Raw genomic sequence first — 115,343 nt, 5'->3', positions numbered from 1 at the left:
ACACGACCCGCAAGGCGACCAGCAATCTGTGCTGCTAAGATGATTCCGATTCCGTTTAAACCGAACAAAAAACTGAACTGTTGCGGCGAAGCGCCATAAATATTTTGTAAGACGAACGGTGAACCGGAGATGTAGGCGAACATCGCGCCCATGACGAATGCTTGCGCGAACGCATAGCCAATGAAGACGCGATCCGTCAACAAACGTCCGAACGTCTTCAACGTCGTCGTCAGGTTTCCTTCAACACGTCTATCAAGCGGAAGTGTTTCCGGTAAACGGAGTGCGACAGCAAGTAACATCATCGTGCTTAAAATCGCAAGCAAGTAGAAGACGAAATGCCAGTCACCGAACCGAAGAATTTGTCCACCGATGACGGGTGCGAGAATTGGTGCTGTTCCGTTGACGAGTGACAAGGCAGCAAAAAACCGCGTCAATTCAGGTCCGTCAAACAAGTCACGAACGATTGCCCGGGAAATGACGATTCCTGACGCTCCAGCTGCCCCTTGGATGAATCGAAGCGCGATCAACACTTCAATCGTCGGTGCCATCGCACAGGCGAGAGACGCGAGCAGATATGCGAGCAGAGCAACCATCAGCGGTCGTTTACGTCCGCGAACGTCACTCAGCGGACCAACAATCAACTGTCCGAGCGCCATTCCGAGCATACAAGCCGTCAAACTCAATTGAATCAGTGATGCACTCGCATCAAACGAGCGTGACATATCTGGAAAAGCAGGTAGATACATGTCGATCGAGAGCGGTCCGAGCGCAGCAAGCGAACCGAGGATCAAGATCAACGTTAAGCGGCGTGGGGTCATGGTTTCTTTCGTCATGACGTCACGTAATCCAAATCATGCAAGACATAAGCGAGGAAAAAGACGACCGATGGATTTTCATATGTCATCTGAACCTTTTTAAGTTGTGCGCGGTAACCGGTCTCATACTCGACCCCGTTCAACTTCCGTTCCATGTTCATTTTAATCAATGCGTCGAGTTTATCGATCACATCGACCATCTGTCCTTCGTATGTCTCGTCTTTTGCTTCAACGACGAACCGACGGAACGGTGCTCGGATTTCTTTCGGTAGATTATTGATCAACGTCTCTCCTTCTGCCCGTTCGTAAGCTTCGAAGGCTGCTGCTGTGACCGGTGTCGCATGTTTAACAGGTCCAAGAACATCTCCCGTCGTTCCTTCAACGAGATCATGACACAAGAGACGCGAGACGACTTCTTCGATGTCGATCGTGACGCCGTACTTCTCTGATTCAATCAGACCATTGAAGATACCAAGCGAGGCTGCTCGAAACGCATGTGTCGCGTCGTTATCATCAATCGTATTGAAACGTCCTTTCCAGCGCCGAATCGTATCCATCATCAAGACGTTTTCAATGAAATGAGACATCTCATCCTCTTCCATGACCGACTGTGTCAAGCGACGGATTGAAATGAGTGGGTGTCGTTCTAGAACAGCCTGTAATTCCGCTGCTTTTTGTTCGAAAAAGACGGACTCCGTCATCCGTGCTTCTCGGCGTGCGTACAACATCGCATCGAACGTATCGATGGCTTCGACGATCCGTCCTTCCGGTGATTCATCTTCTGCATGTACGAGGTATGTCGTGAACGCTGGTTGAAGCGACTTTGAGAGTAAGGCAACGAGCTGTTCACTTGCTTGTTGTTCCATTGCCTGAATGTGTGCATGTAACGTTGGTTCTTTTTTTGTCCGGTGTTTAATGGGTCCAGTGATGACTTCATTCATATCATGGAATAGAGCTTTTCCGAGCAATGTCTGGCGGTCGACTGGTGTTTGCCCGTCTGCTTCTTCTAAATAGCTTGCCATCAAACTGAATAAGGCAACACGAAAGCTGTGACTAGCTGCGTTATCCGGAAAACGTGGTGCATATTCATCCCACCGTGGAACGTTTTGCATCCGCGTCAGCATTCGAATGAAATTACCGTTTTGCATGAAATCTCTCCTAACGAAAGACGGACAGAGAGTACCCTGCCCGCCATTGTATTATTTTGCTGATTTGGTTGAACTGCTTCCGCTACGGAACCAACCAATGATTAAAATCAGAGCAAGTACGACCCAGAAGATCGTTTGCCATAGTGTACTCTCTGGAAACTCATGCGGCAAGACGTCGATTGACGGATGCGCGAGTGTCATGACGACCAGTTTTACACCAACCCATGCAACAAGCCAAAAGGCAGCTTCTTCGATGCCTGGTCGCTTTTGGAGCAAGACGACGAACCAGCTCGCGAAGTAACGCATGATGACAAGACCGATGATCCCACTGAAAAAGACGACCCAGAATTGTCCTGTGTTCAGACCACCGATCGTTCCACCAATCATCGGTAGTGTCGTCGCCATCGCGACAGCGGCAAGCGTTGAATCGACCGCAAACGCTAAATCAGAGAACTCAACTTTCACGACCGTCCACCAAAAGTTCGGTGAGGCTTTTTGTGAGGCAATCGTGTCCGGTACTTGGTGTTTATTCGATCGTGCCTCGACGATTCCTTTAAACGCGACATAAAAGAGATAAATCGCCCCGAGTGCTTGAAGTTCCCAAATCGTCGCTAAGTACGAAGCAAAGAAGATTGCCACGAAACGTAAGACGAGTGCTCCGACGAGACCATAGAAAAGCGCCTTTTTACGTTGATCGTCTGGTAACGGTCGGACGAGGACCGCCATGACCATCGCATTGTCGGCGGATAGTAATCCTTGCAAAATGATCAGTACGAGCCCGACGGTCGCATACTGTGTAATTAATCCAATATCCATACTAACGAATCCCCTTTATTGTTCAGTCTATTTATTATATGCCGGTCGATCGGAAAGAAAAAGATGAAAGCTCGACTCAAGTACTTAACCTTGTGTTTTATTCCCATTGTTTAAGAAAACCTAACACAAAAAAACGACCCGTCATCGACGGATCGTTTCCATTTCTTATAAGTTTTGATCAACTTTCTTTTCAGCATCTGGATTTGGTTTCGTTTTTGGTGAAGAGAACCAACCCCAAAGAGCAAGACCGACCATGACTGTCCAGAAGAAAGCCTGCCACGGTGTACTGTGGGCAAATCCTTCCGGAAGTTTTAAGGCTTCAAAGATTGTTCCTTCGATTGATGCGTGGTATTTCGGGTGTTCGAGCGCAAGAACGGCTAGCTTCACACCAACCCAGGCAACAATCGCAAACGCTGCTGTCTCAAGACCTGGGCGATCTGCGAGCAATTTAACAAAGACACGTGCTGCGAAACGCATCAAGACGACACCCATCAAACCACCTGTTAAGATGACGATGAAGTGACCTGTGTTCAAACCACCGATTTCGCCTGATCCCCAGTTTGGAAGGGCAACGGCAAGTGCTACTGCTGCAAGAATCGAATCGACAGCAAACGCTAAGTCTGCGAATTCGATTTTCGCGACTGTCCGCCAGAATTCACCTTTTGAAACTGGCTCTTCCGACTTCGGTTCTTCATCTAGCTCATTTTCAGCCCCATGGTTCTCACCGAGCTTTCTGGCTTTAACGGTCTTATAAATATGCCGTAGTCCCATGATGAGCAAGTACGCCGCTCCAAGTGCTTGGATTTGCCAAATATCGACGAGGAACGAAATCGCGAACAATGCCGCGAATCGTAAGACGAACGCTCCAGCTAGTCCATAAAAAAGTGCTTTCTTTTGTTGTTCTCCTGGTAAGTGCTTGACCATGACCGCGAGTACGAGTGCATTATCCGCTGAAAGTAATCCTTCAAGCGCGATCAAGACGAGTACGACCCAGGCATACTGTAATAGTAACTGCCAATCCATCTCTGTCATCCCTTTCTCTTACTACCTGTAAAATAAAAAACTTCAATTATTGACCATGACGAAAAAACAATGATTACACGTTCACCTGAACATATACTATAGGATAGTATACCCGATTGCAAGTAAGTTATTCCTATAGATATAGAATGTGTCGATTTTGAGTCGTGCGAGTTTCGTTTATCGAACGTTCGTGATAAAATTCAAGACAATACTTCTAGCGATGAAAAGATGAAACACATTTGCGGAATCATCAGACTTGCTCGTCTCTAGCATTCCTGTCATGTTATTACTATTGAAACACTACAAAAGGACAAAGGGGCCAATGAATATGTCTACCTACCCGATTACGTTACCAACAAAAGAAGAGCGCCATAAGCTGTTCGGTTCGGTACCACCAATCAAAGGAACAAAACCGACTGAAAAAGATAAGATGGTCGACTTGCAAAATACACCGAAGAACTTCCTGTTTGCACTAGATGCTGTCGGAATCTCAAACGTCAAACATCCTGTCGTCATCCAAGACGGAGACAAAACACAAGCGACAGTCGCGACGTTTGAACTGTCGACATCACTCGTACAAGACCGTAAAGGGATCAACATGAGCCGTTTAACGGAGCAACTGGATCAATACCACAACGAAGGTTGGACGGTCACGAACGAGTCACTCATTCAATTCGCGCGTGATTTAGCAGATCGCATGGAACAAACGGAAGGTCAATTGACGATCCGTTATCCATGGTTCTTCACACGTAAAGCACCTGCAACAGGTCTTAGCGGCTTGATGAATGCTGAAGTATGGCAAACGGTCAGCGTCAACACGGAAACGGACGAAGCGACGTTGTCTGTCGGCTTGACGATCAACGTCACGACACTTTGCCCATGTTCAAAAGAAATCAGCGAATACAGTGCTCACAACCAACGTGGTTACGTCACGATGGAAGCATCGTTACGTGATGAAGCAGAAGACTTTGACTGGAAACAATCATTGCTTGATGCAGCTGAATCCAATGCCTCAGCGCCACTTCACCCAGTACTCAAACGTCCGGATGAAAAACGCGTGACAGAGATGGCATACGAAAACCCACGTTTCGTAGAAGACATGGTTCGCTTGATTGCTGCTGACCTGTACGAAATGGACCCAATCGCTTCGTTCTACGTCGAATGCCGTAACGAAGAAACGATTCACCAACATGACGCGATCGCACGGATCACGTTCGATAAAGACGCACAATAAGTAAGTCTGCCGTACTCCCTCTTAAACCGAGCGAGTACGGCTTTTTTGTGTGCCGGCATTGCTCTCCGTTTTGCGAGCGTTTACACTTAACTCGAATGGAGGAATGCACATGTTGGAACTGATTCCTTTTTTACTCGAACGACTCGGTATCATGATCATCTTAGCGTTCATCCTCGCCCAGTGGGGACCGACACGACGGTTGCTGCGTCAACCGGAAGCAGGCTGGCAATTCCGTGTCCTCGTCCTGTTTTTTGCGACGTACGGTATTTTAAGCAATTATACAGGGGTCAAAGTCGACTTAGCTGAATTCTTACCCCATGCTTGGCTCGAAGAAGTCGACGGGACATCAGCGATTGCAAATACACGAACGATGATCGTCGTCATCAGCGGATTGCTCGCTGGTCCGCTCGGTGGATTGATGACCGGACTAATCGTCGGGGTTCATCGGTATTCCCTCGGCGGATTCACAGCGTTCGCTTGTGCGCTTTCCACCGTCATCGCCGGCGGTGTCAGCGGTCTCTTACGCTCCTATTGGCGCGACCGCCTCAGTAGCCAAGCGTTATTGCCCGTGTGTTTGACTGCTTTTTTAATGCTGTTTGAAATGTCGTTGATTTTACTATTCGCCCGCCCCTTTGATGCGGCAGTCGAACTAGTCCAATTCATCTTCTTACCGATGACACTGATCAACGTCCTCGGTGTCTGGTTGTTCTTATCGATCATCCGCCTTGCTGCGCGAGAAGAGGAAACGGTTCGGGCACGAGAAGCCGAACGGTCGTTGCATATCGCCGATTTGACGCTTCCGCATCTGACGCGTGGTCTACATATCCATACGGCAGAAGCTGTCGCGGAAATTCTGTTGCAGCAAACGCGAGCCGAAGCCGTCTCACTGACGGATCGTTCCGTCATCCTGGCCCATATCGGTATAGGGAGCGACCACCATCAAGCTGGAAGTCACTGGACGACGAAACCGACTGAGCATGTCTTGCAGGACGGACAAGTTCGTCTTGTGACGGAACGACTCGATATCGGCTGTCCCGTAACGGATTGTCCCCTTCAAGCCGGCATCATCGCTCCGCTCATCGTCGGGGAAACGACGATCGGGACGTTGAAAGTCTATTATCCTCATGCCGAATTGCTCGACGCCGTCGAAGTCGAACTCATTGAAGGGTTAGCCAAATTGTTCTCGACACAACTGGCACTCGGGAACGCCCAGCGGCAAGCCGGTTTACTGAAAGATGCCGAGATCCGGGCACTCGAAGCACAAATCCATCCCCACTTCCTGTTTAATGCGATCAATACGATTTATGCACTGTGCCGGACGGATGTCGAACAAGCACGCACGTTGTTGCTCGAATTGTCGACGTTCTTCCGCAGTAACCTCCAAGGCGCACGATCGACGAAAATTCCGCTCCAAAAGGAACTCGAGCACATCGAGGCATACACATCTCTTGAAGCCGCTCGTTTTCCGAATCGCCCGTTTCTCGACATTGATTTAGCAGACGAGACGACGTCTTTACTCGTTCCACCGTTCATCTTACAACCGTTGATCGAAAATGCGTTCCTTCATGCGTTTTCTTCTGAACAGACAGGATATGTCGGTGTGACGGCATGGTGTGACGCAGACCAGCTGTGTCTCGAAGTCGTCGACAACGGACGCGGCATTGACGCTTCGCGCCTTGCTCGTCTCGGTCGAGAAGTCGTTCCGTCCTCGGGCACTGGTACCGCATTATTCAATACGGCAGAACGGATTCGAAGTTTATATGGTGAAAAGGGACAGTTTACGATCACGAGTGACGGTCAAAACGGCACAACGATCGCGATTCGTCTCCCGATTGAACTCAGAAAGGAGATCCAGCATGCGCACCTTGTTGATTGAAGATGAACCGCTCGCACGCGATGAGCTCCGTTATCACGTCACTGCAGCCGGTCTTGAAGTCGTCGGGGAAACCGGCAGTGTCGAGGAAGCTGAACGACTCGTTCGCTCCCTTCAACCCGACTTAGTCTTTCTCGATATCGAGCTAACGGACGGAAGTGGTCTTGAAGTCGCCAAACGCTTGAAATCGATGCCACGTCCTCCGGCTCTTTTGTTTGTGACGGCATATGATGCTCATGCGCTTGAAGCGTTTGAGCTCAATGCCTATGACTACATCTTGAAACCGTATGATCCGGCTCGGATTGTCCGTGCGATTGAAAAAGTTGCGCGACCGCTTCCGAAAAAAGCACCTCGACTTGAACGTTTAGCCGTCGAGACGGGCGAACAACTGAAATTATTGTCTCCTCAAGATATCGATTACATCGTCGCTGAGAACGGGAAGACGAAGATCGTCACGGAACATGGGGCGTATCCATCGAACGAGACTTTACTCGAACTCGAACGAAAGCTTCAAGATCATCGTTTTTTACGAGTTCATCGTTCGTATCTCGTCAACTTATCGGCAATTGACGCGATCGAACCTTGGTTCAACGGGGCTTACAACTTAAAGATTCATCGGATCGATGTGCCGGTCAGCCGGACGTATGTCAAACTACTGAAAGAAGCGCTCGGTATTTAAGCGCTTCTTTTTTGTGATTCAGGTGCCGTTTTCAACCTTTCATCGAACAAAAACGACAACTCATCTAAAAAATAAAGAAAGCGCTTCCGCTAATTGTATACTAAATCCATCATAGTTCATTCAAGAGGAGGAATTTTAGATGAGCGCTACTCCAATCGTTATTGCTGTCATCTGTATCTTATTAATCGCGTATCGTCTCTACGGCACGTTCATGGCCGCGAAAGTCTTAAAAATCAAAGATGATCGCGAAACGCCCGCTCATAAATTAGCGGACGGAAAAGATTACGTCCCAACGAGCAAATGGGTCTCGTTCGGACACCACTTCGCAGCAATCGCTGCTGCCGGTCCACTCGTCGGACCTGTCCTTGCTGCACAGTTCGGATATCTCCCCGGCTTACTGTGGCTTTTGATCGGTGCCGTCATCGGTGGAGCGGTCCATGATATGGTTGTTCTTTTTGCCTCGATGCGCCAAGATGGTCAGTCGCTGTCTGAAGTCGCTAAAAAAGAGCTGGGACCAGTCGCTGGTTTTTGTGCCGGACTTGCGATGCTCTTCATCATCACGATCACGATGGCTGGTCTATCGATGGTCGTCTTGCATGCCCTGGAACATAACCCATGGGGTACATTCGCTGTCTTCTCGACGATTCCAATCGCGATGTTCGTTGGGATTTACTTACGTAAAGGTGGCAATTTAGCACTTGCTTCAACAGTTGGTTTTCTACTGATTCTAGCTGCGATTGGTTTTGGTCCTCAGTTAACGGAAACATTCATCGGTGACTGGTTCGATCTTTCGTCCCGTCAACTCGCGATTGCTTTACCGATTTATGCATTCTTCGCTGCTGCACTGCCAGTGTGGCTCTTACTCGCACCTCGTGATTATTTATCGAGTTTCATGAAAATCGGTGTCTTCCTTGCCTTGATCGTTGGTGTCTTCATCATCAACCCAGACATTCGATTCCCAGCATTCACGAAATTCGTTGATGGTGGTGGTCCAATCATCGCTGGTCCAGTCTGGCCATTCATCTCGATCACGATTGCCTGTGGTGCGATTTCTGGTTTCCACGCTTTCGTTGGTTCCGGTACGACACCGAAGATGATCAATCGTTGGAGTGACATCAAACCGGTTGCCTTCGGTGCCATGCTTGTCGAATGTCTTGTTGCCGTCATGGCATTGATCGCTGCGACTTCTCTTGAAGTCGGTGATTACTTCGCTATCAACTCAACTCCTGAAGTATTCGCGACACTCGGCATGAGCACAGTCTACTTGGATGATCTATCCCGTGAAATCGGACTGGATCTTGCAGGTCGAACAGGTGGTGCCGTCTCACTCGCTGTCGGTATGACGTTCATCTTCCGCGCCATCCCGTGGTTCAAAGAGATTGCCGGTTTCTTCTTCCAATTCGTCATTTTGTTCGAAGCGGTCTTCATCCTAACAGCAATCGATGCCGGAACGCGCGTCGCCCGTTACTTGATTCAAGATTTCTTCGGAGAGTTCTACAAACCACTCAAACGTGTCGACTGGATTCCGGGTGCCATCTTCGCTTCGGCACTCGGGACGTTCTTCTGGGGCTATCTCCTGTTCTCGGGTGACATTGGTTCAATTTGGGCATTATTCGGGGTATCGAATCAGCTGATGGCGTCGATTGGCTTGATCATCGGAACGACAATCATCTTGAAAATCGCCGACAAAAAAATCTATGCCCTGACGACGTTTATCCCGCTCGTCTACCTTCTGATCACGGTAACGTTCGCGGATATCTGGATGGTCGCAAACGTCTATGCAAACTCGGATTCTCCAGGTTTCAGCATCTTGAATACGGTCTTGTCTGTAACGATGGGACTGCTCGCGATCGTCATCACGATCTCAGCCGTCAAGAAATGGATTGAACTGTTGAATTCACCACGTTGGGAAAATCAAAAACGATCTGCGTAAGCGGATTGGTCATATGACAAAAGGCAGTGGACGCATCCACTGCCTTTTTCGTATTTCATTTTTAAAACGGATTATAAAAGCGATTGCCATCATAGAAAGTGACAACGAAGGAGAAAACCGTTAATAATACTACGCAACTGATGGCGACATAATCAATCCGTGTCATCGTCTGCTGGTTGTACCACGTCCGCTTTCGTCCGGCACCGAATCCACGGAGATCCATCGCATTACTGACTGTCTCAATCCGTTCGAGACTCGTAAACAATAATGGAAGTAAAATCTGGATGCTATTACGCGCCCGCTGCCAAAGTGAGCCGTGTGAGACTGCAATCCCTCGCGCTTCCTGCGCATTCGCAATTGTCCGGAAATCAGATTGAACGTCCGGAATATAACGGAGCGCTAAGGAGACCGCAAATGCGATTTTATACGGAACACCAATCCGATTCAAGGAAGAAGCAAACTCCGTCGGATGGGTCGTGACGAGAAACAACACAGCAATCGGAACAATCACACTGTATTTTAAGATGAGATTAAACAGATAAAACACTTGTTCTGCTGTTACCGTAAATCGTCCAATACCCTCAAGTAACACGTGACGGGATCCGTAGATTCCAACGCCTTGCTCCGGTTCGAACAAATAAACGGCAAGCGCATTGATCAGGACGAATATCGCTGTAAAGATCAATACGAACCGAACTTCCCGATACCGGATACGCGACAAGCGGAATAATACGATACTGACTAACCCCATCACAAGTAAGACACGTGTATCATAGGTGAACATCGTCGCTGTCGTAAATAACAAGAATCCGATTAGTTTCGTCGTTCCCGTCAAGCGATGAATCGGTGACGTTTTTTCAATATAACCAAGCATTTCTACAGCCATTGTTCCCGCTCCTTTCGCTCCGTCGTAATCACGGACTCGACGAATCGTTCCGGATCGATGTCGAGGTGTTGCGCTATCGTAAAGAGCGATGTTTGTTTTAAATGGGCGTGATGCAGTAATTGTTCTTGATTCAGCAGTCCAAATGATGTCCCAGCATAACGGATACGCCCGGCTTGCACGAGGCAGACTTGATCGCTGTACTCTAAGACGAGGTGCATGTCGTGCGTGATGATGAGTAACGTCATCCCGTCCTGCTTCAATCCTTCTAAAAAGTCCATCATATCCGAATAATGACGGTAATCTTGACCGGCTGTTGGTTCATCGAGAATCAAGATATCCGGTCGTCGAACGAGAATCGAAGCAATCGTCACTCGTTTCTTCTGACCAAAACTCAGTGCTTGAATCGGCCAATTACGAAACGGATATAATCCGCAACGACGTAATGTCTGCTCGAGACGCTCGTTTTCTTCCGTCTCACTTAATCCGAGCGCCTGCATCCCGTAGCGGATTTCCTCCTGCACGAGGTGCTTCGAAATCATATGATTCGGATTTTGCAGAACGAATCCGATCGTCCCCGCCCGCTCTGCGATCGATTGGTTCGTGATGTCGGTTCCGTCAAGTAGGATCCGACCACCTGTCGTCCGTTGGTAACCACTCAACACTTTCGCAAGCGTGGATTTCCCGGCACCATTCTGACCGACGATCGTCGTCAGTGTTCCCTTTTGAAAAGAGGCTGTCACGTTCTCAAGCACCGGCGTTCCTTGGCGATAATGAAACGCCAACTGTTCAAGTTCGAGCCATGCAGTAGAGGTTACAGTCTCTTTTTGAGGCGCTTCCTCTAAACGCTCCAACACGTCCGTCTGATTGAACTGCTTTAAAAAGGGATCGATGCGGCTCGGCTGATCTGAAGGTTGAACGGCAAGCCCAGCCCAGCGCGCGGCACTGACATAGAGAGGTTCACGTAAAATCGCTTGTTGAAGCACGCCATTGCTTAAGATGACATCCGGATGGTCATCGGCAATGATTTCCCCATCGACCATGACGATGATGCGGTCAAACGGAATGACGAGTACATCCTCGATTCGATGTTCGACGACGATCAGTGTGCGGTTCGTATCACGTTGCAGTCGATCCATAAGCGCCATCGCTTCTTGTCCCGCTACCGGATCGAGATTCGCGAGCGGTTCATCAAACAGTAAAATGTCCGCATCTTCGACGAGGACTCCGGCTAATGCTGCCCGTTGCCGTTGTCCGCCTGATAGATCATTCAATCGTGCGTGCAAGAGCGTCTCGACATCCGTCATTCGTGCGACGCGTTCGACGATTTCCTGCATTTCTGGTCGCCTAGTCTGTTTGTTCTCGAGCGCAAAGGCGATGTCTTCGCCAACCGATAAACCGACGAACTGCGCATCTGGATCCTGTAACACCGTGCCAATATGCAACGAACGATCAAATAACGATAACTCCCGGGCATCTTGTCCTTTGATCAGGACCTGTCCTTCCCACGTTCCCGGGTACGAGAACGGAATCAACCCATTGATGCACTGGGCGAGCGTACTTTTTCCTGAACCCGACGGTCCAACGATTAAGATGCGTTCTCCTGCTTGAATCGTTAACTGAATCTGCCGGAGTGTCGGTTCCGACTGACTCCGATATGTAAATGAAAAATCCTGAAATTCAATCACGTTTGTCATGTCTTTCTCCCCCCAAGCCAAATGAGCTATGATCCTGCCGACTCTTCGCACAGGATCATAGCTCATTCGGTCAAACTTCGCGTTTCAAGCTGCCTGCTTTACTTCTTGTTTTGGCATACGTGACGAGCAACAACGTTCCAATGACACCGACTGTCAAGATATTTGATGTCGCAGCGACAGCACCTTGGACGAAGACTTTATTCGCTGGCTCCGAGTAAATTAAGATATCGAGTACCGGTGCGATGATGATCCAACCGATCGCTTGCACGATGGCTTGTGTCGCATTGAATAAGACGATTTTACGTGTCGTCAATCCACCTTCTTCTAAGCGAATCCGGTTAGCGATCAATCCGATACCAAACCCGACGAAGCCGGAGACGATGACCCAACTCCACCACGGGGAACCATATAAAATTGCATCTTTTAATCCATGACCGATTAAACCAATCAAACCGGCTGTGACCGGTCCGAACAAAACTGCCATGAATGCGAGAAATGCATAGGCTGTCTCGATTGACGTGTTCGGTACGCCTGTCGGAATCGCAGCGAATCGACTTAAAATGATGAATACAGCTGCTCCGATCCCGGTTGCGACGATCTGTTTTGTCGTAAATCCTTTCATGTTCGATCTCCTCCTTTGATTTGTTGTACGTTAACACTCCAATCATTTCCGATCCCAACCTCAAATGCATGCGCAAACGAACCTTGATTCAAGGCAAGAGCAATCTGATCTAGCGAATTGATGTAAACGACGCCTGAACCGACTGGTACGTCGGCGAACGAATGACCAAAGAGCAGTGTCTGTTCATAGACGATTCGTTCCCGATACGAAATCATTACCTTGACGTGGCTGCCGATGTCGAGACCCGCCTGACGGACGAGAGCGACTGGAATATTCGTCCAGACATTTCCGAAGCGAACATCGAGAATCTCGACGATACCAGTAACACCGCTGTCCGACGACGAGGCAACTGTCCGATCGAGCAAAACGATGTCCGAAGCAGGTAAAACAGGTCCCACTTCCTCGAAGGTGATGACATGGCTTGATAATCGAGCTCCCGTGAAGGCAAAGATATCTCGTCCGTGGAACGTATACGATTCCCCCATCCGCGGTAAGCGATGCCGTCGATCATCGAGTTGCCTCACTTCAGCAATGTATCCGGCTTGCCAAAGATGCGTCAACGTCCCGTTATCCGGTGTGATGATGTATTGATTCGCATGCGTCCGCGCGACGACACTCTTTCGACTCGATCCGACACCTGGATCAACGACAGAAACGAACACCGTTTGCTCCGTCCAGTACGGCACCGTCTGCAGTAACCGATAGGACGCTTCCCAAATGTGGAACGGTGGAATGTCGTGCGTCAAATCAAAAATCCGAATCTCCGGATTGATGCTGTGGGCTACTCCATACATCGCACTCACTGCCCCGTCACTCACGCCAAAGTCTGATTGCAATACCAATGCTTCTGCCATCTCGTCATCCTCCTCCTGCGCGAACGTCCCCACAAAAAAGACACCACGCCCTCATCTCTCAGGACGTGATGTCTGATCACGTGGTACCACCTTCGTTCATGGCTCAACTCACGTTCAGCCACCTCTAGGAGTACGAGACTCCATGGAATGCTAACGGTATCCGTCCTACCGGTCGGTTCTACTGATGAACACGGTTCACGTTCTTCCGACTGCTCCGGGACCATCTTCAAATGACGAAATCGTCTCATTTCCAGCAACAGAGACTCTCTATCGATTTCTGATCACTTTACTCTTCCCGTCTACGCATGCAGATTTAGTTGTCTGAAAATTTAAATTAATAGTACAACCGTTTCATTCCTGACGCAAGGTTTTTTATTCAGAAATTTTTAAATTCGTCGTCCGGATGTGTCCCCATGGTGACACATCCGCACGGACTTCTAGTGCTTTAGCTTTCTCGTATTGTTTTCCGCTTCCCTGTTCGACATAATACTGCGTCAACTGTGGAATCGACACGTATTGATCGTAATAGTCGCCAGCAACACTTCCGAAGAATCGTTCATTCGAAATCCGGTCGATTTGAGCATAACCAGAAGCATCTGTCTTGAAGCTGACATAAACACGTCCATTTTGAATCGTCGGACCTGGTTTTAAATCCGGATACTGAAGCATCACGTATTCACCGTAAACGGGATCAAACGGATCAAACGGCTCTGCCCGAAAACGGTACGATGTTCCGAACCAGGAGGTCGCAAAAAAGCTGACGATCAACAGACCAACGGCGCACGTCTGCAATACAGGCATTAGATAGCGCTTCATGACGTCACACCTCCTCTACGGCGTAACCACCATAAGACACCGGACAATAGGAAGATGAGGAGCGCACCGATGAGGAAAAACAAAGACATGTTCAAACGATCCCACGCATAGATGACGTATATCGCGATTTGAACGAGAATGAAATAGAGGAAGGCTGGCCAGATGACGGCATGACGACGTTCTTGATACAACAGATACAGTAGCGCGGATAGTTCAACGAGAATGGCGAGTAGAATGGCCTGTTCATCAAGCCACAGGACTCCAACGAATCCAAGCGGAACGATAAACAATAAGGAGCGACGTTTTTGATAGAGGAAAATTCCTAACCCGATGGATACGATAGCTAGCAGAATCGCTTCTGTCATGGATGGTAATGCGGCATTTGATTCCGCACGTACAGACAGATAGACGATCGAACTGATGGCAGCGACGACCAGATAGACCATTTCGACGATCCGACGATTGGACTCCTCACGAACAAGCCAGAGAACTGGAACGAGTAAAAACAGCGACCAGACCGGCCACAGGAATCCGTCATACGATACGAGGAGAAACAAGGAGAGACCACTGAAGAAGAGAAACAGCCAGCTAAACAAAAGCGATGGCAGACGTTGACTGAAGTAAAACCAACTGAACGACAACACGACCATCAGACCGAACGACGTCCAGTCGAGATAACTCGCCTGTTCTTGACCAAAACCACCGAGACTCGTGAAGATCGTCCATCCGGAAAGGAAGGCTACGACACCGTATGCTTCATGACGCCAAAGCATATAATGCACTAATGCGGCGACAAACATACACCAACTGAGCAGTGATCCTTCCATCGGCAAGTGAAAACTTTGAACAACTACGAGAATCGAGGCGCCAAACGCTAGGATTCCACCGATTCGAAAGACGACCGGATGAAGAATACGACGACGTTCCGAAAGATCCGCCATGATGTAACAAATCCACATGAGTGCTACGACAAGTCCGATTTTCCAGCCGATCGGCATCGCTTGCCAGTTGGCAGCTAAAAAGCTGAATACAGCCAAGACGACGAACGTACCCCCTACAATCAACAAGAGCGGGAGGCGTTGTTTCGTTGAATGTTGCTTTTCGTAGTTCATGATTCGTTCGACGGTTGATTCATCCAACAGACCCGCATCCTGCCACTCACGTATCTTGCGTAACTGCTTCACCGTACCCACCTCCTTCGAAGTGTTAGATACTTATTATTTTCCCGTTTTAACCCCGCCTCAAGCCCGGATTCACAAGGATTCCAAGCTATTTGTTCAGTTCGTCACAAAATGGTGACAGACGAAAAAAAGCAAGGAAGACTAGCTTCCTTGCTTTGTATAATCGATAGGTTAAACACGGAAACGAGCAACGAGTACCTGTAGCTCTTCTGCCATATCGGATAATGCTTTAGCGGATTGCGAAATCTCTTCCATCGCACTCAACTGCTCTTCCGTCGTTGCCGCCACTTGTTTCGACGCCGATGAATTCTCTTGCGCGATATGAGCGATTTCGGTTGCAGAGGCAGAAACCTCTTGAACGTTCGCTGCGATTTCCTCGACAGTTGCCGTCACGTCTTCGATTCGTGGTGTCATCTCTTGTGTCCGTTCGAGAATCTTCTGGAATCGTTCTGCTGATGCTTCTGTCGTCGACAAGCCAGCTTTCGTCTGTCCTGAGACTTCCTTCATCATCGTGACTGATTGATCCGTCTCCTGCTTGATGTTTTGAATGAGTTGCGCAATCTGCTTCGTTGAATCTTGTGACTGCTCTGCTAGTTTCCGTACTTCGCTTGCGACGACGGCGAAGCCTTTTCCGTTTTCGCCTGCGCGTGCCGCTTCAATCGCCGCGTTCAGTGCCAATAAATTCGTTTGTTCGGCAATACCGTTGATGACATCGACGATTTTTCCAATCTCATTCGAACGATGGGCGAGTGAACTGATGACACCACCAAAGTTTTGAACGGAGGCATCGATTTCTTTCATCTGCTTAACGTTCTGCAGGACAGCAACCGTTCCGTTCTCAGCTTCTGTTGCCGTTGAACGTGATAGCTCTGAGACGTCCGTTGAGCTCTCAGCGATCCGCATGATGCCGGCTGTAATCGACTGGAGCGAGACCGCATTCGCATCGAGTTGACGTTTCGATTGATCCGCCCCTGCTGCGACCTGTTGAATCGATCCCGCAATCTGTTCCGATGCGGACGTCGTCTGAGCAGAGTTCGCCATTAATTCCTGTGACGAACCGGCCACTTGTGTGATCGACTGATCGAGATTGATGATGATCGAGCGGAGTGAGTCGACCATGACGTTAAAGCTTTGTGCGACCTGTCCGACCTCATCGTTTGATTCAACGATGACCGGTTCCGTTAAATCACCAGACTGAATCCGTTCTGCTCCACGTGTCAAATGACCGAGTGGGCGAAGAATCGAGCGAAGGATGAAGTAGATGAAGACGGCTGCGACGAGTAACATTCCGCCAATGACAGCAAGCGTTGTCCACAGAATACTCGACGTCGCATCGGTGATTTCATGATCGTACAGGGTTCCGGCAACCTTCCACTTCGTTAAATCGTTCGTCATGAAGTCCATCTGTTTACCTTCATTTTCGAATTCATACGAAAATTGTCCGGCTGGGTCATCGTAGAGTGGCGCAACCCAGTTCCCTGTTGCCTTTTCACCTGGTTTTAGCGTCGGGTGCGTAACGAACTTCTTATTCGAATCGAGAATCGTCACATAACCCTCTTTACCAATTTTAATCTTTTTCGCGATTTCCGCGATGCGGTCGACATCGACATCAATCGCCACGACACCTCTTCCGTTGCCCGTCGTCTGCGAGAGCGTGACCATCATCTTGTTTGAGGCCGCATCAACGTAAGGATCGGTGATGACGACTTTTCCACCGGCTGCTTCCGCTGATTGATACCAGGGACGCTCACGTGGATCATAATCCTCAGGCATGACCTGTTCCGGGAAAATGTTCATATCCCCTTCCGTCGTCGCGAAATAGATGTTCGCTGCCTGCGGATGCATATCGAGATATTCCGTCATTTTTTCCTTCAACGCTGCATTTTGTTTTCCTTTTTGATAAAGCGTCCCGTCAATCCGGTCCGCAAAAAAGGCGACATCGCGTCGCATCGGATCAATGATATTCTGAATCTCATCGTTCATCCGATCGACTCCACCATGTGCCGATTGTAGAATTTGCTCCGTCATTGTTTGTTTCGCCTGATTGTAGGCAACAAATCCGATCACGAGCGCTGGGATTACTAATAGGAGAATCGATGTCAGAATTAATTTTTGTTTGATACTCATCGTTCGTTTGATCTTTTGTTCCATATGTCACTCCATTCTCGAGTGCAAGGACTCGCTATTCTACCTTCTTTATCGGAAGAATAGCGAAGAATATTCATAGTAAAAATAATAATCGTTCATTGATTCACATGAAAAAAAGACGACCCGTATGGAGTCGTCTTCCTTGGTAACGCTTACCCTTATGCTTCTTGATCGCCCTTCCAGTTCATCATGCCGCCTTCGACGTTGACGATATCATATCCATACTGCTCGAGGAAACGACCGACGTTTTCGCTTCGCGCGCCCGCTTTACAGATTAAGTAGTAGGTTTCACCTTCTTGCAGCTCCGTATAGCGTTCACCGATCTCAGACATCGGAAGGAAGCGGACGTTCGGAATATGTCCTGCATCGTATTCATCCTGCTCTCGGACGTCAACGACGTGTAACGCTTCGCCTGCCTCTAATCGCTCTTGTAACTCGTCTACATGAATCGTTTTCATCTCGTATGACCTCCTGTATGGTTCTGCCGTAAGTGTAGCAAATCTATCGTTAAAACAAAACGAAACCGTACTTTATGAATCCCCTGATTAATAGATCAGAATCCAAATAATTATCGAAATCGATAACAAAGGTATTGATTCATTTAAATTCATTTCCACAATACAGATTAAAGCCCTAAAAGCAGACGCTTCTAGTCTGTTTTCAGGGCTTCATCTTTTTATTTTGAGACGGAAGTCTGCTTCAATGCAGCACCATTCGTAGCAATAACCTCTTTGTACCAATAGAATGAATCTTTTCGTGATCGGGCAAGTGTTCCCGAACCATCATCGTGTTTATCAACATAGATGAAACCGTATCGTTTACTGTATTCACCAGTCGACGCACTAACAAGATCAATACAACCCCAGCTCGTATACCCCATCATCTCAACGCCATCTTGAATCGCCTCCATCATGGCTTTCAAATGTCCTTCGAGATACGCAATCCGATAGGAATCATGAATCGCACCATCTGGCTCCACTTCGTCGTAAGCACCGAGTCCATTTTCGACGATGAACAGCGGAATCTGATAACGATCATACAGTTTATTTAAGATAATACGTAAACCATCCGGATCGATTTCCCAGCCCCAATCACTCGCTTTCAGATACGGATTTTTGACCCCGCTCATGATATTTCCGCCAGCTTCATCGCCATCTTTTTCTGCTTTTTCCGTCCGCGACATATAATAACTAAGCGAGAAGAAATCGACCGTATAGTCGCGTAACAGATCAAGATCACCGTCTTCGATCACCAACTCGATTCCGTTTTCTGCGAAGAAGCGGTCGGCAAATGCCGGATAAGCCCCACGGACATGGACGTCCCCGCAGAAATAGTTCATCATCCGTTCTGCCTCGAGCGCAAACTGAACATCGACTGGATTTGAACTGTACGCATATACCGGTGCAGCGATCAGCATACAGCCAATTTGCATCGACGGATCGATTTCGCGAGCCGCTTTCGTCGCTAGACTGCTCGCGACGAATTGATGATGTAACCCTTGATATGTTGACTGCAGCATATTTTCATCTTCACGCATTGCCATCCCAAGACTAAGCATCGGCATGAACTGGGCACCATTGATTTCATTGAACGTCAACCAGTACTTAACTTTCCCTTGATAGCGTTCAAACAATACTCGACTGTATCGCTCGAAGAACGTTACGAGTCGACGATCACGCCAGCCGCCGTATTCTTTTGCGAGATGGAGCGGCAATTCGTAATGCGAAATCGTCACGAGCGGCTCGATGCCGTGTTTCAACAACTCGTCAAAAACATTATCGTAAAACTGCAGTCCTGCTTCATTCGGTTCTGTCTCATCTCCATTCGGGAAGATACGACTCCAAGCGATCGACATCCGGTATGTCTTGAAGCCCATTTCAGCGAACAAAGCAATATCTTCTTTATAATGCTGGTAAAAATCGATGCCGTCATGATTCGGATACGTGTATTCGTCTTTTAATTCAAAATCGAATTGCGGATCGTGAATGACGTTCATCCGGTGTTTTCCGCCTGGCATGACGTCAGCAATCGATAATCCCTTCCCATCTGTCGCATACGCACCCTCTAGTTGATTGGCTGCAGTTGCACCGCCCCATAAAAAATCGGATTTGATCTGTTTCATGAAAAATTCCTCCTCTAATTTGGTTTAGACTAAGACGCGTAAAACATCACGCGACGGTTCGACTGTACCTTGGTACGTCGGTAAAACATCCAGGTAACTTGCTGTATTTGTGACGATAACCGGTGTTATGATGTCGTAACCCGCTTGTTTGATCTGTTCAATATTAAAACGAATCAATGGATCTCCAACTCGGATCGACTGATCATTGTCGACAAGCGATTCAAAATATTGACCATTCAACTGAACCGTATCAAGACCAATATGAACTAAAATCTCAACACCAGTGTCAGATCGTAAACCAATCGCATGTTTTGATGGATAGACGGTCACGACTTCTCCGTCAAATGGGGCGTAGACAACACCTTCATCCGGAATGATCGCGAGTCCTTTTCCCATCGCACCGCTCGAAAACACCGTATCGTTCACTTCATCCAACGAAATAATTTGTCCTTTGACCGGTGCAAGTATTGGTAAACCTACTTGTTCACTGATTGTCGGTACTTCTTCCGTGACTTGTTGCTTGTCACGTGCAAAGAAATATGTCAATCCGAACGAGACTACTGTAGCAACAGCTAGTCCGATAAGTGCACCCCAGAACGAGAGGTTGATACCGTCTTGCGGAATCATGACCGGTACTCCGAAAATCCCAAGTCCACCGAGTGCGTAGGAAGCTGTTCCCAGCGCACCGCCTACTAATCCGCCTACAGCACCACCAACGACACCGAAGATGAATGGCTTTTTACGCGGTAATGTCAAACCATACATCGCGGGTTCCGTAATACCGAAGATACCCGCAATCGTCGAAGAAGTACCCAGTCCTTTGATTTTTGGATCCTTCGCCCGCATCGTGATCGCGAAAACCGCACCCACTTGACCGAAAGTTGCCATCAATACACCAACTGTGATGGTATCAAATCCATTGACAGACAAGTTATTGATGATGATCGGTACGAGTCCCCAGTGCAGACCGAACATGACGAAGATTTGCCAAAACGCACCGATGAAAGCAATCGCTATTACTGGACTCAAGTTATAGATGAACGAGTAGCCGGCTGCTAGTCCTTGGCTGGCATACGTTGCAAGTGGACCAATTGCAAGGAAAGTTAGTGGGACAACCAACATGATGACGAGCATCGGTGTCGTGAAGTTTTTGACCGCTTCATGCGAATGACGATTAAAGAATTTTTCAAGTTTTGATGAAACGAATGTTGCCAAGATGATTGGAATAACGGACGAAGCGTAACTCATGAGGACGACTGGAATCGTCAAGAACGTTAAGCCATCACCAGAAGCCTGCAAAGCGACAATCGACGGGTAAACTAGTGCTCCCCCAATGATCATCCCGATATATGGGTTACCACCGAATTTTTTCGCCGCCGAGTGACCAAGGACGACCGGGAGGAAGTAAAATAAGGCGTCCGCTGTTGCATTTAAAACGATGTACGTCCCCATCGTCGGCGTCAACAGTCCCGTCGCTACAAGGATTGCAAGCAAGCCTTTTAGCAGTCCGCTTCCTGCCATCGGACCGAGAATTGGTGTGAAGATACCAGCAATCGTGTCGATGAAGCGATTGAACAGACTCGTTTTTTCTGTTTCTTCCGAAGTTTCCTGACCAATCCCGTTTAGTTCGTTATAGACTTCACCGACATGATTACCGATGACAACCTGGAACTGACCACCACTTTTTACGACGGTAATGATGCCCTCGACTTGTTTTAACGCTTCAGCATCTGCCTGTTGTTCGTCCTTCAATTTGAAGCGTAAACGTGTCGCACAGTGAAAGACGGTTTTAACGTTGTCTTCGCCACCAACCAAGCGCACGATATCTTGTGCAAGAGCTTGATATTTGCCCATTTGACTCACTCCATTCATATTTTTGGAATAAAAAAACCTAAACGACGGCAAGTGGAAAAACACCTGCAATCATTTAGGTTTGGCCCGTCGATGCGGTAACCATCCTTAGGATCGATTTTGTTTCATGAGATTTTCAATGTGAATCATCAAGTACAGACGCTCATCCTTCGAGACTTCATAGTCATACTTCCCAGTGATCAGATTAGCAATTTTCTCGACACAATCAAATGCGAGTGGATAACGTGATTTGACCATTTCATACAACTCCTCGTCTCCTCCAACTTTCAGTTTTGTCTTTGAGACGATTCGTTGTACAAAAAACTTCAGATGCGTTAAAAAACGAGCGTACGCATGAGATTCCTCATCCAGTTCCACCTGGAAATGGTATGTGATGATCGTCATGATCGCCTGTGTCGCCTTCGTCATTTCAGTAACGATATGCAGGCTCTCGCCTTTGACACCAGACATCGATGCATTGACGAGGTGCAAGGCGATCGAGACCGCTTCTTCTTCTTCCAAGTGAACTTCATGCCGGTCATTGATGAGTCGAACTGCCTCTTTTCCAGCAGCAAATTCCGGACCATAAAATCGTTTCACTTCCCAGACGAGCGGGTTTCGAATCACAATTCCCTCCGCATATCGTGATAGCGCATAATGAATGTGGTCGGCTAGCGTTACGTAAATCGTGTCATGGAGCGATTTGTTGAGCTTCGCTTCTGCCATCTTAACGATTTCCTTGACTGTTTCGATTTCAGCTTGCGGCATCTCATTTAAAAAGTCGATAAATCGTTCTCGGCTCTCTTTACTCTCGAGCGTAAAGATTTTTTCAATCCGTGATTCGTCAATCACATCACCCATTCGTTTTTGAAACGCGATTCCTCGCCCCATGACGACGTGTTCCTGCCCATTCGATTCAATCGCCACCACGTTATTATTAAACACTTTCACGATTTGCATGGAATCTCTCACCTCCACCCTTGAGCATCGAATTGAAAAGAAAAAACCTAAATTCATATCCATCGCCGCAACACGCAACAGATATCAATTTAGGTTTTGCCTGCTTTTGCAGTAACAATCCTGAATGGTTTATTCTTTTCCCTATTAGAATACGACGGAATTAGAATGACGTCAACTCATTTATGAAGCGCTTTCAAAATTTGTTTGTAATGAAAAACTGAGCCTAGTATTTACCAGACTCAGTTTATCGAGATCATCTCATATCTTGCTTCCAAACAATCTTGTCTATCCGTTTATTCTCCTGATGCTCGACGCGTCGACTGACGTGTCTCCTTATGCATTCCCCGTGCATAATAGACAGCAATCAGAATCGCGTACCATAGTGGTCCAACGACCAAAGCGATGCGTGTACTTGCGTCAAATGCCATCAAGACGATGACACCAGCAAGCGCCGCGAGGGCAATGTAGTTCGCGACCGGGAAAAACGGGACAGCGAATTCTGCTGAACCGTGTACCTTCCGCGCCCGCATCTGGGCGATCAGAATCATTGCCCATGTCCAAACGGCTCCGAACGTCGCAATACTCGTAACGATCGCAAAGACATCTTCCGGTAAGAAGTAGTTCAAAGCGACACCAACGAGTAAGGCGACACCTGAAAGAATTGTCGCCAGTGCCGGGACACCGTTTTTCGAGATTTTCGAGAAACGACGTGGTGCTTCACTGTTCTCGGATAAGTTCATCATCATCCGGGCTGTCGAGAAGATACCGGAGTTACATGACGAGAGTGCTGCCGTTAAGACAACGAAGTTGATGATGCCGGCTGCTGCTGGAATACCAAGTGAATCAAATAATAATACGAACGGACTACTATTGTTCGCTCCGACTTGATCCCACGGATAAATCGATAAAATGACGAAGAGCGCTCCGATGTAGAATACTAAGATTCGAAGGAAGACGTTATTGACGGCTTTTCGAATCGTTTTCTTCGGATTCTTCGCTTCCCCTGCTGTGACCCCAATCACTTCAATTCCTAAGAACGCAAACATGACCATCTGCATGGCAAGGAGTACTCCACCGAATCCGTTCGGCAGGAATCCACCATGTGACCACAGGTTTGAAATTCCAACCGGTGTGCCGCCGTTTCCAAGACCAATGACAATCGTCAAGGTCCCTAAGATGATCATGGCGACGATCGCGACGATTTTAATCAACGCAAACCAAAATTCGAATTCACCATAAAATTTAACAGCAATGAAGTTGATGCTCGTCATCAAGACAAGTGCTGCTAGTGCCCATACCCACCCCTGAGAATCCGGGAACCATACTTTCATGTAAATACCGACTGCTGTGATTTCCGCCATACACGTAAAAATCCAGAGTAACCAATAATTCCAACCTGTTAAAAAGCCAGCTAATGGACTGACATACTTCCGGGCATACTCCGCAAAACTACCAGCCACCGGCTCCCGCACTGCAAGCTCCCCAAGTGCTCGCATGATAATGAAAATGATGACACCACCAATCAGATAACCAAGTAAGATCCCTGGTCCTGCTAATTGGATCGCTTTTGCTGACCCTAGGAAGAGTCCGACACCGATTGCCGCCCCCAGCGACATCAGTGTAATGTGACGTTCTTCCAGTCCCCGATTCAACTCTGTCTGTTGTTTCATTTTTACGACGTCCTTCCCGTCTCTGTTTGTTTCTTAGCAGTTCCCCGTACCGCTACGTTGTCAGTATAAAGAAGATGTGTCGATTTTGTAAACGTTTTCATATGATATTTCTTACCAAATCCACATACTCGGAATATTCTGATTACGTTAGCAGTATAAAAAAAGGAACCTCCTGCTACTAAGTAGTATACAGGACGGCTCCTTTCGGAAAGTTACAATTGTTAATCAACTTTAGCAAGTGGCGCGTCTACTGACTCCGACTTACTCGTCAATCGGAAGATTCCATTTAGCAATAATGCCGTTAGCGATCCTGCGACGATCGGGCTGTCCGTCAAGACACGGATTTGTGACGGGAGACCGGCTACGATCTCCGGATTCGTACTGATTCCTAAACCAATTCCGAGCGCGAGTGCTACAGTGATGACGTGTTCGTTCTTCGAAAAATCGACCCGCGACAGAATACGAATCCCGCTCGCTGCGACCGTTCCGAACATGATCAACATTGCCCCACCTAGGACTGGTTTTGGAATCAACGTCGTGAATGTCGCCACTTTTGGTAAGAAGCCGAGCAAGATTAAAAATCCACCCGCAAATAAAATGACTTTACGTGTCTTCACGCCAGTCAATTGAACGAGACCGACGTTTTGGCTGTATGTCGTATACGGGAAGCTATTGAAAATACCGCCAACGATCGTCGCGACACCTTCTGCCCGGTAGCCACGTGCTAGATCCTTATCCGTTAAGCGACGATCCGTGATCTCACCAAGTGTCAAGAACACACCTGTCGATTCAACCATCGAGACGAGACCAACGAGTGTCATCGTCAAGATCGCCGTCGCATTGAATGTCGGAACGCCGAAGTAGAACGGCGTCACCATTTGGAACCATGATGCTTCCGCCACCGGACTGAAGTCGATCATCCCCATGCCGAACGCAACGAGTGTACTGATCATTACAGCAATCAAAACGGCGGCTGCTTTTGAGAAGACCGTTCCGTAACGATTCAAGATTAAAATCAAGACGATCGTCAGTCCGGCGAGTCCGAGATAACGTGCGTCACCAAAGTCCTTTACGCCCTGTCCACCCCCGATATCGTTGATTGCAGCCGGAATCAAGGATATCCCGATGATCGTCACGACAGAACCGAGGACGACTGGCGGGAACAGGACGGCGATCTTACTAAACCAGCCTGAGATGACGAGAATGATCAACCCACTCGCAATCAAAGCACCATAAATCGCCGTGATCCCTTGAAGACTACCGATCGCGATCATCGGACCGACTGCGGTGAAGGTACAACCAAGGACGACAGGAAGACCGACGCCTGTATATTTCGTGACGAGCACTTGTAGTAAGGTCGCTACGCCACACATGAAGAGATCAATCGCAACTAAATAAGCAAGTTCTTCTCCCGACAATCCGATCGCACTACCAACGATCAGCGGAACGACAGCTGCTCCTGTGTACATCGCGAGCACATGCTGAAGTCCGAGACTAGCGGCTTTGAAGTTCGATAGTCTCATACGGTCAACGAGTCAACGAACGTCGCTTTTCCGTCCTTCAACGACTCCACACGAGCGAGTGACTCGACGCGGAACCCGGCTTCGATTAACTTTTGACGTCCCGGTTGGAACGACTTTTCAATGACGATTCCAAAACCGGCAACTTCCGCACCTGCCTGCTCAACAAGACGAGCAAGACCAAATGCCGCTTCCCCGTTCGCGAGGAAATCGTCGATGATCAAGACACGTTCACCCGGTTGTAGGTATTTTTCTGCAACCGTAATCGTACTCGTCTGTTGTTTCGTAAACGAGAAGACTTCAGCTGAAATCGTTCCTTCATTCAAGGTGACGGATTTCGTCTTACGAGCATAGACCATTGGTACCCCTAAACGGAGCGCCGTCATCATTGCCGGGGCAATACCACCCGCTTCGATCGTCAAAATCCGCGTGATACCAGCATCTTGGAAGCGATCCATGAACTCATAGGCGATTTCCCACATCAAGGTCGGATCGACCTGATGGTTTAAAAAGGCATCCACTTTCAATACTTGATCCGATAATACGATTCCCTCTTGATTAATCATGTCGTGTAGACGTTTCATACATGCATTCTCCTCTTTAAAAACGAAAAAACGTACAGCCGCTACCCGGGGGCAGCCACTGTACGCCAAAAAAGAGAGCAGTAACTCACCACCCGTAGTCGGACCGTTACGGCGATCCGGTAGAGACTCGTGGGCCAATTCCCACTATTATACGAGCGTTGCTATACGTTTACGTTTCGTGATTTTCGTGATGTGTACCATTGTACGGGGTTTAGCGAAAAAGTAAAGACTTTTTCACACCGTGCTTAGGCTTGGCGTTCTTCGACTGCTTGCGCTGCCGTGATGATCGCAAGTTTGTAGACATCCTCTTCGTTACAACCGCGTGAAAGATCGTTGACCGGTTTGTTCAACCCTTGAAGGATCGGACCGATTGCTTCGAATCCACCAAGACGTTGTGCGATTTTGTAGCCAATGTTTCCAGCTTCAAGACTTGGGAAGATGAAGACGTTCGCTTGACCTGCGACATCTGATTCTGGTGCTTTTGATTTCGCGACGCTTGGAACGAATGCTGCATCGAATTGGAGTTCGCCATCGATTGCAAGCTCTGGTGCACGTTCTTTAGCAATGCGAGTTGCTTCAACGACACGCTCTGTCTCTGGTGATTTTGCTGAACCTTTTGTCGAGAAGCTGAGCAATGCTACTTTCGGATCGATCCCGAATGTTTTTGCTGTTTTCGCAGATGCGATCGCATTCTCTGCTAGATCGTTCGCATCTGGTGCGATGTTGATTGCGCAGTCTGCGAAGACGTATTGCTCATCGTCACGTACCATGATGAAGACGCCTGATGTTTTTTTATAGCCTTCTTGCATTTTGATGATTTGAAGTGCTGGACGAACTGTATCGCCTGTTGCGTGCATCGCACCCGATACAAGACCTTCTGCTTGCCCTGTATGAACGAGCATCGTACCGAACGTGTTCACGTCTTTTAAGATGACAGCACGCGCTTGCTCTTCTGTTGCTTTCCCTTTACGACGCTCAACGAACGATGCGACAAGCTCATCGATTCCAGCGTAAGAAGCAGGATCGATCGTATCAAGTCCCGTGACATCGATTCCGTTCGCTACTGCTGTTTCTTCGATTTGTACACGTGGTCCGATGACGACCGGTGTGACGAGACCGTCTTTCTTCAAACGGACAGCTGCGCCTAGAACACGCGCGTCAATTCCTTCTGGGAAGACGATTTTCGGTTGGTGCGCTTTAATCTTTTGTTCTAACATATCGAATAGTTGCATGAGTTTCTCTCCTTTTTAGGTAAACACGACGTCGTCGATTTGATCGATTTTCTTTTCCATCGTTTATTATACACAGTTCTCAATCGTTGTTAAAACAATTTGCAAAAAAGTTATCTAACAAAAGCACTGAAGCCATATTCACCGACTATTACAGTCATTTTCAAGAATGGTACAGAGACTATTTCCAAGCAACGTAATCTCCACTTCCCCTTTTACCCACTCTCTGCTTTTTTCATGTGTTACGATCTCATGGACAAAGACCTTTTCGGGCGAAGCGTTTCAATAGAATGTGATAAGATAGGATATGGAAAAAGACAACTTATTTCAGACTCAGGAGGTCATCCCATGCAACATCAAACATCTGAACCGACTGCTACGCAACAAGCCGCTGAAACACTCGACGGCTGGTATACATTACATGATTTCCGCCGGATCGATTGGTCACGCTTAAAACAAGTCGACGCAACAGACCGCGCGCGCATGATTGAAGAATTCCAAGCCTTCCTCTCAGAGCTTTCTGGTGTCGAAGCGACAAAAGACGGAAGCCATGCACTTTATACAATCATCGGTCAAAAAGCCGATCTCGTCTTGATGGTTCTTCGTCCAACGATGGAACAAATCCAAGACGTCGAAGTCAAAATGCAAAAACTCGATCTCTATGATTACTTGATCCCGACGTATTCTTACGTCTCTGTCGTCGAACTCGGTACGTACCGTGGTTCAGGCGAAGGAAACCCATACGAGAACCCTTACGTGCGTGATCGTCTCTATCCAATCTTGCCGCAAGCGAAGCACATCTGCTTCTACCCGATGAGCAAGTCGCGTCGCGATGGCGACAACTGGTACACGCTCTCAATGGAGAAACGTAAAGAGCTCATGTATCGTCATGGTATGATTGGTCGGAGTTATGCTGGGAAAATTCAGCAAATCATCGGTGGATCAACTGGATTTGACGATTGGGAATGGGGCGTCACGCTCTTCTCAGACGACATTCTCCAGTTCAAGAAAATCGTCTATGAAATGCGTTTTGACGAAGTCAGCGCGAAGTACGGTGAGTTTGGTGAGTTCTTCATCGGGAACCGTCTCGAAAGTGAACAATTAAGTACTCATTTTGCACTTTAATGTGTTGAATGACGTTTGATTGAAATATCTCATGGGAATATACTCCTTGCGGCTACAAAACAGGCTATAAAATAGTAGGTTGATTACGCAAGGAGGAATTACCATGGGGAATGCTATGAACCGATCGACACGATCGCGTGAATTGCAATTCGCTGTGCTTTCAAAAGAGCTGAAACCGGTTGCAGATCGTGTACTGGATCGCTATGAGCAAGCATTATCGAAGCTAAACAAAACACAAACGACAAAACGATGAACTCGTTTTGATACTTACGCCTACTCCATCGCGAGTAGGCGTTTTTCATACAAAAAAAGACCGTTTTTCTTCATGACGGAAGAAAAACGGTCAATCCTCATAGTCCTTTGTAGGCACCAATTGCGACAAAGATCCATGCTGCGATGAACAAGACGCCACCAATCGGTGTGATAGCACCCAGTTTTGTTACATTCGTCAATGCCATGACGTACAGACTACCGGAGAAGAAGACGATTCCGGCAAGCATCAGCCATGCAGCCAACGACCATTGCGGGATCGATGCTTTTAATAAGAGTCCCCCGAGTGCTAGAATACCGAGCGAGTGTACCATCTGGTAAAGTACGCCTGTCTGCCAGTTCGCGAGCATCCGTTCCGTCAACATATCTTTTAAGGCGTGTGCACCGAATGCACCTAGTGCGACCGATAACATCATCGAGATCGCGCCAATCATAATGAAAACTTTCATGCTTATTCTCCCCCTAACCGTCGTGCTGGTAAATTCCATTCATAATAATACGATAGCATACGTAAAACGGTGATGAGTCCGAGCAATGTGAACAAATGTAGAGGATTCGTCAATTGGAAACGATCAATCACAAGTGCTGCCATGACGGCCCACATCGCATAGATCTCTTTATGCAAGACGAGTGGTTTCCGACCAGCGAGTAAATCGCGAATTACTCCACCACCAACACCAGTCAGCACAGCAGCTGAAATCGTTGCTGACAATGGCAGTCCTTTTGCTGTCGCCATCAAAGCACCTTGAATCGCAAACGCAGACAATCCGAGCGCATCCGCGAGGACGCCCCAACGTGTCCAGTGCGGCAAGAACAACTGGGGTAACATGAAGATCAACAACGCAACGAGAATCGCGACTAAAAAGAGACCACCTTGCGACCAGAGAGCCGATACCGGTACACCAATCAGTAAATTACGAATAGCACCCCCGCCGAATGCTGTGATCAAAGCAAGTAACCAGACACCGAATAAATCATATTTTTCTTCCATCGCAACAATCGCACCACTCATCGCAAAAGCGACCGTGCCGATGATATTCAATAAGTCCCAGGACATGCGCACATTTCACCTTTCTACAAAGAAATTCCAATACTTACTATACTCTCTTTTTAGTTTCCGTAAAGCATTAATTTTCTGTCACCGTTTCGACCGTTTGCGAGTGACGTTTTTAGGTAAAGTAACCTATACTGAAACAAACTGTACAGGAAGCTAGGTGACCGTATGAAACGTTGGGCGCTTTATCGCATCGTCGTCATCGTGACGATGTTCGCACGTTACATCTTTACGATCTATCGATTCACCCGGAAAAACCGGCCAGGTACGAACAACGAAGAGTTTGAGCGCATCATGATCCGGATTGCGCGTGACTATAAGAAAAAAGCATTACGGTTAGAAGGGTTACTGATCAAGCTCGGTCAGTTCTTGTCGATTCGAGCCGATCTATTTCCTCCGTCCGTCTTGATGGAACTGACCGAACTCGTCGATAAAGTTCCTTCAAGTAAACTTGGAGAGTCACGTAAGATCATCGAAGAGGATTGGGGTATGCCGATCGAAGAGATCATCTCGGATATCAGTTCCCGTCCTGTCGCTTCTGCCTCGATTGGTGAGGTGTACAGCGGAATCTTAAAATCAAATGGTAAAAAAGTTGCGATCAAAGTTCAGCGACCGAACATCGAACAAATCATCAAAACCGATTTCCGTGCCATGCGCATCGTCATTGCCATGTTACGCCGGACTTCATTAAACAAATCGACTGATTTACAAAGTCTGTATCGCCAAATGGTCTTCGTCATCGGTGATGAATTGAATTACCGAACTGAATTAAAAAACGGTCTCTACTTTAAAAAAATGTATGAGACGAATCCTGTCATCTATATTCCGAGTTATTATGAAGAACATTGTACGAATCGTGTGCTCGTCATGGAATGGATTGACGGAACACGTATCACCGATCTCGATTATTTAGCGGAACATCAGATTGATCGTGACGAACTAGCGCGTAATCTCTTCTTGAACGCTGGTGAGCAATTACTGTTCGGCGGGAAATTTCACGCTGACCCACACCCGGGCAACGTCCTCGTCCAGTCCGACGGCAAAATCGTCTTGCTTGATTTTGGGATGATTGGAGCGACAACGCCTGATGACATGCGAGCGATTCAACGAATCCTCCAATCCTTCGTCACATTAGATTATGATGCGATCGTCGATGGTCTCGAAGATTTACGATTCCTGTTGCCGAATGCGAATAAGCAAAATATCCGACAAGCAATTGAAAAAGCGGTCACGTTCTATCTCGAGAGTGATATGGAAAACGTCGATACGAAACTGATTGAGAAGGTCTTATCCGATATCGAATTGCTCGTCCGAAACGAACCGATCCAGCTCCCTGCCGAGTTTGCGTTCTTCGGTCGTGCTGCCTCGACGATTCTTGGGATTCTTCAGATTCTTTCACCGCAAATCAACCTGCTCGAATTAGCCAAACCCATGGTTCGACGTTGGCTCGATGACGAAGGAAAAAACCAAAATCGTTATCTCCAGATTGCCGGCTCTTACGGTGCGCGATTGCTCGCCTTCCCGCGTCTTGTTAACGATGCCTTAAGCGAACCGACACGTTGGCGGATCATGGAGCAACAAAAGTTCTCTCGTGTCGCGAACATCGAGTCACTCAAAATCCGACAGTGGACGAGTTCACTCGTCGGAATCATCAGTCTGCCTTTTAGTTATCTCGGCTATTATTTTACGCAATACGACGTCATGGGCATTTCCTTGACGATCGCCGTCATCGCTTTATGGAATGGTCGACGGATCGGACGACAAATCGTCCGGATCGCTGATGAACCGTTCCGTTAAATAGAACGACAATATGCGTCCACTTCGGTGGACGTTTTTTTATTTCAGAATAATTCCTCTTCGCGCTTCGAGGTTTTTCCTCGCGTCTCGCGGGGTACAGCTTCAAGTAGAGAGATAACAGTAAGGAGAGGTGAAACACTTGATTGATATTTTAATTGCCATCGTTCCTGCATTAATGTGGGGATCGTTGCCGCTCGTCGTCTCGAAAATCGGAGGTTCAACGGCGCAACAAATTATCGGTACGACTCTGGGTGCATTGCTTTTCGCGATCGTCACCTTCTTTTTTGTCAGCCCAGAGATGTCGACGACTGCTTGGGTTGCCGGATTCTTTTCTGGTGCCTTCTGGGCGCTCGGTCAAAAAAATCAATTTGCCGCATTCCGTCAAATGGGTGTCTCAAAGACGATGCCCATCTCAACAGGGATGCAACTCGTCGGAACATCGTTGTTTGGTGTTCTCGCTTTTGGAGAGTGGTCAACGACAACTGCGTTGATTCTCGGAATCAGTGCCCTTGTATTGATCATTGCCGGAGCAGCTTTCACGTCTTACAAGGAAGATAAGAGCAAAGAAGATGAGAATATCGGAAAAGGACTGACGCTCCTCCTCATCTCGACTGTCGGGTATGTCGGCTACGTCGTCATTGCCCGTTGGTTCGATATCAATGGATGGGAAGCAGTCTTACCACAAGCGATTGGGATGGTCGTGAGTGCGATTCTTCTTTCTTTACGAGAAGGAGATCTCTTCACGAAGAAAACAGCTGGCAATACTATCGGTGGACTCATGTGGGCTGTCGGGAACGTCGCTTTATTATTTGCGACGGCAAAAGTCGGTGTCGCAACGAGTTTCTCCTTATCTCAAACAGGAGTCGTCATCTCAACGATTGGCGGTGTCCTCTTACTGAAAGAATCAAAAACGAAGAAAGAGATGACGTTCGTCATCATCGGTTGTATTTTAGTCGTTGCTGGCGGAATCATGATTGGATTTACGAAACAATAATGAAGGAGTGAAGCATCATGTATGAGAGTTTAAAAGGAAAAGTAGCCATCGTAACAGGTGGGTCAATGGGAATCGGTGAGGCTATCGTTCGTCGTTATGCAGAAGAAGGTATGCGTGTCGTCATCAACTATCGCAGTCATCCGGAAGAAGCAAAAAAAATCGCAGAATCGATTCAAGAACAGGGCGGCGAAGCCATTACGATTCAAGGGGATGTCTCAAAAGAAGACGATATGATCAACCTCGTTAAAGAGACTGTTGATCATTTTGGTAAATTGGACGTTTTCGTTAACAATGCCGGAGTAGAAATGCCATCTCCTTCACACGAGATGTCGCTTGAAGATTGGCAAAAAGTCATCGACGTCAACTTAACAGGGGCATTCCTCGGTGCGCGTGAAGCACTGAAATATTTCGTCGAACACGATGTCAAAGGTAGCATCATCAACCTATCAAGTGTTCATGAAATCATCCCATGGCCGACGTTCGTTCACTACGCTGCAAGTAAAGGTGGCGTCAAGCTAATGACACAAACCCTTGCGATGGAATATGCACCAAAAGGCATTCGCGTCAATGCGATTGGACCTGGTGCGATCAATACACCGATCAACGCTGAAAAATTCGAAGATCCAGAACAACGTAAAGAAGTCGAGAGCATGATTCCAATGGGCAATATCGGAAAACCTGAGGAAATTTCAGCCGTTGCCGCATGGCTTGCGTCGGACGAAGCAAGTTATGTCACAGGGATCACACTCTTTGCGGACGGCGGGATGACACTTTATCCGTCGTTCCAGGCAGGACGCGGTTAACCTATTTTGAATAGACAAGGAGAGAACCGCTCATGACCACTTTTTTCTCATTGATCCGTCGCGGCAATAAGTCAGCACTTGCTGCTGCAATCGTCAACACAATTATTGCTATCATCAAGTTTGTCGCCTACATCCTGACTGGGAATGTGGCGATGTTCGCTGAAATGATGCATACGATCGGTGACGCGGCGAATCAGTTTTTCGTCTATATCGGTTCTGCTCTAAGTAAAAAAGCACCAACGAAACGATTCCCGAACGGATTCGGTCGGCTTGTTAACCTCGTGTTACTTGCTGCAATCATCGTCGTCGCCCTCCTTGCGTATGAGACGATTCGTGAAGGCATCTTGCATATCGCACACGGTCCTGGCGAAGAGACGACTGGGCTTTGGATCATTTTGACGGCACTTGGAATTGGTGTCGTCCTCGAAGTCGGCGTCTTTTATAAAGCAATGATCGAGATTGCTCATGAAACTGGGCTTAAGTCTAGAGGGCTGACACTAGTTGGTCAAAGCTTCACCCATCTTGGGCAGGCAAAACCAGCGACACGCCTTGTCTTCATGGAAGATCTTGTTGCGACTCTCGGTGGTATCATCGCAATCATCGCCGTCCTGATTTCGCATTACACATCGTTTTATCAAGCAGAGGGCATTGCATCGATTTTGATTGGTCTGATGATGTTCTATGTCGTTTATAATGTCTTTATTCAAAATGCTGCCGGTGCACTCGGTGAGATTGATGAAGTATTGACTGCTAAAATCGGTGAAATCCTATTACGTGATGAAGCGGTTCGTGATATTGAAAAACTTGAAGTCATCAAGGAAGGCGATCACTTCCATGTCGAGACAGAGATTGAAGTGGATCCTAACTTAACGATTGCCCAAGCGGACGACATCAAGGATCGACTGGAGCTACAAATTCGAATTCTTAAAGGGGTCACCGATGTCACGATTTCCTTTGATGAAGATGATAAAGTACAGCAGTATCAATCTCCCTCACCACCTGTAGAATAAACAAAAAGCCATCGATTTCGATGGCTTTTTGTGTGCATTCATTAGCGTGCAGCGCGGACGAATCCGGCTTCTTCTGCTTCTTTTTCCGTACAGAACTGTTGCTCTGGCTTCACTTCATCGTAGGATTGACCTCCCGGTACATGGTAGATTTTTTTACCCGACCGATTGATGTTGCCTTTGATTTCGCAGGATTTCGTTTCTGTAATCGCTTGAGCGTCGAAGCCACGATTTGTGACGTAGCCATCGTGCTCCCAAATCTTTTTCTTCGCCTGCTTGGCTTCCTGTTCGATCTGTTCGAACATATCGACATAACGTGTGTCCGGCTCATAGACGAACGCTACACGTGCGAGTCCTTTTCGAAGTAACTCCTGATTCAACATCTTATCGCCGTACCAGACGTATGCGAGTAATCTTCCGTATCGATCGGTCCGGGAATGATCACGCTCCAACCGAATCGCTGTCCCGCTCGGTAAGGTCTCTTTCGTAAACGCTGAAGCTTCCGTTCCATACGGTTGAACCGGTGTATCCGGTTTGACGGTTTCTGGTGTATCGACAAGGAGTAGACGAACGTCCTCCGTTTTCCCATCCTCCAACTTCACTTTTAACGTATCCCCATCGATGACGCGTTCAACCGTCGCCTTCGTGATTTTTTCGTCATCGGGTTGCTTGATGCCAAGCAAGTCAGTTTCTTCTGGTGCACAACCGATGAGAACGAATAGAAAAAGTAGACTTATCATGGTGTATCGTCTCACTTCTGTTTCGCTCCTTTCCATGAAAATACGGATTCGGTCAAAGTCCGAACCCGCATACGCTATCTTGTTTATTCGTTAGTCTGCTGAAAGAACCGTTTCGACTTCATTTCGGTTCGTATACAGTTGATAGAACGCTTCCGCTACATTTTTCGGATCAAGTGCCGTTCCACGCTTCACTTCCCCGGCAATCGTGACGGTTCCGACGTAGACACCGTCTTCCTTCAACGTATCGTGTAACATATGCGTCACTTGGCGAACGCCTGCCTTCCCGATTGAAAGTCCTGGTAGCGATTTGATCGCTTGCATCGCAGCGCCGCCTCCAGTAATCAGGATAGCGCCGTCTTTCCGTTTTTGCATCGACGGAGCAACGAGTTGTGCGGCATGCAGTGCACCGAGCACGTCGATTTCGAACTCTTTCGTAATCTGTTCTGCCGAGACTTCAAGGACAGACGCTTGATGTAAAATCGAAGCATTGTAGACTAAGACATCAACTTGTCCGTATTGCTCCTCTGTCCATTCGATGAGGGATGCGATATCAGCTTTTCGTGAAGCATCACATTCCACTCCGACCGCTTCCACGCCCGCTTCTTTTAGTTCCGTGATGACGGCTGCGAGTGTTTCTTGCGTCCGCGCCGCACAAACGACTTGAAAGCCTTCTTGTCCGAATCGTTTACTGATTTCATATCCGTTTCCTGGTCCTGCTCCGATGACGATTACTGTTTTCATGACGTATCTCCCCTTCTCGTTTCAACTGTGATGGTTATTCCCTGAATCGCGTCATTTCATTCAAAAATCGAGCAATGAAGTGCCTTTTTCTTCTTTCTCCTGCGAAACACCCATGAAACGCGCTAACATCGGATCGACTGTTGGTGTTGCCTGAGGTGTTGACGTAGGTAGCGATATCGTTGAACTTGATGTCGCCTCAGATTCAAGTAATAGTTCACAGTACGCCTTCATTGCTGCAATCTGCTCTTTCTGCGCGGCTCCTGTCGTTTGCTCAATGCGTTGCATCGCTTGACGCATCTTTTCGATGATGTGTTGTTCCGTAATCATCTTGTATTCCTCCTTATGGTAGATTGAGGGTATGAACTTGAAAAGGATGTGTTTTCCATGATTCGTACCGCTTTAGTTGGTTTTGGTATTGCCGGTGAACATTTACATGCTCCTTATTTACACGCACCTGATTATCAGTTAGTCGCTGTTCAGTCGAGTCGTCCGGAAGCAGTCGCTGCTTATGACGCGACGCTACCTGTTTATTCGACACTTGAAGCCCTGCTCGCTAAAGAACAGATCGATTTAGTCGTCATCGCGACAGCAAATGAGCTACATTATCCACTTGCGCGCCTCGCTTTGCTATCGGGCTGTGATGTACTCGTCGAGAAACCGTTCACTGTCACGCTCGAAGAAGCCGAAACGTTGACAGAACTAGCACGTGTACACGATCGGTTACTGACAGTTTATCATAATCGTCGGTATACGAAGGACTTTCGAACGCTGATGACCTTACTCGAATCCGGACGTCTCGGCACCCTCCAAACGTTTGAAGCGCATTATGATCGCTATCGCCCAGACGTTGAGGATCGTTGGCGCGAACAGGACGTACCCGGTGCTGGTCTCTTGTACGATCTTGGATCACACTTGATCGATCAAGCACTCGTCGCCTTCGATGAAATTCCGGATCGCGTCTTTTGTGACCAAACGATTCAACGGCAAGGTGGGATCGTTGATGACTATACACATCTGATTTTAGCATTCGGTACACGACGCGCTATTTTACACATCGGTTCCATCGTTCCGGCTGTTGGTCCTTCGCTAATGGTACATGGGACAAAGGCTAGCTATTTCGTCGATGAAGTCGATACGAAACGCGCGACGTATCAATTGGCTGAAGCAAACGGTCCCCTTGAAGACTTTCCTTTTGTCTCCGGGCAATTTGGGGATTATTATACAGACCTCGCCCCAGCCATTCGACAGCGAACAACCCCACCTGTCTCTCCGAAACAGGCTGAACTCGTCATGAAAATCATTGATCGTGCTCAAAAAAGTGCAAAATCGGGTACATGGATAGAAGTAGACTAACTATCCATTCAGACGAACAGGGGGAAGACAAGATGTTTTCAAGTACGGAACGGACAGCTTGGTTAGAAGAAATGGGACAAGAACTTTTAGACGTGCTCGTCATCGGGGGCGGTATCACGGGAGCCGGTATTTTGCTTGACGCACAAAGTCGAGGCATGCGGACAGGATTGATTGAGATGCAGGACTTCGCCGAAGGGACATCGAGCCGATCGACGAAACTCGTCCATGGTGGATTGCGTTATCTGAAGCAGTTCGAAATCAAACTGGTTGCCGAAGTCGGAAAAGAACGTGCCATCGTGTATGAGAACGCCCCACACGTGACGACGCCGGAGTGGATGATGCTTCCACTCGTCGAAGGCGGAACGTTCGGCAGCTTCTCGACATCGATCGGCTTACGCGTCTATGACCAGCTCGCAGGCGTCAAACGCCATGAACGCCGGACGATGCTCAGTAAAGAAGAAACATTACGTTACGAGCCATTATTACGTTCGGAACACTTAGTCGGTGGTGGTCGTTATGTCGAATATAAAACGGATGATGCCCGATTGACAGTCGAAGTCTTAAAGGCAGCTGTTGGTTACGGTGGACGTGCCGTCAACTATACGAAGGCTGAATCGCTCGTCTACCACAATGGAAAAGTTGTCGGTGTCGAAGTCCGTGACGTCTTAAGTGACAAAACGTATACGATTCGGGCGAAGAAAATCATCAATGCAACCGGTCCGTGGGTCGACGAACTACGTGAAAAAGATGGTTCGAAAGCTGGGAAATCGCTCCACCTGACGAAAGGGATTCATCTCGTCATCGATCAAGCGCATTTCCCACTCCAACAGGCTGTTTATTTCGACGTTCCAGATGGTCGGATGATCTTTGCGATTCCACGCGAAGGGAAAACCTATGTCGGAACGACTGACACGAACTATAAAGGAGATATTCTTGAACCGGGTGTCACCGTTGAGGATCAGGACTATATCCTAGAGGCGACAAATCAAATGTTCAACGTCGAGTTACGACCTGAACACGTCGAATCGACATGGTCTGGACTACGCCCACTCATTCATGAAGATGGAAAGGACCCGAGTGAACTGTCTCGAAAAGATGAAATCTTCGTCTCGAAATCCGGGCTGATGTCAATCGCTGGTGGGAAGTTGACCGGGTACCGGAAGATGGCAGAACGAATTATCGATATGGTCGCAGACCAATTCAAGACAGAAGAAAATCGGATTTACCTCGCTTCCCGTACGCACGATATCTTGCTTGGTGGTGGTCATCCACAAGGAAGTAAAGGATTTGCCCGCTACTTGAAGGAACAACAACCAAAAGGAGAAGCACTCGGATTGTCACCGAATGAGGCGACATGGCTCATCCAACGTTACGGTACGAATGTCGAACGTGTCTACGAGTTGATTCGGACACGTGGTGACGAGGCGGCTCGTTATCAATTACCGTTACACTGGTTCGGCGCCCTTCTATATGGATTAGAAGCTGAGCTCGTCATGCAACCTGGCGACTTCTTGAACCGTCGTGCTTCGGCCGTCTTCTTTGATTTCCCTCACGCTGAACAGTACGCAGATGGTGTTCTCGCCTTGATGCGTAGCGAACTCGGCTGGTCGGCAGAAGATGAAGCGAGAGCCAATGAAAGTATTCGTCGTGAATTTGATGCGGTCCGCGTCAAAGGACCTGTTCCACTTTCCTAACATCAAAAGACCCGATCGCCTTCAGGCGACCGGGTCTTCTTGTGTGTTACTGTTCTTCTTTCGAAGCAGCGAGTTCCGCTGCTGGCATGTTGCCGGGGTGTAAATTCGAACTCTTGCGTGCAAACGTAAAGTAAAGAACTAAACCGATAGCAAGCCAGATTCCAAAAGCAATCCATGTCTCGAGTTTCAAGTTGAACATCAAGAAAAGACATGCAGCGATTGCTGCGATTGGCACGTATGGCATACCCGGACATTTGAAAGCACGCGGAAGATCTGGCTGTGTCTTGCGAAGAATCAAGACAGCGACAGAAATCAAGACGAAGGCTGCCAGTGTACCCATGTTGACGAGGTTCGCGATGACATCGAGTGGAACAAATCCAGCGACGAGTGAGCTACCGAGTCCGATCATCCAAGTCGCCTTGAATGGTGTTTGGTACTTCGGATGCACTTCAGAAAATACTTTCGGGAACATTCCATCACGCGAGATGGCGAACGCGAGACGCACCATTCCGTATGTCATGACGAGAATGACTGTTGTGATTCCGAGAATTGCACCAAGATCGATGAATCCAGCAACCCAGTTTTGACCTGCCATTTGAATCGCAAGTGAGACTGGGTGATCGATTCCTTCGAACTGTTGATACGGTACGATTCCTGTCATGATAGCTGCAACGATGACGTAAAGGACTGTACAAACAGCAAGTGAACCGATGATACCGCGCGGCAAGTTCTTTTGCGGATCGCGGACTTCTTCAGCTGCTGATGTGACGGCATCAAAGCCGATGTACGCGAAGAAGACGATCGCGGCACCCGAGAAGACGCCTCCCCAACCAAATGGTGTGAACGGTGCCCAGTTCGTTGGTTCGACATAACCGACACCGACGACGATGAACAATACGACGACCGCTAGTTTAATGACGACCATGATGTTGTTGACACGTTTCGTTTCCTTGATTCCCATCGACAACAATGCCGTAATGGCAAAGAGGATTAAGAACGCTGGAAGGTTGAAGTATGTCTTGGCTCCTTCGACTGCTCCAGGAGCTGCTGATAAGGCTGTTGGCACATGGATGTTGAATCCTGCGAGTAAGGACTGAAAGTACCCAGACCAACCGGCTGCAACGGCACTGGAGGCGAGTCCATATTCGAGGATCAAGTTCCAACCGATGATCCAAGCGAAGATCTCTCCCATCGTTGCGTACGTGTACGTATAGACGGATCCACTGACCGGAATCGTTGATGCGAATTCAGCGTAAGCAAGAGCAGCTAGACCACAGGCGATGGCAGATAGAATGAATGATACGATAAGTCCTGGTCCTGCAGTCAATGCTCCTGTTCCCGTCAAAACGAAGATTCCGGTTCCAATGATGGCGCCAATTCCTAAAAACGTTAAATCCATCGCGCCAAGATTTCGAGCAAGTCCACTGTTTCGTTTACTTGCAGCAATCATAGCGGAAACATCTTTTTTCCGCGTCAAACTCATGATGTATTTCCCCCTGTACCTGGTATGATTCGTCCTACGGAGCGAGTCGTCCGTAAGAACTTAATCAAAAATTTACGAAGTTTTCTGATAAATTGATATAGGTCATTATACCTATTTCTATTTTGTTGAACGCTTTCATTTGTTAAACAAAAAAATCTGCACAAAAAAGATGGATATGTAACACATGTTACACATCCATCTGACAAGCTTCAGTTTGTTAGGTTTTTAATTTGTTTGTCGAGTCTTTACCCACTCTAAAAACACTTGGTAATCCAGCTTTGTTCGTGTCACGTAGGCTTCTGACCAACGCTCGATTTGTTCTAAGAAAGCAGTGTCTGAAACACCGATGGCTTGGATGATTTCAACGTCGGCATGATGCGTTAAAATTTTTTCTTTAATCCCAGCATCTTGATCTGCCCGTGCATGTACTTTGGCGGTAATTTGACCTTGAATACATAAGACATTCTCGAGGTCATCCTGACTTTTGATATGCTTTGCTTTTAGCTTTTTCTTATACGGTGAACGCTCACGTACATAATATTCCTTTTGACCAATCGTCAAATAACCAAGATATGGATCTTCATGTGCCTGCATCGCTTTTTGAGACGTAATGATCCGGCGTCCTTGATGAACCGTTTCTGCTTCAGGACGATAGACGGGAAGGAACAATGAAGGAACAGAAGTTTGAGCTTGTTTCATCTCTAGAATCAAAGCCTCTTCGCCTCCCTCCCCCTCAATCAAGATGTAATAGCGCTCAAGACCAATCGATGCTGTTCCACTGTCTAGCTTACGAACGATATCCTTGATCGTATAGAACGCTTCGTCACGACGATCCTCGGCATCAATCGTCTCGATATAGGAGGACCAAGCAGACTCAATCGCCATTCGCGTCGGATCATCTACCGCTGCCATATCTGGTAATGTACAAAAACGTCTCACGCCATCCACCAGTTCCGTCCGCTCTCCCATTAATTCCTCACGTTTCTTTTCTGCTTTTTTGATCAACTTTTTGATTGGTCCTTTTGTATTTTCTCGGGTAAAACAAACATCACTCGGATCTTTTCCGAGAGCGTACTTTTTTAAATCGTGTAAGTATTCAAGGACATAATTACGAATCGCAGGAGTCGGGTCGTATCCTGCCTCTTCAGCGAACAACCGGACGGAGACCGCCATGCGAATCAAATCATATAAATAAGATCCTAAGTATCCTTCATCAAAGTCATTGACGTCGTAGATGATCTCTCCCTTCGCATTGCCATGGACACCGAAATTCTCAAAATGAAGATCTCCCTGAATCCAGGTCGGTTTATCGCGAGGCGTATCAAAACCAAGGGGGATTCGCGTCACGTCATAATAAAACAGATGCGAACTCCCACGGAAAAAGCGAAACGGACTCAAGCTCATCTTGTCGTACTTTTCCTGACGTGCTTGCTCATCGAGCTGACGGATTTCGTGATCGTAGAAATCAAGTACCTTCGCAATCGTCATTTGTCGAATCTCTTCATACACGGGTCGAAACATTCGATTCTCTCCCTTCCATTTGAAAAAAGAGCAGTCAAAACGAAATCGTTTGACTGCTCCTTACGTGTTACTCGAAATGTTTTTTATATTCCCCATATCCTGCCGAATCAAGCTCTTCAAGCGGAATAAATCGTAACGCTGCTGAGTTGATACAATAGCGAAGACCACCAAGTTCTGTCGGACCATCATCGAAGATATGACCGAGGTGACTATCCGCATTCGCAGAACGCACTTCCGTCCGCGTCATCCCGTGACTCGTATCGAGTTCGACTTCCATCTTGTCTTCTGAGATCGGTTTAGCGAAACTCGGCCAACCACAGTTCGACTGGAACTTATCTTTCGATGTGAAGAGTGGTGTACCATCGACGATATCGACGTACAGTCCTGGACGTTCTTCATCCCAGTATTCGTTACGGAAAGCGGGTTCTGTCCCGTTCTCTTGTGTGACTTTATACTGAATTGGTGTCAGACGCTCTTTCAGTTCTTTTTCCTTACCTTGGTCCTTCCACGCTTCCTTGATGAATTTCGCGCGACCTGAGCCGACACTATACATCTGATAACGGAACGGATTCTTTTTATAATAATCTTGGTGATATTCTTCGGCTGGCCAAAACGGCTTTTCTGGACGAATCTCTACCGCGACCGGACGCGAGAAGCGTCCTGATGCGTCAAGCGCTGCTTTCGAACGTTCAGCTGCTTCACGCTGTGCTTCATCGACATAAAAGATGGCCGGTTGGTACGATTCACCACGGTCATTGAATTGACCTCCACCATCTGTCGGGTCAATTTGACGCCAGAAGATCTCGAGTAATTCTTCGTACGTAATGACGGACGGATCGTACGTGACTTCAACCGCCTCCAAGTGACCTGTCGTTTCCGAACAGACCTCTTTATAAGTCGGGTTCTCTGTATGACCACCGGTATATCCTGAAATGACCTGCTCTACCCCATCATATTTATGGAATGGCTTGACCATGCACCAGAAACAACCACCTGCAAATATTGCTTTTGCCATCTATCTTCCCCTCCTCTGTATGTGTCTATTTTACCGCGTTCAGAGAATGGACTCGACTTTCCTGCTCATTCAATCCTCTGGGTTCGCTTTTAGACGACGCATGACGAAGTAAATCGCCGCAAAGACAAGAAGAAGTCCTCCGAGCGAATACCAGATGTTATTCAAACGATAAATCATTTGGTACAAGGCAAGCGTCACAAGCAATAATGCGATCGGTAAGAAGGCACGCTTGAAGTGGTACCAGTAATTCACGAAGATCGCCTCCTGTTTTTCTTTCATCTTACCCGATATGTCATGTCTTCTGCGAGAGGATTATTCTGCTTGACGGTACTCTTCTTCGAGATAGGTCCGGTACTTCGCTTCCCAAGCGTTTAGCGACACACGCCATAATACGATCGTTGCAATGACAAGTCCTAACGTAACCGGCCAGAACCAAATCGATACGATGCCTGCTGTCGAAGCCAGTCCGATTTTTGAAAACAGAACGTACGTCCAAATGATGGATGTGCATAATAAGATCGAAACCGGAATCGCGAACTTCCATGGAGTGAGCTCGACAGACTGTCGTCGATTGACCTTTCTTGACTGGACGACCGGGTAACGATATCCCATGAATACCATGAATAGCACTTCAATCACGAGTAGAATACCGTACCCATGAATATAGCTAATGCCATGATCCCAGCCGAACAGTTGTTTGAAACCGAAGACGAATAAGTAATACGCGAACACGTGAAAGACGATGACGATTTTCGCTGCAATCGCCGGAATTCGTTTCATGAAAATCCCCATTAATACGATGACGAGAATCGGAATGTTGAAAAAACCTGTGAATTGCCGGATCAAACTCCATAAGCCGTCCGGCGCGTACATCAAGAATGGTGCGATGACGAAAGAGATTAAAGCAACGATCGTTCCGAACCATTTACTGACACGAATCAAATGTTCATCACTCGCCTCTTTCGCAAACACCGGCTGATAGATATCGAGGACGAAAAGTGTTGCAATACTGTTTAGCAACGAGTTAAACGAACTGAAGACGGCTCCGAGTAAGACAGCCAAGAAAAATCCCATCAGCGAGACCGGCAGTAACTCCGTAATGAGTCGAGGATATGATAAATCACCGCTTGTTAGTGTGTTCCCATACAAGTGATAGGCAATGATCCCAGGAATCAGCATGAAGATTGGAACTAATAACTTTAAGAATCCTGTCATGAGGACGCCCTTCTGTCCTTCCTTCAAATCTTTTGCCCCGAGCACACGTTGAATGACATATTGATTGAGTGACCAATAAAATAAGTTCGCAAATAGGATACCCGTGAAAATCGAGAAGAACGGAACGGCATCGGTTGAGCTTCCGATTGCGTTCAGCTTCTCCGGTTGCACAGTCGCAATCGTCTTCATCCCTTGAAGTAAATTCCCATCACCCAGTGTGATAAAGCCGAGTACCGGAACTAGGAATCCAACGAAGACGAGCCCGATCCCGTTCAAGGTATCCGAGACAGCCACCGCACGTAGTCCTCCAAAAATCGCATAAATTGCTCCGATGATCCCGACGACCCAGACGACTAACCAAAGGGATTGCGTATAACTAAGACCAAATAGTTCCGGAACATCGAATAGCTGCAAGACAGCAATCCCACCCGAATAAAGCATCGAAGGAATCGTGACGCACATATATCCGAGTAAAAAGAGTAAGACTGTCATCCGGCGAACCGTCTCATCATACCGGTGACTTAAGTATTCCGGTAACGTCGAGATACCAAGCCCGAGAAACTTCGGGAGTAGATAAATCGCCATGATGATGGCAGCAAATCCCGCCGTGACTTCCCACGCCATACTCGACATGTTTCCCATGAAGGATTGTCCATTTAGTCCAATCAACTGTTCTGCCGACAAATTCGTCAGCAGTAGCGATCCGGCAATGAAAACGCCACTTAGCCCTCGTCCCGCTAAGAAGTATTCATCGACGCCTTGTGTTTTCCCACGCGTCAATCGGTAGGATATGTAAGCAACGAGCAACATGAAAAACGCTGCAGAACCTAATGTGAAAAATAATTCAGATGTAGTCATGCGTCTCCCCCTATTCTTTATTCATATTTCTATTTTTGAATACTTATTCATTGATTCCTTTTTTATACTTTTTCAAAACTATATTTTAGAGAACGTTTTCATTTAAGGGAATAAAAAACCACCTTCATTTATAGAAGGTGGTTCCGATTGCAGAAAATGGACTGACTCAAAAAAAGAATGACGCGTCTTTTCACGCCCTTTCCTCATACGAGACACAAGCCAGTTTTCCCGCTCCAGTCGAGCAGGAAAACGGGTCTTGTTTGTCTCTGAAAGCGCAAAATTGCGCTTTTTCCTGTAGGAGTGGCGTGTAACGTGTCATTCTTTTTTATACCGTCAGGAGAATCAGAGAAGCGTTTTGTTCACTCGAAATCGCTTCCTAGGGAATAACAAGCAAGAGCGACCCTGCAGCGAAGCGATGCTTGTCCCTGGAAAAACGATTCGAAACGAACAAAAAAGCGCAATCTTTCTCATCAGACTCATCAGAGAAAAATTGCACTTTGTCTTCAATCTCAATCACCTTCATTTATAGAAGGTGGTTCACACATTATGATTGACGTGGATGTTCCGGGAAGTCCATCTCGTCATAACGAACGATCGACGTTCGATTTTTGAATTTATGTCCTAACCAGAAGGCAAGGAATAATGGAATACCAACATACGTTGCGGCAATTCCGACCCAATCGATTTGATCCGCAAGGAATGCTGCGTAGTTTTGACCAACGATGACGAGGAAACAAAGACCGAATGCGAACAGCGGACCAAACGGGAACGCTGGTGCAACATATGGTAAGTCTTTCAACGAGTGACCTTGTGCAAGGAATCCTTTACGGAAACGATAGTGACTGATTGCAATCCCGAGCCATGCGATGAAGCCTGTCATCCCCGAAGCATTGAGTAACCACAAGTAGACTTGTCCACCAAACATCGACGTCAAGAAACAGAGTGCACCGATTGCTCCTGTTGCGAGCAAAGCGTTACGCGGTACACCGTTTTTCGATACTTTCGCGAACAACTTCGGTGCATCCCCTTGGCGAGCAAGCGTATAAAGCATCCGAGTCGAAGCATACATACCTGAGTTTCCGGCAGATAGAACAGACGTCAAGATGACGGCGTTCATGAGTGCTGCTGAGAAGGCAAGACCCGCTTTTTCAAAGACAAGCGTAAACGGACTAACCGCTACGTCCGTAATGTCATTGGAAACCAAGTTCGGACTCGTATACGGAATGAGCATTCCGATGACGAAAATCGCGAAGACGTAGAAAAGCAAGATGCGCCAGAAGACTTGTTTGACTGCTTTTGGAACATTCTTTTTCGGATCTTCCGACTCACCCGCGGCAATCCCGACCAGTTCTGTACCTTGAAAACTGAATCCGGCAACGAGAATGATACCGATGACGGCAGGAATCCCACCGACGAACGGTGCATCGCCAAGTGCAAAGTTTTTAAAGCCAACCGGTGGCTCTGATGTAAAGACACCAAAAATCATCGCAACACCGACGACTAAGAAGACGATGACGGTAACGACTTTAATCATCGCAAACCAATACTCCGCTTCCCCGAATCCCTTAACGGAGAAGTAGTTCAAGCCAATCATGAGTAAGAGGAACAAGGCACTGAAATAAAATCCAGGAACATCCGGGAACCAATATGTCATGACGATTTGTGCTGCGACGAGCTCGACTGCGATCGTGACTGCCCAGTTGTACCAGTAGTTCCAGCCGAGCGCAAAGCCGAATGATGGATCGACGAATTTCGTTCCATAGGTCGAGAAGGATCCAGCGACCGGCATATACGCTGCCATTTCACCAAGACTTGTCATGAGGAAGTAGACCATCAGACCAACGATTGCATACGATAAGAGCGCCCCACCTGGTCCTGCTGCTGCGACGGAAGCACCGGACGCAATGAAGAGTCCTGTTCCGATCGCTCCACCGATGGCGATCATTGACATATGACGGGCTTGTAATCCACGTTTTAATCCTTCTGCTGTCGAATCTGTTGTTTGTTTCACATCTAGATTGTTCATTTCGTTCGCTTCTCTCTTTAATAAATTTTTGAGAGGACACTTTTTGAATGAAAAAACAAAAAGCGCCCTCATCTTCCAGATGGAAGATGAGAACGCAACATAATAAAATGGATGCGCCTCATTCTACCGTCGTGAAAGATAGCTCTCCACAAGTAGGTGATACCCGACTTGTGACAGTATTAGACCTATTTGATCTAATCCCAATCGATCATCTTCAAAGCGATGATTGATTTCGGCAATTCTTCCTTTCAGGTCACCTCATCTGTCGCTTGACGACATCCGTAACCGTACTCTTAAGAACTGCAACCTCCATCCCACTGGTTGAGTGAGAACTGAATTAAGTTAGTTATTACTACGCCATATTACACAAAACGCCACGAAATTGTCAATTGCCTTTTTCGAATCTGGGGTAGTCGATGGTAAAAATCCGATATGTTTAGTACACTAAATGGTAGAAGTCCACTGAGAGAAAGGATGCTGCTTGCATGCCACAGGAACGTGATTTGCTAACTTATCGACTCGAGGAACAAATGCGTGTCATTCTTCGTACCCTGCGACGTGAACTTAACCGGCTATTTGAAGGAACAGCGACCCGGAGTGAGTTTTTCATCTTACGAAGCCTTTCAGAAAATGGTCCTCAGCGCCCGACGCTTCTTGCGGAACAATTTGAGCTCGCGACGAGTCAAGTCACTGCTTTGACGGATAAGCTGTATAAACAAGGATATGTCACACGGACACGTTCGACGGAAGATCGTCGTTCAATCGTACTCGCTTTGACGGAGGACGGGGAACGTGCATTTCGGGATCTCGAAATCGTCCGGAAAAACTATTTACAAGACCGCTTCGGTACATTGACGGAAGAAGAGCTCGAAACGATGGTTCATGTCTTTGATAAAATTTTACAGACGATGGATGAGGATACCCTTACTTCATCTTCTTAAAAACGGTAGATTTTCTACCGTTTTTTCTATTTTGGTCTAAAGATTTCCCTCTGTCTAACCGTTATCTACTTGAGTATACTGGAAGTATATATATGGAAATCTGTTAGCTGGGGGAGTTGGGAGGATTTGTTGTCCATCATGAATCAATTCATCATTAACTTTTGTCTACTGTTCACAACGATTACTCTCTTGTTCTTACCGTTTCGGAATCAACCGCGTATTTCATTGAACTCCAAATGGAGCATTCGACTTATACTCGGAGCAGTCTCTGGTCTGATTGCGGTCTTATTAATGTTCAATGGGATCCAAATCGATGTCGCCCGTGTTGATTTACGTATCGTTCCCGTCGCGATCGCCATGCTGTTCGGTGGTTTCCCAAGCGCCATCGTTGCAGGAGCAATGATCATCGGGACACGTTACTTTTTAACACCAGTTGATCAAATGGAAGGATTTTATTTATCTACGCTGATCATCGTCTTATTCATCACGACGATTGGGATCATTCGTCGATTCGTCCATGTCTCGATGCGTCATTTTCAACTTATGGTGTTGGTCGGTATTCTCTATTCGTTACCCGCCATCTACATCTTGACGCACAGCTGGTCGACATTCTTTAAAATCTCGATTGCGTACGTCTTCTTTAATTTATTAGCTGGCTTTGTTGCCTTTCGATTACTGACGGAATTACGCCGTCACTTCGAAAACATCCAGTATCAGCAGAAACTCGCCATGACGGATGCTTTGACAGGGCTCGCCAATCGCCGTCGTCTGGATGACTCGCTATCGCTTGTCGGTTCGACCGATCAAGGCTATTCACTTGTGCTCATCGATATCGATTTCTTCAAGCATGTCAATGATACATATGGTCATGATGCGGGCGATGATGTGTTACGCCAACTCGGCATGACTCTCGCTTCCTTGACGCGTCCAGACGACCTCGTCGGACGGTACGGTGGTGAAGAATTTTTAATCATCTTACCAAGTACTTCGGCGAAAGAAGCGCAAAAAATAGCAGAACTAGCTCGGCTGACGGTCGCACGTAACCTGTTCCCGACAGCAGATGTACCTGATCTACAAATTACGATCTCACTTGGGATTTCACATTCCAGTGGTTCGCATACGTCACTTGAAGCATTACAACAGGCAGATAAAGCGTTGTATTATTCAAAAGAAAGTGGACGGAATCGGAGTACGATCTATACGAAAGAACTCGCATTCCGACAGGCTTAAACTGATTGGACACTTCCGCAGGGAAGTGTCTTTTTTACGTCCTCATTCCGTCTCTTTAGGAAAACCGATACTCTCAACCGTTCCAAAGACGATCATCCGACTTAATTGTTCTGCCATATACTCTGATGAATACGGTCGACCGTTTCGTAACCAAGAAATCAACAATCCCAACTGTCCACCAATGACATAGTTCAATAATAAGTCCCGATCGACGAACGTAGCTTCTTCTGTGATTTGCGGTCGAAACACAAGACGATAGTTATCTTTCAATGTATCGAGAAAACGGGAGATGAACGTTTTGATCGGTCCTTGAACGAGCATCGTTTGATAGAATAATTCATTTTCTTCGATATGAATGAACAAACGAGCAAAATAGCGACTCACCTGCTCGACTGTCGGAAAGACAGTTCCTGTACCCGTGATCCGAATTGCTTGTTCAAGTGCCTTCATTTGCTCCTCAACGATTTGGTCGAGCAAATCATACTTATCCGTATAGTGTGCGTAGAAGGTCGAACGGTTCACACCGGCTCCATCCGTCAGCATTTTGACAGTAATACTCGAGAAGCTGTGCGTCTTCAATAAACGAAATAATTCCATTGTAATACGGTCACGTGACCGTTTTGGTCGGGGATCACGGCTCTCATTCATCCATATTTCACTCCTTTTCCATCCTCTTTTCATTAATGAATCCGTTATCATCTATTTTTCCAACATTTTGTCGGAAATTGTCGGTTGTTTGTTAGCTAATGATCCATATAATTAACTATATTAATTACTCCTCCCCCCAGAGGAGTACTTTTTTTGAATCGATTGTACACAAGAAAGGATGCTAACACACCCATGAGTATGAAAAAATTATTGATCATCAATATCGTGACACTCATCGTTTTAATCGGTGGTGGTGTTGTCGGATACTACTATTACGATCAAGCAACGAGCTATGTCAAAACAGACAATGCGAAAATCGACGGTAAGATGATAACGGTTGCGAGCCCGAGCGCTGGTAAATTAACAGACTGGTCTGCGAAAACAGGCGAATCACTCGCCAGTGGAGCAACAGTCGGACACGTCATGACGGCACAAGCCGGACAAAAACCGACGGACCTCTCTGTTTCAATGCCCTCAAAAGCAACGATCGTTCAGTCGATGGCGACAAAGAACGGCTTCGTCGCAGCAGGTACACCTCTCGCCTATGGTTTTGACTTAAACGACCTTTGGGTCACAGCGAACATCGAAGAAACAGAAATCGATGAAATCAAAGTCGGACAAACAGTGGATGTCTATGTCGACAGCTATCCGGACACGACACTTTCTGGTGAAGTCGAGCAAATCGGTATGACGACGGCTTCGACGTTCTCCATGATGCCTTCTTCAAACGGAAACGCGAACTACACGAAAGTCGCACAAGTCATTCCAGTTAAAGTATCACTCTCGCAAGAAAAATCACTCGACATTCGACCTGGTATGAATGTGACCGTCCGCATTCATAAGGATTAAGGAGGGACGTTCATGTCTACTACCTTCTTGTTCGGATACAGTGCGTTCACGATTCTGATCATCATCGGCGTCAACTGGATTGCCCGTCGAAGTCGCTCATCCGACACGGCACTGGCGACGGACGGACCGACACTTGAGGAATCCCTCGAGACGGAACCGACGATGACCGTGACACCACCAGTCGCAGCACCTTCTAAACAGGTATCGACTGAAAACGTCAGTATTCCGAAAGTACTGACGGTCTTACTCATCGGTATGTTCATTGCTATTTTGAACCAAACGTTGATTAATGTCGCGTTACCAGTTCTGATCAATGACTTCAACGTGTCGACGTCCACTGCCCAGTGGTTGACGACGGGCTTCATGCTCGTTAACGGGATTTTGATTCCGATCAGTGCCTTTTTGATGCGAAGCTATACGTTCCGCCAGCTGTTCCTCGCTTCGATGACACTGTTTTTCTTCGGATCGGTCATCTGTTCGATGGCAATGAACTTCCCGGTCATGATGATCGGTCGTGTCGTTCAGGCAGCGGGGGCTGGTATCTTGATGCCACTCGGATCAAACGTCTTCATGACATTGTTCCCACCGCATAAGCGCGGTGCTGCCATGGGAATGCTCGGAATCGCGATGATTCTGGCTCCTGCTGTCGGACCTACGATCACGGGATATGTCATCCAAAACTATGACTGGCACGTCATGTTTTATGCGATGTCGTTCTTTGGATTAGTGACGTTGTTACTCGGTACGGCTTGGTTCCGCCTGACGCAGCCACTCTCGAAACCTTCTTTTGACGCACTGGGCGTCTTATTCAGTACGATCGGATTCGGGAGTCTCCTTTACGGATTCAGTGAAGCCGGGAATGACGGCTGGGATAGCCCGATCGTCATCAGCACGATCGTCATCGGCTTAATCGGAATTGCTGCTTTTGCGATGCGTGAGCTGTCGATGGAAGATCCGATGTTGAATATTCGTGTGTTGAAAGTACCGGAATTTTCGTTCACCCTCTTCATCAACGTCATCGTCACGATGGCGTTGTTCGGTGGGATGTTACTTTTACCGATTTACCTTCAAAGCATTCGTGGTTTTTCACCGGTCGATTCAGGTCTTCTCCTTTTACCCGGATCACTGATCATGGGTATCACCGGACCGATTGCCGGTCGTTTATTTGACCGCTTCGGTATTCGTCCGCTCGCTATCTTCGGTTTGACGTTGATGACGTACGGGACATGGGAATTGACGCAATTGAACATGGATACGTCGTATTATTCCATCATGGGCATCTACATGCTTCGGTCATTCGGTATGGCATTCATCATGATGCCGATCATGACTGCCGGTATGAACGCTTTACCGATGAAGATGATCCCGCATGGAAACGCGACCCAAAACACACTTCGTCAAGTCGCCGGCTCCATCGGAACGGCAATTCTCGTCACCGTCATGACCCGTCAAACGACGGCTCACTTGGCAGACGACGCGAATCAGTTTACGACGATCGACCCGACGCTTTCACAACATTTAAACGATCTTGGACAACAGCTGGGTAGCTCACAAGCCGCTTCAACGAGTTGGTTTACGATGTTGACGAAACAAGCGACGATCCAAGGGATCACCGATGCGTTCTGGATTGCGACCGTCTTATCTGCGCTTGCACTGATTCTGTCCTTCTTCTTGCACGGAAAAAAAGAACCGAATCTGGATTGATTGACGAAAGGGACTGACTCAAAAGTCAGTTTCCACAAAGGTAAGGGTGGCAGAATGATGATCTGCCACCCTTATCTCATAACAAAAAGAATGACGCGTTTCACGCAACTCCTACAGGAAAAAGCGCATCTTTGCGCTGTCAGAGACAAACAAGACCCGCTTTCCTGCTTGAATGAAGCAGGAAAACTGGCTTGTGTCTCGCCTGAGGAAAGGGCGTGAAAAGACGCGTCATTCTTTTTTGAGTCAGCCTCTTTTCTTATACTTTACGAAAAGTTCTTCTTTGCACTTCAGCCTTAAAATCGATACACTAGGAACAATGAGTTTCATATCTAAAGGAGATGCTTTATGGTTGCCTTTCTGCAATTTTATGCGTTCATCTTTGCTTGTTGTTTTGCTTGGCAAGTTGGTCGACCATCCCCTTGGTCACAAAAGATTGTTCGTGCCTTTTTAACAAGTGTCAACGGGCTCTTCGTATTCGCACGTGCCTCGATTTCAATCTTTTTATTGGTTGGACCACTATTACTCGTCACCTATCTTGTCTTCCCACGGTTAATCGCTTTTGAAAATGGTTTAGCGATGGTGATCAGCGTGCTCGTCATCGGACTGGTTGATCGTCTCGTCAGTCTCGTCGTCCTGCCACTCATGCGTTCCTTTTTCTTAAAACGTCAACGCGTCATGCCACAATCGGTGGAAATGGTGCTTTATACGATGGCAATGGCTGTCTTGCTCTTCATTCAGCTTCATGCTGTTCCTGGCGTTCAAATTCATGTAGCATTAACGATTTTCCTTGGTTTTACGATCTATTTCGCCCATTATCTATTTGCCCTATACCGGATTCGTCTTATGAAAAAAAAGCTAACGACTGTTGCTCAAGATCAAGACGAGGAACGAAAAGCCTCTTAATCCGAATGCAACGAAAGATGATTTCCTCACGGGAATCGTCTTTTTTTGTTTTCTGACAAATAACGTTGACAATGATAATCGTTATCATTTATAGTGAAAAAGTACTCAGTGAGGAGATGAAACGGATGCATGCCCAACAAGTGATTGAAACACGCCGGTCGATCCGGTCCTATACGGAACAACCCGTTCCGGTCGAATTGGTAGAAGCATTACTCGACACGGCGATTTATGCCCCGAATCATAAATTACGAGAGCCTTGGCGCTTTGTTCTCGCAATCGAAGACGGACAAACACGGTATGTCGATGCCTTGATGGAATTGCTGACAGCGCGTGGTCAATTCGAGACGAAAACGTCTGAACAACGTCAACAGGCTGAACAAAAATTACGGGAAGTCCCGGTTTATTTAACGGTACTTTGTCAGGTACAAGGGACGCCGGATCAACAGCTAGAGGATACACTTGCAACAGCTGCGATGATTCAAAATCTGCAGTTGGTAGCAACAGAACGAGGTCTTGGATGTTGCTGGAAGAGCGGAAAACACTGGTTCACACCAGAGTATGCCTCACTCGTTGACGCTTCTGAAAACGAACGCGTTCTCGGCGTCATTCAAATCGGCTGGCCTGCCATCGTTCCACCTGTCAAACCTAGAACGTCCGCAAAGGACAAGTTGACGCACTTTTAAGAGGTGCGCATTCTGCGAGCTACCCCTGCTCGCGCCAATCAAGCCCCAATTCAAAAATAAAAACGTTCCGATGACGTCTCTCTCCCCAAACGGAGACGCAATCGGAACGTTTTTCTGTATTCACACTGGTGTTTTCGTATAGACAGGCGCCTCTGGAATCGTGTCATATAACATATGGTCGACGATTCGTTTGGTCGCTTCTCCGTCCTGATACGTAAAGAACTGATTCGCAAATGTCTCGATTTTCTGTGTATCGAATTGCCCACGTTTAATCCAAGCAATGACGTCTTCGAACGTCGACACGATTGGTCCCGGTACGAACGTTTCATATGGGAAGTAGAAATCGCGTTCTGCTTTATACGACTGAAGATCGTTAACGAGAAAAATCATCGGCTTCTGCAACAAGGCAAACTCGAAGATGACAGACGAATAATCCGTAATCAGAATATCCGCAATCTGCATCAGATCATTGATGTCCGGGTAGTCTGTCATGTTAATGATTTGATCCGCATACGCGTCCGGTACGACTGGTGGATTGAGAACGAACGGGTGCATGCGAAGCAAGAGGACTGTATCCGGTCCAAGCTCACGACGGAACTTCTCAAAATCGAGCTCTTGATCGTAATGTGCCGTTGTTTGTCCATTTCCTCGGAACGTCGGCGCGAGTAAGATGATTCGTTTCTTGCGCCATTCTGGATATCGGTCATAGAGCTTTTCTCGAACACGGGCTTGGCGTGCTGTGTTCAGTAGCTGATCCGTCCGTGGAACCCCTAATGGATAGATCCGTTTCTGCTCCATTCCGAAAGCATCCGCATATGGTGCGATACATGCTTCACCGGAAACATAGACCTTGCTATAGTTCCGGTGAATCTGGACCATCTTCAAATAATCATCATCCGGCGAATACGATTTATCAAGCACACTATAGCCGAACTTTTTAAAGGCTCCACAGGCATGCCATAGCTGAATGACTTCTGTTCCTTCCCGTAAGGACGACACATAGACAGGGTAATAATAATCATCAATGATGAAGTAACGAGCAGTCGCTAACTCGTACGTCGCTCGCATCATATGAAAGACGTATTGGATTTGCCCCGCCAACGATTGAGGGAATCGCTTTAACAAAAAAACGTATTCATACCCTAAGTCGCGACGTTCGAGTTCATCGTAGACGGCACGAAAGTTATCGACAAGACGATCGGAACGATACGTCGCAAAGACGACTTTTTTCGGTTGAATCGGTAACCGTTTCGTCAACCAGTACGTCACAGCAAGCAGATAGTGGACCGTCCGTCGTTGCAATAACCGAATTTTTTGTTTCATAGACGATTCTCCTCTTTTTCAGCGCACATCGTTACATGCACCATTCCATGACCGTCTTTCCGAACCGGTTCGTCAAATCGTTTTCAAACGCTTTATGGATATCTTCGATTTGTCGAATTTGGAAGACGCCTGAAACAAGGTTCGATAAATAAGCTGGAATATCAGGATGTGTTTGATACAATTCCATCGTCCGTGCGAAATCAGCCGGTGTACTCCGACTTGAACCATAGACACGAAGACCTTTTTCAAGAATCATCCGTGTGTTAATCGCGACGGCATCTTCTGATACGCCAAGTAACGCCATCGTGCCTTCCGGAATGATATAGTCGATCATCTGATTGATCGCATATTGGCTGCCAATTCCCCCAACACATTCGAAACCGTGGTTGAAGGAGACATCGGCTGGAATCTGATCGATGTGGTACGTCTCGTCTGCAAACGAGAAATAGTCAAGCTTCGACTGCGTTTTGCCAAAGACGAGTAATTTCGCTTCCGGATACAACTTACGTAGCAAGAGTGCTGTGATGAAGCCAAGATTCCCGTCACCCCACACTCCGAACGTCTCGCGACGAGGATGGGCAATCTTTTCGAAACGAGTCAAGGCATGGACCGATACACTGACGAGTTCAGTGAATGCCGCGACTTCAGGGTCAAGATCAGCCGGTACTTCGACAAGGCGGTCTGCTTTTAAGAACACATAGTCTTGCATATAGCCATCGTATCCACTCGAACGGAAACGACTCGTTCGCAAATAGTTTTCACCGATGATGTCATCTTCTTCCGTCGGTGTATTCGGAACCATCGCGACGAGTGTTCCCTTCTTGAATGTTCCACTCGGATCATGTACGACTTTTCCTATGCCTTCATGAATCATGGCCATCGGTAATTTTTTCGCCAATACTTCCGCACTACGGCTACCCGTGAAGTAGCGTTGATCCGCGTGACAAATCGATAAATACGTTGGACGCACGACAACACGATCGGTATTCAATGACCGTTCATCATACGTCACTTCGATTTGACGCGGGGCGACGAGTTGATAGACTTGGTTAATCATTGATGAATCCGCTCCTTCAAGATAGCATTCGCAATCCGTAGGTCGTATGGTGTCGTCACTTTAATATTGAACAGTTCACCCGTGACGAGCGCCACATCTTCTCCTTTAAGTAAAAGAATCTTACAAGCATCCGTCAAAATCGCTCGTTCTTCCGTCGAAAGCGACTCATAATGCGATTTCAACTTCGTGATCTGGAAACTTTGTGGTGTCTGTCCTTGATACATTTGATCACGAACCGGAATATCCGTGATCGTTTTACCGTTCGCTGAAGCGACGATCGTATCGATTGCTGAAATGACCGTATCGCATGAGCCGAATTCTTGTGCTGCTTCAATGTTTTCTTTAATAATGCGGTGCGTCAAGAACGGACGGACGGCGTCGTGTGTGACGATGATATCTTCCTCAGACAGACCGTTTTTCTCTTCGATCCAGTTCACCGCTGCCATGATCGATTCATTTCGATCCTGTCCACCCGGTGTAATGACGAGGCGTTCATCTTTTCCGATGTATTTCTCCAAAATATCGCGCGTATAGTTAATCCAAGCAGTCGGTGTGACGATGATGATGCGGTCAAAATCCTCATGTAATAGGAATTTCTCTACTGTATGGACGATGATTGGACGTTCTCCGATCGATAAGAATTGTTTCGGTCGATCGACATTCCCCATCCGTGTTCCTTTTCCTCCAGCTAAAATGGCTGCATAAATCATCTTCTGACGCAGTGTCTCGTTGGCTCTTTCAAACGAGACGACCTGCTTCCCTCCCTTATGAAATAATCGAATTTCGGTTTTCTTTCCCTAACGTTCAGGGTATGTGTAATGATGCAGTCTGTGTTGAAGTGTTATTTTACAAAAACACAAAAAAATAAAGAAATCCCTATTAATTTTAATGTCTCACGATATAATGAGTGGTGATTTCTAGTTTCACTATACTATGTTCACGTAAAATTTAAAAATCTATCATGATTGTGTAAATGCATTGTAATTATTCAAGCGAGGAGAGATGGTTTTGATAGAAGAGACACTGACCCCTACCTTACATGCTGAGGTCACCTACTTGGAATTAGCTGGAACGACGTTTCGTTTCGAAGCACGTTTAAGTGGATTGGCTGATTTTTTGCGTGCCGAACAAACGTTATTTGAAAATCCTACATCGCAACAGCAACCTGAACTTGAGGAACATGACGATGAGTATATTCAGTCTGAACCTACTGAAGCATTGGTACCGCTTGAACGTGCCATCGTCTTTCGTAATAAACGAAACAAACGGACGTTCATTTGCCGCTTTCCGTTCGAAGGTGACTGGACGGAAGAGTCCTTTACAGGCGAATTGAATCTGAATCATATCACGCCGACCGGTCGTCCATTGCCGATGGGCTATTTTGATGCGTTCTTCGCCATCGTCCAAGGAAAGACGATCTTACATGAAGCGCCTTTTGGTGATACGCGTTCGTTAATCCCAGTCGCTTACCGCGTCGATACAAAACATAGTAACGCCTTGATCTTACTCGAATATGAACTTGTCGTGCAGTATTCGGAATACAGCAACTCTTTAGGTTTCCATTCCCTGAAGAAAGGCGAATCGAAACGTCTAATCCAAGTCATCGATCGCTATAAGAAGTGGAAGAAGAACATGAAGAAGCGCGCGTTCAAGTTCCGTCGTTTTACATTTAAGGCGATCTATAACGTTACGAAATGGACGCAACCAATTCAAGAGAACAAAGTCATCCTCGCTTCGGATTCGCGGAGTGATATCAGTGGGAACTTTGCTTATATCTTGGATGAAGTCAAACGCCGCGATTTAGATCTTGATGTGAAAACCTTCTTCAAACCGAATCTTCAGTCTCGTCGTGATTGGCGTGACAAATTTGCCTTGCCATACCACTTAGCGACAGCAAAGACGATTCTTGTCGATGACTTCTATCCGATGATCTACCCGTTGAACATTCGTAAAGGCAGTGATTTGGTTCAAGTCTGGCATGCCGTTGGCGCCTTCAAGACATTCGGGTATAGCCGTCTCGGAAAACCAGGTGGTCCAAGCGCGAACTCGCTCAGCCATCGAAATTATACGAAAGCGATCGTCAGCTCGCATAATGTCGCCCGTCATTATGCTGAAGGCTTCGGGTTACGGGAAGATCAAGTCATCGCGACCGGTATTCCACGGACGGATATGTTCTTTGATCAACCGTTCATCGAGGAAGCGAAAGCACGTATCTATGAGGAATATCCCATCTTCAAACAAAAGAAAGTCATCATGTTCGCGCCGACGTTCCGAGGAAATGGTGCGAAGAGTGCCTATTATGATTTTGATCAACTCGATCTCGATGCGCTGTACGAAGCACTTCATGAGGAGTACGTCTTCGTCCTTAAACTGCATCCATTCATTCGCCGCCGAATGGAGATTCCAGAAGTCTACGCTGACTTCTTCCTCGATTTAACGGATCATCGTGAAATCAATGAGTTGCTGTTCGTCTCAGACATCTTGATTACGGATTACTCATCGACGTGTTTCGAGTTCTCCCTATTGAATCGACCGATGTTGTTCTTCGCGTATGACCTTGAGGACTATATCTCAAAACGTGATTTCTATTACGACTTCGAGGAATTCGTTCCGGGTCCAATCGTCAAGACATCAGAAGAGTTGATTGAACGGATTAAAAACAAAGACTTCGAAATGCATAATGTCAAAGCATTCGCAGAATATTTCTTTGAACATCAAGACGGAAAATCGAGTGCCCGGTTTGTTGATCAAATCCTGCTGGGTGAGAAAAAATGAATCGCCCCATCAAACCAGTGACCACGCCAACGTACGATCATTGGCTTGGGAACTATAAGGTCTTACTCATCTTCATGGTCGTCTTTGGTCATTTGATCGAGACGTTTCGAGATTTACCGGGAAACGATAGTGTGAGAATGGCGTATAACGTCATTTACTTGTTGCACATGCCTGCCTTCATCTTCATGAGCGGCTATTTTTTCAAACAAGTTCGACCTCAACGCATCCTCGCATTCGTTGCCCTGTATTTCATCTGGCAATCGATTCACGAAATCTATTTGTCCTACACGCAGGATGATTCCTTACATGAGATGCTCGATGGGTTACTCCATCCGCTCGTTCCGAATTGGACGCTTTGGTATCTGCTCGGGATCATCATTTGGCAAACCGTCACCCCGGCATTCCAGGTGATGCGTTTCCCGCTGATCGTCAGTGTCTTATTTGCTTTGTTGATCAATGCCAATCCAGACTCGATCACGAACTTCCTGTCGTTACAAAAAGTCGTCAGTTTTTATCCGTTCTTTTTGATGGGTTACCTCGTCAAAGAGCGTGGTTGGTTAACTGACGCTGGCTGGCGAAAGCAGATGACAGCACCGATCGGTCGACTGACCGGACTAATCGTCTCGCTCTTGATTGCCGTCTTCATGATTCTCTGGACAAAAAATGGATTTGATACGGTCTGGCTCTTCTACCGCGACACCTACGGGGAATTTGAAGTCTCGCTTCTAAAGGGAGCAGCGATTCAATTGTTCCTCTATGCCGTCAGTACGATCATGATCTTCTCGGTCTTGTTGCTCGTGCCGCACCGGTCATTCGGAGATCGATTCGACCAGATCGGCATACAGACGCTTGCGATCTACTTGATTCACTCGTTCATCGTCCGTTTGTTCCGTGATTCGGTTCCACCAGCCATTACGGAGTCGCCACTGTTACTAATCGGACTGTCCTTCTTGCTCGCTACCGGATTCGTCTGGTTGCTGTCGAGTCGACCCGTCGTGACGATCTTCCGACCGTTGCTATCACCGAACATCAAATGGTTATTAAAAAAAGAACAATAAGTCTGAACTGACTTCATCCTTCTCAAAGGATGGAGTCTTTTTTGAATCCTCGACTCGTCTACATTGACAGGTCCTTTAGCTTGAATCTAAGATAATGAAGGTGAAACAAATAACCGCTTACAGAAAGCGGGTCGAAAGAAGGGGTCCCCTTGCACGCGGATCAACGAAAAAAATTAACGGTCCTCATGATCAATATGTTTATTGCGGTCGGGAGCTTCGGGATCATCATTCCGATTCTACCCGCTTACTTAGCTTCGATTGGACAAGGTGGGACGGCGGCTGGATTAATGATCGCCATCTTTGCAGGAGCACAACTCGTCATGTCACCGATTGCCGGAAAATGGGCGGACCAATACGGTCGTCGCAAGATGATCATCTATGGATTGATCGGCTTGACGCTCTCGATGTTCGTCTTCTACTTCTCAAATTCCGTCACGGTTCTTTACATCTCGCGCGCAATCGGTGGTGCCGGTGCCGCCCTTCTGATTCCAGCCATCTTTGCTTACGTCGCGGACATCACGACGATGGATCAACGCGCAAAAGGAAACAGTTACGTCTCAGCTGCGATGTCACTCGGAATCGTCATCGGTCCTGGAATCGGTGGATTCCTTGCCGAATACGACTTAAAATTGCCACTACTCGTCTCAGCGATCGTCTCGGGGGCAGCCGTCTTGTTCAGCGTCCTGTTACTTCAAGAAAGCGAAAAACACGATGCGACAGCGATGGCACCAGACGAAGGTTCGATGCTCAAGAAACTGGGGACATCATTTAAGAAACCGTACTTCGTACCGCTCGTCATTACACTCGTCATGAGCTTCGGTCTCATGGCATACGAATCAGTACTTGGTCTATTCGTCGATGACCAATTCGGTGCTTCACCGAAAGACATCGCGATCATGGTGACGTCGACCGGGATCATCAGTGTCATTGCTCAAATCTTCATCGTCGATAAGCTGTCACGTAGTCTCGGAGAAGGAAAGGTCTTGAACCTATTCCTGTTCATCGCAGCGCTCGGCTTCCTATTGTCATTATTGACATCAAGTTACGGTGGATTCTTTGCGATCACCCTCGTCATCTTCCTTGCGACATCGATTTTACGTCCCGTCTTGAATACGATGATTTCAAAACTCGCTGGTAATGAGCAAGGGTTTGCTATGGGGATGAACAACGCCTACATGAGTATCGGGAACGTGCTCGGACCGACGCTTGCAGGTGTCCTATATGACGTCAATATTCTCTATCCGTTTGCACTCGGTCTGATTTTCCTCGTCGTGACGTTCATCGGATCGTTCATCTGGCAGAAACGTCAATCGCGTTTAATTAAAAAAGTCGAACAAACTTCTTAACGTCAAAAAAGCAATGCGCTCCCGATTTTTTATTCGGAAGCGCATTGCTTTTTCATTCATTCATTGCTTTTAAGTCACCTGTTCCAAAGTCAGCATCAAAGGCACGACACCAAATGACGACACGGCTATGTTTCGTCAAATCGACGTCTTTTGGAATCACATAGTTCTGATTTCCTTGATTCCCTTTTAAGGCACCGAGACGAATTCCATCTGCTGTATCTTCACCGGGTTCGACCAAATACACAAACAGATCCGGACCGTTCGTCGTTTGAAAATCTTCAAAACGTAGATACAACGTATCGTCTACAGTTAGCGTCTTAACGTCCCCTGATGTTTTGTAATTTTTTTCACCGTTCATGAATGTACCTGATAATTCAGCTTCTGTTTCTTCAGGAGAAGGTTGTGACGTTTCGGGGGTGTTTTCCTCCTCTTTTTGTTCCACTGTCGAAGAACCTGGCGGCAGTCCTTCATCGACTGATTCATTCAAAAAAAGAGGTGATGCGAGCCACCAAACTAAAGCCAGTACGAAAACAATGACGATTCCCACGATGACTTTTGATCCTGTTCGCACTACTTCCACTCCATTCCTCTATTAGAGAATCGCAATTTAACCGTATTGTTTTTGATGTTCCCGTTTTAACGCCAAGTACTCTTCATCCGCCCGAATCAAATCCCATTTTTCTTGGAAGATGGCCGCAGATTTTGCTTTTTCTTCGTCGATCTCGCGCGTGTGCAATTCTTTGGTCTCTTTATCTTTATATTTGCGCCCACCCTTATAGTTCGCATAACGTCGTGCGCGCGTATGTCCCATCTGAATGAACTTCCGCGCCATATCCATACCGACGAAGTCTCCGTCTTCTTTATAAGCTAAATACATCTCATAAATTTTCTCAGACGATTCCTTTGCGATGTCCGGCGTCTTAAAACGCCAATGCGGCAAAATCTCACTTTTATAAGGTTCGACGAGTAAGACCCCTTGCTCCCCGCGTCCAACCCGGTACTTTTCCGGCTCCTTACGAAAATCAGTCGTCTTGAAATCGAGATCGTAATCAAACGGCATCCCGGTCACGCTCCCTTCTACTTCGAAACGTTCCCTTCCCGTCCGTTCATCAATCCTCGATCCGGTAGAGTCCTTGCGTATAAATCGTCGCTAAGACGTGCGCAATCTCTTCGATCGTCGCTGTCGCCTCTTCGCGGACGACTTCGAATAAATACATCTCATTCGCAAAGAACCAACCACGGGCGACGAGTTTCGAGTCGACATCCTGCCGCGCAAGTCCTGTCTCCTGCGCATACTGGATATCCTGACTGATCCGATCAATGAACCGTTCCCGAATCGCTTTCCATTTAGCACGGACGATGTAAGACATGCCGATCGCTTGCTCGACAACCCGTAGTATCGCTCGTTCTTCTTCCGCGAGACGCAAGAAATCCGTCGCTTGCGTCACGATGCGTTCCTTTGCCTCTAGCGGCGTCGTCGGTTCGAATGTTCGTTCCGCGATCGCGTGGAAGCGGCTCATGACATCTTCCATCAGGACGACGAGCAGCTCATCTTTTCCTTCAAAATGGACATAAGCCGTTCCGTAGCCGACGCCCGCTTGTTTAATTACTTGTGAAATCGTTGCCGTTTGAAACCCTTGTTCTAAGAAGACGTCACGTGCCGCACTCAACAGTTTCTCGCGTGTCCGCACCGTGCGCAGATGACGTTTATCGATTTTTTCTGGTTGAGAAGATGACATATCCTTCACTCCTTTTGTTTTCTCTATTCGATAATATTGACACAATGTCAATTTGTTTGCTACGCTTTTGTCAAAATTGATTGAGCATTCATTTGAGGAGGATGACGTATGACACTGCAAGCAAAACGGAGCGATGCTGTTACTCAGGATGAGCAAGATGCACTCGCTGCCTATCGTGATGAGTTTTACCTGCAACCGGGTAGTATCTATATGGACGGAAACTCGCTCGGCTTATTGTCGAAGCGTGCTGAGAAGACGTTGCTCGAGTCGCTATCAGACTGGAAAGAACTCGGAATCGATGGCTGGATGAAAGGACGTCATCCTTGGTTCGAATTATCGGAACGTCTCGCTGCTCTCAACGCTCCGCTCGTCGGCGCACAAGCAGAAGAAGTCATGGTAACCGGTTCGACGACCGTCAATCTCCATCAACTCGTCGCGACATTCTTTCAACCAACGGAAGGTCGAGACAAGATTTTAGCGGACGCGCTGACGTTCCCGTCGGACATCTATGCCCTCCAAAGCCAACTTCGCTTACGTGAACTGGATCCAGAGACACACCTCGTCCAAGTTCCGAGTCGTGACGGTCGCTTTTTAGAGGAAGACGATATCATCGCCGCGATGACGGATGATATCGCGTTGATCGTCTTGCCGGCGGCACTTTATCGAAGTGGACAAATTCTCGATATGGAGCGTTTGACGAAGGCGGCACACGACCGTGGCATCCTGATCGGTTTTGATGGTTGCCATTCCGTCGGAGCCGTTCCCCACGCGTTCCATGACTGGGGTGTCGACTTTGCCTACTGGTGTAATTACAAGCACTTGAACGGCGGTCCTGGAACGGTTGGTGGATTGTTCGTCCACGAACGTCATTTCGGAACGTTGCCTGGTCTGACGGGCTGGTTCGGTTCGCGGAAGGATAAGCAGTTCGATATGGATCATACGATGACACCGGCGGCACATGCCGGTGCCTTCCAGATCGGGACACCACACGTCTTAAGTCTCGCTCCACAAATCGGTGCGTTAGAGATGTTTGACGAAGTCGGTATCGAAGCCGTTCGGACAAAATCACTCGCGCTGACGCAGTACATGATGGAACTCGTCAAGCAGGAACTCACACCGTACGGTTTCGTCATCGGAAATCCGATTGACGATAAACGCCGCGGAGCGCATCTCAGCCTCGAGCACCCGGAAGCAGCACGGATCTGTAAAGCACTCAAGGAAAATCGGATTATCCCCGATTTTCGGGCGCCAAACATCGTCCGTCTAGCACCCGTCGCGCTCTACAATACGTTTACCGATGTCTATGACGTCGTCGCGACACTCAAACGAATCATGGAAGATAAAGAATACGAACGTTTCGCGAATGAACGCGAAGTCGTTGCTTAAGGAGTACACCATGGAACAACCTACTGAACTACGGCGTGAACTCAAGACACGCCAACTCACGATGATTGCAATGGGCTGTGCGATCGGAACTGGTCTCTTCCTCGGAAGTGGGCTTGCGATCGGGCTTGCCGGACCGAGCGTTTTGATCAGTTACGCTGTCGGCGCCTTCATCGTCCTACTTTTAATGGGCTGTCTGGCTGAAATGACGGTCGCTCATCCAACATCTGGCTCGTTCGGTACGATTGCCGAACGATACATTAGTCCATATGCGGGTTTTCTCGTCCGCTATTCATACTGGATCGCAAACGTTCTCGCGATCGGCGTTGAAGTCAGTGCGATTGCCATCTATATGAAATACTGGTTCCCGGACGTTCCCGGAGTCGTCTGGATTCTCGTATTCGCTGCCGCGTTGATTTACATCAATGCCACGACAGTCAATACGTTCGCGACCTTCGAATACTGGTTCTCAGTCATTAAAATCAGTGCCATCTTGCTATTCATCCTGCTCGGTGCCTACTTGGTCATCGGTAGTCCAAGTCCTGAGATTGGTCCACAAAACTTCACAAATGACGGTGGCTTCATGCCGTTCGGTTTCTCAGGTCTCTGGATCGCGATCTTCATCTCCCTGTTCAGCTTCCTCGGAACGGAATTGATTGCCGTAACCGCTGGTGAAGCGAAGGATCCAGATGTCGCCGTACCGAAAGCATTAAAAGCGACAGTCTTCCGTCTCTCGACGTTTTATGTCATCACGATTGCTTTGATGTTGATGATCGTTCCATGGCAACAAGCAGGCGGTGTCGATCAAAGTCCGTTCGTTAAAGTAATGGAGATGCTATCGATTCCATATGCAGGCGGCATCATGAACTTCATCATCCTGACGGCGGCGCTGTCTGCGATGAACAGTCAACTGTATGCTTCGACACGGATGATGTATTCGTTATCGAAGGCAACGTATGCGCCAAAAGTATTTGGGCGCTTGAATCGAAAAGGTGTACCACTCTTCGCACTCGCCTTGTCGACACTCGGGATTTTTCTCGCGGGGATCATCAGCAGTCAATCGAGCGTTTCTTATCCATTCATGATGGGGATTTCGATGTTCGGGGCGATTTTCACATGGTTCATGATTTTCATCTCCCATCTGTACTTCCGTAAAGCATGGGAACGTGAAGGTGGACGGACGTTACCGGTCCGGATGATGGGCTATCCGTATTTGACTGCCCTCGGTGCATTGTTGTTATTCGCACTCGTCCTAACGACATGGTTCACAGATTTTCAAATCGTCTTGAAGTTTGGTGTCCCGTGGTTAGTGTTCTTGTCGATTGCCTATTTCTTCTGGAAACGGGCGCATCCGGAACAACCACAGACCGCTGAAAAACGAAAACTGAATTAACATGATAAAGGGGCTGAATGGGAATGACAAAGACAGATCCTACGTCTATTGAAGCATCGATTCAAACGGATTTTAAGAAAGATATGTCCTACGGGGATTATTTGCAACTAGATCCATTGCTTACGAGTCAACATCGCTTATCGGGGCATCATGACGAGATGCTGTTCATCATTATTCATCAAACGAGCGAGCTCTGGATGAAGCTGATCCTGCATGAGATGCGAGCAGCGACGCAAGCGGTCGCAAACGATGATCTCGAATCATCCTTTAAGATGCTCGCACGTATCTCAAAGATTCAGCACCAGTTGATTCAGTCGTGGAATGTCTTGTCGACCTTGACCCCTGCCGAATATCTGGAATTCCGTGACGCGCTTGGTCACTCATCCGGTTTTCAATCGTATCAAAACCGTCAAATCGAATTCGCGCTCGGCTTCAAGAATGAGCAGATGCTAAAAGTGTATGCGCATGACGAAACACTCTATCCGATGATGCTCGAAGACTTGAAGACACCAAGCATCTACGACGAAACGATCCGGGCGATGGCGCGCCATGGGCTACCGATCGACCAATCCGTCCTTGATCGTGATGTCACGCAAGACTGGACGCCGAATGCAAGTGTCGAAGCAGCTTGGGCGACCGTCTATCGGGATGTTGAACAATACTGGGATCTGTATGAGCTCGGTGAAAAACTACTTGATATCGGGAGCCAGCAGCAGATGTGGCGCTTTAACCATATGAGTACCGTCGAACGGATCATCGGACAAAAGCCAGGAACGGGCGGTTCTTCTGGTGTCAGTTATCTACGACGTGTGCTCGACCACCGATTCTTCCCGGAACTGTGGTCAGTCCGCACGACATTATGAGGAGGATGAAGCGATGACACGATGGATTGATGTTTCACAACCACTTGATCGCCACGTCACGACGTGGCCGGGAGATACACCTTTTGAAGCGACATTGACATGGAATAAGGCAGACACCGGTTCCGTTAACGTCGGAAAGGTAACGATGAGTCTGCATACTGGCACTCATGTCGACGCGCCGTTTCATTTTGACGATGCCGGACAAAAAATCATCGATCTTGATCCGGATCTCTACATCGGACATGCGCGCGTCATTTACTTACCAGGTCGTACAGAAATCACAGCCGCTGATTTAGATGGCTTTGAGCTAAATGATGTCCAGCGCTTGATCATCAAAACAGATGGTTGGATCGACAAATCAACTTTCCCAGAAACGATTCCCGTCTTGACGCCAAGTCTTGCTGAGCGTCTCGGAGAACTCGGGATTTCGCTGATTGGTCTCGACTTACCAAGCGTCGATGCGATCGATAGTAAGGAAATGGCGGCCCATCACGCACTGGCGCAGCATGGAGTCCATATCCTTGAAGGACTCGTCCTTGATGCGATCACGCCTGGTGATTACCACCTCAACGCTGTTCCACTTCCGCTCGTCGACGGCGACGGTAGTCCCGTCCGTGCCTTACTTCGTCCATACTAAAAAATCCGTCCAGCAGACTCTCTGTTGGACGGATTTTTTGTTACTTAGGTAGTGGTTCGAACAAACTGGCTTCGATTTGACGAACGACATGTCCAAGGACTGCAAGCGATGGATCGACCTCGAATCCTTGATCCAGAGAATGATTCGCTCCTTCAATAACATCAATCGTCAGTTGTGAGGTGCGACACGTTTCAAGTGCCGCTTCATCATAAAACTTATCGGCTGTTCCGATGACAAGGAGTCCAGCTTGCGACGATGTGGCGATTTGATCGACTACTTCGGCTTCAAGAACGGGTGTTAAGAAGACGAAGCGTGCTCTCTGTAGATTCGGCTTAGCAAGCAATGCCGCTAGCGGAATCGTTCCTAACGACTTTGCGATGAACTGAACGTTTTCGTATGTATGTGTCGCAAGCACTTCTGAGACGACAGCGTCGACCCGGCGCGTCATGCAGACATTCGATTCTGCGTCTGTCATCGAAAAGAGCTCTTCCGTCACATAGTGAATACAGATGACATCGATGTCTCGAGCTAGTAGTGCCATCCGGCTGTAGTAGAAGTAAGGATGATCGTACAAATAAGATGCTCCCGAGATCAAGAAGCAGACCTGTTTGGATCCCATTTGAAAATGATCATATGAAACGGTCGTCTGATCGACGACGATAGATGATTGTGTAATGCGCATGAAATCCCTCCGCGTTTTTTCTAGACTTTACCATTTCAAAAAGTAGACTGTCATGTCTTTTTCGGCTCTCCCTTATAAACTAAAAAAGGCGATGCACCACATTTGGTCATCGCCAATCCTATATCTTTATCCAATCGGAGCAAACACGGACTGTTCGACTTGTTTTAACTCATAGAACGCCCCTTGTCGCGCCATCAATTCGGCATACGTTCCGACTTCGATGACGTGACCTTGATCCATGACGATGATTTGATCCATCGCTTCAAGACCTGCTAACCGGTGGCTAACAAGGACAAGTGTCGCGTCCGCTGCCCGTGCGAACAGTCGATCGAGAATCATCTGTTCCGTCAAAGCATCGACGGAAGACGTTGGTTCGTCAAGCAAGTAAAGCGACGCTTCCCGCAAAAGCACACGGGCAATTGCTAAGCGTTGTTTTTCTCCTCCAGACAAGTTCTCGCCTTTTTCAAATACACGATCGTTTAATTCGAACGTCGTTAATCCGACATCATCGAGCGCTTGACGCATCGCCTCGTCCGTTGCTGCTTCGTTTGCGAGCAATAGATTATCGCGAAGCGTTCCATAAAAGTAATGATTCTGTTGCAAGACGACATTTGCGTGTTGCCAAAGCCCTTCCGGATCAACCGTCCGACTATCTTGACCAGCAATCGTTAATCCGTCTGTCGGATACATCCGTAACATCAATTGAAGTAACGTGGATTTCCCAGAACCACTCGCCCCGACGATTGCCGTCTTCTTGCCGGCAGGAATCGAGACGGTAACGTCACGTAAGACCGGGCGCGGTGCATCAGGGAACGTGAACGTCAATGCATTCGTTTCAAAGGATGGTGCCTGATCGAGAACGAACGTGTCATAGATTGGCTCCGCTTGTTCGGTCACGACTTCATCGAGTCGTTTCGCAGCATGGCGGCTATCTTCAAAGAAGCCTGGTAAAATCGCCATCGGTGCCGCATTCTCGAAGACCGTCAGTGATGTCATGACGAGTAAGGCAAGGAAGACACCTTCGAGTTGTCCACTCGCGACGAGATAGGCACCGACACCAAGAACGAGCCAAGAGATGATCAGCGTCACCATCGTATTCAAAGCCAAGTTCGAGACGGCATGTAATCCATTCCGTTTTTCTTCCTCGACATATCGTTTCGCGACGGCATTCAGGTCCTGTTCTTTTTGATCAAGTTGCTGGTAAATCTTTAAGTCACGATAGCCTTGGAACAACTCTGTCACTTCTGTCGACAAGTCACCACGGCGGACACGAACTGAGCGTGCGAAACGCTGTTCGCGGTACGCGAACCAACCCGGAATCAAGAAACCCGTCAGAATCAAACCAAGTAGTAGAATCCCGGCAATCGTCCACGAGAAGAAACTGACGAAAAAGATCGTACAGAAGAAGACAAGCAACAAGACAATCGGTGGATAGAGAACACGTAAAAACGTATTTTGCAGACTCTCGACGTCCCCAACGATCCGAGCAAGTAAGTCCCCACTCCGGTATTTACCGAAAATTCCTGGCGCGAGCGGCTCGAGTCTCCGGTAGAACGACGTCCGGATATCACTAAGGATCGTAAACGTCGCCCGGTGCGAATAATAACGTTCCGCATATCGACTGGCGGCACGTGTCAAACTCGAGATTTTTTGTAGCGCAATCAAGACGGCAAGCGTCTGAATCGGTGGTAATAAGGCTGCCTTTGAAATCAGATAACCACTTGCTGCGAATAACCCGACCGCCGTCACTCCAGCGAGGACACCGAAGAAGATCGACCAGGCGATATCGCGTTTTTGATGCACCATCAACCGAAAGACTCCTAGTAGTTCCTTCATCGTGTTTCCTCCCCTCTTTGGACGCTACGCATCCGGGCATATTCCGAATCACGTCCAAGCAGTTCATCGTGAGTGCCACGATCGACGATTCGTCCGCCATCGAGGACGACGATTTGATCTGAGCGCTCGATCGTATGCAGACGGTGTGCGACAGTGATGACTGTCGCTGTTTGCCCAAGCTGTTCGATCGCTTGTTGAAGCAGTCGCTCCGTTTTAACGTCGAGTCCTGTCGTCGGTTCATCAAAGACGATGACGTTCGGTCGTTTCAAGAACGCGCGTGCCAACGCAACGCGCTGTTTCTCGCCACCTGATAGACCACGTCCACCTTCTCCGATCACCGTGTCGATCCCTTCAGGTAACGTCGCAATCAGCTCCTCGAGCCCTGCTGCCTGCGCCGCCTCAAAGATATCTTCCGGCGTCGCTTGACGGAGTTCACCGATCGCGATGTTTTCTGCCAGCGTTCCGGCATACAGATACGGATGCTGCGAGATGTAGCTCAACTGACGGAACCAGCTCGCTTCCTCCACCTGACTGCGATTAATCCCGTTGAGCAGAATCCGTCCTTCTTTTGGATCCGCGAGTCCGGCAATCAACTGTAAGACAGTCGACTTACCGGCACCACTGCGACCAATCAATGCCACCTTTTGATACGGCTCAATCGCAAGTGTCACGTCTTGTAAGGCAAAACGTCCTTCTTGATACGTAAAATCAACTTCATCCAAAACGATTCGTGGTGGACGGTTCATCGCAAGTTCTGATTGACCAAAGGCAACAGGACGATCGTCTGCCGTTAGTTCGGCTGCAATCTGTTTCGCTGCCGCGACACTACCGCGTCCCGTATGGAAGGCAGCTCCCATCTCTTTTAAGGCAAGATAGTATTCTGGTGCCAATACGAGCATCAGGAATGCCGGAATGAAGGTGATGCTTTGGAACAGAATCAAGCGCAGACTGACTTCAAGCGCAATCATTCCCATGCTGAGCATCGAGATGAACTCAAGCATCAACGACGACAAGAAGGCGAGCTTCAAGACCGTTAACGTCGCATCCCGGAAATCAAGACTGCTTTTTTCGATGACGTCACGTTGTCGTTTCGCACGACCAAATAACTTCAAGGTCGTCAGTCCTTGCAACGTATCAAGGAACGTTCCCGAGAATGCCGTCATCTTCTCGAGTTGAGCATCGGCCCGCTTTTGCGTCATGATGCCGATGATGATGTAGAACAACGGAATGAACGGTGCCGTAATCATCATGACGAGACCGGTGATCCAGTCATAGCTGAATGCCGCGATCAAGACCATCAAGGGAACAATCGTCGTCTGGACTACTTTCGGCAAGTACTGACTGTAGTAGCTGTCCATCTCGTCTACAGCGTCGAGCAAGACACTGACCTTCTGTCCCGCTTGCCCTTGTAGCATCATCTCGACCGAACGACCCGTGTATTTCGCAACGAGCGCTTCCCGAAGCGCCTGCTTCATGTGTGCCGATAACGTCGTACCGAGACGACCGTTCCAATACGTCACGGCGACCCGGAGCAACAGCATCCCGAGGACGACGAGCAGTAACGGAATGACGGCTTCAAACGGTTTTTCCTTCAAGAAAATCCGATCGACCGTCAACACGATACCATACGATTGACCGACGACCGCAACCCCCATCAGGAAAGCTGCAATAATGAATTGAATGAGAATACTGCGTGGAATCTCGACGATTCCTTTTAATGGATTCATATACAAACGTCCTTTCACAAAGTGTGAACGACTTTTAGTGAATATTTTCACATATCGTACATTCAGTATACCGAATCCGGAACGGGGATGCCATGCAGATGCTGTCGAAAAGGTGTGACGGTTTTGTGAGAGCATATGACTCGACAATTCTTTCGAATAAAACTATTATGGATATACATTATCCACGTTTAACGAAAGGGGATTTCTCATGCAAATGAAAACCGGGGTCGAGCAATCCGTCTACGCGATGTTGCTCTTGACCTTCCTTCCGGATCGCGCTGTGTTGCCCGGTGAATTCATCAGCCAGCAACTTGGTGCCTCGCCGACTTATTTCCAAAAGCTCTTACGAAAACTCGTCCAGGCGGATCTGTTGTATTCCGTACAGGGTGTCAAAGGCGGCTTTCGTTTACGGCGTCCGGCAGACGAAATTCAAATCTTTGACGTCTATCAAGCGATCGAGGGCAAGCAGACGTTGTATGCGTCAAGCGGTGTCTTCGAGGATTTGATGGGAATTCAGGAACAGGAAATCGGTCTACTCTCGAATCTGATGACAGAGGCGGAAGAGGCGTGGCAATCGACGTTGAAGCGCGAATCGATCGGCTCGATCCGTCAAGCGATTGATGCCTCCTGTCCACCGGAGCATTTAGAACGATTGCATGCGTTAATCACAGACCGGATGATGACACTTTAATGTACAGAAAGAGGTTTTTACTATGGTATTGAATCGTTATTTCGACTTATTCGACGCGTCACGCACAGACGCACATGCTTTCGAGGATCTCGTTTCCTTATTCACGACAGACATCACGTTCGTCTTGAACGGACAACCAAAGCACGGCATCGACGCCTGGAAACAGTTCGTCCGTCATGTGTTTACGGCGAATCAAGACATTAAGCACATGTATGCAGGCTGGGAAGAAACAACACCAGGAACATATGAAACACGCTGGGCAGTTTGCGGAAAACGGGCAGACGGTAGTGTCTTCACGCAAGACGGAAAAGATATCGCACGTCTCGATGAAAACGGACGGATCGCTTACCTGGAGAACGTTCCAGATGATCCGACGATGTTCCGTTCATAAGATGGCTTTTAAATACAAAAAACCTGTGTTCCGCGTAAGCAGAACACAGGTTTTTTGTATTTAGCGCTTCAGTACGAGCCGTTTCAACAAATAGCCCGTGATGACAAGTAATGATGCAATCGCGATATAGACCATGTAGACCAACAAGTCTGGCGCAAATCGTGACACGATGTACGTCAATACGACGACAGCCGTATACAGCAATAAAAATAGACTGATCTGCTTCAACTTCGACACTCTCCTTTGAATCCTTCCCTCTTCTTTACGGAAACGACTGGAAGATGTTTCAAAAGGACTGTCGTTGCTCTGTCTTATAGATTCTTCGCTTTGAATGTGTCTCCACCTTCGATCGTGCCGTTATCAAAGCCTTTTTGGAACCAACGCTCCCGTTGCGCCGATGTGCCGTGAGTGAAACTTTCCGGTACGACATATCCTTGTCCTTTCTCTTGTAACGTATCATCTCCGACAGCATTCGCTGCCGTCAACGCTTCTTCGAGATCGCCTTCTTCGAGCAAGTTTTCTCCTTGCGCATGATGCGCCCAGACACCGGCATAATAATCTGCCTGTAGCTCGAATCGAACGAGGTACTTGTTGAACTTCTCCTCACTCATTTGCTCTCGAAGTGGCATGATCTCATCCGACTTTCCGAGTAACGTCTGGACATGGTGTCCGACCTCATGTGCAATGACATATGCCATCGCAAAATCTCCCGGTGCCCCGTACTTCGTCTGCAGTTCATCATAAAAGCTTAAATCAATGTATAATTTCTGATCACCGGGACAATAAAAGGGACCGACGGACTTCCCTGCTTGTCCGCAAGCCGAACTGACTTGATCCGTATATAAGACGAGCTTCGGTTTTTTATAGGTCTTACCATCTTCTTTGAATTCTTTCGTCCAGACCCGTTCCGTATCTGCTAAGACGACGGAGACGAAGTCCGCTGCTTCTTTTTCCTGTGCTGTTTCTTCATATGTCGTATTTTGCTGATCTCCACCGGTTAAGTCTCCGAGTAATTCAGCTGGATTACCGCCCATCAAGGTGATGACGATCAGCAGGATGATCCCGACACCACCACCGATGCCGGCAATTCCTTTCCCTCCCATTCCCCGTCGATCCTCAACGTTCGAACTCCGTTCTCTTCCCTTCCATTTCATACGCTTTCCTCCTACTCGTTTCGTTGTAGGTCTTTACCCTGAAGCCTTTCTCCTTAACGCTCCGACTTACGGCGGACGGAAATTCAACCGATCATTGCTAAAATAAGTACATCCATTTCTAGGAATATCGCCCTCCTGTAGAGAAGAGTGTCAGCACGGATTTTCGCAGAAAGGAGTTGTCCGATGCATTCGTTCCGTCAACGCCTCAAGAACTTCATATATACGTACCGTAAGGACATCCTTGTCCTATCTGGTATGTTTGTATTCATCCTGATCTATAGCTTCCCGTTGTTTCGTTCCGGTATGGTGACGTTCAGCGACATGTCTTTCGGACTGTCCTCACATCGCTACTTAGAAGAAATCTACGGTGCTTGGAACAACCGCTGGAGCACGACGACGCTTCTGAATATCGCACGACTACTCTACATCCTACCGTTCTATGCACTCAGTCTATTGTTTGGCTCTTCCGGTCCTGTTTTGATCAAGTCGTTCATCACTGGACTGTTGACGATTTCTGCCCTATCGATGTTCGCTTTTACGAAACGGCTCCATTCCGTTTATGTCTCGAAACACTTTTCCTATCTCTCACTGATCGCCTTCGCAATCGCTGCGTTGTTTTATGCCTTAAACCCATGGGTGATCACACGGATTCAACATATCTATTTATTGTGTGGGTATTCCGTCTTCCCTTACGCTTTGATGTTGTTCTTCAACATCTTTGATCCGAAGTTTCGCGAACAGCTCGATCCCGGTTTTCGTTTGTCTGATCGCTTGAGTCGACGAACATGGATTGATATCACCGGACTGTCGATCGTCTTCGCCTTCATGGCGGCGGGAATTCATTATTTCTTCTTCTCGCTGATCTATATGGGTATCATGGTTGGACTTATTTTTCTAAAGACGAGTTGGACGCGTCGCAAAGAACGGATTTGGTCGTCATTACTGTGGTTTTATGTTCGGGCAACCTGTGCGTTTGGTCTCGTTTTTCTACTATTCAACGGGTATTGGTTCTTGATGTACGTCGGCTCGATTCTGACCGGATCGCAAGCCTCACAGCACAACATCAATGTCTCCGATACGTTGATGTTGTTCAGTCGGCACTCGAGTTGGACGAATGTTTTATTTTTAACGAGCTATTGGTGGCCGATGTTTGATTTGACGACGTTACCGCTGACGTTTTGGATTGCTGGCGCGATTACACTTTTACTCATTTTACTAGGAGCTATCGTCGCATACCGACAACCAATCCACCTGTTCTTCGGTCTACTCGCGATTCCGCTAATCGTCTTTGCGACCGGTACCCATGAGCAGGTTGCGGATGCGTTCGTCCTGTTCGTGACGAAGACACCATTGATCGGCGCGATGTTCCGCGATCCGAATAAGCTGGTTGGTCTCTTGATGGTCAGTTACAGCTTACTGCTTGCCGTCGGGTTGAACGCTGTCTTTACTCGTGCGTCCCGGACGATTCCCTTACAGCTATACCGGATTGTTTCGATCGTCGGGACACTGATCGTCGTCGCCTGCTTTTTCCTCCCTTATCGGACTGTCTATATGGAAGGCTTTTATCATCCGGTCAAGATGCCTAAGGAATACACCACTATCCAAGAAGAAGTCGATGGGAAGTGGTTGCAGTTCCCGATTGCGGACGAGATGACGCAACCGAGTACCGGCATCGCGACTCCACGCTGGAATCAAAATCCACGAAAAGGTGGCGAAATCAAAGCAACAGGTGACGTGCAAGTCTATACGTCGGCACACGATACCGTCTTTCATCATGAAGGGGCGTCGCCGACGATTGGTTACATGATGACGTTCATGCAGTATCTACTCGACACCGGTCGGTCCGAACAAGCCGGACAAATCGCGAAAGCGTTCGGACTGAAGCAGTTCGCCTACCGGGATGAGTACACGGGGATGAAGGAGCGACAAGATTTCAATCTAAAGGTTCTAAAGGAACAACGTGATCTCGTACAGACGAAACAAGTCGGCTTGTTCACCTTGTTCGACTTGATCGCACCGCTCGATACACGGACCGTCCCACAATTGATTTTGACCCCTTATGGACTCGAACGGTCAATCAGTTATCCGACACTGGATGGCTACGATCTTGGTCGTCAATCGATTTTGTATGCGACACAAGGACATCAGGATAGCCTCTCCTGGATGAAAAAAGGCGATATCGTCGAGATGATCGAGGAGAATGATCTTGTTCTCAGTCAGGTACCGGAAGAATACTATTGGAAACCGTTCGAAGCGATTGATTCAGCGAATGCTTTCCTGAACTGGGGTAAGACGTTCCTCCGAAATAATGACTGGCGCTGGTATTTGCGGACGCAAGGTATGACGAACCCGTCGTTTGACCTCGACTTCGGAGACGGGATCGGTCTATCGTTTGCTTCTGCCCGGATTGACGCGCCCGTCTACAAATTAGACGGATTAAAAGCGAAACAGGTCGCCTCTTTTAATTCCATGCTTGAGGATGAGACATTCTTTAAAGCCGATAACCCAGACATCGTCGACTTGTCTCCGAATCCGATGTCAAAAGATAATAACCTGCCTGTCCTTCATGCTGAAGTCGCAGAAGGCGACCCGAAATATATCTGGCAAGTCGCGAAGTCCGGTAAGCTGCCGGCACGCCCGAATAACGCCTATCGCTTTGATATCACAGCGAGCGGTCGCGGGGTCGACCGGCTCCACGTCAAGGTCCGGTTCTTTGATGAGAAGGATCGCGAGCTGAATCAAACGTATGTCGTCGCCCCCCGTGATTCCGGTGATGTCGATGCGATTCACTTACAAGGTGAATATGTCACGCCGCGAAACGCAAAAACGATGCGGATCGATCTACTCAGCTTCCAGCGCCCCGAGCGGAAAACGTACTGGTGGGTCCATGATATTAAAATCTTCAGCTATGAGGATTATATGATCCCGAATACGTTTACGATGACGAAAGACTTGCCTGCCGGTCGTTACGCTGGTTTTGCTCGCGTACTGTTGAACCAAAAAGGCGGACAACTCGATCTGACATTCAATAAACGAGGCGTCACGATTCCAACTCAACAACGATCAGGTGCCAAACTCGCCTGGGTCCCGCTCGGTTCGTTCACGACGCCGAGCGGTCCTGCGACGCTCAGCGTGACGAACACGGAAGGCTTTAATGCCATTCAAAACATCGTCCTAATACCGGAAGAAAAGCTAACCACTCTACAAAAACGCGTCGACGATACACTTGCCTTCACGAATACCTTGATGGTACTCGAGGCAGAGACCGGATTCGATTACACGGGGCACTTGCAGTCGGAACGAAACTATCCTGGACTAAGCTTTGGGAAAGGGATCGCTGCGCAACGTGGACGTTTACAGCGTTCGATCGATATTCGGGAAACGACCGATTATCAGCTCCAGTTGATGTTAACTCCGCCACCAGGAAACGATGGTCGGATCACTGTCAAAATTCGAGACGGAAAACAGGTCGTCTTCGAACGCGCCTTGTCTCGTTCTGACATTCTAGCCGGTCAAAAGCACCAACAGCAGATCGGTAATCAGACGGTGACGTACGATCCGCTACACTTAGCGTTCCCGTACCGGATGACGGAGTTGAGTGACGTCTACCAAGCGTTATACGATGTGAAGTTATCCGATATCCCACTCGAGAAGGGACGCTATCAGCTAGAACTATCCTATGCGAGCAAGGTGCCGTCACTCGTCGATTGGAAGGATCTACACAAGTTTGATCCAAACGAGATTGTCACCGACAAAGCCCTCGCCGCACCGGAAGCGGCAGCGAATTGTGCGACGTGTGTCTCGATCACGGATGATATGTTCGACGCGAGTGAGACTGAAGATGGCTATACGATTGATTATGAGCCGACCTGCTCGTGCGATTGGTATATATATGCCTCGCAAAAAATGAAGGTGAAACCTGATCACGAATATTTGATTCAGTTCGACGCCGTCAGCAAGAACGTCCGTCAACGACACCTCAAAGTGTATTACCTAGATAAAGATGATCGTGTCATCGGTACGGATTTCATCAATGAAGTCGAAGAAAAGAAAAAGAAGCAGTGGAACCATTACGAACAAATCGTCATTCCACCGAAGAAGACCGTCCGGATGCAACTGCATATCTGGACGCGTGGAAATGAGAAAAAAGCTGGGCAATTGCGTCTGAAGAATTTAGAAGTGTTACCGTACGATCAACTGATTCTAGTCGATCAACTCGTTCTCTCCGAGCAAAGCGGTACGCTGTTCGCAACAGAACCTGCCCGTGCGCTTGACGTCGATGCCTCACAGATGGGACGGGATATAAAAAGTGATGCGCCACTCGGTCGCTTTACGGTTAATGATTCTCCGACACCGTTATTTAAACTCCAGACGGACCAGGAAATGATGCGTGGTGACACGGCATTAAACGGCGTCAGTCAGTTGTATCGTTCGAACGAAAAGACGGCACATGTGACCGTCGTATTGCGTCCGATTTATTACGCTGGACTGACCATTCTCGTCTTAGCGCTCCCACTTAGTACCTTGTTGATTTATTTCATGACAAGCAATCGTGGTCTGGCTATCCGACAACGTCTATCGTCCGTGTTCAAGCAACGAATTCCTAGCCTGAAACGAAACAAGAGATAGTGTATTTAAAAAGGACAACGGGTCGATCCCGTTGTCCTTTTTCATTTAACTGGTGCTTCGTCTTTTCTATGCCGTTGATAGAGACTGAACATCGTCTGCAAGAACGCAATCGAATCCTTAACAAGGTTGACGTGCGATCCTTCGCGTTCGATACAGGTTACGGGCTGTTGATAGACCCGCAAGCGTTCTTTTTTTGCTGCATACATCAACTCTAAATCGATCGCGAGACCACTCTCGACGTGCAGATAAGGCAACAAACGATGAACGACACGACGGTTAATGATCTTTAGACCGGTCTGCGAATCGGTCACACCTTTTGGTAAGAAGAACCGTGTCAGATTCCGTTTACCGAAACTCATGAAACGGCGGACAGTTCCCCGGTCTTCGATCGTCAAATCCTTCGTTCCGACGACGATGTCATAGTATCCCTCTTGCGCTATCGTCAACAACCGGGCGATATCTTCAATCCGAAACGAATTGTCCGCGTCGACGAACACATAATAATCACTCGAGATATTTTTCATCCCTTCGATGAATAGACCGGCTTTTCGTGTATTTTGCTCGACATGATGAACCTCCAGATAGCCGACCGTGAATAACGTATCCGTCGCGTCCATGACAATTGAACGGTATTCTTGGAGGAGTGCCTTGGATCGGTCAGACGAAGCATCATCAAAGAAATTGATCGAAGCGTGGATATAATCTTCACTGATGAAGGTTGCAAGAGACTCTAAAAAATCTTTTACATAATTAAAACGTTTCTCTTCGTTAAATATTGGCAATATAAAGGCTATAGTATCCTTTAAAATGGGATATTCAGGATGGATAATATGCTGGATTTCAGCAAACAATTCATTCGGATAGGCGGGACGATAGGAAAACAGACGGAGCATTCCATCTCCTTGAACGGTATGGTACGGAAAATCGCCCTTTAAACGAACTGCTTCTTTGACAATCAGAATTTTAGATCGCGGACGGACAGCTCGAATTTGATTGGCAATTGCTAGCTCCTCTCCACGCGTCTCATAATCAATGATGTATAGAAGAATATCGTGTTCCTCAGCTTCCTGTATTTCAGTGCTGGCAATCTGTTCGAAGGAGTTCGGGCATTTACCCGGCTGTGTGTAGAACAGGACAGGATAGTAGGAAATCAACGATTCGTATGGAATGTGCCGAGAATGATCGGTAAATACAGCGATATGCCCTTGACTCATAAGTCTCATCCTTTCCGTAAAACAGCTCTGACTGATGGGAGGTGGCTCCATGACAAGTTTCATCCAGCGACATGCCGTTTTATTGATTTTCCCGATTCTAGATGTAGCGCTGAACCTCGTGAACTATGCCTATCATTTGTTATTAGCCCGGGAGCTTTCTAGTACTGTATATGGATTATTGAACGCCTACTTGGCTTTTTTGGGTCTTCTGCTCATCATCGGTGGTGCCTTACAATGGACCGTGACTCGGGACTATAGTCAACAGAAAACGAACGATTACCAAAAGTTACGGTTCCGCATACTGGCGGTTACAGGATGCTTCTTACTTATTTTACTTTATGCATTACCTTATTTCCTGCCGTTTACCAAAATAAACCTGCTTATTGTTTATTTGATCATCGTGTTTCATATCCTTCTATCTTTTCGTCGTGGTGTCTTACAAGCGACTGAACGCTTCTATGCCCTGAACCTCTCTTATTACATCGAATCCGTCGTCAAAGTCTTAGCCACATGGCTCTTGATTCAACAAACGAACGTCAGTTATGCACTATTGTTCATCTTGGCTGGCATGATTGCGTCCTACCTATTAAGCCTGATGCAAGTCACGTTTCCCGTTAGTAGCGGGCGTATCCAGGCGAACGGACTCGTCCATATGGTTCATACACAAGTCGTCATGACGCTGTTTTTCACACTCGATAGTTTACTCGTCACCCGTTACTTCCCACAGTTAGCAGGAGATTATTCGGTTACCTTACGATTTGGTCAACTGCTGTTGTTCGTCGCGTTATCACTCGCACAATTGTTGCTACCGCGCTTAAGCCAAAAAAGTCAGGACGAAGACTTTCTTCTTTGGGAGCGTCGCTTTTACCGCATTTTATTAGGTGGACTCGCTCTTGCCGTTTTAGTGTATTGGACGATCGTCCCTTATTTGATTCCGATTCTATTCGGGAGTGGTTATGACGCGGCAACTCATTACATCAAATATATGGTTTTCGTTTATGTCGGCATCACGTTGATTCAATATGAAGCACTCGTCCAGTTTTCACTACACAGAACTGGGTACTTGAAAGGCTATTGGTTGATTCTGATTCTGTTCATCATTGTCTTGACGACATTTCATTCGACCGTCGAGACTTGGTTGCTCGCGCAAGCAGGTGTCTTTTTACTCGGCGCCTTGATATTACGTTTCACCTTACCCCGACACCCCCATTCAGTGAAGGAGGCGTAACATGAAACCACATCTACTTTTTTTATCTTGGCGCGATATCAAACATCCGAAAGCAGGTGGTGCGGAAGTATTCACCCACGAGATGCTCCGACGTGTCAGTGATGAGTATGAGATCACTCACTTCTCTCCCGCATTTAAAGGCGGACACGATGTCGAGTTTTTGGACGGCATCACTTATATCCGAAGAGGTTCTGCACTTTCCGTCGTTCCGCTCGCCTTTTCTTATTACCAGTTGCATGCTGCGACGATTGATTTAGTCGTCGACCAGATGAACACGCATCACTTCTTCACACCCCTGTATGTTCCATTAGCGAAACGTGCCCTCTTCATTCATCAACTGACACGTGAAATCTGGCAAATCAATGTTCGTCCTCCATTTTCATACATCGGCGAATGGACGGAGACGCCGCGTCTGCAGCTGTACCGGACCGGTCGCGCGTTGACGGTCAGTCAGTCAACTGCAGACGACCTGCTTGCTGTCGGCTTTTCCAAAGACGAGGTGACGATTCTACCGGAAGGTCTCTCCTTTACCCCATGGAACGAGGAGGACTGGAAGCCGAAAGAAGCATATCCGACTTTTTTATACGCTGGACGGATGTCTGCCTATAAAGGAATCAATGATGCACTCCAAGCTTTCGTCATCGTCAAACGGGAGTACCCAGACGCTCGTTTCTGGGTCATCGGAAAAAAAGACGAGGCATATATCGCCGAGCACCTTAATCCGATCGTCCCAGAAGAAATGCGTGACGCCATCACTTATTTTGGATTCGTCAGTGAGGAAGAAAAGCTCGAACGGATGAGTCGCGCGACGGCGCTCCTGTTTCCTTCCAAACGAGAAGGTTGGGGGCTGACGGTCAGCGAAGCGGCGGCCGTTGGCACACCAACGATCGTCTATGACGCACCTGGACTACGCGACGCCGTCCAGTACGGCATGACTGGTTACATGGCAAAGAGTCAGACGCCAGGTGCACTCGCTGCCGAGATGCGCGCCTGCTTACGTGACCCGGAAGAATACGAAATGATTCAAGCAGCCGGTCATCGTTTCGCTCAGACCCTGCACTGGGATCACACAGGTCAAGCGTTTCGAAACTGGTTGCAACGCGAATTGATACCCATCGCACTGAAGGAGGATTTTTCATGATTGGAATCGCTATGTCCACATACGAAAATGAAGCAATCATCACGGAAACGATCCGCTCACTTCAGGCACAACATGCTTCTTTCCTTTGTGTCATCGCGGATGATGGTTCGACCGATTCTACCGTCGCGACGATGCGTCGGTTAACCGCAAATGATACGCGATTTGAAGTGCTCTCGCTTCCGCACGGTGAACGAGGTATCGCCCGCAAGACTGCGATTGATCGCTTGAAGCAACACAATGTCGATTATCTCTACATCATTGATTCCGATATGGTACTCGAAGAACAGCTATTAAAAAGCTGCCTCTTGTATCTTGAAGCGCACTTAGATGTCGGAGCTCTTGTGATTCCTGAACGTGCATATAGCGATTATGATAATTACTTCAGTCAAGTGAAGGTCTTTGAGCGTAACCTGTTCAATGTTCCGACGGATCAACTCGACACGCATACGATGGAAGCCGCGCGCTTCTGGCGGCTCGAAGCGTACGTCGCCTCGGGCGAGATTGATCCAACGCAAATCAGTTTCGAAGAGACGCAACCGACGATCCGTTATTTAGAACAAGGCGGGATCATTCGCCGTGCGACGTTCACCTACGTGCACCACAATGAAAAGCAGGTCGAATTAAACGACCTGCTTCGAAAGAAACGCTATTACTTTGATGTCATGCCCGCGACGCTCGACGCGGAACAGGGCGGCTTCATGAAAGCCTTACGACGTTGGTATTTCTTCCGTCCTGTTCTCTATCATCAGGCTAATTTAAGAAAATACAGCCGTCATCCGCTGTTGACCGTTGGCGTCATCTACATGTACTTGCGCCTCAGCTTCATTGGTGTAGAATCTCTCTTCTTCAAACGGGTTTCGTAATGCTTCCGACGACTGATTGATACAAGATGTAGGTACCGAACTGCGTGGGGAATTCTAAACGCTGTATCTGATCTTCTTCACCCACCTCTTGTTCGGAGTGACTAATGATTAGAGAGCGTTGGCTGGCAATCGTTCCGTCTTCAAAAAATAAACAATACGGACGATCTGAACTCAAAAGCACGCTCTCAAAATGGTTGACCAAATTACGTTTCCGTTGCTTCGTCTCGACGACTTCATCACCAATTTTAGTCATGATAGAGAGTATTCGCTCATCAATTTTCAAAGGTTTCGTCATCATACGACTGACATTCCCTGCATTTACTGCTGCGAGCAGCGTATGCACCTGCATATAATCAGTCAACACGATTTGTTTCGTTAATGGCGCACGTTGTTTGGCAATACGTAACAGCTCGACACCATCCATTTCCGGAAGTCGAAGTTCCGTTAGTAAGACATCAACGTCGGAATTGCTGAGTTGTTCCAAGGCCTCTTCTCCTGATCCTGCTTCCTGTACGTCTTGTCCCGCTGCTAAAAGTTTACGACGTAGAATCTGTCGTGTCGGTTCATGTGAGTCAACTAATAGATAAAGTGCCATATGCTATCGCCTCCGTTTTAAAAAGAAAGGATGGTCGTCAATGTATATTCTTTTACTATCAGGTGGATCTGGAAAACGGCTTTGGCCGCTCTCGAACGATTTGAACTCGAAACAGTTCTTAAAGATCCTAGAAGATCGCGATGGCAATAAACAATCGATGATGGAACGTGTCTTTCAGCAGCTTCAGGAAGTCGGTCTGGACGACCGGACCGTCATTACGACGACGAGTTCACAAGTCGATGCAATTGAAAATCAGCTGGGCTTCCGTACTTCTATCATTCAGGAACCGTCACGTCGCGATACGTTCCCTGCCATCATGCTCGCGACGAGCTATTTGGCAGAACGAATTGATTTAGAAGAGACGGTCATCATCATGCCGGTCGATCCTTACGTTGAATTATCGTTCTTTGAACGCTTCGAGCAACTGGATCAATCCGTCCAAGAACATCCGGATGTGCTTCATTTAATGGGTGTGGAACCGTTACATCCTACATCAAAATATGGCTATATCATTCCGCGAACTTCCGAAAACATGTCTATCGTCGAACGCTTTCAGGAAAAACCGACTGTTGAGGTCGCGAGTGACTTAATCGAACAAGGTGCATTATGGAACTGTGGTGTCTTTGCCTGTCGCCTTGACTTCTTGATGCAGTGTCTAGAAGCGCAAGCTGTGCCGACGTCTTTCGAGGCGCTCCGTTCGAACTATGAGGCACTAGAAAAGACGTCATTTGATTATGCGGTCGTTGAAAAGACCGATTCTTTATTCGTTCATCGGTATGATGGCTACTGGAAAGATCTCGGAACGTGGAATACATTAACGGAAGAGATGCCACATCCGCTTCATGGAAACGCCCGGATGATCCACTCGAAAAATACGCATATCGTCAATGAATTACAGGTTCCTGTCCTTGGAATCGGACTCGATAACTTAATCGTGTCGGTGAGTCCAGATGGTGTCCTCGTTGCGTCAAAAGACGAGACACCTGCCTTAAAGGAATATTTGACGGATGACACTTTGCCACCACAATTTGAATGGAAACGCTGGGGATATGCGACGATTTTACATCAACAGCAACTAGAGGACGGACGTTATGCCGTGACTCGACGGCTGCATATCAAGGCGCATCAACAAATCAGTCATCATTATCATGCGCATACCGACTCGACATGGAGTATCTTACAAGGTCGCGCCGAGGCACTGATCGATGGTCAGTCACAGCAACTCGGACCGACTTCTGTCGTACACATTCCACAAGGTGTTCCGCATACTCTGACAACACTAGAAGATCTGATTATGATCGAAATTAAATATTCCATTGATTGGACAGAGCAGGATAACTATCCGCTCCCGACCTCCATCCGGTCCAAACCATGATGTTAGAAAGGGCACCTCCTAGTGGTGCCCTTTCGTCTGCTCTAGTCTAAAAACACTTCACTCGTCACGAATGTGACGGATCCAACTATCTCGTAATCTCCCGCTCGACGCGGTACAAAGAATTGTTTCCCTTTCTGTAAAGGAATCACGCGATTTCCTTGCCGCGCTTCTCCTTTACCATCGATGACAGTCAATAAACGAAAGACCGGATGATCATGCAATGCATACCGACCGGTCACTTCATGACGGATGACCGTAAAGGAAGGTACTTGAAGCAACTTCGTCATGATGCCCCCCTCCTTGATGATCGTCTCTGGTTGGTTCGTCCACGGCTCATCTGGAATCGTCGTGACAGCGATTGCCTTCTCAACGTGTAATTCTCTCGGTTTCCCGTCATCTCCTAATCTGTCGTAATCATATAGTCGGTACGTCCGGTCGCTCATCTGTTGAATCTCAAGAAGAACGATGCCTGGTCCTAGAGCGTGGATTGTACCACTCGGAATGTAATAGAATTCGCCAGGTTTAACTTTTTGATGCCGAAGTGACGTCTCCCAGTCCTTTTCTTGAGCGCACCGAAACAGGGCATCTCGTGATTGTAGATTGTGACCAAGAATGATTTCTGCCTCTGGTGCAGCCTCTAAGATATACCAGCACTCATTCTTGCCGTATGGTTCTCCTTCTAGCCGTCGTGCCTCCTCATCGTTCGGATGGACTTGAACGGATAAGTAGGCGGACGAGTCCAGAAATTTTACATGAAGCGGAAAGGCATCCAGCAGATAATCACCGAATAGTTCTGTCCGTTTCGTTTGCCATAATTCATCTAGCGTCTTCCCCTGATCAGGTCCATCTAAGAAGTACGTCCGCCCACTCGCGTGAGCAGATGCTGTCCAACATTCTCCAATTTGTCCTTCTGGTAACTCAAACTGAAACAACGCTTCTAAACGTCGACCGCCCCAAATTCGTTCTTTGAAAATTGGTTGAATGGCATACATATCGACGCGGACTCCCGATAGACTAGGAGCGACGCTTCACCTCCATCTATACGTTTGGTTACCTCTTTATACCCATTTTTATGTCTATATTATCCAAATAAAACAGATTGAATCATAAAAAAACCAACTCTTAGTGCGTCCCTAGGAGTTGGTTTTCGTATATTTGACTGGCTCTTTTACTGTTCGAGATAATCGATGATCATCTGCGGATCAACGCGTTTTGTATAATCCGATGGTACTTCTGCGAAACGAATCACACCGTCCGTATCAATGATGAACGTCGCCGGTTTCGGTAACTGCCAATCCTCATTTCCGTTGTGCTTCGCTACATCAAGTCCCGATGCTTTGTAAATTTCAATCAAATAATCTGGCAGGTCGAACACCAAATCAAATTGACGGGATACATGTAAATCAACGTCACTTAAGACAGGGAAACTTAACGCATTCTTGTTTGCTGTCTGCTCAGCAAATTCAGGTGTCTCCGGACTGATTGCAACGACAGTCGCTCCCTGAGCACGAATACGGTCGATTTCCCGTTCATACGCGCGAAGCTCGAGATTGCAGTATGGACACCAGCCACCCCGGTAGAACGTCAAGATGACAGGACCTTGCTCGAGTAATGTCTCGATCGCCACAGGCTTGCCGGATACATCGGGTAACGTAAAGTGTGGAATCGTATCACCGACACCTAAACCTTTTGCGATACCAGAAGCAGCCAGCTCAGCTGTCGCTTCCGCCATCAATCGTTGTTTCTCAGCAGGTGCCTTTTGTCGGAATTCCGATTGATACTGTTTGATTTCTTCGAGTAATCGTGTCATATGTTCTCCCCCTTTGTTGCTGTATAGAATAACAGGGAGATTACTCGTTTGTCTCTTCTGACGACTCCTCCGCCTTCTTCCTGAATCGTTTCACAAACCCCATTAGTTGTTCGGGTGTCAGCTCGAGCTTATTCTCATAGACGTATTTCGTTCCATATCCGAGTGCAAGAGTAGCGGTCGAAGCGACGCCCGCGGCAATGACGGCACCATACCCCGGAACGAGCTTCGCTATTTGCCGAAATGCGGTTTTTCCGGAGTTTCCGACGATTGTCACGACAAGCAACTCCTTCGCACTCTCTTTGGATAACTGTCGTTCGTACAGATTCGATAGCTTGAGCATCAAGCCGATTTGAATTGAAGTCAATGGAATGATATCAGCTCCCGGGAACGGGACGGCACCGATCGCACCAGCGGCTGTTCCGGCACCCACAATCCAGTTGTTGGCGATCTTGCCACGAACGGTCGGATCCATCTGACGAACGAACACATTATCCTTGTCGAACTTTTTTAAGATATCGAGGACCTCCCGACGGAGCCGATCAATGTTCGTTCCTTCTCGTGCTGATACGGGAATGATTTTGGGTCCTGGTAGTTTTTCTGCAATATGCTGAACGATCGTGTCGACATCATCCGTCGCATCCATCTTCGTAACGACGATCAAGACATTTTGGTTATGTTGATAAATCTTACGGAAGTTTTTCGTCTCTGTCTCAGATAAGACGGTACCTGCCGCATTTAAAAAGTAAAGGATGACATCGGCACTTTTATAGTACGTCCACGTCGCTTCCGAGTTCTGTGTATTGGCATCATTCAATCCTGGTGTATCGACGAAGATGACTTTATCTTCCGGATGCTGCCTTACTTGATCAATCCGGACCGTTTCACCCGGGCGCGCCCCGACCGTTGCGACTTCACGACCAAGAATCGCGTTCAAGGTCGAAGATTTTCCCGCATTGACATCTCCGATCAGGGCAACCGTCACGTCCTGCTCCAGCGATTGATTGAAATCCCGTCGCTCCGATTCAAACGACTGATCAAAGATTTCCTCCAGTTTGCGTTTCCGTTTTTGTTGATTGGTCTCCAGTCCTTCACCAAAAAAATCATCCATCGTGATCCCTCCCCCTTCTTCTGCTGTCTGTCTGTCTTTTCCCATTATCCCTTGCTTTCAACACAAAGAAGGCAAGGGAACATTGTGTCCACTTGCCGAATTTTAGAGATATGTGCTGCGTCGCTCGAGCAATACCGTATCGCGCCATCTGCCTCCGAGCCGACCAATTCGCTCCCGGCGACCGACTTCCCGAAAATTAAATCGTTCATGAAGGCGTAGACTCGCTTGATTTTCCGGAAAAATTTGCGATTGCAACGTCCAGATTCCAGCTGCTTCACTTGCTTGAATGACGTCATCCATCAAGCGTGTGCCGACACCTTTGCCGCGTGCTTCTTCCGCGATATAGAGGCTGATTTCAGCGACACCGGCGTATGCCGGAATCGAAGAGAATGGACTTAACGCGACCCAGCCGAGCAGTTGCTCGTCTTCCATCGCAACGAGACGACTGTGTGCGTGGTGATGCTTCGTCCATTCTTCGTACGGTAATGCTTCCGTGCGAAACGTCGCATTCTCCGTCTTTATTCCTTGTTCGTAGATCCGAACGACTTCTGGATAATCGTCCACTGTCATTTGACGTACTTCCATCTCATCAGACTCCTTTGTTGCTCACATGCTGATTCTAGTTCGACAGCATGTCAGGAGTCTCCTGTTTAATCGACGGTGAACGGAATCGGTTTCAAGTCGATTGGTGTATTCGTCACGGTGTTGGAATAGCCCGTTTGTAGATAGAAGTCATCGATTGCATCGATTTGTGACGCTGATAACGTGAACGTCGCCCGAAGTAACTTTTGTTTCGCATCGATGACTTCAACAGTCGGTTTGATTTCACGACCATCCGGTGGTTCGTTTCCTTGAATCAGGAACATACTGTTTTCAACATCCAACTTGATCTCTGAATTTTTTTGATCCGAGTTCGTCAAGAAATCGACTTGTACGTGAGAACCGGACGTCTCTACCTGTTGAATCGTCATCTTCAGCGGATGATGCGCATCTTGTTGCGTATAAGGGAAAGACGTCTTCTTTAATGACAGCCAATGTGTCTTCGGTGAAAGACGTAAAGAAGGATGCAACTTATAGGACCCGGATGGAATGATATAATTTCCGAATCGAATCCGCGAGACATCCGTTCGTTGCGACCCGCTGACCGAACCACTTACTAACGATGTTCCGACTGACCAGTTTTTGATGATTTCATTCCCTTTATCATCAAATAGAGCCAGTTCTAGCCAATACCGATCCGACTTCGGATAAACCACTGTATAATCAAACGTCGTACTTGCCTGTCCTTTTGTCATCCGTTTTAACGTGACATCGACCGCATAATCAGGATTTTTTACCGTCGTATTAAACGTCTGTTCAATCGCTTGCAATCGTTTGACCGGAACCTCGAATTGCCAGTTCCCGTCTAGACCAAACATTTCCGAAATCACGAGTGGTACCTGCATGGAATCACTTAATTTCTGTAAGCCGACATCATATTCAATTCGGGCTTTCCATACCTTACCGTCCTGTTTGAAATATGCCAGTTCTTGATTTTCAGTACCTTCGAATCGTTTATCACCTTTGAACACTTCATAAAACGCCGCTCGTTTCGTTTCGTTGACGTCTGGTACACCAGTTGCCGTCAGGTTCATCCCGATCGTCGTACCATCATAGTAGGCGTCGACGACCTTGATCGTAATGCCTTGATCGGTTACCGTCTGATCAATTGCTGTTGCAAGTTGTTTCTTCTCGATTTCCGTACCGACTGTACCCTGTTCTGTAAAGGGACGATACAATCCACCAATCAATGGAACATGCGACATCGCGGAAGCAAACGGTGGAACGATGAACGTCGTCACAAATAGCGAGGCGGCAAGACCCGCAATGGCGACGTACTGTTTCCGACGAGGACGTTGTTGTTTTCTTTCCGCTACGCCTTGCGTGATGCCTTGACGAATCCGGTCTTGTAAGGCGTTCGTTGGGACAGGAATTTTTTCATAGTCATTTCGTAGATCGTGCTGCTCCATAATCCATTCCTCCTAACTGTATCTTCAATTCTTCGCGTCCTCGCTTTAAGTATGTCTTGACCGTATTGAGGGTAATGCCGATGAAGCTTGCGATCTCTTTCATCGGAATATCATGAAAATAGAAAAGAACTAAGACATCCCGGTATTCTTTTCGCAGATGCGATAAAGCGTGCACGAGATCAAGATGTTCGTCTCGCGATTGGTCTTCCTGCACCGGAACATGAAGTAAGATGTCATCGGTTGGTTGTTGTTTCTCAAGCACGCGATAACAATTGCGGATCAGGATTTTCGTGATCCATGTCACGAAATGTTTTGGTTCCTTCACTTGTTCGATCGAGATGAACGCTTTATAAACTGTCTCTTGTACGACGTCTAAGGCATCGTGTTCGTTCTTAACATATAGATACGCTGTTCGGTAGAGTTGTTCGCTATGTAGGAGCACCAATTGCTCAAATGCCGCTTCATCGTGCTTCATTGCACGGCGGACGAGTGTCGTGTGCTCGTTTCGTAAGTCCATCGTGTTCCCTCCCTTTACTAATTAGAGCATGATGAGCCGAGAAAAGTTTCAAAAAATATCCAAAAAAAAAAGGACTCTTGCGTTTCAAGAGTCCTTCCATCCTTCAAATATCTAATCGCACCGCCATTTCCCGACCGAATCGATCCCCGTGGTCGATGAAGCCGAGACTTGCATACAGACGGTGTGCCGCCTGATTATCCGGCCGATAGCCGACGACGATTCGTTTCGCTGCAGGTAACACGCGCATCTCGTCAATTACGGCTTGCATCGCCAATCGTCCGATTCCGTTCCCTTGCTGCGCTTGATCAATCATGATGCGGTAAATCCAGTAGCCGTTGAGTTCTTCTAGCTCCGTGTTGTACATCACAAAACCAACGACGGCTTCACCTGCAATGATCGCCCGAAGGACAAGGCTCGGTTCGAACTTCGCTTGCGGCGATCGAGTAGACATTCGCTTCCATGAAGTCTTGCTGTTCTACTGTCAGTGCTAGCTCACAACACGCTTCCCAGTTTTCTGCTGTTACCGGTACAAGTTGAATCATGTTCATTTCCCCTTTTAGTTAGACGGGAGTTGCCTCCAGCGTCTGTTGATCACATCGTTGCACAGTGATCGCCCCCTTTCCTTCTCTTTCCTATCGGTTGGTTTGATTCATTGTTGAAGGACTGCTGCGTTTTCAAGCACCGCAGGTAGTTCGGCTAACGACGTAATCGTAAACGTCGGCTTGATATCCGTCGCTGATTTTCCTTCTGGATTAAACCAACATGTTGCGATACCGGCTTGATTGCCACCTGCGATATCAGCTGACAAGGAATCCCCGACGATGATCGTTCGCGCCGGGTCGAATTGCGGAATTCGCGCAAACACATGATTGAAGAATCCTGCCATCGGCTTTTGAAAACCCGTCTCCTCTGAAACGAAAATCGCTTCAAAGAAATCCGTTAATCCAGCGCCATCGAGCCGTGCGCGTTGCGTCTTCGAAATACCGTTCGTGACGACATACATCGTGACGTTTCCGGTTAGCTGCTCAAGTAGCGCCGTCGCACCCGGAATCAATTCTGTTCCTTGTGCGAGATATCCGCGATACGTTTCGTCAACTTCTCGTCCGTCGACCGTCCTTCCTTCTTCCGCGAAGAACGTCACGAACCGTGAGTGAATGACTTCCTCGCGTGTCACCTCACCTCGTTCGAGTGCTTTCCAAAGTGCTTGATTGAGTGTTTTATAGCGCGCTTCTCGCTCCGGCGTCCACTGCAACTCTTGTTGCTCGAGCAGGCGGCGAAAGGCAATCCGTTCCGTCGCTTCAAAATCGAGTAATGTATGGTCAATATCGAATAATACCGTCGTGTAAAACATAGTCAAGCTCCTTTTCGTACGTGTTGTACAGTCGTTGTTTTCCCGCCCAGTTGAAATAATAGCACGCCGCCACCAATCAATAGGACACCGAGTGCTTTCGTCCACGTAAACGGAACGGTCTGTAAACCAAACCAGCCGAGCGTATCCCAGAGCAAGGCAAACAGGATTTGCGATACCATGACGATCGAAATCGCTCGACTCGGTCCGAGTTGTTGAACGCCTTGTGTCACACAGAGGACGACACCAACACCAATGATTCCGCTGAACCAAAACCAGGTTTGTGCCTCTTTTAGTGCAAACAGTTGTGATCCTTCGACGATCAAACCAATCGTCAGTGAAGCGAGGAACCCGAGTCCAAGGACTAGCGTTGTCGTCGCCCAAGCACCGACGTGTTCTTTGACTTTTGCGTTAAACGTATTTTGAATACAGACGAGCATGCCCCCACAAAGGGCAAGGATGATTCCCGTAACCATGTCGCACCTCCTTCATTCGTAAATGCTTTCTCCGACTCGTTCCATCAATCCGTCTCGATCAATGATCTCAATCGTATGCTGTGTCCGGCGAATCAACCCATCGTCGACGAACTGGCGTAAGACACGATTGACATGACGATAGCTCGTTCCGATCAAATCTGCCGCATCGACGAGTTCCTTACTCGCAAAAGCATCCGTATTAGGTGTCATCGACAACAAATAACTGGCTAGCCGAACTTCAACCGGGTACAACAGATTGAAGCTGAGCGTATGCGATTTTAATTCAAACTTTTTCGTGATCGTCTCGAGTAAAAATAATAAAAAGGCAGGATGATGGACACGTGCTTCTTCCAAATCCGGATAGGCAACGCGTAAGACGGTCACTGGTGTCACTGCCTCGACCGTGTTCATCAAATCAATCTTTCGGACGAACTCAATATCGCCGACGAGATCAAACGGATGCTTGAAGGACAACACGAGACGTTTCCCCGTTGCCGACATATGCGTGATCTTCAATTTTCCTTCGACGAGCAGGTAGAGTTCATGCGCAACATCACCTTGTCGGCATAAAGCCTCACCCGGTGCGAACGTCTGAATGTGCATCGCCTTGCGTAACGATGCGTCAAAGACATGCGTTAACTGATACCGTTCCAAATAGCTCACAATGTCCGTCACTTCTTCTCCTCCTTAGCTCTTTAAGATGAAGATGCCTGCGACCATCATCAAGATGCCGATGATCTGCGGTCCCCGCAGTCGACGTTTCATGACGCCGAACCAGCCTCTTCCGTCAATCCAGAGTGCCAGTGCTAATTGCGCCAGTAAAAAGAGCGAAATCGTCAAAGTTACGCCCATCCGGTGAACAGCTGTCATGTTGCTGAATAATATGATCGCTGCAAAGGCACCCCCTGCCAGATAAAGCGGTTTGACACGGCGCATCGCTGAAAAACTACGATCCCGTAAGACGATCGCTAAGAGGATCGCAACGATGAACCCGGTCATCTGAGTGATCGTTGCCGCTTGCCACGTCCCGATCGTTTGACTGATCCTAGCATTAGCGACACTTTGAAGCGTTAAGAAAAAGCCACCCGCAATCGCAAATAAGACACCACGCATGTGCATACTCCTCTCTTGTTCCATGATACTTTCATTTAACGAGAGTCCTTCTGATTTGAACAGGACATTTGTCCTGAGAACGCGTCAAGATGTAAAAAAGGATGAACGATATCAACCTCGTTCATCCTTTCATCCAGTTCAAACAAAATTCTAAATCCAGTTGAAGATGCGCTTTCATCAATCGCTCCGCTTCTTCTGGTTGATGATTTAAAATCGCTTGATAGATCTCATCATGTTCTTCAATCAAGAGTGGTCGTTTATGGTGGACAACGGTCTTACGGAATAGATAGATGATGGATTGCATCCGATCAATGATATCAATCATCACCGGGTTGTTCGTTGCCCCGACGATCACATCGTGAAATTCCTTGTTCGCCGCCATCACTTCTTCGAGTTCTCCCGTTCTACCGATTTCGACACACTGCTTCAACTTTTCTAAATCGGCTTCTCGCATATATGTCGCACAATGACTGGCTGCAAAGCCCTCAAGCAACATTCGGACTTGAAAGATGTGTCGCAAATCCATGTCGCTCGGATTGACGACACGTTTTTGCTTAATCAATCCTTCTTGCTCCAGTTTTCGAATCGAATCTCTGACGGGAGTACGGCTAATTCCCATTTCCTCAGCTAGACGCTCTTCGACTAACTTCGTTCCACGTTCCAGTTCTCCGTTTAAGATGCGATCCCGGATGTATTCATATGCCTGAACATATGCTAATTGCGTCGTTTTCTTCCCCACAGACATCGTCTCCTACATTCGAATTTCTTCTAGTTCAAAGTATAAGTTTAATATTGGGAATTGGAAAGAGACATATTTTTGTATACATTTTTAAATAAATTGTATACAAAAATGAATTTAGTGTGTACAATTCGGTTAAAGACTTTATGAAAGCGCTATCTTTTTATGAAAAGGAGTTTGATTAGATGAACACACGCGTTGGATTTATTGGTTTAGGCATCATGGGAAAACCGATGGCCTTGAATATACTAAAAGCCGGTTATGACGTCACGGTGAATGATTTAAATACGGAAAGTGTCGAGACACTCGTTCAAGCGGGTGCGGCATTCGGAACACCTGCTGATATGGGAGCGACGTGTGATGTCATCATCACGATGCTACCGGCTTCGCATCACGTCGAGCAAGTCGTCCTTGGAGAAAACGGTCTCTTACAAACGGCTACAGCTGGAACGATCTTGATTGATATGAGTTCGATTTCCCCCGTCGCCTCGGTCGAGATTGCACAACAAGCAACACTACGCGGAGTCGAGATGCTCGACGCACCCGTCAGTGGTGGAGAACCGAAAGCAATCGACGGGACGCTTTCCATCATGGTCGGTGGGAAAGACGACGTCTTTGAAACCGTCCGACCACTCCTAGAAGTCATCGGTGCAAGCGTCACGCTCGTCGGCAAAAACGGGAGCGGTGTCACGGCTAAACTTGCCAATCAAATCATCGTCAATTTAAATATCGCTGCCATGTCCGAGGCATTGACGCTTGCCGCAAAAGCTGGCATCGATGTAGAGAAGATGTATCAAGCCATTCGCGGTGGTCTTGCGGGTAGTGCCGTGCTCGATGCGAAAGTACCGTTGATTCTAGAGCGAAACTTCGTTGCCGGTGGACGCATCGATATCAACTTAAAAGATATGACGAACGTCATGGAAACCGCGCATGAGATCGGTGTTCCTTTACCCCTCTCTAGCCAACTCGTTGAGATTTTCCATGCATTGAAAATTGATGGAAAAGCTGCGGATGATCACGGCGGCATCATTCAGTACTACGAAAAATTAGCACATGTTGAAGTAAGGAAGGTGTAAACGATGATTTCGACATTCCCGACATTACCAAGTAAAACGACACTCAACCAATTACCATCCCTACCGAATGCAACAGTAGTAGATGAATTGTTAGTTGAAGCCTTACATCAGTTTCCTCATAAAATCATCGTCCTCGATGATGATCCAACAGGTGTGCAGACCGTCCATGGCGTGTCTGTCTATACTGACTGGACGAGCGAAAGTATCGAGGCCGGATTTAGCGAAGACCAGTCGATGTTTTTTATTTTGACGAATTCTCGTGGATTTACGCGTGAAGAAACACGACAAGTCCATGAAGACATCGCGGCTACCGTCCAAGCCGTTTCCGATCAACGAAATCAGCCGTTTATTTTAATTAGTCGTGGTGATTCGACACTTCGTGGACATTATCCGCTCGAAACGGACGTCTTACGCCAAACCCTCGAACAACAGTCCAGTGGTCACTTTGACGGTGAAATCCTGATGCCATTCTTCCAAGAAGGTGGTCGTTTTACGATCAACGATGTCCATTATGTGCTTGAAGACGACACACTCGTACCAGCAGGGCAAACAGAGTTCGCAAAGGACCGGACGTTCGGTTATTCCGCTTCACACCTTGGGGAATGGGCAGAAGAAAAATCGGATGGGGCTTTCCCAGCTGACACCATCATCTCCTTATCACTGGATGATTTACGGCAGGTCCGTCTTGACGCACTCGTGGCACAACTGATGAACGCTCAAGATTTCAATAAAATCATCATCAATGCGACAGATTACCTTGATGTCAAAGTCGCGACGATTGCTTTGATTCGCGCAATGAACGCAGGAAAACGATTTTTATTCCGGACGGCCGCAGCTTTTACGAAAGTCATCGGTGGAATCGATCAGCGTCCCCTCCTGACAAAAGAAGAACTCGTGTCCGATACGACGCCTGGCGGTTTAATCATGATTGGATCACATGTCCAAAAAACGACAGAGCAACTAGCCGAATTAAAAACGTGTGACTTCATTCATTTCATTGAGTTTGATGTCCATCTTGTCCTGTCTCCCGATCAATTCGAACAAGAAATTAATCGAATCATCACGACGACGGAACGATTGATTGCATCTGGACAGACAGTTGCCGTCTATACGAGACGAGAACGTCTCGACCTAGGAGAGAATCAACAAGAGAATGAATTAAAGCTATCCGTTAAAATTTCTGATGCTGTGACGAGCATCGTCAGCCGTCTGCATGTACGTCCAAGCTACATCATTGCTAAAGGTGGAATCACGTCAAGTGATATCGGGACGACTGGTCTGAAAGTCAAACGAGCAACTGTTGCCGGTCAAGTCAAACCCGGTATCCCGGTTTGGAAAACAGGAGCCGAAAGTAAGTTCCCCGGACTGACATACGTCATCTTCCCAGGGAATGTCGGTTCGAAGACGACGCTAAAAGAAGTCGCAGAACTACTTCACGCTTGATAATTTTGTAAGCGGATACAAGAGGTAGGTCATCACCTCAGTGGAATTCATGATATGAAGGAGAGATCTTGATGGTTACGGGTAATTTATTGGTCGTCATTTTTATTCTGTCTCTAGCTCTACTGTTCTTTTCCATCCTAAAGCTTAAAATCGAACCGTTTCTGGCACTTGTAGCGATCTCCATCTTGACGGCTTTAGCCATCGGGATGCCTGTCAAAGAAGTCGCATCCGTCGTCACGACTGGTTTCGGGAACACACTTGCGGGTGTCGGTATCCTGATTGGTCTTGGTGTCATCTTTGGTCAATTTCTTGGTGCATCGGGTGCTGTCGAAAAGATTGCCCAAGCTGTCTTGAATGTGTTCGGACCTAAAAAATCCTCTGCCGGACTCGCCCTAACTGGAACAGCGGTTTCCATTCCTGTCTTTTTTGATGCAGCTTTCGTCATCTTAAGTGGATTGATTCGTTCGCTCTCTTCTAAAACAGGTATCTCCGTCGTCAGTTTCGTTACGGCACTCGGGGTCGGTCTAATCGTCTCGCATAACATGATCGCCCCGACACCTGGACCACTCGTCGTCGCAGAAAATACAGGATCAGAGCTCGGCTTCTTTATTCTGTATGGGATCATCGTCGCCATTCCAGCTACTCTCGTTGGTGGTTACCTGTACGGTATGTTCATCGGAAAACGAATTAAGCATTCTGGCGACATCGAAGAACTATCGATCGACCCAGCGGATTTACCAAAGAAAGAAATCGGCACAGGGCTTAGCTTCTTCATGTTAGCTTTACCCATCGTCTTGATCTTATTGAATACGGTCTCTCAACTGCTATTTCCCGGAACTTCGATTGCAACGTTCTTTGGCTTCATCGGTGAGAAAAACGTTGCCTTATTGATTAGTGTCTTTGCTGCTGTCATCTTATTACGCCCATACATCGCAATCCCAAATGCACGCTTATACTCGGAAGCAATCAGTTCAGCCGGAATCATCATCTTGATTACCGGAGCCGGCGGTGCCTTCGGTGCCGTCATCAATAATAGTGGCATCGGGGATCACCTCATTACGACGATGCAAAACTGGAGCATCCCGGTTCTCTTACTGGCATTCATCTTTTCGCAGATCCTCCGGGCGTCACTTGGATCAGCGACGGTCGCCCTCGTAACGACATCGAGTATTCTCGGTCCGATGGTCGGAGAATTAGGTGTCTCTCCGATTCTTCTCGGTCTAGCGATTTGTGCTGGTGGAATTGGACTTTCCTTACCCAATGATTCAGGTTTTTGGGTCGTCAACCGGTTTGGTAAATTGACGATTCCCCAAACACTTCTTGCTTGGACGGGCGGTGGCTTTATCGCTGGTTTAACAGCGCTCGCTACAGTCTTCCTCTTAAGTCTATTCACAGGGATTTTACCTGGACTCTAACTCAAAAATGCCACCGATGACGTTCATCGGTGGCATTTTTGTTCATTCGTTTTCCAATCGTTTAATCGCTTCATCTAGTTGTTCCTGATCCTCTTCCGATAACTTCGGATATTGCGGATCAATTTCCTTCAAAACATCATTCATGACTTCAGTGACGATATAGCGGGAATACCATTCGTCATTTGCCGGCAAGATGTACCACGGTGCATACGATGTCGATGTCGCCGAGACAAGCTCAGCAAAAATCTCATGGTATTCGTCCCAGTGCTTGCGTTCTTCAATATCACTGAACGAGAATTCGAAGTTTTTCGTTGGATCCTTCAGACGAGTCAACAATCGTTGCCGTTGCTCCTCTTTTGAGACATGGAATAAAAACTTGACGACCCGGAAGCCGTTCTCGACGAGATAGCGTTCAAAGTCATTGATTTGGCGATAGCGCATCTGCCAGACATCTCCGTCATCCGGCTTTTCTTCCTCTTCGAGCAAATCATGGATTCGTGGCGCAATGACTTCCTCATAATAGGAACGGTTCAAGATGCCGACTTCCCCTTTTTCCGGTAGTCCTTCGTGGATCCGCCATAGATAATCATGTTTTTGCTCCGTATCCGACGGTTTTTTAACGGAAATCGTCCGAAGTCCTTGTGCGTTCAAGTTGGAAAAGATGTAGCTGATCGCCTCATCCTTCCCCGCTGCATCAATCGCTTGCAGGATGACGAGGACACCGTTCTTTTCTTCAGCATGCAAACGCCAGTGTAACTCTTGTAACGTCTCGACACTTTTGGGAATCCGCTTCTCTCGCAATTCCGCTTCCGAAATCTCATGTTTTTCTGATGTCGGGTAATTCGAAAACGAGACTTGCTCGCCTTCCTTAACACGATAGGATGACAGTTTCATGGTAGGGCTCCTCCTTTAATTGCTTCTAAAAGGGGTTTACCCTACTCGTTCATCCTAAAAACGTTCAGATGAACTTATCTTTTCAAAAGGAGACGGACTCCCTCTTCTAGCGTCGTCACAGGACGACCGAGTAATTCTTTAAAATCAGTACTTTCCACTGCCAGAGTTCCGGCTGCGATATCTGCCTGGATACCCGTCAACATTGGAATCAAGAAGTCAGGTAAGCCAGCTGCTTGCATCCGCTCGCCATAGGTCGCGCCATCTACTTCATCTACAGCGACCGATCGGTTAAGCACTGTTCCGACTGCAGTCGCGAGTTCTGCTTGTGTATGCAATGGTCCAGAGAGTTCATAGATCGCTTTTGGATGTTCAAGCGTCAGCCCCGTCGCAATCGCCTGCGCATACTCATCTTGTAACGCCCATCCGACTTTGCCTTCACCTGCTGCCGTTAACCAGTCTGCGCCTTGTGAAACGGCATCCATCGTTCCGAGTTCATTTTCGAGATACCAGTTGTTGCGGAAAAAGACATACGGGATACCTGTCGCTTGAATCGCTTCTTCTGTGACCCGATGTGTTCGCGCAAGTCCGTTCGTACTGTGTGCCGCATTGGCGATACTCGTATAGCCGATCAGCTTGACGCCTGCCGCTTGTGCTGCCGTGACAGCGGCTTGATGTTGCCGAATCCGTGTTGCTTCTTCACCGTCCGTCGAGATGATCAGCAGACGATCGATACCTTGAAACGCGTGTCCGAGTGTTTCCGGCTGATCGAAATCACCATGCCGGACGTCGATTCCTTGCGCTGCAAGCGACGCTGCTTTTTCAACGTCACGGACACTAACCGCTACCTGTTCGTTACCGACTTGTTCACTGAGATGTTGCACGATGCGCGCACCTAATTTTCCGGTTGCTCCTGTAATTAACCATTTCATGATGAAACCACTCCTTTGAAGTTTGATGTTGTTCTTCATGATACGCCAGGTGATACACTAAAAAAAGTAGGCACTTATCTGAAACTAGGTCCCTCAAAACGAACCAATGGGAGAGGATGAACGTGACTGTATTCGATTCAACGACTAATCAACGGACGGCTTGTCCAGTCACTCGGGTCCAACAGATGGTCGCTGGCAAATGGAAAATCATCTTGCTCTGGCACCTGACACACGGGACGCATCGTTTTCATGAACTGCAACAATTAACAGGCATCTCTAAAGGAACATTAACGCGTCAGCTTCGCGAGCTCGAGGCGGATGGTTTGATTCAACGACACGTCTTTGGCGAAGTTCCTCCTCGCGTTGAGTATTCCCTGACGGATGCCGGACATAGTTTTTTACCGATTCTTGACCAAATGGCAGCCTGGAGTGAGCAACACTTCCAGGGGAATGATCATGAGTAACAAAAAAACATGCGCTTCTTCTCGATTCAGAAAAGAAGTGCATGTTGTCGTTCATTCCGTCGCTGTCACCGTCTGACGTAAGTGGGTATCAATCGCCTCTGCGACGCGTAATCCGGAAATAACAGCACTCTCGACGCGCGTCCGCCCTGACGCATCATCGGCTTCAAGGAACGCATCCCCGGCAAGCCAGAGCGGATGTGCCGCTAGTTTCAAATGCGGTGTCCGGTAAACCGCGCGTGCCTGAGCGTAACGCCAACGTTTGAGCTGACGCGAAACAATCGTCACCGGTCCGAGTTGCTGTTGTAACAGCCGCTCGACTTCAGCGAGTGTCTCTTCTTCCGGACGCTCGTACCAGTCTTCACTGAAGCGAGCTGTCATATAGACGCTCAAGAGTGTCGTCTTCGAAATCTGCTTCTCGGCATTATTGACGAGTTTTAACATCCCATCGATGAGTTGTTCGTCTTGTAGGCCGACTTCCCCGATCGTCAGTCGCTCTTTGATTTCAAACAGACCCACGAATGTCGGCTCGAACGTCACTTGGCGCAACTGCTCATGATCGTCCTCTCCGAGCGCCAGATCAGAAGACTGCAACAGTTCATATGCTTGCGGCACAGGCGCCGTCACGAGTAACGCATCATACGTACCTTGATGATCCGTCGCTTGTGTGACGAGTTCGTCCTCTGTTGCCGTAATATGCGTGACCTGTTCATTCAACTGGACGGGAATCCCTCGACCAATCGCTTGTACGAGTTGATTCATGCCATTCGTTGCGACATAGCGTGGAAAATCCGTTCCGAACCACTTACGAACCCATCCCTTCTCAAGCCATTCGTCGACTTCGCGTTCCAACTCTTCCGTCCGAACCGTGAAGAAGACGGCACCATGATCCGCTGTTCCTTCATCAATCCGACGAGTTGCCATTCGCCCCCCGACGCTCTGGCTTTTTTCGATGATTTCAACAGCATGTCCTGCTGCCTGCAATTGGCGTGCCGCAAAGATTCCGGCGAGTCCACCACCGATGATTCCGATTCGTTTCCCTGTCATCTCGCTTCCCCCTCATATTCCTCATTTCCCTAAGTATAGAGGTTTCTTCCAAGACATGGGTGAATCAATACCCGTCCGATATGCTCGTCATCTGTAATTCCTGCTCGATGAGCATGATGTTCTCCTCAAAGAACACCCGGTGCTCTTCTAGTCCACGTTTGATGCACCACCCGACGGCCGTGAGTGCTTCCCACAAACGATAGTATGCTAGATACGTCTCGATTGGCACGTCTGGATGTAACGTCGCGTATCCTTCTTGAAATGCCGTGACGTAAGCGGAACCGAACGTATTGAGATTACGGACGATCTTCGTGAAGTCCATCTCGACGGCCCCGTAGCGGGTCGTCTCGAAATCGATCACCCCTGTGACTTGATCACCTACCGTCAGTAAATTTGCTAGGCGGAAGTCACAATGTGTGGCAACAGGACGTGAAGGCTCCGGTAACGACTGTTCTCGTCTGACTAACTCTGTTTGGATGTTCTCTAAAAAAACGGGATCAAGTTCGGATGTGATGAACGGCATGAACCCCTCGAGTTTTTCATTCCGGAAGCGTCGCCAGTCCTGAACCGGATAGGCATAAAATCCATCTTCCGTATACTCGCCGTAAGCTTCTCCTGTACACGTATGCAGCATTGTGAGCGTTCGACCAATTTCGTACGCCAATTTTTTAGTCATCGTGATCGGTGCCTGTCCCGCTAAGGCAGCAAGTACGAACGCCCCTGTCGTCTGCCCGGGAGCTGCTTCAGCTAAGATGTGCGGCACGGGTACAGATCCTTCTAGTGCATGAATCCAGCCACGTTCCCGGTACCACTTTTCAGCCGTATACGGGCGCTTCAAGAAAACGACCTGACCATCCGTTAGGACGAGACGATCGACTTCAGAACTATACGATTCGTCGACAGTCGCGCATGCTGCGACATCGAGTTGAAAATGTTCAATCCATTCGTCTCGCGTCATTCTGTCGTCCCCAATATTTTCTGTAGCGTTTCACCTGGTAGACCGTCAATCGGTCCAACATAGGTCGATTCAAAACCTAATCCGATCAAAATACGGCGCGACGCTTCATGTGCTGGATCAATCGTCGCCGTGACGACCTGTAACTCTTCTTCTGTCGCTAACTGTAAGAGACGCTCTGCAATGGCTGTGCCGTATCCGCGTCCCCACTGATCGGGTAGTAGCATGTAACCGAGCTCTGCTTCGAACGGTTGCGTTTGATTCCGGGTCATGTGCCCGATTCCAATCCATGTCTCTTCGGCATAAATCAGATACGATCCTAGTCGGTCGTGCTGTTGTTGCTCAAGGATTCGGTCAAAGCGCTGTTTCGTTTCCGTATCTGTTAATGCCTGCTCCGTGATGTAACGCATGACACGTTCATCTTGGACGAGCGTCGCGTAGCGATCGTAATCGGACGCTGTTATTTTTCGTAATTCAATCATCTTATTCTCCTCTTCATGTCCGGTAGTCATTGTGGGTTGGGGTGAAGACATCTTCCGTCGACGGACGAACAATCGCAAAATGTTCGACGTTATAATGACCGTGCAAGACTTGATTGTGGTGGGCGATCATTTGCTCCGGCGTCAGGACATCGGACCCGTTCGTCGTATGCCCGTCGGCGACGAGTGTGACATCAAAACCATGCACCGTTGCACTGCGCACCGCAGTATCGATGCAGTGTTCCGTCTTACAGCCTAAGACGATCAGATGTTCAATCGATGCTTGGCCTAGATAATCAAGCAAGGGGGTGCCATGAAACGAATTCGTCGCCGCTTTATCGAACGTGACACTGGACGCTGGAACGGGAATCGAGTCATGAACTGCAAACCCAGGTCCTGTTCCGCCAGCGACGTCCAGATCCCGAATGAAGACGATCGGGATGTTCCGTTCGTCTGCTTCAAGTACGACTGCTTCGATGACATGCGCGACTTGTTCTTTTAAGTATACCGGACGTTCTTCCGTGTTCCCGTCGACGAGTTCCTGTTGAAAATCAATCACTAGGACCGCTTGTTTCATCGTCATGCTCCTCCTTGTAAAATCGACTACTTGTTTCCTTCCCGTTCTTCTGAATGATTTCCTGCTCCTGACGGACGTGAAACTTTTTAGCTGTTGGATTCGTTAAGAAGAAGGAAAGGATGTGTCTGGATGATTTGGTTTGGCGTCATCTTCTTATGTGTGCTTCTCGTCAATCTGACACTGGAGAAACTGATCATGAACCGGACGATGACTGGTCGTTGGTTCGTACGCAACTTACTCATTTGTCTCGGAATCACTCTATTACTATTCGGAATCGAACGTTATGTCATATCCGGATTCTAAAAAAGCAGATAGCGATTTTCGCTATCTGCTTTTTTAGTTAATAGACTTCGTAATTTTGCCCCGTCTGCGCCCCTTCGACACTCTTTTCGAACGCCGTCGCGACACGTGACGCCGGAACGGCTTCAAAACCACGGAAGAAGGGTCCGTACTTCTCGAGCGACTCGATCAGTACGTTCGGACTGACGCTATTGATTCGAATGCCTCGTGGCATCTCGATCGCTGCTGCATGAACGAACGCTTTGACTCCACCGTTCGCAAGCGCAGCAGATGCGCCTTGGCGAATCGGATCATCCATCATGATGCCAGTCGTCAGCGTAAAGCTTCCCCCGTCTCGTACTGACCCTAAACCAAGTAGGACGAGATTGACCTGACCTTTTAGTTTACTGTCGATTCCGATTTGATTAAGCTCCGGTGTTAAGTCCGTCAATGGACCAAAATGAGCGCCACCTGTGGCACTGATGACGGCATCAACAGAACCGACTGTTTCATACATCGCTCGAATACTTGCCTCTGACGTAATATCGACTTGTACATCCGCTCCACTTCGCCCGGCACGAATGATGTCATGTCGCCCACTCAACCGTTCGACGACTGCCTGCCCAATCGTTCCGCTTGCTCCTACTACTAAAATTCGCATGATCCCTTCCCCTTTCACGTCTAGCTTACTTATCTAGCCTACTGCACAGCAGATGATGGTTTCAAGGAATCTACCGGATGCGTCTTCAAGAAGATAAGGATTTCTTCGAACAAACGTTGTTTATCCCGATCGAGTGTCAGTAGATGTTTACTGTTCGGAAGAAGGACCTTTTTCTGATCTCGGCTCGGCACTGTCGTTTCGATTCGCTCGAGACTTGCATGATAGACGGCATCATCTAAGGCGCCAAGGAATAGAGCGATGGGTTGCGTGATCTTCGGCAAGACGACTCCCGTGTCGAGGATGAACTGTTGCAGTGCTCGTAAGTCTTTTTCCGGACGTGGAAAATGACGGTCGACAAAGTCTACGATCCACTCCGGTGAACGATCGTCAAACTGAAAATACCGTTCTGTATACCGACGGACGCGGTGCTCGAGTCCCGCAATCGTCCGCTCAAGAATCGGCGTTGAGAGTAAGACGAGTCCGGCACATCCTGACTGTTCTGCTAATCGAAGTGCCATCACTCCACCGAGTGATTGTCCGATCAAAAAGATGTCGTTGTGTCCTCGATCTTGTAAAAACGCAAGTCCGGCTTGCGCGGACTGCCAGACGTCTTCGATTGTCGTCGCAAACAAGCGCTCCGGCGATTCCCCGTGCCCGGCGTAATTGGGCGCGTAACAGGTATAGCCGGCTGTATGTAAAAAACGAGCGAGTCCCCGCATCTCATTCGCACTTCCCGTAAAACTATGTAACAACAAAACAGCAGGTCCAGGTCCTTCTAAGTACAGATCCTTTGATTTCGTAATCAAGTGCGCCCCTCCTTTTCATCTCTTCACACTTCCTCTACCGAAGCATCCTCCCGTAACGATTCTATAATCCGAAAGCCTGGGTAGTCCGCTTCGGATCGTCGTTCGCCACTTGACCGATAATAAGCATTCCAGTAACTGATCATCCGGTCTTCGATTCGCTTCATGTATGCCGGATCATCCTCGACGAACCGCCGCTTCACTTCCGGATCCCATTGCTCGATTGCGGGTACGATGATGTCGACGATGTCACGGACGTATTCACTAGCAAGTTCGATGATATAGGCGAGGACCCATCCGTCGTGTGGATGGTTTTTAAGTAACTGCTGAAGATAACGCTCACGAACATGACCATCATGGTGACGGGTGTAGAGACAATATAACATCGTCTGTTGTGTCGACGTCAGTTCCTCGATCCGCTCCGAGTCGATTTCTGACACGTATAAACGCATCGGAATCTGTATGTGTTCCTGCTCTACTTTCACTTTGATTGTTCCTGGTGATAAGCGTGTCCATGCAAATGGTAAACACGCTTTAACGACCCGAACGTCCTGTTCATATCGTTTAGGAAATGCGGTGATCCAGCGGTTCATCTCGTTCTCCTCCTAATATAAAAAACTCCAAACGGCAGACGCTTACACGCCTGTCATTTGGAGTCGATTTGTTTCCTTATTCAACCGTTACCGACTTCGCCAAGTTACGTGGCTTATCGACGTCACAGTCGCGACCGAGTGCCGCGTAGTATGAGATCAATTGAAGTGGCAAGACAGACAAGAGCGGTGACAAGAGTGGCTCGACTGCTGGGATGACGAATGCGTCTGTCGGCAATTCAAGACCTTCTGCTGCGATGACACACGCATTGGCACCACGTGCGACGACTTCCTTGACGTTCCCACGGTTGTTGAGGTGAACGTGTGGTTGTGTCACGAGCGCGATGACCGGTGTGTTGTCTTCGATCAAAGCGATCGGACCGTGCTTGAGCTCTCCACCCGCGTATCCTTCTGCTTGGATATACGAGATCTCTTTAAGTTTTAATGCACCTTCCATCCCGACATATGCATCTTGTCCACGACCGATGAAGAACGCGTTACGTGACTCAGACAAGTATTCTGTCGCGATTTCTTGGAAACGATCTTTTTGAGACATGACTGATTCCATCGCACTTGAGATTTTACCGAGTTCCTTCATGAGATCGAAGTTGACGGCAACTCCTTTTGCTTGAGCAAGGTCAAACGCAAGGACAGCAAGAACAGCGATTTGAGCTGTATACGCTTTTGTTGAAGCAACAGCGATTTCTGGACCCGCGTGGAGCAGCAATGTTGCGTTTGCTTCACGTGACAATGTTGATCCTGGAACGTTCGTGATCGTCAGTGCCGGGTGACCGAGTTTCTTCGCTTCGACGAGAACGGCACGGCTATCCGCTGTTTCACCTGATTGTGAAAGGAAGAGGAAGAGCGGTTTCTCTGTCAATAATGGCATGTTGTATCCGAACTCAGAAGAGATGTGAACTTCTGTCGGGATGCCTGCGATTTGTTCGATCAACTGTTTTCCGATCAAACCAGCATGGTAGCTTGTTCCACAACCGATGATATAGACACGGTCACGACCGAGTACGAGATCACGGACCGATTGGTCGAGTGTGATGTCGCCTGCTTCGTTTTGATATTTTTGAACGATGTTACGAATGACCGCTGGTTGCTCATCCATCTCTTTGAGCATGTAGTGCGCGTACGTTCCTTTTTCGATGTCTGATGCATCGATTTCAGCCGTGTACGCTTCACGCTCTTGGACGTTCCCATCGAGATCTTGGATCGTGACGCTATCACGCGTCAAGATGATCATCTCGCCATCATGCAACTCGATGAATTGATCCGTTACTTGTAACATTGCCATTGCGTCTGACGCGACGACGTTGAACGTACCGTCACCGAGACCAACGAGAAGTGGTGATTTGTTTTTTGCGACGTATAAGACGTCTGGATTTTCAGCATCGATCAATGCGAGGGCATACGAACCGTGCAAGACACGGAGTGTTTGACGGAATGCTTCCGCAACGTCACCTGTCTCGTTGAAGTTCTTTTCGATCATCTGAACGATGACTTCTGTATCCGTGTCGCTGAGGAGATCGACATTCAATTCTGCTTTTAGCTGCTCATCGTTTTCAATGACGCCGTTGTGCACGAGTGTGAAACGTGCTGACGCACTTTGGTGCGGGTGCGCGTTTGGTACGCTTGGGACACCGTGTGTTGCCCAGCGTGTGTGTCCGATTCCGACTGTGCCGTCTGCATCAGCAGGAACGACTTCGCGTAGCGCAGCAATCCGGCCTACTTCTTTATGGACTTGGACGCCGTCGTTGACGAACGCAAGACCTGCCGAGTCATAGCCGCGGTACTCGAGCTTCTCGAGACCTTTTAATAAAATTTCCTTCGTGTTGACCTGTCCGATCATACCTACGATTCCGCACATGTTACATCTCTCCATTTACAAGTATTTCCCTAAAGAGGAAACGGCTCTTGTTGAGAGGATCCCGATCGGTCTGTTTGTCCGTCCAATCACTTGAACGATTTCAGAACGATTTACGGTATGGATCTGGTACCGGGAGGCATCCGCCGAATGATTCGATAAACCTCCACCTCGTCAGCTTTCATCCTACGAAGAAAGCCCTGGCGCTTCTTGTTTCCGTCTGACCCCGTTTCTGTCCGACTTCACCATCATACGAACTTTAATCTGAAAAAGCAAGAAAGGTAACGTATTTGTAACTATTCCCGATATTTTTCTAATCAATACGTATAATCCCTATATTTTGTAAAAATCTCAAGCTGTTTTTCTAAAATAATTGTAAAAAAAGAAGCAGAGCAATCGCTCTGCTTCGGGCTGCTTAGTTTTCTTGTAACGCGTAGTTCTCACGAACGACGTTCGCGATCCGCTCGACGTATGCATCACATGCTTCTTGTGTCGGAGCTTCTGCCATGACACGAACGAGTGGTTCTGTTCCTGACGCACGAACGAGGATCCGTCCGTTCCCCGCCATCTCTGCTTCGACTTCAGCAATGATCGCTTGCACGGCAGGACCGCTCATTGCGCCATTTTTGTCGGAAACACGGATGTTGACGAGACGTTGTGGGAAGATCGGCATCTCAGCTGCGAGTTCCGATAACTTCTTCCCTGTCGCCTTCATGATTTGCAACAACTGGACGCCTGACAACATGCCGTCTCCTGTCGTTGAGTAATCCATGAAGATGATATGACCAGACTGTTCGCCACCGAGTGTGTAGTCGTTTTTACGCATCTCTTCGACGACATAACGGTCACCGACCGCTGTCTGCAGCGCCGTCATCCCGTTTTCTTCGACGGTTTTATGGAAACCGAGGTTACTCATGACAGTCGCAACGATCGTGTTGTCTTTCAGACGACCGAGTTCGTTCAAGTATTTCCCGCAGATGAACATGATTTTATCGCCATCGACGATATCACCGTTCTCATCGACTGCGATCAAGCGGTCGCCGTCTCCATCAAACGACAAACCAACATCTGCGCCTTTTTCCTTAACGAAGGCAGCGAGATGTTCTGGGTGTGTCGAACCGACACCATCATTGATGTTGAGTCCGTTCGGAGTTGTACCGATCGTCGATACTTCCGCTTCCAAGTCACCGAATAGACGTGGCGCAAGGCTTGAAGTCGCCCCATGTGCACCGTCGATCGCGACATGGATACCTGAGAAATCTTCATCCGATGTCTGACGAAGCATGTGGAGATATTTCTGAGCCCCTTCATAGTAATCATGAACGAAGCCGAGTTCTTTTCCGGCTGGGCGTGGCAATGTATCTTCTGCTTCATCGAGCAATGCTTCGATTTCAAGTTCTGTTGCATCATCGAGCTTAAAGCCGTCTGAACCGAAGAACTTGATTCCGTTATCTTCCACTGGATTGTGCGATGCAGAGATCATGACTCCAGCTGTCGCATCCATCGTTTTTGTCAGGTATGCAACACCTGGTGTCGAGATGACACCAAGACGCATGACTTCTGCACCGATTGATAACAGACCCGCGATAAGTGCATTCTCAAGCATTTGACCAGATACACGTGTATCGCGTCCAATCAAGACTTTTGGTCGTGTGCTTTCGTGTTTCGTCAACACGTAACCACCTGTTCGACCGAGGCGATACGCAAGTTCCGGTGTCAATTCTACGTTTGCGACGCCGCGTACGCCGTCAGTTCCAAAATACTTACCCATGTGTTATTTCCTCATTTCACTAATTTGTTTTAATTGGTCGGAATCGATGTCCGGGGAATCGCTTTTAATGTGACATCCATATTATCCGGACGTAGGACATCAAAGGCTTTTGATGTCTGATACGAGATCGGCAATCCATGCGTTCCTTCTTTTAATCCTGTCACGTCGATGACCGCTTTGATATCCGTCGCATCAATCGATGCTAAATCAGATTCTTTCCCACGGACGACGACATCAATCGTTTGATTATAATCAATCGTATACTTTGATTCATCGAATCCATTCAACGTGACCGTCACACCCGGAATCGTTTTCTCCGCTCGATCCTCGACGGTTTCTGTCGTCGAATTGGCATTTTCTTTTTCGACGACGATATTGACGGTGACCTGTGTCGGATCCATCGCCGTCGCGTTTTCCGGTTCGACGAGTTTGACGGTTTTTTCCGTCGTCTTCGTCAATCCTTTGAGCGAGACCGCTTCCGTATCGACGGAACCGATGCGCTCTAATTCTTCTTTTGTTCCATATAGACGAGCTTCCGTCGTGACGGGAACGATCTTGACGACGGTATACCCTTTTTTGACGTTGTCTTTTGTCTTCACATTAATCGGTACCGTCTTACTTTCCTTATAGATCGGTACTGTGATTTCTAATTGTTCCGGTTGATAAGATGCACTGATCGTATTCCCGTTCGTGTCAGTCGCTTTAGCATTGAACGTCTCTTTGAACGTCTCTGCCCGACCGGTCACATCGATCGGTACTTGGATCGCTGAAATCGCCTGTAACTTCTCTGCGCCTCCCGTGACTTCAACAGTTTGTTGGTTCGGCTGCGCTTCCCCAGCGACATATCCTTCAGCGATTTTGTTTTTATTGAGTAAGGCGACTTGTACCGGTACTTCCTTTGTAATCTTCTTATCGAGGAAAACTTCGATCGTCTCCTGTTTTGGTGTCACCTCGACATCTTTTCCGAAGCCAGTTGCTGTGACACGGACACGATGATAGCCAGGGTCGAGTCCTTTCAAATCAATCGATAATCCAAAATCTTGGACGAGCCGGAGCATCGTCAAGCTACTCGACGGCCCTTTGACGGTCACTTCCATACTATCTGGAATATTATAGGCGACCCACTGCGATTCATCATACTGGACCGTGACCGGCACGTCAAATTTCGTCGAACCTTGTCCCGCGATCGGTAATAGACTAGCGGCATCACTTTTTCCCGTCGTATTCGAACCTGCGACCATCAAATACAACATGACGGCTAAGGCGACGGCAACGATGCGTAAAAACCAGCGTTCATTGAACCACTTTTCGAACATTATTTTTTCGCCCCCATCCAGTTCAAGAAGGAAGTATTCGTCGGTTCGGCCTTGACGATCGTCTCAAGTAACTTCGTCCGTAAGGATTCTTCGTCGAGTTCCCGGTACAGACGTCCATTGATAGCGAGTGAGACACCACCCGTTTCTTCCGAGACGACGAGCGTGACGCTATCCGTCACCTCACTGACACCGATGGCAGCGCGGTGACGTGTTCCAAGCTCTTTTGAGATATGTGCACTCTCAGACAGCGGTAAGTAACAAGCGGCTGCTGCTAACTTGCCTTGCTGGACGATGACGGCACCATCATGTAAGGGTGTATTCGGAATGAACAAGTTGATCAACAACTGACTCGTGATTTGTGAACCGAGCGGAATGCCCGTCTCCACGTATTCACTCAGTCCTGTCTCGCGTTCAATCGTCACGAGTGCTCCGATACGCCGTTTTGACATGTACTGAGCAGACGATACGAGTGCATCGACGATTCGAACTTGTTCATCTTCATCACTGATGGCACTACGTGAGAAGAATTTACTCGTTCGTCCTAAGTGTTCCAGTCCACGCCTTAGTTCGGGTTGGAAGATAATGATAATCCCCAGTAACCCGTAGGTGATGATTTGATTCAATAAGAATTGCAATGTTTTGAGTCCAAAAAAGCCACTCAAGAACCAACTGATCAAAATGACCGAGATCCCTTTAATGAGCTGGACTGCTTTTGTTCCTTTGACGATGATCATGAGACGGTAAATGACGAACGTCACGACCGCAATATCAATCACGTCATTAATATAATCGTACCAATGTACGTTTTCTCCCAGTTTCAACAATTGAAATTGAAGTGGTTGCCAGCTGAAGTAATTCACCAACCGTGCCCCCTAACTCATCTGATTTAAACAGTTTCCATTATAGCACAAAGGGACGAGTTCGACTCGTCCCAGCTGATTATTGAAATAGACGCTTGATTCCGTACCAAACGCGTTCGAATAATTGATCAATTTCCTTGATTTCTCCGGTCACGCTACCAGCACTCGCCGTGTAAGCTTTCCCGTCAACGGTCATGACATCGCCATTGACTTTCCCTTCGATTCGGACGTTCCCACCTTCGACATATAGATCTTGATCGACCGTGACGCCTTTCGGGACGACGACCTCGCCATTTTGAGCGACGATACCTGGTGCATTCGTATAGGATAAGTCATGTTCTTCTTGTGCCATATAACCACCTAGGCTACCGACCGACAAGAGTAAGAAAACAGCCGCTGCCGCGAGCAATGGGTACTGCTTCATCTTCCCTCCAAAACGAGATGGTTGCGGTTGGTGCAGCAAAGCAGCGCTTGGCGTCTCCACCTGTTCAGGCAATTGTGCCAGCACGCGGGATGTAAAATCTGCCGATAATTTAGGCGCTGGAAGTTGACGCAGTCGAGCATCAAGGAGCCGATACTCTTCGAACTCGTCCATCGCGTCTACTTCTCGTAACTCTGCTTCTAATCGCTCGAATTCCTCAGGTGGTTGGTTTTGGTCTAAATAATCCTGGATCCGTTCATGTACATGCTCTCGTGACATGGTGAGTTCCTCCTTCTCATCGTTTGGCAAAATGCTTCTTCAGCGCTTCTCGTCCACGATGAATTCTAGTTTTGACAGTAGCGACAGGTAATTCGATCATTTCACTGATTTCCTTTAGCGAAAGATCCTCTACATATTTCAGGACGAGTGGGACACGGTATTTTTCTGGTAAAGCCGCAATCGCGTCCCCGACTTCGTTTCGTTGCTCGTTATCGACCACTTGGTCCTCCGGCAAGGTGTCCTTGCTCTCGAGTTGTGAATACAATGTCAGTCCTTCAGTACCTGACATCTCAGCATCAAGAGAATAATCAGGTTTCTTTTTCCGTAATCGGTCAATCGATACGTTCGTGACGATTCGGTACAACCAAGTCCGGAACTTCCATTGTGCATTATACGAATCAATTTTCGTAAATACACGGATGAAGGCTTCCTGTGTCGCATCCTCCGCTTCCATTCGATCGCGCAAGACACGGAAAGCCACAAGAAAGGCACCTTCCTTATATAGATCAACAAGTGCCGCGAATGCATCACGGTCTCCCTGTTTCACTCGCTCAATTAAGCGTAGTGTCGTTTCTTCCACTTTGAATACCCCCCGCTCTATGCGGTCAATCTCTTATACGAAGTCGACCGATAAATGTTTCATCTCCTTTTAAATTGTAACAAAAAAAACTTGAACCCCGATGAAAAGAGTTCAAGTTCTATCCATTATTTTACTAAGCGATGTGTTTCCATTGCCAAAAGTAGATCTCCGATCAGTTCATTCGCAAGTTCTGCTGTTCCGTTTCCTTCTTCAAGCAACGGATTCACTTCAACGAATTCAGCTGCAATGAAGTCTTCTGCCGTTGCGCAATGCTTGAGCACCGTCTTCGCATCGTCTAAGAAAATGCCATCGGCGACACGTGTTCCTGTACCGACGACGAGCGATGGGTCGAGACCATCCATATCAAAGCTAAGATAGAACGCATCCGTCGTTTCCTTCAAATAGGCAATCGCTTCTTCCATGATCGCGTCCATTCCCCGAGTTCGGATCGCTTCCATATCATAGACACGAATACCAAGACGATCAATCAGCTCTTGTTCGCCTGGATCAACGTCACGTAATCCGATGAAGACGAGATGTTCCGGTTGCAGCTTGACATCTGTTCCTCCGACTTCCGTTAAACGCTGATGTCCTTCCCCAAGGGCTACAGCGAGCGGCATACCGTGGATGTTACCAGACGGTGATGTTTCCGGTGTATTCAAATCACCGTGTGCATCGAACCAGATGACGCCAAGACGTGGTACAGTCTGACGTAACCCAGCAATCGTTCCGATTGCCATGCTGTGATCACCACCGACTAATAACGGAAAACGTTGCTCCGATAACGCATCACGAACGATCAGATGCAAGTCATTCGTCGTATGGACGACGCCTTCAAGACGTTTCAGCTTCGGATCTTCTTCCCGGACTGCATCCTCGGATAAAACAGCCGCTTCCCCGTAGCGTACTGCTTCTTGTCCCCGTGCTTCGAGTGTCGCGAGTAGACCCGCTTTTTCGACAGCTGCAGGTCCATGTTCAGTGCCTGGCTTTCCTTGTCCATAACGGTACGGTACGCTGATATACGCGATGTTCATACGATATTCCCCCTATGTCATAGTCACTTCTACATGTATTGTAAGCGGTAACAAACAAGTGGTTCAACTCAACAAAAAAACGCATGAATATACAAAAAAACACCGTGAAGGGAATCACGGTGTTCTTGCGTACGTACTCTGGTTATGCTTGGCATTTCATATAAAAAAAACTTAAGACGAACGAAACTCGCTTAAGATCTTTAAATAAAATTGGTGGAGCCTAGCGGGATCGAACCGCTGACCTCCTGCGTGCAAGGCAGGCGCTCTCCCAGCTGAGCTAAGGCCCCGAAAGAAAAAGCGGAAGACGGGATTCGAACCCGCGACCCCGACCTTGGCAAGGTCGTATTCTACCACTGAACTACTTCCGCAAGAAATGAGCCATGCAGGATTCGAACCTGCGACCCTCTGATTAAAAGTCAGATGCTCTACCAACTGAGCTAATGGCTCGACATGGTGGGGGGGGGCGGATTCGAACCGCCGAACCCGAGGGAGCGGATTTACAGTCCGCCGCGTTTAGCCACTTCGCTACCCCCCCAGTTTGTCTAGGAAACTTATACAATTGAGAAAAACAGTGCCGGCAACAGGAGTCGAACCCGCGACCTACTGATTACAAGTCAGTTGCTCTACCAGCTGAGCTACACCGGCACAAAAAGTATAATGGTGACCCGTACGGGATTCGAACCCGTGTTACCGCCGTGAAAGGGCGGTGTCTTAACCGCTTGACCAACGGGCCATTGGCTCCGCAAGTAGGATTTGAACCTACGACCTACCGGTTAACAGCCGGTTGCTCTACCACTGAGCTATTGCGGAATAAATTAAATGCCTGGCAACGTCCTATCCTCACAGGGGGAAGCCCCCAACTACTTTCGGCGTTCAAGTGCTTAACTTCCGTGTTCGGCATGGGAACGGGTGTGACCACTTGGCTATCGTCACCAGACGATCGGGCTCGCGCCCTCAAAACTGAAGTCATCAACAAGCATCTGCTAGAACAAGGCCTCGACCGATTAGTATCACTCAGCTCCACATGTCGCCATGCTTCCACCCGTGACCTATCTACCTCATCGTCTC

Annotated in this window: 110 protein-coding genes, 7 tRNA genes, 2 rRNA genes and 2 riboswitches (1 of these 121 running past the window's edge); of the genes, 37 read left to right on the top strand and 82 right to left on the bottom strand. The window is 47.8% G+C overall.

What is annotated here, in order from left to right:
* The 4 genes from KNQ09_RS12215 to KNQ09_RS12200 all read right to left on the bottom strand — a co-directional run.
* Positions 1-818, bottom strand: the 5' portion of a protein-coding gene (locus tag KNQ09_RS12215) for a multidrug effflux MFS transporter (protein WP_251138194.1). The gene continues 370 nt to the left of window position 1, outside the view; the window shows 818 of its 1,188 coding nt (coding positions 1-818); the start codon lies at positions 816-818; its stop codon lies off the left edge, out of view.
* Positions 819-829: 11 nt separating this feature from the next.
* Positions 830-1,963, bottom strand: coding sequence for a YfbR-like 5'-deoxynucleotidase (locus KNQ09_RS12210; RefSeq protein ID WP_214858688.1), 1,134 nt, complete (start codon positions 1,961-1,963; stop codon positions 830-832).
* A gap of 51 nt (positions 1,964-2,014) precedes the next feature.
* The gene (locus KNQ09_RS12205) at positions 2,015-2,779 is read right to left on the bottom strand and encodes a TerC family protein (RefSeq protein ID WP_029343196.1); all 765 of its coding nucleotides are present in this window, start codon (positions 2,777-2,779) and stop codon (positions 2,015-2,017) included.
* Between the two features lie 165 nt (positions 2,780-2,944).
* Complete coding sequence (locus KNQ09_RS12200) at positions 2,945-3,802, bottom strand: TerC family protein (protein ID WP_041255251.1); 858 nt, start codon at positions 3,800-3,802, stop codon at positions 2,945-2,947.
* Between the two features lie 328 nt (positions 3,803-4,130).
* Between KNQ09_RS12200 and folE2 the strand changes: the two genes are divergently transcribed.
* From folE2 to KNQ09_RS12180, 4 genes are all read left to right on the top strand, one after another.
* Positions 4,131-5,036, top strand: a complete 906-nt coding sequence (gene folE2 / locus KNQ09_RS12195; protein ID WP_023466774.1) for a GTP cyclohydrolase FolE2 — start codon at positions 4,131-4,133, stop codon at positions 5,034-5,036.
* 109 nt (positions 5,037-5,145) lie between these two features.
* Entirely contained in the window at positions 5,146-6,912 is a 1,767-nt protein-coding gene (locus tag KNQ09_RS12190) for a LytS/YhcK type 5TM receptor domain-containing protein (protein WP_214858687.1), read from the top strand.
* Complete coding sequence (locus tag KNQ09_RS12185) at positions 6,893-7,588, top strand: LytR/AlgR family response regulator transcription factor (protein ID WP_214858686.1); 696 nt, start codon at positions 6,893-6,895, stop codon at positions 7,586-7,588. The genes KNQ09_RS12190 and KNQ09_RS12185 overlap by 20 nt, the downstream gene beginning before the upstream one ends.
* Positions 7,589-7,727: 139 nt before the next feature.
* Entirely contained in the window at positions 7,728-9,521 is a 1,794-nt protein-coding gene (locus KNQ09_RS12180) for a carbon starvation CstA family protein (RefSeq protein WP_214858685.1), read from the top strand.
* 61 nt (positions 9,522-9,582) lie between these two features.
* Here KNQ09_RS12180 and KNQ09_RS12175 read toward each other — a convergent pair whose 3' ends face one another.
* From KNQ09_RS12175 to pta, 15 genes are all read right to left on the bottom strand, one after another.
* Positions 9,583-10,407: an energy-coupling factor transporter transmembrane component T family protein gene (locus tag KNQ09_RS12175; RefSeq protein ID WP_214858684.1), complete on the bottom strand. Its 825-nt coding sequence runs from the start codon at positions 10,405-10,407 to the stop codon at positions 9,583-9,585.
* Positions 10,398-12,101, bottom strand: a complete 1,704-nt coding sequence (locus tag KNQ09_RS12170) for an ABC transporter ATP-binding protein (RefSeq protein WP_214858683.1) — start codon at positions 12,099-12,101, stop codon at positions 10,398-10,400. Before KNQ09_RS12170 ends, KNQ09_RS12175 begins: the two co-directional genes overlap by 10 nt.
* A 70-nt stretch (positions 12,102-12,171) precedes the next feature.
* Positions 12,172-12,723: an ECF-type riboflavin transporter substrate-binding protein gene (locus tag KNQ09_RS12165; RefSeq protein WP_058704610.1), complete on the bottom strand. Its 552-nt coding sequence runs from the start codon at positions 12,721-12,723 to the stop codon at positions 12,172-12,174.
* Entirely contained in the window at positions 12,720-13,577 is an 858-nt protein-coding gene (locus KNQ09_RS12160) for an SAM hydrolase/SAM-dependent halogenase family protein (protein WP_214772019.1), read from the bottom strand. The genes KNQ09_RS12165 and KNQ09_RS12160 overlap by 4 nt, the downstream gene beginning before the upstream one ends.
* 372 nt (positions 13,578-13,949) lie before the next feature.
* Positions 13,950-14,393, bottom strand: coding sequence for a GDYXXLXY domain-containing protein (locus tag KNQ09_RS12155; protein ID WP_214858682.1), 444 nt, complete (start codon positions 14,391-14,393; stop codon positions 13,950-13,952).
* Positions 14,390-15,577 carry a DUF2157 domain-containing protein gene (locus KNQ09_RS12150; protein ID WP_214858681.1) on the bottom strand — a complete coding sequence of 396 codons (1,188 nt, stop codon included), beginning with the start codon at positions 15,575-15,577 and terminating at the stop codon, positions 14,390-14,392. The genes KNQ09_RS12155 and KNQ09_RS12150 overlap by 4 nt, the downstream gene beginning before the upstream one ends.
* Positions 15,578-15,745: 168 nt before the next feature.
* Entirely contained in the window at positions 15,746-17,701 is a 1,956-nt protein-coding gene (locus tag KNQ09_RS12145; RefSeq protein WP_251138193.1) for a methyl-accepting chemotaxis protein, read from the bottom strand.
* Between the two features lie 179 nt (positions 17,702-17,880).
* Positions 17,881-18,180: a rhodanese-like domain-containing protein gene (locus KNQ09_RS12140; protein WP_023466762.1), complete on the bottom strand. Its 300-nt coding sequence runs from the start codon at positions 18,178-18,180 to the stop codon at positions 17,881-17,883.
* Between the two features lie 218 nt (positions 18,181-18,398).
* Positions 18,399-19,844: a glycoside hydrolase family 1 protein gene (locus tag KNQ09_RS12135; RefSeq protein ID WP_214858679.1), complete on the bottom strand. Its 1,446-nt coding sequence runs from the start codon at positions 19,842-19,844 to the stop codon at positions 18,399-18,401.
* Positions 19,845-19,868: 24 nt separating this feature from the next.
* On the bottom strand, positions 19,869-21,698 hold the full coding sequence (locus tag KNQ09_RS12130) for a beta-glucoside-specific PTS transporter subunit IIABC (protein ID WP_214858678.1): 1,830 nt from the start codon (positions 21,696-21,698) through the stop codon (positions 19,869-19,871).
* Between the two features lie 105 nt (positions 21,699-21,803).
* The gene (gene licT / locus KNQ09_RS12125; RefSeq protein ID WP_174315909.1) at positions 21,804-22,655 is read right to left on the bottom strand and encodes a BglG family transcription antiterminator LicT; all 852 of its coding nucleotides are present in this window, start codon (positions 22,653-22,655) and stop codon (positions 21,804-21,806) included.
* 293 nt (positions 22,656-22,948) lie between these two features.
* Positions 22,949-24,325, bottom strand: a complete 1,377-nt coding sequence (locus KNQ09_RS12120; protein WP_035399195.1) for an amino acid permease — start codon at positions 24,323-24,325, stop codon at positions 22,949-22,951.
* A 221-nt stretch (positions 24,326-24,546) separates the two neighbouring features.
* The gene (locus tag KNQ09_RS12115; RefSeq protein ID WP_214724838.1) at positions 24,547-25,848 is read right to left on the bottom strand and encodes a nucleobase:cation symporter-2 family protein; all 1,302 of its coding nucleotides are present in this window, start codon (positions 25,846-25,848) and stop codon (positions 24,547-24,549) included.
* Positions 25,845-26,429, bottom strand: a complete 585-nt coding sequence (locus KNQ09_RS12110; protein WP_214858677.1) for a xanthine phosphoribosyltransferase — start codon at positions 26,427-26,429, stop codon at positions 25,845-25,847. The genes KNQ09_RS12115 and KNQ09_RS12110 overlap by 4 nt, the downstream gene beginning before the upstream one ends.
* A gap of 75 nt (positions 26,430-26,504) precedes the next feature.
* Positions 26,505-26,604: riboswitch (purine riboswitch) on the bottom strand.
* 70 nt (positions 26,605-26,674) lie between these two features.
* Positions 26,675-27,661, bottom strand: coding sequence for a phosphate acetyltransferase (gene pta / locus KNQ09_RS12105; RefSeq protein WP_214858676.1), 987 nt, complete (start codon positions 27,659-27,661; stop codon positions 26,675-26,677).
* 345 nt (positions 27,662-28,006) lie between these two features.
* Here pta and hemQ point away from each other — a divergent pair, with 345 nt between their 5' ends.
* Together hemQ and KNQ09_RS12095 are read left to right on the top strand one after the other, a co-directional pair.
* The gene (gene hemQ, locus KNQ09_RS12100; RefSeq protein ID WP_214858675.1) at positions 28,007-28,783 is read left to right on the top strand and encodes a hydrogen peroxide-dependent heme synthase; all 777 of its coding nucleotides are present in this window, start codon (positions 28,007-28,009) and stop codon (positions 28,781-28,783) included.
* Positions 28,784-28,886: 103 nt separating this feature from the next.
* A complete protein-coding gene (locus KNQ09_RS12095; RefSeq protein ID WP_023466754.1) occupies positions 28,887-29,036 on the top strand; it encodes a hypothetical protein in 150 nt (49 codons plus the stop codon).
* A 97-nt stretch (positions 29,037-29,133) separates the two neighbouring features.
* Here the strand turns inward: KNQ09_RS12095 and KNQ09_RS12090 are convergent, their stop codons facing one another.
* Together KNQ09_RS12090 and KNQ09_RS12085 are read right to left on the bottom strand one after the other, a co-directional pair.
* Complete coding sequence (locus KNQ09_RS12090; protein ID WP_023466753.1) at positions 29,134-29,502, bottom strand: DUF423 domain-containing protein; 369 nt, start codon at positions 29,500-29,502, stop codon at positions 29,134-29,136.
* 2 nt (positions 29,503-29,504) lie between these two features.
* A complete protein-coding gene (locus KNQ09_RS12085; RefSeq protein WP_023466752.1) occupies positions 29,505-30,110 on the bottom strand; it encodes a trimeric intracellular cation channel family protein in 606 nt (201 codons plus the stop codon).
* Positions 30,111-30,275: 165 nt separating this feature from the next.
* On the opposite strand from KNQ09_RS12085, the gene KNQ09_RS12080 reads away from it, so the two are divergent.
* The 4 genes from KNQ09_RS12080 to KNQ09_RS12065 all read left to right on the top strand — a co-directional run bounded on the left by KNQ09_RS12080 (position 30,276) and on the right by KNQ09_RS12065 (position 34,711).
* On the top strand, positions 30,276-31,904 hold the full coding sequence (locus KNQ09_RS12080; RefSeq protein WP_064300491.1) for an ABC1 kinase family protein: 1,629 nt from the start codon (positions 30,276-30,278) through the stop codon (positions 31,902-31,904).
* Between the two features lie 142 nt (positions 31,905-32,046).
* On the top strand, positions 32,047-32,898 hold the full coding sequence (locus KNQ09_RS12075) for a GRP family sugar transporter (protein WP_214858795.1): 852 nt from the start codon (positions 32,047-32,049) through the stop codon (positions 32,896-32,898).
* Between the two features lie 17 nt (positions 32,899-32,915).
* Complete coding sequence (locus tag KNQ09_RS12070; protein ID WP_214858674.1) at positions 32,916-33,701, top strand: glucose 1-dehydrogenase; 786 nt, start codon at positions 32,916-32,918, stop codon at positions 33,699-33,701.
* A 32-nt stretch (positions 33,702-33,733) separates the two neighbouring features.
* Positions 33,734-34,711, top strand: coding sequence for a cation diffusion facilitator family transporter (locus tag KNQ09_RS12065; protein ID WP_214858673.1), 978 nt, complete (start codon positions 33,734-33,736; stop codon positions 34,709-34,711).
* A gap of 41 nt (positions 34,712-34,752) precedes the next feature.
* Here the strand turns inward: KNQ09_RS12065 and KNQ09_RS12060 are convergent, their stop codons facing one another.
* From KNQ09_RS12060 to KNQ09_RS12050, 3 genes are all read right to left on the bottom strand, one after another.
* Entirely contained in the window at positions 34,753-35,448 is a 696-nt protein-coding gene (locus KNQ09_RS12060; protein ID WP_251138192.1) for a thermonuclease family protein, read from the bottom strand.
* A gap of 90 nt (positions 35,449-35,538) precedes the next feature.
* Positions 35,539-36,189 (bottom strand): SDR family NAD(P)-dependent oxidoreductase, encoded by a 651-nt coding sequence (locus KNQ09_RS12055; protein ID WP_214858671.1) that lies wholly within the window; start codon positions 36,187-36,189, stop codon positions 35,539-35,541.
* Between the two features lie 60 nt (positions 36,190-36,249).
* Positions 36,250-36,516, bottom strand: coding sequence for a DUF5327 family protein (locus KNQ09_RS12050; RefSeq protein WP_058265458.1), 267 nt, complete (start codon positions 36,514-36,516; stop codon positions 36,250-36,252).
* Between the two features lie 57 nt (positions 36,517-36,573).
* On the opposite strand from KNQ09_RS12050, the gene KNQ09_RS12045 reads away from it, so the two are divergent.
* Both KNQ09_RS12045 and KNQ09_RS12040 read left to right on the top strand, forming a co-directional pair.
* Entirely contained in the window at positions 36,574-37,542 is a 969-nt protein-coding gene (locus KNQ09_RS12045; RefSeq protein WP_214858670.1) for a Gfo/Idh/MocA family oxidoreductase, read from the top strand.
* 32 nt (positions 37,543-37,574) lie between these two features.
* Positions 37,575-39,236 (top strand): glycerol-3-phosphate dehydrogenase/oxidase, encoded by a 1,662-nt coding sequence (locus KNQ09_RS12040; RefSeq protein ID WP_064300486.1) that lies wholly within the window; start codon positions 37,575-37,577, stop codon positions 39,234-39,236.
* 46 nt (positions 39,237-39,282) lie between these two features.
* Here the strand turns inward: KNQ09_RS12040 and bcaP are convergent, their stop codons facing one another.
* From bcaP to KNQ09_RS12010, 6 genes are all read right to left on the bottom strand, one after another.
* Complete coding sequence (bcaP, locus tag KNQ09_RS12035; protein WP_195866209.1) at positions 39,283-40,719, bottom strand: branched-chain amino acid transporter BcaP; 1,437 nt, start codon at positions 40,717-40,719, stop codon at positions 39,283-39,285.
* Between the two features lie 225 nt (positions 40,720-40,944).
* Positions 40,945-42,240 carry a DUF2252 domain-containing protein gene (locus KNQ09_RS12030; protein WP_214858669.1) on the bottom strand — a complete coding sequence of 432 codons (1,296 nt, stop codon included), beginning with the start codon at positions 42,238-42,240 and terminating at the stop codon, positions 40,945-40,947.
* Between the two features lie 67 nt (positions 42,241-42,307).
* Positions 42,308-43,255 carry a peptide-methionine (S)-S-oxide reductase MsrA gene (gene msrA, locus KNQ09_RS12025; RefSeq protein WP_064300483.1) on the bottom strand — a complete coding sequence of 316 codons (948 nt, stop codon included), beginning with the start codon at positions 43,253-43,255 and terminating at the stop codon, positions 42,308-42,310.
* A 69-nt stretch (positions 43,256-43,324) separates the two neighbouring features.
* Entirely contained in the window at positions 43,325-43,507 is a 183-nt protein-coding gene (locus KNQ09_RS12020) for a hypothetical protein (protein ID WP_035399267.1), read from the bottom strand.
* 60 nt (positions 43,508-43,567) lie between these two features.
* Positions 43,568-45,328, bottom strand: a complete 1,761-nt coding sequence (locus KNQ09_RS12015; protein ID WP_214858668.1) for a solute:sodium symporter family transporter — start codon at positions 45,326-45,328, stop codon at positions 43,568-43,570.
* Between the two features lie 544 nt (positions 45,329-45,872).
* Complete coding sequence (locus KNQ09_RS12010) at positions 45,873-47,354, bottom strand: amino acid permease (protein WP_055969897.1); 1,482 nt, start codon at positions 47,352-47,354, stop codon at positions 45,873-45,875.
* Positions 47,355-47,485: 131 nt separating this feature from the next.
* A riboswitch (Lysine riboswitch) is annotated at positions 47,486-47,674 on the bottom strand.
* A gap of 165 nt (positions 47,675-47,839) precedes the next feature.
* On the opposite strand from KNQ09_RS12010, the gene KNQ09_RS12005 reads away from it, so the two are divergent.
* A complete protein-coding gene (locus KNQ09_RS12005) occupies positions 47,840-48,295 on the top strand; it encodes a MarR family winged helix-turn-helix transcriptional regulator (RefSeq protein ID WP_058265451.1) in 456 nt (151 codons plus the stop codon).
* A gap of 138 nt (positions 48,296-48,433) precedes the next feature.
* On the top strand, positions 48,434-49,525 hold the full coding sequence (locus KNQ09_RS12000) for a diguanylate cyclase (RefSeq protein WP_231884709.1): 1,092 nt from the start codon (positions 48,434-48,436) through the stop codon (positions 49,523-49,525).
* Positions 49,526-49,567: 42 nt separating this feature from the next.
* On the opposite strand, the gene KNQ09_RS11995 is transcribed toward KNQ09_RS12000, so the two are convergent.
* A complete protein-coding gene (locus tag KNQ09_RS11995) occupies positions 49,568-50,173 on the bottom strand; it encodes a TetR/AcrR family transcriptional regulator (RefSeq protein ID WP_050677328.1) in 606 nt (201 codons plus the stop codon).
* Positions 50,174-50,365: 192 nt separating this feature from the next.
* Between KNQ09_RS11995 and KNQ09_RS11990 the strand changes: the two genes are divergently transcribed.
* From KNQ09_RS11990 to KNQ09_RS11975, 4 genes are all read left to right on the top strand, one after another.
* Complete coding sequence (locus KNQ09_RS11990; RefSeq protein WP_035399222.1) at positions 50,366-51,022, top strand: HlyD family secretion protein; 657 nt, start codon at positions 50,366-50,368, stop codon at positions 51,020-51,022.
* 12 nt (positions 51,023-51,034) lie between these two features.
* Positions 51,035-52,726, top strand: coding sequence for a DHA2 family efflux MFS transporter permease subunit (locus tag KNQ09_RS11985; RefSeq protein ID WP_214858667.1), 1,692 nt, complete (start codon positions 51,035-51,037; stop codon positions 52,724-52,726).
* A 345-nt stretch (positions 52,727-53,071) separates the two neighbouring features.
* Positions 53,072-53,629 carry a hypothetical protein gene (locus tag KNQ09_RS11980; protein WP_023466728.1) on the top strand — a complete coding sequence of 186 codons (558 nt, stop codon included), beginning with the start codon at positions 53,072-53,074 and terminating at the stop codon, positions 53,627-53,629.
* 125 nt (positions 53,630-53,754) lie between these two features.
* A complete protein-coding gene (locus tag KNQ09_RS11975) occupies positions 53,755-54,312 on the top strand; it encodes a nitroreductase family protein (RefSeq protein WP_023466727.1) in 558 nt (185 codons plus the stop codon).
* Positions 54,313-54,432: 120 nt separating this feature from the next.
* On the opposite strand, the gene KNQ09_RS11970 is transcribed toward KNQ09_RS11975, so the two are convergent.
* The 3 genes from KNQ09_RS11970 to KNQ09_RS11960 are packed head-to-tail and all read right to left on the bottom strand — an operon-like array spanning position 54,433 to position 57,402.
* On the bottom strand, positions 54,433-55,635 hold the full coding sequence (locus KNQ09_RS11970; protein WP_214858666.1) for a CDP-glycerol glycerophosphotransferase family protein: 1,203 nt from the start codon (positions 55,633-55,635) through the stop codon (positions 54,433-54,435).
* Positions 55,636-55,666: 31 nt separating this feature from the next.
* Positions 55,667-56,692 (bottom strand): ribitol-5-phosphate dehydrogenase, encoded by a 1,026-nt coding sequence (locus KNQ09_RS11965; protein WP_029343156.1) that lies wholly within the window; start codon positions 56,690-56,692, stop codon positions 55,667-55,669.
* Complete coding sequence (locus KNQ09_RS11960) at positions 56,689-57,402, bottom strand: IspD/TarI family cytidylyltransferase (RefSeq protein WP_214858665.1); 714 nt, start codon at positions 57,400-57,402, stop codon at positions 56,689-56,691. Before KNQ09_RS11960 ends, KNQ09_RS11965 begins: the two co-directional genes overlap by 4 nt.
* A 298-nt stretch (positions 57,403-57,700) precedes the next feature.
* Between KNQ09_RS11960 and KNQ09_RS11955 the strand changes: the two genes are divergently transcribed.
* The 3 genes from KNQ09_RS11955 (at position 57,701) to KNQ09_RS11945 (ending at position 61,871) form a co-directional block, all read left to right on the top strand.
* On the top strand, positions 57,701-59,467 hold the full coding sequence (locus KNQ09_RS11955; protein WP_231884708.1) for a CDP-glycerol glycerophosphotransferase family protein: 1,767 nt from the start codon (positions 57,701-57,703) through the stop codon (positions 59,465-59,467).
* Complete coding sequence (locus tag KNQ09_RS11950) at positions 59,464-60,525, top strand: acyltransferase family protein (RefSeq protein WP_064300477.1); 1,062 nt, start codon at positions 59,464-59,466, stop codon at positions 60,523-60,525. The genes KNQ09_RS11955 and KNQ09_RS11950 overlap by 4 nt, the downstream gene beginning before the upstream one ends.
* Before the next feature lie 149 nt (positions 60,526-60,674).
* On the top strand, positions 60,675-61,871 hold the full coding sequence (locus tag KNQ09_RS11945; RefSeq protein WP_214858663.1) for an MFS transporter: 1,197 nt from the start codon (positions 60,675-60,677) through the stop codon (positions 61,869-61,871).
* A 52-nt stretch (positions 61,872-61,923) separates the two neighbouring features.
* Here KNQ09_RS11945 and KNQ09_RS11940 read toward each other — a convergent pair whose 3' ends face one another.
* From KNQ09_RS11940 to KNQ09_RS11930, 3 genes are read right to left on the bottom strand one after another with little or no spacing between them, the layout of a single operon-like run.
* Positions 61,924-62,451, bottom strand: a complete 528-nt coding sequence (locus KNQ09_RS11940; protein WP_214858660.1) for a DM13 domain-containing protein — start codon at positions 62,449-62,451, stop codon at positions 61,924-61,926.
* A gap of 27 nt (positions 62,452-62,478) precedes the next feature.
* Positions 62,479-62,931, bottom strand: a complete 453-nt coding sequence (locus KNQ09_RS11935; protein ID WP_023466724.1) for a DUF4385 domain-containing protein — start codon at positions 62,929-62,931, stop codon at positions 62,479-62,481.
* A 49-nt stretch (positions 62,932-62,980) separates the two neighbouring features.
* A complete protein-coding gene (locus KNQ09_RS11930) occupies positions 62,981-63,610 on the bottom strand; it encodes a TetR/AcrR family transcriptional regulator (protein WP_214724822.1) in 630 nt (209 codons plus the stop codon).
* Positions 63,611-63,718: 108 nt separating this feature from the next.
* Here KNQ09_RS11930 and kynU point away from each other — a divergent pair, with 108 nt between their 5' ends.
* The 4 genes from kynU to kynB are packed head-to-tail and all read left to right on the top strand — an operon-like array spanning position 63,719 to position 67,886.
* Entirely contained in the window at positions 63,719-64,996 is a 1,278-nt protein-coding gene (gene kynU / locus KNQ09_RS11925) for a kynureninase (RefSeq protein WP_214858659.1), read from the top strand.
* A 10-nt stretch (positions 64,997-65,006) separates the two neighbouring features.
* On the top strand, positions 65,007-66,386 hold the full coding sequence (locus KNQ09_RS11920; protein ID WP_251133565.1) for an amino acid permease: 1,380 nt from the start codon (positions 65,007-65,009) through the stop codon (positions 66,384-66,386).
* 23 nt (positions 66,387-66,409) lie between these two features.
* The gene (gene kynA / locus KNQ09_RS11915) at positions 66,410-67,249 is read left to right on the top strand and encodes a tryptophan 2,3-dioxygenase (protein WP_149426635.1); all 840 of its coding nucleotides are present in this window, start codon (positions 66,410-66,412) and stop codon (positions 67,247-67,249) included.
* A 13-nt stretch (positions 67,250-67,262) separates the two neighbouring features.
* The gene (gene kynB / locus KNQ09_RS11910) at positions 67,263-67,886 is read left to right on the top strand and encodes an arylformamidase (RefSeq protein WP_029343146.1); all 624 of its coding nucleotides are present in this window, start codon (positions 67,263-67,265) and stop codon (positions 67,884-67,886) included.
* A gap of 40 nt (positions 67,887-67,926) precedes the next feature.
* Here the strand turns inward: kynB and KNQ09_RS11905 are convergent, their stop codons facing one another.
* The 3 genes from KNQ09_RS11905 to cydD form a co-directional block, all read right to left on the bottom strand.
* Positions 67,927-68,568, bottom strand: a complete 642-nt coding sequence (locus tag KNQ09_RS11905; RefSeq protein WP_214858657.1) for a cyclase — start codon at positions 68,566-68,568, stop codon at positions 67,927-67,929.
* A 126-nt stretch (positions 68,569-68,694) separates the two neighbouring features.
* The gene (gene cydC / locus KNQ09_RS11900; RefSeq protein ID WP_214858656.1) at positions 68,695-70,404 is read right to left on the bottom strand and encodes a thiol reductant ABC exporter subunit CydC; all 1,710 of its coding nucleotides are present in this window, start codon (positions 70,402-70,404) and stop codon (positions 68,695-68,697) included.
* Positions 70,401-72,131: a thiol reductant ABC exporter subunit CydD gene (gene cydD, locus KNQ09_RS11895; RefSeq protein ID WP_214858655.1), complete on the bottom strand. Its 1,731-nt coding sequence runs from the start codon at positions 72,129-72,131 to the stop codon at positions 70,401-70,403. Before cydD ends, cydC begins: the two co-directional genes overlap by 4 nt.
* Positions 72,132-72,339: 208 nt before the next feature.
* On the opposite strand from cydD, the gene KNQ09_RS11890 reads away from it, so the two are divergent.
* Both KNQ09_RS11890 and KNQ09_RS11885 read left to right on the top strand, forming a co-directional pair.
* The gene (locus KNQ09_RS11890; RefSeq protein WP_214858654.1) at positions 72,340-72,822 is read left to right on the top strand and encodes an Rrf2 family transcriptional regulator; all 483 of its coding nucleotides are present in this window, start codon (positions 72,340-72,342) and stop codon (positions 72,820-72,822) included.
* A 22-nt stretch (positions 72,823-72,844) separates the two neighbouring features.
* On the top strand, positions 72,845-73,213 hold the full coding sequence (locus tag KNQ09_RS11885; protein WP_064300466.1) for a nuclear transport factor 2 family protein: 369 nt from the start codon (positions 72,845-72,847) through the stop codon (positions 73,211-73,213).
* A gap of 60 nt (positions 73,214-73,273) precedes the next feature.
* Here KNQ09_RS11885 and KNQ09_RS11880 read toward each other — a convergent pair whose 3' ends face one another.
* The gene (locus KNQ09_RS11880) at positions 73,274-73,441 is read right to left on the bottom strand and encodes a hypothetical protein (protein WP_156501855.1); all 168 of its coding nucleotides are present in this window, start codon (positions 73,439-73,441) and stop codon (positions 73,274-73,276) included.
* A gap of 83 nt (positions 73,442-73,524) precedes the next feature.
* Positions 73,525-74,367: a KPN_02809 family neutral zinc metallopeptidase gene (gene ypfJ / locus KNQ09_RS11875; protein ID WP_029343140.1), complete on the bottom strand. Its 843-nt coding sequence runs from the start codon at positions 74,365-74,367 to the stop codon at positions 73,525-73,527.
* Positions 74,368-74,550: 183 nt separating this feature from the next.
* On the opposite strand from ypfJ, the gene KNQ09_RS11870 reads away from it, so the two are divergent.
* Complete coding sequence (locus KNQ09_RS11870) at positions 74,551-78,996, top strand: polysaccharide biosynthesis protein (protein ID WP_214858653.1); 4,446 nt, start codon at positions 74,551-74,553, stop codon at positions 78,994-78,996.
* Positions 78,997-79,037: 41 nt separating this feature from the next.
* Here the strand turns inward: KNQ09_RS11870 and KNQ09_RS11865 are convergent, their stop codons facing one another.
* Positions 79,038-80,210 (bottom strand): glycosyltransferase, encoded by a 1,173-nt coding sequence (locus KNQ09_RS11865; RefSeq protein WP_053452384.1) that lies wholly within the window; start codon positions 80,208-80,210, stop codon positions 79,038-79,040.
* 49 nt (positions 80,211-80,259) lie between these two features.
* Between KNQ09_RS11865 and KNQ09_RS11860 the strand changes: the two genes are divergently transcribed.
* Genes KNQ09_RS11860 through KNQ09_RS11850 form a run of 3 tightly spaced genes read left to right on the top strand, consistent with a single transcriptional unit; the run spans position 80,260 to position 83,442 of the window.
* Positions 80,260-81,438 (top strand): MATE family efflux transporter, encoded by a 1,179-nt coding sequence (locus tag KNQ09_RS11860; RefSeq protein WP_214858652.1) that lies wholly within the window; start codon positions 80,260-80,262, stop codon positions 81,436-81,438.
* A gap of 1 nt (position 81,439) precedes the next feature.
* Positions 81,440-82,579, top strand: a complete 1,140-nt coding sequence (locus KNQ09_RS11855; protein WP_214858650.1) for a glycosyltransferase family 4 protein — start codon at positions 81,440-81,442, stop codon at positions 82,577-82,579.
* Positions 82,576-83,442 carry a glycosyltransferase family 2 protein gene (locus tag KNQ09_RS11850; RefSeq protein ID WP_023466699.1) on the top strand — a complete coding sequence of 289 codons (867 nt, stop codon included), beginning with the start codon at positions 82,576-82,578 and terminating at the stop codon, positions 83,440-83,442. Before KNQ09_RS11855 ends, KNQ09_RS11850 begins: the two co-directional genes overlap by 4 nt.
* Here the strand turns inward: KNQ09_RS11850 and KNQ09_RS11845 are convergent.
* Positions 83,426-84,037, bottom strand: coding sequence for a response regulator (locus KNQ09_RS11845; protein WP_064300460.1), 612 nt, complete (start codon positions 84,035-84,037; stop codon positions 83,426-83,428). The genes KNQ09_RS11850 and KNQ09_RS11845 overlap by 17 nt on opposite strands.
* Positions 84,038-84,077: 40 nt before the next feature.
* Between KNQ09_RS11845 and KNQ09_RS11840 the strand changes: the two genes are divergently transcribed.
* Entirely contained in the window at positions 84,078-85,412 is a 1,335-nt protein-coding gene (locus KNQ09_RS11840; protein WP_214858647.1) for a sugar phosphate nucleotidyltransferase, read from the top strand.
* 41 nt (positions 85,413-85,453) lie between these two features.
* On the opposite strand, the gene manA is transcribed toward KNQ09_RS11840, so the two are convergent.
* From manA to KNQ09_RS11780, 13 genes are all read right to left on the bottom strand, one after another.
* Positions 85,454-86,404: a mannose-6-phosphate isomerase, class I gene (gene manA, locus KNQ09_RS11835; RefSeq protein ID WP_064300458.1), complete on the bottom strand. Its 951-nt coding sequence runs from the start codon at positions 86,402-86,404 to the stop codon at positions 85,454-85,456.
* A gap of 176 nt (positions 86,405-86,580) precedes the next feature.
* The gene (locus KNQ09_RS11830; protein WP_064300457.1) at positions 86,581-87,222 is read right to left on the bottom strand and encodes a peroxiredoxin-like family protein; all 642 of its coding nucleotides are present in this window, start codon (positions 87,220-87,222) and stop codon (positions 86,581-86,583) included.
* A gap of 40 nt (positions 87,223-87,262) precedes the next feature.
* On the bottom strand, positions 87,263-88,330 hold the full coding sequence (locus tag KNQ09_RS11825) for a YcjF family protein (RefSeq protein WP_214858644.1): 1,068 nt from the start codon (positions 88,328-88,330) through the stop codon (positions 87,263-87,265).
* Between the two features lie 102 nt (positions 88,331-88,432).
* Entirely contained in the window at positions 88,433-88,915 is a 483-nt protein-coding gene (locus tag KNQ09_RS11820) for a GNAT family N-acetyltransferase (protein WP_214858642.1), read from the bottom strand.
* A gap of 65 nt (positions 88,916-88,980) precedes the next feature.
* Entirely contained in the window at positions 88,981-90,339 is a 1,359-nt protein-coding gene (locus KNQ09_RS11815) for a DUF4179 domain-containing protein (RefSeq protein ID WP_214858640.1), read from the bottom strand.
* A complete protein-coding gene (locus KNQ09_RS11810; RefSeq protein WP_214858637.1) occupies positions 90,314-90,856 on the bottom strand; it encodes a sigma-70 family RNA polymerase sigma factor in 543 nt (180 codons plus the stop codon). Before KNQ09_RS11810 ends, KNQ09_RS11815 begins: the two co-directional genes overlap by 26 nt.
* A 103-nt stretch (positions 90,857-90,959) precedes the next feature.
* Entirely contained in the window at positions 90,960-91,307 is a 348-nt protein-coding gene (locus KNQ09_RS11805; protein ID WP_353049757.1) for a GNAT family N-acetyltransferase, read from the bottom strand.
* Positions 91,240-91,398 carry a hypothetical protein gene (locus tag KNQ09_RS17605; RefSeq protein ID WP_353049756.1) on the bottom strand — a complete coding sequence of 53 codons (159 nt, stop codon included), beginning with the start codon at positions 91,396-91,398 and terminating at the stop codon, positions 91,240-91,242. The genes KNQ09_RS11805 and KNQ09_RS17605 overlap by 68 nt, the downstream gene beginning before the upstream one ends.
* 107 nt (positions 91,399-91,505) lie before the next feature.
* Positions 91,506-92,207, bottom strand: a complete 702-nt coding sequence (locus tag KNQ09_RS11800) for a YjjG family noncanonical pyrimidine nucleotidase (RefSeq protein ID WP_214858634.1) — start codon at positions 92,205-92,207, stop codon at positions 91,506-91,508.
* Between the two features lie 2 nt (positions 92,208-92,209).
* Entirely contained in the window at positions 92,210-92,680 is a 471-nt protein-coding gene (locus KNQ09_RS11795) for a DMT family transporter (RefSeq protein WP_023466690.1), read from the bottom strand.
* 12 nt (positions 92,681-92,692) lie between these two features.
* The gene (locus tag KNQ09_RS11790) at positions 92,693-93,355 is read right to left on the bottom strand and encodes a Crp/Fnr family transcriptional regulator (protein ID WP_353049755.1); all 663 of its coding nucleotides are present in this window, start codon (positions 93,353-93,355) and stop codon (positions 92,693-92,695) included.
* Between the two features lie 12 nt (positions 93,356-93,367).
* The gene (locus tag KNQ09_RS11785; RefSeq protein ID WP_023466686.1) at positions 93,368-93,793 is read right to left on the bottom strand and encodes a DMT family transporter; all 426 of its coding nucleotides are present in this window, start codon (positions 93,791-93,793) and stop codon (positions 93,368-93,370) included.
* Between the two features lie 121 nt (positions 93,794-93,914).
* On the bottom strand, positions 93,915-94,532 hold the full coding sequence (locus tag KNQ09_RS11780) for a GntR family transcriptional regulator (RefSeq protein WP_064300450.1): 618 nt from the start codon (positions 94,530-94,532) through the stop codon (positions 93,915-93,917).
* Positions 94,533-94,717: 185 nt separating this feature from the next.
* On the opposite strand from KNQ09_RS11780, the gene garR reads away from it, so the two are divergent.
* The 3 genes from garR to KNQ09_RS11765 all read left to right on the top strand — a co-directional run bounded on the left by garR (position 94,718) and on the right by KNQ09_RS11765 (position 98,466).
* The gene (garR, locus tag KNQ09_RS11775) at positions 94,718-95,608 is read left to right on the top strand and encodes a 2-hydroxy-3-oxopropionate reductase (RefSeq protein WP_214858633.1); all 891 of its coding nucleotides are present in this window, start codon (positions 94,718-94,720) and stop codon (positions 95,606-95,608) included.
* A gap of 3 nt (positions 95,609-95,611) precedes the next feature.
* Positions 95,612-97,051, top strand: a complete 1,440-nt coding sequence (locus KNQ09_RS11770) for a four-carbon acid sugar kinase family protein (RefSeq protein ID WP_214858632.1) — start codon at positions 95,612-95,614, stop codon at positions 97,049-97,051.
* A gap of 71 nt (positions 97,052-97,122) precedes the next feature.
* Entirely contained in the window at positions 97,123-98,466 is a 1,344-nt protein-coding gene (locus tag KNQ09_RS11765; protein WP_064300447.1) for a GntP family permease, read from the top strand.
* Positions 98,467-98,508: 42 nt separating this feature from the next.
* Here the strand turns inward: KNQ09_RS11765 and KNQ09_RS11760 are convergent, their stop codons facing one another.
* Together KNQ09_RS11760 and KNQ09_RS11755 are read right to left on the bottom strand one after the other, a co-directional pair.
* On the bottom strand, positions 98,509-99,360 hold the full coding sequence (locus tag KNQ09_RS11760; protein WP_214858631.1) for a PPK2 family polyphosphate kinase: 852 nt from the start codon (positions 99,358-99,360) through the stop codon (positions 98,509-98,511).
* A 74-nt stretch (positions 99,361-99,434) separates the two neighbouring features.
* Positions 99,435-100,289 carry an SDR family oxidoreductase gene (locus KNQ09_RS11755; protein ID WP_214858630.1) on the bottom strand — a complete coding sequence of 285 codons (855 nt, stop codon included), beginning with the start codon at positions 100,287-100,289 and terminating at the stop codon, positions 99,435-99,437.
* A 122-nt stretch (positions 100,290-100,411) separates the two neighbouring features.
* Here KNQ09_RS11755 and KNQ09_RS11750 point away from each other — a divergent pair, with 122 nt between their 5' ends.
* Positions 100,412-100,753 (top strand): winged helix-turn-helix transcriptional regulator, encoded by a 342-nt coding sequence (locus KNQ09_RS11750; RefSeq protein ID WP_483299314.1) that lies wholly within the window; start codon positions 100,412-100,414, stop codon positions 100,751-100,753.
* Positions 100,754-100,804: 51 nt separating this feature from the next.
* On the opposite strand, the gene KNQ09_RS11745 is transcribed toward KNQ09_RS11750, so the two are convergent.
* From KNQ09_RS11745 to KNQ09_RS11730, 4 genes are all read right to left on the bottom strand, one after another.
* Positions 100,805-101,797 carry an NAD(P)/FAD-dependent oxidoreductase gene (locus KNQ09_RS11745; RefSeq protein WP_214858626.1) on the bottom strand — a complete coding sequence of 331 codons (993 nt, stop codon included), beginning with the start codon at positions 101,795-101,797 and terminating at the stop codon, positions 100,805-100,807.
* 64 nt (positions 101,798-101,861) lie between these two features.
* A complete protein-coding gene (locus KNQ09_RS11740; protein ID WP_214858624.1) occupies positions 101,862-102,755 on the bottom strand; it encodes a phosphotransferase family protein in 894 nt (297 codons plus the stop codon).
* Positions 102,752-103,234 carry a GNAT family N-acetyltransferase gene (locus KNQ09_RS11735; protein ID WP_064300441.1) on the bottom strand — a complete coding sequence of 161 codons (483 nt, stop codon included), beginning with the start codon at positions 103,232-103,234 and terminating at the stop codon, positions 102,752-102,754. Before KNQ09_RS11735 ends, KNQ09_RS11740 begins: the two co-directional genes overlap by 4 nt.
* A 13-nt stretch (positions 103,235-103,247) precedes the next feature.
* Positions 103,248-103,808: an isochorismatase family protein gene (locus tag KNQ09_RS11730; RefSeq protein WP_064300440.1), complete on the bottom strand. Its 561-nt coding sequence runs from the start codon at positions 103,806-103,808 to the stop codon at positions 103,248-103,250.
* A 129-nt stretch (positions 103,809-103,937) separates the two neighbouring features.
* On the opposite strand from KNQ09_RS11730, the gene KNQ09_RS11725 reads away from it, so the two are divergent.
* Positions 103,938-104,111, top strand: a complete 174-nt coding sequence (locus tag KNQ09_RS11725) for a hypothetical protein (protein ID WP_156357224.1) — start codon at positions 103,938-103,940, stop codon at positions 104,109-104,111.
* A gap of 37 nt (positions 104,112-104,148) precedes the next feature.
* Here KNQ09_RS11725 and KNQ09_RS11720 read toward each other — a convergent pair whose 3' ends face one another.
* From KNQ09_RS11720 to KNQ09_RS11630, 19 genes are all read right to left on the bottom strand, one after another.
* Entirely contained in the window at positions 104,149-104,748 is a 600-nt protein-coding gene (locus KNQ09_RS11720; RefSeq protein WP_064300439.1) for a short chain dehydrogenase, read from the bottom strand.
* Positions 104,749-104,786: 38 nt separating this feature from the next.
* Positions 104,787-105,554, bottom strand: a complete 768-nt coding sequence (locus KNQ09_RS11715; protein ID WP_064300438.1) for an alpha/beta hydrolase — start codon at positions 105,552-105,554, stop codon at positions 104,787-104,789.
* A gap of 23 nt (positions 105,555-105,577) precedes the next feature.
* Entirely contained in the window at positions 105,578-106,144 is a 567-nt protein-coding gene (locus KNQ09_RS11710; protein ID WP_064300437.1) for a hypothetical protein, read from the bottom strand.
* A gap of 76 nt (positions 106,145-106,220) precedes the next feature.
* Entirely contained in the window at positions 106,221-108,017 is a 1,797-nt protein-coding gene (gene glmS / locus KNQ09_RS11705; RefSeq protein WP_064300436.1) for a glutamine--fructose-6-phosphate transaminase (isomerizing), read from the bottom strand.
* Positions 108,018-108,429: 412 nt separating this feature from the next.
* On the bottom strand, positions 108,430-109,785 hold the full coding sequence (gene glmM, locus KNQ09_RS11700) for a phosphoglucosamine mutase (protein ID WP_029343107.1): 1,356 nt from the start codon (positions 109,783-109,785) through the stop codon (positions 108,430-108,432).
* A 29-nt stretch (positions 109,786-109,814) separates the two neighbouring features.
* Positions 109,815-111,101: a CdaR family protein gene (locus KNQ09_RS11695; RefSeq protein WP_064300434.1), complete on the bottom strand. Its 1,287-nt coding sequence runs from the start codon at positions 111,099-111,101 to the stop codon at positions 109,815-109,817.
* Complete coding sequence (gene cdaA / locus KNQ09_RS11690) at positions 111,101-111,961, bottom strand: diadenylate cyclase CdaA (RefSeq protein WP_050676886.1); 861 nt, start codon at positions 111,959-111,961, stop codon at positions 111,101-111,103. The genes KNQ09_RS11695 and cdaA overlap by 1 nt, the downstream gene beginning before the upstream one ends.
* A 79-nt stretch (positions 111,962-112,040) precedes the next feature.
* The gene (locus KNQ09_RS11685; protein ID WP_023466661.1) at positions 112,041-112,661 is read right to left on the bottom strand and encodes an anti-sigma factor; all 621 of its coding nucleotides are present in this window, start codon (positions 112,659-112,661) and stop codon (positions 112,041-112,043) included.
* A 16-nt stretch (positions 112,662-112,677) separates the two neighbouring features.
* Positions 112,678-113,241 carry an RNA polymerase sigma factor SigW gene (gene sigW, locus KNQ09_RS11680; protein WP_023466660.1) on the bottom strand — a complete coding sequence of 188 codons (564 nt, stop codon included), beginning with the start codon at positions 113,239-113,241 and terminating at the stop codon, positions 112,678-112,680.
* Between the two features lie 125 nt (positions 113,242-113,366).
* Complete coding sequence (gene rocF, locus KNQ09_RS11675; protein ID WP_029343103.1) at positions 113,367-114,275, bottom strand: arginase; 909 nt, start codon at positions 114,273-114,275, stop codon at positions 113,367-113,369.
* Between the two features lie 211 nt (positions 114,276-114,486).
* Positions 114,487-114,562 (bottom strand) — tRNA-Ala (locus tag KNQ09_RS11670).
* Between the two features lie 9 nt (positions 114,563-114,571).
* A tRNA-Gly gene (locus tag KNQ09_RS11665) sits at positions 114,572-114,643 on the bottom strand.
* A gap of 6 nt (positions 114,644-114,649) precedes the next feature.
* Positions 114,650-114,722, bottom strand: a tRNA-Lys gene (locus KNQ09_RS11660).
* 4 nt (positions 114,723-114,726) lie between these two features.
* A tRNA-Tyr gene (locus KNQ09_RS11655) sits at positions 114,727-114,810 on the bottom strand.
* Positions 114,811-114,847: 37 nt separating this feature from the next.
* A tRNA-Thr gene (locus KNQ09_RS11650) sits at positions 114,848-114,920 on the bottom strand.
* 13 nt (positions 114,921-114,933) lie between these two features.
* A tRNA-Glu gene (locus tag KNQ09_RS11645) sits at positions 114,934-115,008 on the bottom strand.
* A gap of 2 nt (positions 115,009-115,010) precedes the next feature.
* Positions 115,011-115,085: transfer RNA gene (locus KNQ09_RS11640), tRNA-Asn, on the bottom strand.
* 11 nt (positions 115,086-115,096) lie between these two features.
* A 5S ribosomal RNA gene (gene rrf, locus KNQ09_RS11635) occupies positions 115,097-115,212 on the bottom strand.
* 47 nt (positions 115,213-115,259) lie between these two features.
* Positions 115,260-115,343 (bottom strand): 23S ribosomal RNA (locus tag KNQ09_RS11630); the annotation flags it as partial.

This window comes from Exiguobacterium sp. s191, assembly GCF_018618955.1.
Taxonomy (GTDB): domain Bacteria; phylum Bacillota; class Bacilli; order Exiguobacteriales; family Exiguobacteriaceae; genus Exiguobacterium_A; species Exiguobacterium_A abrahamii.
Note: the sequence above shows the minus strand (reverse complement) of the source record. Positions and strands in the feature narration are given on the sequence as shown.

Excerpts from the sequence above, each read along its gene's own strand:
- KNQ09_RS12210 (WP_214858688.1), bottom strand. The coding sequence starts at position 1,963 with ATGCAAAACGGTAATTTCATTCGAATGCTGACGCGGATGCAAAACGTT.
- KNQ09_RS12205 (WP_029343196.1), bottom strand. The coding sequence starts at position 2,779 with ATGGATATTGGATTAATTACACAGTATGCGACCGTCGGGCTCGTACTG.
- KNQ09_RS12200 (WP_041255251.1), bottom strand. The coding sequence starts at position 3,802 with ATGGATTGGCAGTTACTATTACAGTATGCCTGGGTCGTACTCGTCTTG.
- folE2 (WP_023466774.1), top strand. The coding sequence starts at position 4,131 with ATGTCTACCTACCCGATTACGTTACCAACAAAAGAAGAGCGCCATAAG.
- KNQ09_RS12190 (WP_214858687.1), top strand. The coding sequence starts at position 5,146 with ATGTTGGAACTGATTCCTTTTTTACTCGAACGACTCGGTATCATGATC.
- KNQ09_RS12185 (WP_214858686.1), top strand. The coding sequence starts at position 6,893 with ATGCGCACCTTGTTGATTGAAGATGAACCGCTCGCACGCGATGAGCTC.
- KNQ09_RS12180 (WP_214858685.1), top strand. The coding sequence starts at position 7,728 with ATGAGCGCTACTCCAATCGTTATTGCTGTCATCTGTATCTTATTAATC.
- KNQ09_RS12175 (WP_214858684.1), bottom strand. The coding sequence starts at position 10,407 with ATGGCTGTAGAAATGCTTGGTTATATTGAAAAAACGTCACCGATTCAT.
- KNQ09_RS12170 (WP_214858683.1), bottom strand. The coding sequence starts at position 12,101 with ATGACAAACGTGATTGAATTTCAGGATTTTTCATTTACATATCGGAGT.
- KNQ09_RS12165 (WP_058704610.1), bottom strand. The coding sequence starts at position 12,723 with ATGAAAGGATTTACGACAAAACAGATCGTCGCAACCGGGATCGGAGCA.
- KNQ09_RS12160 (WP_214772019.1), bottom strand. The coding sequence starts at position 13,577 with ATGGCAGAAGCATTGGTATTGCAATCAGACTTTGGCGTGAGTGACGGG.
- KNQ09_RS12155 (WP_214858682.1), bottom strand. The coding sequence starts at position 14,393 with ATGAAGCGCTATCTAATGCCTGTATTGCAGACGTGCGCCGTTGGTCTG.
- KNQ09_RS12145 (WP_251138193.1), bottom strand. The coding sequence starts at position 17,701 with ATGAGTATCAAACAAAAATTAATTCTGACATCGATTCTCCTATTAGTA.
- KNQ09_RS12140 (WP_023466762.1), bottom strand. The coding sequence starts at position 18,180 with ATGAAAACGATTCATGTAGACGAGTTACAAGAGCGATTAGAGGCAGGC.
- KNQ09_RS12135 (WP_214858679.1), bottom strand. The coding sequence starts at position 19,844 with ATGAAACAGATCAAATCCGATTTTTTATGGGGCGGTGCAACTGCAGCC.
- KNQ09_RS12130 (WP_214858678.1), bottom strand. The coding sequence starts at position 21,698 with ATGGGCAAATATCAAGCTCTTGCACAAGATATCGTGCGCTTGGTTGGT.
- licT (WP_174315909.1), bottom strand. The coding sequence starts at position 22,655 with ATGCAAATCGTGAAAGTGTTTAATAATAACGTGGTGGCGATTGAATCG.
- KNQ09_RS12120 (WP_035399195.1), bottom strand. The coding sequence starts at position 24,325 with ATGAAACAACAGACAGAGTTGAATCGGGGACTGGAAGAACGTCACATT.
- KNQ09_RS12115 (WP_214724838.1), bottom strand. The coding sequence starts at position 25,848 with ATGAGACTATCGAACTTCAAAGCCGCTAGTCTCGGACTTCAGCATGTG.
- KNQ09_RS12110 (WP_214858677.1), bottom strand. The coding sequence starts at position 26,429 with ATGAAACGTCTACACGACATGATTAATCAAGAGGGAATCGTATTATCG.
- pta (WP_214858676.1), bottom strand. The coding sequence starts at position 27,661 with ATGCAACTATTCGATATGTTAGAACAAAAGATTAAAGCGCACCAACCG.
- hemQ (WP_214858675.1), top strand. The coding sequence starts at position 28,007 with ATGCAACATCAAACATCTGAACCGACTGCTACGCAACAAGCCGCTGAA.
- KNQ09_RS12095 (WP_023466754.1), top strand. The coding sequence starts at position 28,887 with ATGGGGAATGCTATGAACCGATCGACACGATCGCGTGAATTGCAATTC.
- KNQ09_RS12090 (WP_023466753.1), bottom strand. The coding sequence starts at position 29,502 with ATGAAAGTTTTCATTATGATTGGCGCGATCTCGATGATGTTATCGGTC.
- KNQ09_RS12085 (WP_023466752.1), bottom strand. The coding sequence starts at position 30,110 with ATGTCCTGGGACTTATTGAATATCATCGGCACGGTCGCTTTTGCGATG.
- KNQ09_RS12080 (WP_064300491.1), top strand. The coding sequence starts at position 30,276 with ATGAAACGTTGGGCGCTTTATCGCATCGTCGTCATCGTGACGATGTTC.
- KNQ09_RS12070 (WP_214858674.1), top strand. The coding sequence starts at position 32,916 with ATGTATGAGAGTTTAAAAGGAAAAGTAGCCATCGTAACAGGTGGGTCA.
- KNQ09_RS12065 (WP_214858673.1), top strand. The coding sequence starts at position 33,734 with ATGACCACTTTTTTCTCATTGATCCGTCGCGGCAATAAGTCAGCACTT.
- KNQ09_RS12060 (WP_251138192.1), bottom strand. The coding sequence starts at position 35,448 with ATGATAAGTCTACTTTTTCTATTCGTTCTCATCGGTTGTGCACCAGAA.
- KNQ09_RS12055 (WP_214858671.1), bottom strand. The coding sequence starts at position 36,189 with ATGAAAACAGTAATCGTCATCGGAGCAGGACCAGGAAACGGATATGAA.
- KNQ09_RS12050 (WP_058265458.1), bottom strand. The coding sequence starts at position 36,516 with ATGATTACGGAACAACACATCATCGAAAAGATGCGTCAAGCGATGCAA.
- KNQ09_RS12045 (WP_214858670.1), top strand. The coding sequence starts at position 36,574 with ATGATTCGTACCGCTTTAGTTGGTTTTGGTATTGCCGGTGAACATTTA.
- KNQ09_RS12040 (WP_064300486.1), top strand. The coding sequence starts at position 37,575 with ATGTTTTCAAGTACGGAACGGACAGCTTGGTTAGAAGAAATGGGACAA.
- bcaP (WP_195866209.1), bottom strand. The coding sequence starts at position 40,719 with ATGAGTTTGACGCGGAAAAAAGATGTTTCCGCTATGATTGCTGCAAGT.
- KNQ09_RS12030 (WP_214858669.1), bottom strand. The coding sequence starts at position 42,240 with ATGTTTCGACCCGTGTATGAAGAGATTCGACAAATGACGATTGCGAAG.
- msrA (WP_064300483.1), bottom strand. The coding sequence starts at position 43,255 with ATGGCAAAAGCAATATTTGCAGGTGGTTGTTTCTGGTGCATGGTCAAG.
- KNQ09_RS12015 (WP_214858668.1), bottom strand. The coding sequence starts at position 45,328 with ATGACTACATCTGAATTATTTTTCACATTAGGTTCTGCAGCGTTTTTC.
- KNQ09_RS12010 (WP_055969897.1), bottom strand. The coding sequence starts at position 47,354 with ATGAACAATCTAGATGTGAAACAAACAACAGATTCGACAGCAGAAGGA.
- KNQ09_RS12005 (WP_058265451.1), top strand. The coding sequence starts at position 47,840 with ATGCCACAGGAACGTGATTTGCTAACTTATCGACTCGAGGAACAAATG.
- KNQ09_RS12000 (WP_231884709.1), top strand. The coding sequence starts at position 48,434 with ATGAATCAATTCATCATTAACTTTTGTCTACTGTTCACAACGATTACT.
- KNQ09_RS11995 (WP_050677328.1), bottom strand. The coding sequence starts at position 50,173 with ATGAATGAGAGCCGTGATCCCCGACCAAAACGGTCACGTGACCGTATT.
- KNQ09_RS11990 (WP_035399222.1), top strand. The coding sequence starts at position 50,366 with ATGAGTATGAAAAAATTATTGATCATCAATATCGTGACACTCATCGTT.
- KNQ09_RS11985 (WP_214858667.1), top strand. The coding sequence starts at position 51,035 with ATGTCTACTACCTTCTTGTTCGGATACAGTGCGTTCACGATTCTGATC.
- KNQ09_RS11980 (WP_023466728.1), top strand. The coding sequence starts at position 53,072 with ATGGTTGCCTTTCTGCAATTTTATGCGTTCATCTTTGCTTGTTGTTTT.
- KNQ09_RS11975 (WP_023466727.1), top strand. The coding sequence starts at position 53,755 with ATGCATGCCCAACAAGTGATTGAAACACGCCGGTCGATCCGGTCCTAT.
- KNQ09_RS11970 (WP_214858666.1), bottom strand. The coding sequence starts at position 55,635 with ATGAAACAAAAAATTCGGTTATTGCAACGACGGACGGTCCACTATCTG.
- KNQ09_RS11965 (WP_029343156.1), bottom strand. The coding sequence starts at position 56,692 with ATGATTAACCAAGTCTATCAACTCGTCGCCCCGCGTCAAATCGAAGTG.
- KNQ09_RS11960 (WP_214858665.1), bottom strand. The coding sequence starts at position 57,402 with ATGATTTATGCAGCCATTTTAGCTGGAGGAAAAGGAACACGGATGGGG.
- KNQ09_RS11950 (WP_064300477.1), top strand. The coding sequence starts at position 59,464 with ATGAATCGCCCCATCAAACCAGTGACCACGCCAACGTACGATCATTGG.
- KNQ09_RS11935 (WP_023466724.1), bottom strand. The coding sequence starts at position 62,931 with ATGCCGTTTGATTACGATCTCGATTTCAAGACGACTGATTTTCGTAAG.
- KNQ09_RS11930 (WP_214724822.1), bottom strand. The coding sequence starts at position 63,610 with ATGTCATCTTCTCAACCAGAAAAAATCGATAAACGTCATCTGCGCACG.
- kynU (WP_214858659.1), top strand. The coding sequence starts at position 63,719 with ATGACACTGCAAGCAAAACGGAGCGATGCTGTTACTCAGGATGAGCAA.
- KNQ09_RS11920 (WP_251133565.1), top strand. The coding sequence starts at position 65,007 with ATGGAACAACCTACTGAACTACGGCGTGAACTCAAGACACGCCAACTC.
- kynA (WP_149426635.1), top strand. The coding sequence starts at position 66,410 with ATGACAAAGACAGATCCTACGTCTATTGAAGCATCGATTCAAACGGAT.
- kynB (WP_029343146.1), top strand. The coding sequence starts at position 67,263 with ATGACACGATGGATTGATGTTTCACAACCACTTGATCGCCACGTCACG.
- KNQ09_RS11905 (WP_214858657.1), bottom strand. The coding sequence starts at position 68,568 with ATGCGCATTACACAATCATCTATCGTCGTCGATCAGACGACCGTTTCA.
- cydC (WP_214858656.1), bottom strand. The coding sequence starts at position 70,404 with ATGAAGGAACTACTAGGAGTCTTTCGGTTGATGGTGCATCAAAAACGC.
- cydD (WP_214858655.1), bottom strand. The coding sequence starts at position 72,131 with ATGAATCCATTAAAAGGAATCGTCGAGATTCCACGCAGTATTCTCATT.
- KNQ09_RS11890 (WP_214858654.1), top strand. The coding sequence starts at position 72,340 with ATGCAAATGAAAACCGGGGTCGAGCAATCCGTCTACGCGATGTTGCTC.
- KNQ09_RS11885 (WP_064300466.1), top strand. The coding sequence starts at position 72,845 with ATGGTATTGAATCGTTATTTCGACTTATTCGACGCGTCACGCACAGAC.
- ypfJ (WP_029343140.1), bottom strand. The coding sequence starts at position 74,367 with ATGAAATGGAAGGGAAGAGAACGGAGTTCGAACGTTGAGGATCGACGG.
- KNQ09_RS11870 (WP_214858653.1), top strand. The coding sequence starts at position 74,551 with ATGCATTCGTTCCGTCAACGCCTCAAGAACTTCATATATACGTACCGT.
- KNQ09_RS11865 (WP_053452384.1), bottom strand. The coding sequence starts at position 80,210 with ATGAGTCAAGGGCATATCGCTGTATTTACCGATCATTCTCGGCACATT.
- KNQ09_RS11860 (WP_214858652.1), top strand. The coding sequence starts at position 80,260 with ATGACAAGTTTCATCCAGCGACATGCCGTTTTATTGATTTTCCCGATT.
- KNQ09_RS11855 (WP_214858650.1), top strand. The coding sequence starts at position 81,440 with ATGAAACCACATCTACTTTTTTTATCTTGGCGCGATATCAAACATCCG.
- KNQ09_RS11850 (WP_023466699.1), top strand. The coding sequence starts at position 82,576 with ATGATTGGAATCGCTATGTCCACATACGAAAATGAAGCAATCATCACG.
- KNQ09_RS11845 (WP_064300460.1), bottom strand. The coding sequence starts at position 84,037 with ATGGCACTTTATCTATTAGTTGACTCACATGAACCGACACGACAGATT.
- KNQ09_RS11840 (WP_214858647.1), top strand. The coding sequence starts at position 84,078 with ATGTATATTCTTTTACTATCAGGTGGATCTGGAAAACGGCTTTGGCCG.
- manA (WP_064300458.1), bottom strand. The coding sequence starts at position 86,404 with ATGTATGCCATTCAACCAATTTTCAAAGAACGAATTTGGGGCGGTCGA.
- KNQ09_RS11830 (WP_064300457.1), bottom strand. The coding sequence starts at position 87,222 with ATGACACGATTACTCGAAGAAATCAAACAGTATCAATCGGAATTCCGA.
- KNQ09_RS11825 (WP_214858644.1), bottom strand. The coding sequence starts at position 88,330 with ATGGATGATTTTTTTGGTGAAGGACTGGAGACCAATCAACAAAAACGG.
- KNQ09_RS11820 (WP_214858642.1), bottom strand. The coding sequence starts at position 88,915 with ATGGAAGTACGTCAAATGACAGTGGACGATTATCCAGAAGTCGTTCGG.
- KNQ09_RS11815 (WP_214858640.1), bottom strand. The coding sequence starts at position 90,339 with ATGGAGCAGCACGATCTACGAAATGACTATGAAAAAATTCCTGTCCCA.
- KNQ09_RS11810 (WP_214858637.1), bottom strand. The coding sequence starts at position 90,856 with ATGGACTTACGAAACGAGCACACGACACTCGTCCGCCGTGCAATGAAG.
- KNQ09_RS11805 (WP_353049757.1), bottom strand. The coding sequence starts at position 91,307 with ATGTCTACTCGATCGCCGCAAGCGAAGTTCGAACCGAGCCTTGTCCTT.
- KNQ09_RS17605 (WP_353049756.1), bottom strand. The coding sequence starts at position 91,398 with ATGATTCAACTTGTACCGGTAACAGCAGAAAACTGGGAAGCGTGTTGT.
- KNQ09_RS11800 (WP_214858634.1), bottom strand. The coding sequence starts at position 92,207 with ATGTTTTACACGACGGTATTATTCGATATTGACCATACATTACTCGAT.
- KNQ09_RS11795 (WP_023466690.1), bottom strand. The coding sequence starts at position 92,680 with ATGGTTACGGGAATCATCCTTGCCCTTTGTGGGGGCATGCTCGTCTGT.
- KNQ09_RS11785 (WP_023466686.1), bottom strand. The coding sequence starts at position 93,793 with ATGCGTGGTGTCTTATTTGCGATTGCGGGTGGCTTTTTCTTAACGCTT.
- garR (WP_214858633.1), top strand. The coding sequence starts at position 94,718 with ATGAACACACGCGTTGGATTTATTGGTTTAGGCATCATGGGAAAACCG.
- KNQ09_RS11770 (WP_214858632.1), top strand. The coding sequence starts at position 95,612 with ATGATTTCGACATTCCCGACATTACCAAGTAAAACGACACTCAACCAA.
- KNQ09_RS11765 (WP_064300447.1), top strand. The coding sequence starts at position 97,123 with ATGGTTACGGGTAATTTATTGGTCGTCATTTTTATTCTGTCTCTAGCT.
- KNQ09_RS11760 (WP_214858631.1), bottom strand. The coding sequence starts at position 99,360 with ATGAAACTGTCATCCTATCGTGTTAAGGAAGGCGAGCAAGTCTCGTTT.
- KNQ09_RS11755 (WP_214858630.1), bottom strand. The coding sequence starts at position 100,289 with ATGAAATGGTTAATTACAGGAGCAACCGGAAAATTAGGTGCGCGCATC.
- KNQ09_RS11745 (WP_214858626.1), bottom strand. The coding sequence starts at position 101,797 with ATGACAGGGAAACGAATCGGAATCATCGGTGGTGGACTCGCCGGAATC.
- KNQ09_RS11740 (WP_214858624.1), bottom strand. The coding sequence starts at position 102,755 with ATGACGCGAGACGAATGGATTGAACATTTTCAACTCGATGTCGCAGCA.
- KNQ09_RS11735 (WP_064300441.1), bottom strand. The coding sequence starts at position 103,234 with ATGATTGAATTACGAAAAATAACAGCGTCCGATTACGATCGCTACGCG.
- KNQ09_RS11730 (WP_064300440.1), bottom strand. The coding sequence starts at position 103,808 with ATGAAACAAGCGGTCCTAGTGATTGATTTTCAACAGGAACTCGTCGAC.
- KNQ09_RS11725 (WP_156357224.1), top strand. The coding sequence starts at position 103,938 with ATGATTTGGTTTGGCGTCATCTTCTTATGTGTGCTTCTCGTCAATCTG.
- KNQ09_RS11720 (WP_064300439.1), bottom strand. The coding sequence starts at position 104,748 with ATGCGAATTTTAGTAGTAGGAGCAAGCGGAACGATTGGGCAGGCAGTC.
- KNQ09_RS11710 (WP_064300437.1), bottom strand. The coding sequence starts at position 106,144 with ATGAACCGCTGGATCACCGCATTTCCTAAACGATATGAACAGGACGTT.
- glmS (WP_064300436.1), bottom strand. The coding sequence starts at position 108,017 with ATGTGCGGAATCGTAGGTATGATCGGACAGGTCAACACGAAGGAAATT.
- glmM (WP_029343107.1), bottom strand. The coding sequence starts at position 109,785 with ATGGGTAAGTATTTTGGAACTGACGGCGTACGCGGCGTCGCAAACGTA.
- KNQ09_RS11695 (WP_064300434.1), bottom strand. The coding sequence starts at position 111,101 with ATGTTCGAAAAGTGGTTCAATGAACGCTGGTTTTTACGCATCGTTGCC.
- KNQ09_RS11685 (WP_023466661.1), bottom strand. The coding sequence starts at position 112,661 with ATGTCACGAGAGCATGTACATGAACGGATCCAGGATTATTTAGACCAA.
- rocF (WP_029343103.1), bottom strand. The coding sequence starts at position 114,275 with ATGAACATCGCGTATATCAGCGTACCGTACCGTTATGGACAAGGAAAG.